This window comes from Microbispora rosea, from assembly GCF_044460045.1.
GTDB lineage: Bacteria > Actinomycetota > Actinomycetes > Streptosporangiales > Streptosporangiaceae > Microbispora > Microbispora rosea.
Genome location: NZ_JBITJO010000008.1, coordinates 1 through 114544, shown reverse-complemented (window position 1 = coordinate 114544; position 114544 = coordinate 1). Strand labels below are relative to the sequence as shown.

Sequence of the window (114544 nt, the reverse complement as noted above, 5' to 3'; positions counted from 1 at the left end):
GCAGGAACGTCTCGTGCCGTCCCGAGGCGACCCCGATGACGTACGCCCCCCGCGACTTGGCGAGCTGCAGCGCGAAGTGGCCGACCCCGCCGGCGGCGCCGTTGACCAGCACCCTGCGGCCCTCGTCGAGCGTGATGTGGTCGAAGACGAACTGGTAGGCGGTGAGCCCCGCCATCGGCACGGCGGCAGCCTCGACGTGGCTGAGCGAGGCGGGCTTGCGGGCCAGATGGGACGCGGGTGAGGTGGTGTACTCGGCGTAGCCCCTGCCCCCGTGCTCCACGGCGGGAAAACGCACGAGCCCGAAGACCTCGTCGCCCTCCTGCCACTCGCCGACGCCGTGGCCGACGGCCACGACCACGCCGGAGACGTCGGAGCCCGGCGTGTACGGCAGCGGGAACGTGGGCCGCATCTCCTCGGGGAGGTTCGAGAAGCCCCTGCGGGCGTACCAGTCGGGCGGGTTCATCCCGGCCGCGTGGACCTGGACGAGCACGTCCCCGGGACCCGGCTCGGGGCGGGGAACCTCCTCCACCGCCAGAACTTCCGGCTCCCCGGTCCTGTGCATGCGGACGGCCTTCATCGTGGGCATCGGTCCTCCTTGACGACTGCTGACGACTACTGGACGGCTAAGATTCGGAGCGATGCTCCGGATAATAAGCGGAGCACTGCTCCACATGTCAAGTGCAAGGATCGACGCATGACGGGCCGACAGCAGCGCGCGGACGCGCAGCGCAACTACGAGCGCATCCTGGAGGTCGCCAGGACCGTGGTGGAAGAGCAGGGAACCCAGGCGTCGCTGCGGGACATCGCCCGGCGCGCCGAGGTCGGCATGGGCACGCTCTACCGGCACTTCCCCACGAGAGAGGCCCTGCTGGAGGCGCTGCTCCGGCAGCGGTTCGACACCCTGGCGGCACGCGCGGAAGAGTTGGAGGGCGCGGGCGACTCCCACGAAGCGCTACGGCGGTGGCTGCAGGAGTTCCTCCGCGGCGCGAGCGCCTACCGCGGCCTGACCGCGTCGATGATGACGACGATCGGTGACGAGGGCTCCGCCCTCCACGCGTCGTGCTCCGCCATGCGGGAGGCCGCGGGACGCCTGGTCAAACGGGCCCAGGACGGCGGCCGCATCCGGCCCGACGTCGACGGGATGGACGTGTTCGCGCTGATCAGCGCCGTCGGCTGGATCGCGGAACAGGGCCCGGTCGTCGCCGGGCGGCGCGATCACCTGTTCTCGCTCGTGCTGGACGGCCTGGCCGCCGGACCGGTCAGCGGACGCGCGCGGAGAGCTGCGGACTGACCCGGACGACCCCGGCGAGGTTCTTGGTGTAGACGTTCGCGATCTTCACGACGTCGCCCGTGTGCGGGGCGTGCAGCATCTTCCCGTTGCCCCAGTAGATGGCGACGTGCGAGATGTAGCCGGGGTTGGTCGGGTCGTTGCGCCAGAACAGCAGGTCGCCCGGCTGCGCCTGCGACAGCGGCACCTGCGGCCCGGTCACCCACTGCTGGTACGTCACGCGCGGCATGCGCACGCCCGCCTGCGCGTACGCCCACTGCACGAGCCCGGAGCAGTCGAAGCTGTCGGGCCCTTCGGCGCCCCACACGTACGGCCGGCCGAGCTTGCTGACGGCCGCGGTGAGCGCGACCTTGAGCTGCTCCGCGGACATGAACGCGGTCTGCGGCCACACCGTGCGCCCCTTCGGCGTCACCACCACGGGGTTGATGGTGGCGACCTGGCTGCCCTTGGGCAGGATCTTCAGCAGCCTGGTGCGGAGCTTGCCGGAGTCGACCTTCGGCGCGCTCACGACCAGGGCGTTGCCGTCCGGGATGCCGAGCGCCGTCGCCGTCCCCTTCGAGACGATCGCCGCGATCGAACCCATGCCCACCGTGGCGTACGCGCCGATGCGCAGGCGCCGGGCGCCGCTGTGGACCTGCGAGCCCAGTTGCACGCCGCCGTCGTTGCCGAGTTCGAAGGAGACCGCCATGTCGCCGGCCGCGATGTTGCGCCACAGCTCGTCGGAGGAGGCCGTCACCTTCGGCGTGTACGACCGGAAGGTGGACGGGTCGACGCCCATCGTCGGCACCCGCTTGCCGTCCACGGTCACGTCGGCCGCGCCGGTCACCTCGGCGGCCGTCACACCCTTCTCCTTGCGCACCTTCTCCACCACCTCGGGGGGAAGGGGCCGGTTGGCCACCACGAACAGGTGCGGGCGGATCAGCCGCTCCAGCGGAGCCACCGGCTGCCGTGACACCGTCTGGGCGGCCGGGACCTGGCGTCCCGGCGTCGGGGCCGGCACCTCGCGGGCCTGCCGGGTCGCCGCCACGTAACCGTTGCCCGTGCGCCGCCCGGAGAGGGCCGTGACCGCGCCCGGGTCCGCGGACTGCGACCGGAGATCGCCGAGCACGAGCACGTCGATCGTCAGCACGGCGACGAGCGCCACGGCGATGAGGGGAACCGTCTTGCGCAGGCGCCCCGGGCGGGGCAGCCGCGGACGATAGGCGAGATCCTGACGGGCCTCGGACACGGCTCTCGCGAGCTTCCTGCCTAAGCGGGCGGACGGACGCGCTCGGCGTTCGAGCACGATCTCACCCCTCCCGCGGCGAATGGTCCGGTCCAGGACGAGACTGCCGCACGGCCGGGAATACCGCAAACGATTCCGGAATTCCCGGCCGGGGTGAAAAGGGTCAGTTGCCGATGTACGGCACGGCTTCGAGGATCTCGACCGTGTTCTGCCTGCCGTTGGGCAGCGTGTACGTGGCCTTTTCCCCGATCTTCTTGCCGTTGATCGCGGACCCGAGGGGGGAGTTCGGCGAGTAGACGTCGATGGGCGCGCCGCTCTCTTCGCGGGAGGCCAGCAGGAAGGTGACCTCCTCGTCGTCGCCGGCGAAGCGGACCGTCACGGTCATGCCGGGACCCACGATGCCCTCGGCGCGGGGAGCCTCACCGACCCTGGCGTTGTCCAGGATCTGCCGGAGGTGGAAGATGCGGGCCTCCATCTTGCCCTGCTCGTCCTTGGCGGCGTGGTAGCCACCGTTCTCCCTGAGGTCACCCTCTTCCCGGGCGGCTTCGATCTTCTTGGCGATGTCCGTGCGACCCGGGCCCGAAAGGTACTCGTACTCCTCCTTGAGGCGGTCGTACGCCTCTTGCGTCAGCCAGGTGACGTTGTCGTTCTGGGAGACGGCCACGGGCTCTCCTTGTTTCCGTAAGTGACTCGAAAGGCTGTCAAGTTAACGCCTTCGAACGCTTCCCCAAAGATTCCACTATACGAGATCGCAGTAGTCGACATGTACTGCTGTGGCCTGCGAACTCGTCCTCACGCGTTCGGTGAACTCGAGGTCCGACCGGCCCTTGGGAATGTCGACCTCACGGCTGCCGACCTCCAGGTGCTTGGTGTCGAGCGCCTGGATCCGGCACATCGCCGTCCGGTCGGCGGGCTTGTGCACGGTGAAGGTGATGACGGCGGAGTCCGCGGCGCTCGCGTCGAAGGTGATCACGTCCGCGCTCACCGAGGGATTGCCGTTCGCGCGGAGCATGACGTAGCCCCAGCCGCCCGCTATCACCGCCACGATCAACGCGATCACGATGTACGGCACCAGCCGGGCGGGCCGCGCCGGGCGGGGCGCGAAGTCGTCCGGCGTGCCGAGCACCGGGCGTGTCCCCTGGCCGCCGGCCTCATCGGTGGGCATCGCGGAATCTCCCTGAGGATTGTCGGTGTTGTGCGAGACGATCGTCCGCACAAGTCGACCGTGTCGGCGACGCGGGCCATACCGGGTCCGAAAAGCACGGTCTCTTAGAAGCTAACCTCTTTTCGTAGCCATAGAACACCTGAGGAGAGACGTGAGTGCACCGTTGAGGCTGATGGCCGTGCACGCGCACCCAGACGACGAGTCGAGCAAGGGCGCCGCCACGATGGCCCGCTACGTCGCGGAGGGCGCGGAGGTGCTCGTCGTCACATGTACGGGTGGTGAACGCGGCTCGATCCTCAACCCGAAGATGGACCGGCCGGACATCCTGGAGAACATGGGCGAGGTGCGCCGCCAGGAGATGGAGAAGGCGCGCCAGATCCTCGGCGTCCAGCAGCGTTTCCTCGGCTTCGTCGACTCCGGGCTGCCGGAGGACGAGAACGAGCCCCTGCCCGAGGGGTGCTTCGCGCTGCAGTCGCTCGAGGCGGCGTCGGCGCCGCTCGTCGCAGCCGTCCGGGAGTTCCGGCCGCACGTGATCCTCACGTACGACGACAACGGCGGCTACCCGCACCCGGACCACATCATGACCAACCGGGTGTCGGTGGAGGCGTTCGAGGCGGCGGGCGACCCCGACCGCTACCCGGGCACGGGTGAGCCGTGGCAGCCGCTGAAGCTCTACTACCACATGGGCTTCACGCGGGAGCGGTTCGAGGCGCTGCACAACACCATGACCGAGCGCGGCATGGGCTCGCCGTACGCCGACTGGATCGCGCGGTGGGAGGACCGGCCGCAGAAGTGGGAGGTCACCACCAGGGTCCCGTGCGCGGAGTACTTCGAGATCCGCGATCTCGCCCTGCTCGCGCACGCCACCCAGGTGGACCCCGACGGGTTCTGGTTCGTCTGCCCGCGCGAGCTGCAGGAGGAGATCTGGCCGACCGAGGACTACCACCTCGCGCGGTCGCTCGTGGACACCACGCTGCCGGAGGACGACCTGTTCGCGGGGATCGCCGCCGGGGTCACCCCTGCCTGCTCGTAAGCTGAAGGCGTGGATGCAACCAGCTACGGGCCGGGTCTCCTCGGCTTCGTCGTCGTCGCCGCGATCGGTCTTGCCCTGTTCTTCCTGCTGAAGAACATGAACAAGCAGATGAGGAAGATCCAGGTGCCGCACGACCACCATGAGGACGAGCGGCGCGGAAACGGGCCCGAGGCGTGAGCGCGGACGCCAGGGTCGTCGACAACCCCTCCGCGTCGCGCTACGAGATCATCGTCGACGGCGTGGTCGCGGGGTTCGCGCAGTATCGGCTGCGGGACGGCTCGATGGTCTTCCCGCACACCGAGGTGCGCGACGAGTTCGAGGGCCGCGGGCTGGGCAGCAGGCTGATCGGCGGGGCCCTCGACGGAGCCCGGGCGGCCGGCCTGCGGGTCGTGCCGCTCTGCTCGTTCGTGGCCTGGTACATCCAGCGGCATCCGGAATACCGCGATCTGGTGGACGACGACTACCGGGACCTGGTCGACACGCCCGGCTGAGCCGGGCGGCGCCGGGCGGGCTCAGTCCGGTAGGGCGGGGCCCGAGGACCAGGCGCGCTCCAGCGCCTTGGGCAGGCCCCACCAGCCCAGCGGGGTCAGCACCTCGGCCCGGTCCACGATGCCGAGGTGCGCCCACAGCGGCGTCACCGCCGTGAACAGCATCTCCGTCGCCTCCAGGTCCTCCGGCTCGTCCGGGTCGACGTCGACGTCCTCGGAGTCGGCGATGAACCGGGCGATCCGCTCGGGCGAGGCGAGCACCCCCGGGCCGTACCGGACCAGGGCGATCACCGACGCGAGCCAGTCCGCGTGGTGGATGGCGCACAACGAGGCCAGTATCGAGTCCTCGTGGCTGAGCTCGCCCTCCATGTCGAAGAACCGGGCGGCGTCCTCCTCGTCCGGGAGGTCGGAGATCGGCGCGGCGATCCCGGCGGCGACGGTGAGCCACAGATCCTCGTCGCGTTCGGGCAGATCACCGTTCTCCAGCCCGGCGCAGGCGCGCAACACGTTGCCCGGATAGCCGGGGCGGGTCAGCGTCACGCGCAGCCGCCGGGCGGCCGAGCGGAGATCGGACTCGGGGAAGGGCGGCTCCGGCAGGTCGTCGAGCACCCGCCGCAGCTCGCTCAGTGCGAACGCCTCCTCCTCGTCCCAGGCGGCGTACAGCTCTTGGTCCTGCTCGTCGTTGACCACGACGTTGGGCACCCGGCCGTCCGGCAGCGGGGTGCCGAGCCAGCGCTCCTGGAGCTCCTCGTAGGCGTGCCGGGCGTCGGGATCCCCGGCGGCGAGCGCGTCCGCGTCGATCTCCCCGGCCGCCAGCCGCTCCTCCAGAAACTCGACCAGCCGCTCGTACATCTCCGTGGCGATCGGGCCGCGCTCGCTCTCCTCGGGCCACAGGAAGTAGCTGCGGGTGAGCATGATCGGCTCGGTCCCGCTCGACTCCAGCCAGCGCTGCACGTCGCCGACCGTCGCCACGCCGGACTCGATGCTCATCAGAACGGCTTTGGCCGACTCCCAGAACCTGACCGACAGCGGGTTGCCCGCCGCGAGCAGCTGTCGCCGCAGGTCGGGAAGGGCGACCAGGGCATGTCCGGACGGCACGGCCAGCAGCACCCGGGCGACGTCGCGCCGCGTCATGGCGGCCGCCGGGCGTCCCGAGTGCCTGATAGCGAAGTCCAGATCCAAGCCCACGTCCTGTGAGCCTACGCCGGGACGGGCCGGAACACATCCCCGCGGTCCCCCACGAGTTCCCCCGGAGGTGGTGGTCCGCCGGAACCGGGGCGCGTCCGGGAGCGGAAGGTGCGGCGGTAGGCGTCCGGCGGCACGCCGACCGTGCGGTTGAAGTGCCGGCGCAGTGTCGTGGCGGTGCCCATGCCGGTGGCCGCCGCGATGGTCTCGATGCCGTCGTCGGTGGTCTCCAGCAGCTCCTGGGCGTGGCGGATCCGCTGGGTCAGCAGCCACTGCAGCGGGGTGGTCCCGGTGACCGACCTGAAGTGGCGGCTCAGATTGCGCGCGCTCATCCGCGCCCGGCGGGCCAGGTCCTCCACGGTCAGCGGATGGTCCAGCCGTTCCATCACCCAGGGGAACAGTTCGGCGAGGGGGTGGTTGCCGGGGGCGGGCACCGGGGTGGTGACGAACTGGGACTGGCCGCCGTCCCGGTGCGGCGGCACGACCAGGCGGCGGGCGACCGTGTTGGCGACCGAGGAGCCGTGGTCGAGGCGGACGAGGTGCAGGCACAGGTCCATGGCCGCCGCCTTGCCCGCGGAGGTGAGCACGCTGCCGTTGTCCACGTACAGGACGTCCGGGTCCACGTCCACCCGCGGGTAACGGGCGGCTAGCTCCCGGGTGTGCGCCCAGTGCGTGGTCGCGCGCCTCCCGTCCAGCAGGCCGGCGGCCGCCAGGACGAACGCGCCCGTGCAGAGGGAGGCCACGCGTGCGCCCGCCTCGTGGGCCGCGCGCACCGCGTCGACCAGGTCGGCGGGGGGATCGACGTCGACGTCGGCCCACCCCGGGACGATCACGGTGTCGGCGCGCGAGAGCCGGTCGAGGCCGTGGTCGGGGTCCAGCCGGAACCGCCCGGCCCGCACGGCGCCGGGCCCGCAGACGACGAGGCTGTACCAGGGGTCGGCCACGTGGGTCAGGTCGGCCCCGAAGACCTCGTACGCCAACGCCAGCTCGAAGTGCAGCATCCCGTCGGTGACGGCCAGCGCGACAGTGCTCATGTCCGGAATTGTATGGGTGATGGCGTTCCAGACACTCGTATGGGGCGCCCGTCCTCGTCAGGATGTCCACGACGGATCGCGGTGGATCATTCGAGGAGGAGAACCGATGGAATCGGGTCTCACAGTGGCGGTTTTCGGCGCGTACGGGCATACCGGGCGCTTCGTGGTGGCACAGCTGCGGGATCGCGGGTTCGTCCCGGTGCTGTCCGGGCGCGACGCCGCCAAGCTGGAGAAGGCGGCGTCCGAATCCGGGCTGGAGGCCCGCCCGGCGTCGGTCGACGACCCGGCCTCGCTCGACCGCGCACTGGCCGGCGCGGCGGCCGTGATCAACTGTGCCGGGCCCTTCGCCGCGACGGCCGGTCCCGTGATCGAGGCGGCGCTGCGCGCCGGGATCCCCTATGTGGATGTGGCGGCGGAGATCGAGGCCAACGTCGACACGTTCACGAACTTCGCGGAGCGCGCCCGCGCCGCCGGAGCCGTGATCGTCCCCGCGATGGCCTTCTACGGCGGTCTCGGCGACCTGCTGGCCACCGCCGCGATGGGCGACTGGACGGCGGCCGACGAGGCGCACGTCGCGTACGGGCTGAGCGGCTGGCACCCGACCGCAGGGACACGTGCCTCGGGCGTGGTCTCCGGGGAGCGGCGGGGCGGCCGGCGCGTCCGTTACGCGAACGGCAGGCTGGAGTATCGCGACGACAAGCCGCCGACCCTGGAGTGGCCCTTCCCCGACCCGATGGGGCCGCGGGCCGTCATCGGAGAGTTCACGATGGCCGACGTCGTCACCATTCCCAGCCATTTGTCAATCCCCGATGTGCGGACCTACATGACGGTCGAGGCCGCCAGGGAATTGTCGGACCCGGACACTCCGGCGCCGGCCCCGGTCGACGAGCACGGACGGTCCGCGCAGACCTTCCTCGTCGACGTCGTCGTGCGCTCCGGCGGCGCGCAACGCCGCGCCGTGGCACGCGGCCGGGACATCTACGCCATCACCGCGCCGCTCGCGGTGGAGGCGGTCGACCGCATACTCACCGGGCAAACCAGGACCGTGGGCGTCGCCTCCGCCGGGGAGATCTTCGACGCTCTCGGCTTCCTCCACGCGCTGGCCCCGCATCTCACCCTGGAACTGCGCCGGTAACGGGCGGACCACCACGTCATCCTCACTCGGGTCGTCCTTTTCCGACGTGTGAGAGGCTGACCCTATGAACCGGCTGGGCGGCGAGACCTCTCCCTACCTCCTGCAACACGCGGACAATCCCGTGGACTGGTCCCCCTGGGGAGAGGACGCCTTCGAGGAGGCGCGCCGGCGCGACGTCCCCCTGCTGATCAGCGTGGGCTACTCGGCGTGTCACTGGTGCCATGTCATGGCCCACGAGTCGTTCGAGGACGAGGCCACCGCGCGGCTGATGAACGAGTTGTTCGTCAACGTCAAGGTGGACCGCGAGGAGCGGCCCGACGTGGACGCGGTCTACATGGGCGCGGTCCAGGCGATGACCGGGCAGGGCGGCTGGCCGATGACGGTCTTCGCCACACCCGACGGGCATCCGTTCTACGCCGGCACCTACTTTCCCCGGCCGCACTTCCAGCGGCTGCTGCACGCCGTCTCGCAGGCCTGGGGGCAGGACCGGGAGGGCGTCCTGACCCAGGGGGAGAAGGTGGTGGAGGCGCTCGCCGACCGGACCGGGGTGCCCTCGGGCCCGCTGCCCACCGCCGAGACCCTCGACCTCGCCGTACGGAACCTCGCGGAGAGCTTCGACGAGCGGCGGGGCGGATTCGGCGGTGCGCCCAAGTTTCCGCCGTCCATGGTTCTGGAGTTCCTGCTGCGGCACGGCACCGGGGAGGCCGTGGCCATGGCCGAGACGACCATGGAGGCGATGGCCAGGGGCGGCATGTACGACCAGCTCGGCGGGGGCTTCGCCCGTTACTCGGTCGACGCCGGCTGGGTCGTGCCGCACTTCGAGAAGATGCTCTACGACAACGCGCTGCTGCTGCGGGTCTACGCGCACTGGTGGCGGGCGACCGGCTCGGTCCTGGCCAAGCGAGTGGCCCTGGAGACCGCCGAATGGCTGCTGCGGGAGATGCGCACCCCCGAGGGCGCGTTCGCCTCGGCCCTCGACGCCGACAGCGAGGGGCCGGACGGCGCCCATGGCGAGGGCCTTTTCTACGTCTGGACCCCCGAGCAGCTCCGCGAGGTCCTCGGGGAGGACGACGCCGCCTGGGCGGCCTCGGTGTTCGAGGTGACCGGCACGTTCGAGCACGGCACGTCGGTGCTCCAGCTTCTCGCCGACCCCGACGACCCGGCCCGGTTCGACCGGGTCCGTACGGCCCTGCGCGCCGCCCGGGAGCGGCGGCCACGACCCGGCCGGGACGACAAGGTCGTGGCCTCCTGGAACGGGCTCGCGATCGCCGCCCTGGCGGAGACGGGCGCGCTCTTCGACCGGCCGGATCTCGTCGAGGCCGCTCGCGAGGCGGCCGTGCTGCTCGACGACCTGCACACGGTGAGCCGCGACCCGGCCCGGTTGCTGCGGACCTCACGCGACGGCCGGGCGGGGGCCAACGCCGGCATGCTGGAGGACTACGCCAACGCCGCCGAGGGCTTCCTCGCCCTTTACGGCGTCACCGGCGAGAGCCGGTGGTTCCACCGCGCGGGAGACCTGCTGGAGACCGTGCTGACGCGGTTCCCCGACGGGTCAGGGGGGTTCTACGACGCCCCCGACGACGGCGAGCGGCTGTTCCAGCGGCCCCAGGACCCCACCGACAACGCGACGCCCTCGGGCCAGTTCGCGGCGGCGGGGGCGCTGCTGTCGTACGCCGCGCTCACCGGTTCCGCCCGGCACCGAGAGGCGGCCGAGGCGGCGCTGGGCACGGTGTCCGCGCTGGCGGAGCGATACGCCCGGTTCGCCGGGTGGGGTCTCGCGGTGGCGGAGGCGGCGCTGCGCGGCCCCGCAGAGGTGGCGATCGTCGGCCCTGCCGACGACGCCCGCACCCGCGCGCTGCACAGGGCCGCCCTCATGTCCGGCACGCCGGGGCTGGTCGTCGCGCTGGGCACGGGACAGCTCGGCGCCGTGCCGATGGACGTGCCGCTGCTCGAAGGGCGGGGCATGGTGGACGGTTCGCCTGCGGCCTACGTGTGCCGGCGGTTCACCTGCCGGGCGCCGGTCACCACACCCGCCGAGCTGCGCGCCGAACTGGCCCAGTAGAAACGGCACAGTAGAAGCGGCACGGGAGAAGCGGGAGGACGGGACGCTCTCAGGCATGGCCGCCGACCAGATCGCCGGCCGCCCTGACGAAGGCGCGGACGCGTGCGGTGGAGTTGTCACCCCTCCACAGCAGCCCCCATCGCAACGGCGGGGCGTCGCTGAACGGGATGTAGGCGACGTCGGGCCTGACGTAGTAGCGCCGAGCCTGCGCGCCGACCGGAAAGACGCCATGACCCGCGCCGATGAGGGTGAGCATCTCGTTGAACGTGGCGGCGGAGGGGCCGGGTTCGATCACCCGTCCGGAGGGCGTGGTGCGCGGGGTGCGGTCCTCACGCAGTGAATCCGGGAGCGTGCCGGGCAGCTGGAGCAGGGGAACCCGGGCCAGATCCTCCAGGGAGACCGACTCCCGGCGGGCGAACGGATGCCCGGACGGCACCGCGAGCATCCGCGCCTCCGACACCAGGACCGGCCCGGTGGCGATGCCGGGCTCCTCGATGGGGAAGGTGCCCAGTGCGACGTCGACCTCACCGACGCGCAGCCAGGGCATGAGATCCACCATCTGCGCCTCCCGGAGCTGGATGTCGCAACCGGACTCGCGCCGCCGCATGAGGTCGGCCGCCCCGACGAGCAGTTGCCCTGCCGCGGCGCCGACGAAGGCGACCCGCAGGGTGCCGGTGACGCCGCGGCCCGCGGCGACTGCCTGCTCGAACGCGGAAGTGATCTGGCGCCAGGCGGGTCGCACCTCCTCGTGCAGCCTGCGTCCCAACGGGGTCAGCTCCACCCGGCGGCTGGTGCGGTCGAACAGCGGGACGCCGATGCGGCGTTCGAGCTTGGCGATGGTCTGGCTGATCCGGGCGGTGGACACCCGCAGGCGTTCGGCGGTGCGGCCGAAGTGCAGCTCCTCCGCCAGGGTGAGGAACGCCTCCAGCTCGTGCCGCTCCAGCATGACGCCCCCATCGTTAACCCAGGCTTCACGATCATTGCACAGGACCGCGTTGATCGGCTTCCCGCTCCCGTCGAAAGTGGAACACGTCCAGAAACCCCTCTGGCCTGCGACCCGTCTGCCCGCCACCACGGAAAGAAGTGATCGTGAACGCACTGAACGCCCTGCACTCGGCCATCCGCGGCCGGGTCTGGCTGCCCGGCGACTCCGGCTTCGATGCCTCCCGCCGTCCATGGAACCTGGCCGTCGAACAACCTGTGGCGGCCGTGGTCGAGGCCGCCGACGCCGACGACGTCGCCGCGCTGGTCCGGCACGCCCGCGCCGCCGGCCTGACCGTCGCCACACAGCCGAACGGGCACGGCGCGACCGGCCGCACCGACGGCGCCGTCCTGCTGCGCACCCGGCCGCTGGACTTCGTGGAGATCGACCCGGCCGCCCGGCGCGCCCGCGTCGGAGCCGGCGTGTCCTCCGGCCGTCTACAGGCCGCCGCCGCGGCGTACGGCCTGACCGGCCTGCCGGGCAGCTCTCCGGTCGTCAGCGTCACCGGCGTCGCCCTCGGCGGTGGTCTCAGCTGGTTCGGCCGCAGACACGGCTGGGTCGCCGACAGCGTGACCGCCTTCGACGTCGTCGACGCCGAAGGACGGCAGCTGCGCGTCACCGGCGACACCGACCCCGACCTGTTCTGGGCCCTGCGCGGCGGAGGCGGCGACTTCGCGATCGTCACCGCCCTGGAACTGTCCCTCCATCCCGCCCCACGGCTCTACGGAGGGCGGGTGCTGTGGCCGGCCGAGCACGCGCCGGACGTGGCCGACGCCTATCGGCGGATCACCGCCGCCGCGCCGGACGAGCTGACCGTCTGGCTGGACCTGCTGCATTTCCCCGGCTCCGCGCCCATGGTGGCCGTGGACGCCACGCACCTCGGTCAGGCGGCCGAGGCTCGCGACCTGCTGGCTCCCCTGGACCGCCTTCCCCCGCCGCTGTCGGACACCCGGCGGATCATGCCGGTCTCCGAGCTCGGGTCCATCACCGCCGAGCCCACCGACCCCGGGGCCGGCTCCTCCCGCGGCGAACTGCTGACCGCGCTGGACGACACGACGGCCAAGACGTTGCTCGCCGACCCCATCGCCCCGCTGATGAGCGTGCAGATCCGCCATCTGGGCGGTGCGTTCGCCGGCCCGTCCGACAGCCCGCACGGACCGCTGGCCGAGCCGTACGCGCTTTATCTGTTCGGCGTCCCCGCCGACCCGGCGACGGCCGGGGAGATCACGGCCAAGCAGCGCGCACTCGCCGACGCCCTCCCGATCAGCGGGCGTAAGCCCTTCACCTTCCTCAGCCCCGGAGAGAGCGTGGCCGACGCGTTCACCCCCGCGGTGGTGGACCGCCTCCGTGACCTCAAGCGCCGCCACGATCCCCATGACGTCTTCCGCGGCAACTTCCCCGTCCTCGCCTGAACGGTCAGAGCCTGAACGGTCAGAGCCTGAAGGGTCAGCGCTTGAAGGGTCAGCGGCGCTCGCCGGCGGAGTGGCCGGCCGTCAGCGGCCGGGAACCTGGGCGATCGGGAGCTGCGGCCCGGGGAGCTGCGCGACCGGGCCGGTCTGACCACCCTGACCACTCTGGTTGTTCTGGCCGGTCCGCCGGGTGCCTGGGTCGGTGCCACCGGGGTCGGATCTGGTGGTCCCCGTATCGGGGACGGCGCGGGTGGCGGCGTCCGCCGCATCCGTATCGCGAGTGCGGCCGGTGCCGGTCGGGCCGTTCGCGCCGCGGATGCCGTTCGCGCCGCCTCTGGGGGCGTCCTCGCCGTCGTGGCCGGTCACGCCCTGCTGCTCCTCGTCCGGCCCTGCCGGCACACCGGGCACACCGGGCGCGCCGGGCACACCGGGCGCGTCGGGATCGGACGCCATCGCCCCGTCACCCGGCCCGTACGGCATGGGCGACCCGTCCGGCCCCGACGGATAGGCCGTGGGCGCCCCGCTCTGCTGGGGCATGGCCATGCCGTAGGTGTCCCAGTAGTAGGGGTTCCACGTGACCGGGTCGGGGAACTCCCGCACCGGCTTGCCCTCCATGGCGGTGCTCATGAAGGTCTTCCAGATCTCGGCGGGCAGCGTGCCGCCGTACAGCTCGCCGTAACCGGGGACGCTCACCGGCTTGTTGTCGTCGCGGAACATGTCGACCGCGACGGCCAGCTGCGGGACGTAGCCGGAGAACCACACGGCCGCCGACTCGTCGGTGGTGCCGGTCTTGCCCGCGACCGGGCGGTCCCACAGCCGCGCGCCCGTGCCGGTGCCGCCGCGCACCACCTGCTCCAGCGCGTACGTCGTGTCGGCGGCGGTGTTCTCGCTGAAGGCCCGGACGCCGGGCGGGGCGAATTTCCGGGTGAGACCGGTGGTGTCGGTGACCGCCCGGATCACGTGCGGCTCATGGTGGATGCCTCCGGCGGCGAAGGTGGCGAAGCCGGAGGCCTGCTGCACGGCGCTCACCGACGCCACCCCGAGGGGCAACGTGGCGGCGCTCCGGTGCGGGGCGAGCTGCGCGGCGGGAATCCCGGCGGCCTGGGCCGCGGCGACGACCTTGTCGAGGCCGATGCGCTGCCCGAGGTCCACGAAGGCGGTGTTGACCGAGAACTGTGTCGCCTGGAGCAGTGTGATCGCCTGCCCGTACGACTTGCTCCCGGAGTTGGGGATGTCGGCGGAGCCGATGCGGATGGGTGAGTTGCCGTAGACCAGCGCGTCGAGCCCGTATCCGGCTTCGAGCGCGGCGGCCAGTGTGTAGGGCTTGAAGGTCGAGCCCGCCTGGACCTTGGCGGAGAAGGCGTTGTCGTACTGGTTGGTCTCGTAACGACCGCCGTAGAAGGCGACGACCTCGCCGCTCGCGGGATCGACGGCCGCGAGGCCGGTGCGGACCTTCTTGGGGGTGTTGTCCGGCAGGACCGACTTGACCGCCTGCTGGGCCTGCGCCATGAGCTTTTTGTCGAACGTCGTGGTGACCTTCAGGCCGCCGTGGTTGATGTCCTCGTCCGTGTAGCCGAGCCGGTTCAGCTCCGCGCGCACCTGCGCCAGCATGTAGCCGTTCTGGCCGCCGAGGGACAACGGCGCCCGCTGCTTCGCGAGGGTGGGGAACACCTGCGCGCCGGCCTCTTCACGGGTGATCGCGCCGATCTCGCGCATGCCCTGGATCACCGACGTCCATCTGGCCTTCACCGCGTCGAGCGCGGCCCCGGCCGGGTTGGCGAATCGGGTCGGCTGCTGGATCACGGCGGCGAGGTAGGCGCCCTCGGCCGCCGTCAGGTTCTGCACGTCCTTGTCGAAGTAGGCCCGGGCGGCGGCCTGGATGCCGTAAGCCCCACGGCCGAAGTAGATGGTGTTGAGGTAGCGCTCCAGCACCCAGTCTTTCGTCTTGGAACGATCCACCTTGAGCGCGATCATGATCTCCTTGAGCTTGCGCCCGATGGAGCGTTCCTGACCGAGGCCGCTGTAGTAGTTGCGGACCATCTGCTGAGTGATCGTGGAGCCGCCCTGGAGCTGCCGGCCGGTGACCGTGGACCACACGGCGCGGGCCGTTCCGGACAGGGAGACGCCCTGGTCCTGATAGAACGTCCGGTTCTCCGCCGCGATGACCGCGCCTCTGACGACCTGGGGGACCTGCGCGAGCGGCACGGTCTTGCGGTTGACGCCCTCGGTGGCGAGGACCGTCTTGCCGTCCCGGTAATAGATCACCGAACCCTGGGCCGTCGCCAGCTCCTGAGTGCTGTCCGGGATGGGGGTCAGCGCCCACACCACGGCCAGGAACACGCCAAGCGCGACGATCCCGGTGGCGAGGCTCACGAGGAGGACACGCGGCAGCCGTCTTCGCCGGCGAGGCTTCGGCGCGCCGCCGTCCCCGCCGCCTCCTTTCCCGTTCGGGCCGCCGAGCGACGCCCGCGGTTCCGCGGCGCCCTCCCCGATCGGGCCCTCTTCGGCGCTGTCCACGCTGTGACCCCCGATAAGTCCGATACCCCCGCTACGCCCATTTGTGCGCGCTGAGCTGGGCGGATGGAACCACGGTAAACGATGGCCATCGATGGTCCGGCACTTCCCGCCACGTCTGTGGAAAAGCCTGCCCCGGACAGAGGAGACTGTGGAAAACGCGGGTCAACCCCCGGCCGCACGGACGAGCGGGAGGGTCCGGTACGGCACCGGCGTGTCGAGCGCGATCACCGATTCGGTCCTCACGACGCCCTGAACGTCCACGATCAGGTCGATGACGCGCTGGAGGTCGGCGTTGCTGCGGGCGACCACCCGGCAGAGCATGTCTCCCCCGCCGGTGATCGTGTGGACCTCCAGGACCTCGGGGACGAGCGCGAGCTGGTCGGCCACCGGCACGTGCCCCGCGACCTGCCTGATGTGCAACGTCACGAAGGCCGTCACGTCGAAGCCGAGCGCGGCCGGATCGATGTCCGGCCCGTAGCCGGTGATGACGCCCTTCTCGGCCATCCGGTCGAGCCGGGCCTGCACCGTCCCCCGGGCGACGTTCAGCCGCCGGGAGCACTCCAGCACGCCGATCCTGGGCTCGGCGGCCAGCAGGGCGACGAGCTGTGCGTCGAGGTGGTCAATCGTCATAACGATTTCCCCTTGTATGAGGCGAGGACTGAGCACATTGTCCACCAAATCAACTCACTGTTGCGCAAATTGGCCACGTCACCGGACAGTTGGCGTATGAACGATGTCTTTCCGGTTCACGGCATGGACGCGGTGGTCTTCGCGGTCGGCAACGCGAAGCAGGCCGCCCACTACTACTCGACCGCCTTCGGGATGCGCCTGGTGGCCTACCGAGGGCCGGAGACGGGCAGCCGCGACGAGGTGGCGTACGTCCTCGTGTCGGGCTCGGCCCGGTTCGAACTGCGCGGAGCCGTACGCGCGGGCACGCCGCTCGCGCGTCACGTGGCCGAGCACGGCGACGGCGTCATCGACCTCGCGCTGGACGTGCCGGACGTGGAGACGGCCTACCGCCATGCGCTGGAGCAGGGCGCCCGTGGCCTGGAGGAGCCGCACGTGGTCGAGGACGACCACGGCAAGGTCGTGGTCGCGGCGATCGCGGCCTACGGCGAGACCCGGCACACGCTGATCGACAGGTCCAACTACACCGGGCTCTACCTGCCGGGATACGTCGCGGCCGAGCCCATCGTCGCGCCGCCCGCGGTGAAGAACGGCCGGCTTTTCCAGGCGGTCGACCACTGCGTCGGCAACGTCGAGCGCATGGAGGAGTGGGTGGAGTTCTATGAGAAGGTCATGGGCTTCACCAAGATGGCGGAATTCATCGGCGACGACATCGCCACCGAATACTCGGCGTTGATGTCCAAGGTCGTCGCGGACGGCACCCGCAAGGTCAAGTTCCCGCTGAACGAGCCCGCCGAGGGCAAGAAGAAGTCCCAGATCGAGGAGTTCCTGGAGTTCTACGGCGGCCCGGGCGTGCAGCACATCGCGCTGGCCACCAACGACATCGTCACGACGGTCGACGCCATGCGCGAGGCGGGGGTCGAGTTCCTCGACACGCCCGACTCCTACTACGACGACCCGGAGCTGCGTTCCCGCATCGGCGAGGTCCGCGTGCCGGTCGAGGAGCTGAAGAGGCGCCGCATCCTCGTGGACCGCGACGAGGACGGCTACCTTCTGCAGATCTTCACCAAGCCCGTGGTGGACCGTCCGACCGTCTTCTTCGAGCTCATCGAGCGGCACGGGTCCCTCGGCTTCGGCAAGGGCAACTTCAAGGCGCTCTTCGAGGCCATCGAGCGCGAGCAGGAACGCCGCGGCACCCTCTGACACCCCGCTGACGCACCCTTTGCGCGTGCCCGGCTTTGCCCGAAGGGCGGCGGGGTGACCATTCAGCCATGGGAACACCGCCGCCTCCGGGAAACCCGTACGAGGAACCGAGGAGTCCCTGGACGCCCCCGCCCTTCGGGCAGACGGCGCCGCGGCTCGCCGGCCGCTGGCGCCGCCTGTTCGCCGGGATCGTCGACGTCGTGCTCGTCGGGCTCGTCACCTCACCGCTCACCTGGGGCAACTGGAGGGTCACGTACGACAGCGCGACGGAGGCGGTGGCGCGGATCCCGGTCGGCGACGGCCTTCTCGTCGGGGTGATCGGGTTCTTCTACTACTGGCTGCTCCAGTCCTTCTGGGGCGGCCAGACGGTGGGCAAGAGGCTGTTCGGCATGCGCGTCGTGCGGGAGACCGGAGAGCAGGCCGGCCCCGGGCCGATCGCGGTGCGGCAGGCGGTGGAGATCGTCCTGGGCTGGCTGTGCTGCCTCGGGCTGGTGAACCTGGCGTGGATCCTGTTCGACCGCAGGAAGCAGGCCCTGCACGACAAGGCGGCCAGGACGCTCGTCGTGGACGCCTGACTCTGCCCGCCCGCGGACCCCGGCGACCCCTGCGAGCAGGGAAAACGTCCGGGGTCACTACCGGGACCACGCCGTGGCCTCGCGTAGAGTTGCCACACATATGTCCACGCATCCTCTTCCTCCGTTCCCAGCGCCGACCACCACGCCGACGGGCGTGCGGGCCGGCAGGTCGCTCTCCGCGCTGATCTGTGCCGTGGCCGTGGGGGCCGTCACGGCCTGCGCGCCGTCCGAGGGCGCGGTCGCGCCGTCCCCGGCGGCGGCGGTCGCCCCGGCATCGCCGGGCGCGGGCGCGTCGAGGGGCACCATGGGAGCCCCGGGCATCGGCGACCCGGACTTCCCCAGCGACGGCAACGGCGGATACGACGTCCAGCACTACGACCTGCGCCTGTCGTACGATCCGGCGTCCAGGAAGCTCGCGGGCAGCGCCACGATCGAGGCGAAGGCCGTACAGGACCTGACGTCCTTCGACCTGGACCTGCACGGGCTCGCGGTGAGCCGGGTGACGGTGGACGGCGGGGCGGCCGCGTTCACCCGCAGCAAGGACGAGCTCGTGATCGAGCCGGGCAGGCGGATCTCGAACGGCGACCGCTTCGCGGTCGCGGTCGACTACTCGGGCGTGCCGGAACCGATGCGCGACTCCGCCAACCTCGGCAAGTACGGCTTCATCTCCACCCCGGACGGGGCGTTCGTCACGTGTGAGCCGAACGGCGCGAAGACCTGGTTCCCGTCGAACGACCACCCCTCGGACAAGGCGACCTACGACTTCCAGATCACCGTCCCCGAGGGGCTGACCGCGATCGCCAACGGCGAGATGACGGGGACGCCGCAGACCAAGGCGGGCAAGACGACCTTCGTCTGGCGGGAGAAGCACCCGATGGCGAGCTATCTCGCCACGATGACGACCGGGAAGTTCCAGGTCCGCACCGGCACGAGCGAAAAGGGCCTGCCGATCTACGCGGCCGTCGCCGACTCCTTCCACGGCTCGCTCGACCAGCTCTTCACGGAGACGGGGAAGATCACCGACTACTGGTCGACCGTGTTCGGGCCCTACCCCTTCTCCTCCACCGGCGGCGTGATCGACGACTACGCGGCGGGGTACGCGCTGGAGAACCAGACCAAGCCCATCTACGGCGGCTTCTCACCCGAGCCCACGATCATCGCGCACGAGCTCGCGCACCAGTGGTTCGGCGACAGCCTGAGCATCGGGCGCTGGCGGGACCTGTGGCTCAACGAGGGCTTCGCGACGTACGCCGAGTGGCTGTGGGCGGAGCACGCCGGCCAGTACACGGCCGATTCCGCCTTCCGGCGCTACTACGCGAACGCGGCCGACCCGATGTGGAACTACCCCCCGGGCACGGCCCGCGCCGGCGACCTGTTCGGCTCCGCCGTCTACAACCGCGGCGCGATGACGCTGCACGCCCTGCGCCGGGAGATCGGGGACGACAAGTTCTTCCCGCTGATCAGGGAGTGGACGAACGCCCACAGGTACGGCACCGTCACGACGCAGGAGTTCATCGCGCTGGCCGAGCGCGTCTCGGGCAAGAACCTCAAGGAGCTGTTCGACGCCTGGCTGTTCCAGCCGAGGCGGCCCGCCCCGATCACGTGACCGGCGCGGGCCCGGGCGGGAAAGACTAGGAGAACAGCAGCTTGTAGCCGTCCCGCCGCAGGGCGCTCAGCACCTCGTCGCAGTGCGCCGGGCCACGGGTCTCCAGCTGCAGCAGGACCTCGGCCTCCTCCAGGTGCAGCCGGGAGCCGAACCGCTCGTGCACCACGTCGAGCACGTTGGCGCCGAGGTCGGCCAGCCGGGCCAGCAGCGCGGCCAGCGCCCCGGGACGGTCGGTCAGCCGGATGCGGAAGGCGAGGTAGCGGCCCGCCGCCGCCAGGCCGTGCCGCAGCACCCTGGCCAGCAGCAGCGGGTCGATGTTGCCGCCCGACAGCACGACGACCACCGGCGGCTCGAACGCGTGCGGCTGGTCGAGCAGCGCCGCGACCCCCGCCACCCCGGCCGGTTCCACCAGCAGCTTCGAGCGTTCGAGGCACAGCAGCAGGGCCCGTGACAGCGACTCCTCCGAGACCGTCACGACGCTGTCCACCAGGTAGTGGATCAGCTCGAACGGCAGGTCGCCCGGCCGCCCGACCGCGATGCCGTCCGCCATCGTCGACGTGGGCTCGACCATGACCGGCCGACCCGCGGCCAAGGAGTCGGGGTAGGCCGCGGCCCGCTCGGCCTGCACGCCCACCACCTTGATCCCCGGACGCTGGGACTTCACCGCGAGCGCGACCCCCGCCGCGAGACCGCCGCCGCCGATGGGCAGCACGATCGTGGCCGTGCCGGGAAGCTGCTCAAGGATCTCCAGGCCGACCGTGCCCTGCCCGGCCACCACGTCGGGGTGGTCGAACGGGTGGATGAACACCGCGCCGGTCCTGTCGGCGTGCTCCTTCGCCGCCCGCAGCGCCTCGTCGACCGTGTGCCCCGCGAAGACCACGTCGGCGCCGTACGCCCGGGTGGCCTCCACCTTCGGCAGCGGCGCGCCCTCGGGCATGTAGACGGTCGACTTGGCCCCGACCAGCGACGAGCCCAGCGCCACGCCCTGCGCGTGGTTGCCGGCGCTGGCCGCCACCACGCCCCTGGCCCGCTCCTCCTCGCTCAGGCGCGCGATCCGCACGTAGGCCCCGCGGATCTTGAACGACCCGGCCCGCTGGAGGTTCTCGCATTTGAGGTGCACCGAGCCGCCGACGATCTCGGACAGCACCCGTGAGTGCAGGACGGGCGTCTGCGCCGCCACTTCCGACAGCGACTCGCGTGCGGCGACGACGTCCTCGTACGTCACCTGTGGGACAGCCATGCGCCAATCATCACAGGTCCCCGAAGGCGACACGCCTTCAGAGGGGTGACCAGTATTTGTCCGCGCCGATCACGAGGGCGGCGGCGCCGACGAGACCGGCGTCCTGGCCGAGCGCGGCGGGCACGACCCGCACCCGCCCGGCGAACCCCATCCGGGTGTGCTCCCGCAAGGCCTCCTCCAGCGGCCCGAACAGCAGGTCGCCCGCCTGGCTGAGCCCGCCGCCGACGGTCACGAGATCGAGGTCGCACAGGTTGACGGCGGAGGCGATCGCGATGCCCAGGGCGCGCCCGGCCCGGGCCATCGCGGCCAGCGCGATCGCGTCGCCCGCCGCGGCGTCGGCGGCCAGCCTGCGCGCGGTCGCCGTCCCCTCCTCCTGGTAGAGCTCCCCGCGGGTGACCGCGGCGTTCGGCGACCAGCCCTGGGCGAGCGCCCAGGCGGCGAGGCCGGGGCCGCGGGCGATCGCCTCCAGGCAGCCGTGGCCGCCGCAGCCGCACGGCGGGCCCTCGGGGTCGACCACGACGTGACCGATGTGACCGGCGTTGCCCGTTCCGCCGTCGATGAGCCTGCCGCCGAGGATGAGCCCACCGCCGACGCCGGTCGACACGACCATCCCCAGCATGGCCGCGCTCCCCCGCCCGGCGCCGCGCCAGTGCTCGGCGACGGCCAGGCAGATCGCGTCGTTGTGGATGCGGACCGGGACGCCGGGAAAGCGGCCGGCGAGCCTGCCGCGCAGCGGGAAGCCGCGCCAGCCGCCCATGTTGAGCGGCGAGACCTCCCCCTCGGGCCAGGTCATCGGGCCGCCGCAGCCGATGCCCACGCCGGCGAGGCCGGCGGGCACGTCCAGCCGGTCGAGCAGGGCGGTCAGCGTGTGCCACAGCGTCTCGGCGTCGGCGCCCTGCGGGGTGGCGACCCGCTCGGCGGCCACGACCTGCCCGTCCGGCTCCACCAGACCCGCCGCGAACTTCGTGCCGCCGATGTCGACGGCCAGCGTGAGGTCGCTCACGCGCCCGCTCCCGTGCCGGTGGACAGCCCCGTGCCGCTGGAGAATCCGGTGCCGCTGGAGAAGACGAGCAGCGACGCGGTGAAGCCGTGGACGTGGTTGTGCCCGCTGACCGGCCCGACCTCGCCCGCGGCGAAGAATCCCGCCACCCCGATCGGCCCCAGCGTCTCGCGTACGGCGAGCGCGTCGTGGTCGGCCGTGCCGAACATGCCCGAGCCCCGGCCGTTGCAGGAGAACAGCAGGGCCCCCTCGACCCGGCCGGAGTGCTGCTGCAGGTGGGCGTCGAGCAGTTCGTAGAGGTCCTCGTCGGCCGTCTCGGCATCCCTGACCTGGAACCGCACCGTCCTGCCGATCTCGATCACGTCGCCGACGGCCACCGCCTCGCGTTCGGGGTCGATGCCGATGACCCCGCGGATCAGGAAGTCGCCGCGCTCGTGGCGCTCGGCGTACTCGTCCATGGCGATGCCGATCTGTAAGCCGGCGGCCACCAGGTCGCGGTCCTCCTCGTCGAGGGCACTGACGATGTCCTCCAGGCGGGCCAGGGCGGGCTGGCCGGCGAGCTCCAGCAGCACGTTGTCCTCGGCCCGGGTGACGACCATGGACGGGCCGATGGGCCGGCAGCCCTGGCTGACGACCGTGCCGATGTTCACCTCGCCACCGATGATCACTCCGATCGCACCGGAGTCGTGGACCTCTCCGTTGGCGAACAGCCGTACGGAGCCGCGGCCCTGGAGCCCGTTGGCCAGGCCGCCGACGATCGGCAGGCTGCCCAGCACCTCGTGCGAGTGCTCGATGAACGCGTCGGTGGGGAAGCTGTAGGGGTCGGCGAGCAGGATCGCGGCCCGGTCGTCGGGGATGCGCTCGGGCAGCCCCACGACCACGAACCTGTCCTCCGTCCGCAGCGTCTCCAGGGCGAAGGTGTCGATCCTGGCGCCGCCGAGGGAGGCCGCCCACGCGCTCACGGCGGAGGTCAGTTCCACGCCCTGCCCGTGCCCGATGACGCCGGTCGCGCTGCAGCCGATCACGTCGGCCCCGGACGCGACGGACATCGCCCGCCTGCCCGCGTTGACCACGTCGTCGGGATCGTCCCCACAGACGAAGAAACACACCAGGTCTGGCGGACCCGACAGGCCGGCCAACGCCTGGCGTACGGCCGTTTCGGCCGCTTCCACCAGGTTGGCGCCCACGGCGAGACCGTCGGCGAAGCGGCTCGTCATTACCGCCATGTCTCGCCCTCTCTTCCTCCGCGACTGTTTCCTTGGGCCGATTCTCCCCACTGAACGGAGGTCGACGCACCGGCCGCCCGTCCAATTGGCCTCGCGGCCCGCAGCCGTGTCTCCAAACCCGGCTGCAGGATCGTCCGATGGGGACGTAGTCTCGACTCCGTGCACAAATCGCCCACGCCTGCCCCTAGCACTCTGCGTGAACTGCGCGAGAGTGGACACCGCCACCGTACGGTCAAGGCCGAGATCAGGGAGAACCTCCTGGCCCGGCTGCGGGCCGGCGAGCCCCGGTTCCCCGGCATCGTCGGCTTCGACGACACCGTCCTGCCCCATCTGGAGCGGGCGCTGATCGCCGGTCACGACCTCGTGCTCCTCGGCGAGCGCGGCCAGGGCAAGACCCGCCTGATCCGCACCATCACCGGCCTGCTCGACGAGTGGTCGCCCGTGGTCGAGGGCTGTGAGATCAACGACCACCCGTACGCGCCGGTCTGCGTCCGATGCCGGCGGCTGGCCGCCGCCCACGGCGACGACCTCCCGGTCGCGTGGAAGCACCGCGAGGACCGGTACGGCGAGAAGCTGGCCACTCCGGACACCTCCGTCGGCGACCTGATCGGCGACGTCGACCCCATCAAGATCGCCGAGGGCCGCACGCTCGGCGACCCCGAGACGGTCCACTACGGCCTGGTCCCCCGCACCAACCGGGGCGTCTTCTCCGTCAACGAGCTGCCCGACCTGGCCGAGCGCATCCAGGTGGCGCTGCTCAACGTGCTGGAGGAGCGCGACATCCAGGTCCGCGGCTACAACCTGCGCCTCCCCCTCGACATCCTGCTGATCGCCAGCGCGAACCCCGAGGACTACACCAACCGCGGCCGGATCATCACCCCGCTGAAGGACCGCTTCGGCGCGGAGATCCGCACGCATTACCCCCGCACGGTCGAGGACGAGCTGGTCCTGATCCGTCAGGAGGCCGACCTCGCCGCCCTCGGCGCGGACCTGCCCGACCACCTGGTGGAGGTGATCGCCCGGTTCACCCGTCTGGTCCGCGAGTCCACCGCCGTCGACTCCCGCTCGGGCGTGTCGGCTCGCTTCTCCATCGCCGCCGCCGAGACCGCCGCCGCCTCCGCCGTACGGCGGGCCGCGCTGACCGGCGAGGAACGGCCCGTCACACGGGTCTGCGACCTGCCCGGCGTGGTCCACACGCTGCGCGGCAAGGTCGAGTTCGAGGTCAGCGAGGAGGGGCGGGAGATCGACGTGCTCGCCCACCTGCTGCGCCGCGCGACGGCCGAGACCTTCCGCGCCTCGCTCGGCGGCGCCGACCTCGCGCCGCTGCTCGACAGGTTCGGCGAGGGCGCGCAGGTCGAGTCGGGCGCGCTCGTGCCGGCCCACGAGCTGCTGCGCAGGATCGGCCGCGTCGAGGGCCTGTCGAAGATCATGACGCGCCTCGGCATGGGCGAGGGCGACGAGTCGCCCGGCCACGCCGCCGCGGCGCTGGAGTTCACGCTGGAGGGGCTCTACCTGATGCGCAGGCTGTCCAAGGACGAGACCGACGGCGCAACGGTGTACCGGACGTGACCCGGCCATGAGCTACTTCTACCGGGAGTACCACGACGGGCCGGACCCACTGGCTCCGCCCTACGACGTGCGCTCGGCGCTGGACGAGATGGGCGACGCCATCCTGTCCGGCTCGACGCCGATCGACGCGCTGCGCGACCTGCTGCGGCGCGGGCTCCCCGGCGCTCCCGACCGCCGCGGCCTGGACGACCTGCTCCGCCAGGTGCGGCGGCGCCGCCGCGAGCTGCGGGACAACACCCGGCTCGACGGCACGCTGGAGCGCGTGCGCGCCCTGCTCGACAAGGCGATCGGCCAGGAGCGCGCGGAGCTGTTCCCCGACCCCTCCGACGACGCCCGCTTCCGCGAGTCGGCGCTCGACGCCCTGCCCTCGGACACGGCGCGGGCGGTCCAGGAACTGGCCGGCTACGACTGGCGGTCGGCCGCTGCGCGGCAGACGTTCGAGGAGCTGCGCGACCTGCTGCGCAGGGAGGTGCTCGACAGCCAGTTCCGCGGCATGCGCGACGCGCTGGCCAACCCCGACCCGGCCGCGATGGAGCGGGTCCGGCAGATGATGTCGGACCTCAACGACATGCTGGACCGCGACGCCCGGGGGGAGCACACCCAGGACGACTTCGACCGGTTCATGCAGCAGTACGGGGACATGTTCCCCGAGAACCCGCAGAACCTCGACGAGCTGGTCGACCAGCTCGCCCGCCGCGCCGCCGCCGCGCAGCGGATGCTCGCCTCGCTCACCCCGGAGCAGCGCGAGGAGCTGGCCGGGCTGATCAACAACACGCTGGAGCAGGCCGGCCTGGCCGAGCAGATGCGCCGGCTCGGCGACGCCCTCTACGCCCGCCGCCCCGACCTCGCCTGGGGCACCCCGGAACGGGTGTCCGGCGAGCAGCCGATGGGCATGAGCGACGCCGTCACGGCCCTGCAGGAGCTGGCCGACCTCGGCGACCTGGAGACCGCGCTGCGCCAGGACTACCCCGGCGCCCGGCTCGACGACGTCGACGAGGCCGCGATCCGGCGAGCGCTCGGCCGCTCGGCCGTGGACGACCTGGAGGCCCTGCGGCAGGTCGAGCGCGAGCTGGAGGCCCAGGGCTACCTGCGGCGCAACCGCGGCAAGCTGGAGCTCACCCCCAAGGCCGTACGCCGGCTCGGGGAGACCGCCCTGCGCCGGGTCTTCGCCTCGCTCGACTCGGGCCGCCGCGGCGACCACGACCAGCGCGACGCGGGCACGGCCGGGGAGCCGACCGGATCGACCCGTCAGTGGCGTTTCGGCGACGAGCAGCCCATCGACGTCGTGCGTACGGTCGTCAACGGCGTGCGGCGGGGCGGCGGCGCGCCGGTGACCCTGACGGTGGACGACTTCGAGGTCGTGGAGACCGAGCGGCGCTCGGCGGCGGCGGTGTGCCTGCTGGTCGACCTGTCCTACTCGATGGCCCTGCGCGGCACCTGGGCGGCGGCCAAGCAGACCGCGCTCGCCCTCCAGGCGCTGGTGGCCTCGAAGTTCCCGCAGGACGCCGTGCAGATCATCGGGTTCTCGAACTACGCGCGGGTGCTGCGGCCCGACGAGCTCGCCGGGCTCGAATGGGACATGGTCCAGGGCACCAACCTGCACCACGCCCTGCTGATCGCGGGCCGTCACCTCGACCGGCACCCGGACTTCGAGCCGGTGGTCCTGGTCGTGACCGACGGCGAGCCGACGGCACATCTGATGCGCAACGGAGTGCCGCGCTTCGAGTGGCCGCCGTCGCAGGAGACGCTGACGCTGACGCTCGCCGAGGTCGACAAGATGACCCGGCGGCGCGCGACGATCAACGTCTTCATGCTGGCCGCCGACGACCGGCTGCGCGAGTTCGTGGATGAGGTCGCCCGGCGCAACGGCGGCCGGGTCTTCTCCGCCAGCGCCGACCGCCTCGGCGAGTACGTCGTCAGCGACTTCCTGCGCGCCCGCCGCACCCGCTGACGAGGGCCGGGCCCCGCACCGCCCGGGCGTCGCGGCCCGCCCGCGGCGTTGCCCGGGTGCGACGCTGTCCGGGTACGACGCTGTACGGATGCCGCAAAGTGGTTCACCACCCGTCATGCGGGCATTGGTAAGCGCATCGGCGTGATTCGGGGGCGCGTTGCCGAACGACGGATGGTGACCGGACGAGCTGCGGACGGCGGGCGCGAGCGGGGAGACGGCGGCCGTGGTTTCCGGAGACCGACACCGGGAGATCGATAATCGATTGCCGACCGGGTTGCAATCGGCGGACGATAGACAGGCATCCCCTGTTCGCGCTGGTCGTTCCACATGCCCGGTGGAAGGAGCGCTCCCATGTTCGCAGCGGTCGGCCTCGTCGTTCTCATGATTCTCACCGGAGTGCTGTACGAGATGGCGGTCCACAACCGCCCCCGTCGCCGGAAGTAGTTCCGCGACACCTCGGCGCCTCGGCGTCCGACGCGCCCGACGCGCACGCGACGAGGGCGTCCGGGCGACTGCGGGGCGATCAGTCCAGGCGATAGCCTCTGCCCATGTCGCCTCTCGACCATCTGCTGCTGTGGTTGCACATAGGGTTCGCGATCTTCGCGCTCGGTCCGCTCACGGCGGTCACGAGCGTCACGCCGCGTTACATCCGGGCGCGCGATCTGAGCGTGCTGCGGTATCTGCACCGCGCGACCCGGATGTTCGGCCTGCTCACGATCGGGGTCTTCCTGTTCGGCCTGCTGCTGGGCCGCAGCGCTCTCGGCGCGCCCTACCTGTCGGTGTCGATGACGCTGTTCGTCGTGGCGGCCGTCCTGCTGGTGATCGTCGAGCGTGACCAGCGTACGGCCATCGCGGCGCTGTCCACCGAGTCGCCGGAGGACGACGCCAAGGTGCAGACCGGCCGGATCGCCGCGCTGGGCGGCATCAGCGCCCTGATCTGGCTCGTCATCCTGTTCCTGATGGTCTTCTTCAACCCCTGAGAAAGATTCCCGCTTTCCCCTGAATGTCCGGTAGAACGTCTTTGACCGGAAACGGGGGAATGAGGAGCGGGTGCACCTTACGACGCAACGCCGGGCGGCGTGGGCGCTGGTCGCCCTCGCCGTCGGGGCCTTCACCTACGTCACCGCCGAGGTCCTCCCTATCGGGCTGCTCACGATCATGGCGGCCGACCTGGACCGGTCTCCGTCCGAGACGGGCCTGCTCGTGACGGGGTACGCCGCCGTCGTGGTGCTGGCGTCGCTGCCGCTCACCCGGCTGACCCAGCGGGTGCCGCGGCGCAGGTTGCTCACCGTCACGCTCGGCGTGTTCGTCGCGGGGATGCTGCTGACCGCCGTGGCGCCGAACTATCCGACGCTGCTGGCCGCCCGGCTGCTGGTCGCGGCCACCCAGGCGCTGTTCTGGTCGGTCGCGACCCCGGCCGCGGCGGCGATGTTCCCCCCGGAGATCCGGGGGCGCGCGATCGCCCGGATGTCGATCGGCAGCTCCCTCGGGCCCGTCCTTGGCGTCCCCGTGGGCACCTGGCTCGGCCAGCAGGTCGGCTGGCGGACCGCGTTCGCCCTGGCCGCCGCCGTCGGCCTGATCACCTGCGTGACCGTGGCGACGCTCATGCCCGGCCGCCGGCAGACCGACGCGGGCTCCGGCGGTCACGAACCCGGCCGCGGCGCGACCCCGGACGGTCGCCGCTACGCGCTGCTCATCGTCGCCACCGTCATCGGAGTGGGCGGCTACCTCACCGCGTACACCTACGTCACGCCGTTCCTGCTGGACTTCGGCGGTTTCGCCCCGTCCGCGCTCAGCCCGCTGCTCCTCGCGTCCGGGATCTCCGGGGTCGCGGGGACGATCGTGGTCGGCCGGCTGCTCGACAGCCGGCCGAGGGCCGCCCTCGTCGGGCCGCTCGCCCTCATCACGTGCGCGCTGCTCGCCCTGTACGTCTTCGGCGCCGTGCACGCGGTGGCGGTGGTGGCCATCTGCGTGACGGGCATGTCGTTCAGCGCGCTGGCGGCGGCCATCGCGAGCCGCGCGCTGCAGGTGGCCCCGGGCAGCACCGACATCGCCTCGGCCGGCAGCGGCTCGGCCTTCAACGTCGGCATCGCGGGCGGGTCGCTGCTCGGCGGCGCGCTCATCGACCACTCGGGGGTCCGCAGCGTGACCGTGGCGGGCGCCGTCCTGACCGCCGCGGCGCTCGCCGCCCTGCTGTGCGAACGGTGGGTGGCTCCCGCCCGCCCCTCCGCGCCGGAGCGTACGGCCCCGGCGCGGAGCGCGCGTTAGCGGCTCAGCCGAGGGCCTCGGTGAGGTCGGCCAGCAGGTCGTCGACGGTCTCGATGCCGACCGACAGACGGACCAGGTCGGCGGGAACCTCCAGCGGCGACCCGGCGGCCGACGCGTGAGTCATCCGGCCGGGGTGCTCGATCAGCGACTCGACGCCGCCGAGCGACTCCCCGAGCGTGAACAGCTTCGCACGGTTGCAGATCTCGACGGCGGCCTCCTCGCCGCCCTCGACGCGGAACGACACCATTCCGCCGAAGCGCCGCATCTGCTTGGCCGCGATCTCGTGGCCGGGGTGCTCGGGCAGGCCCGGGTAGAGGACCTGGACGACCTTCGGGTGCGACAGCAGCAGGTCGACCACGCGCTCGGCGTTGTCGCAGTGCCGGTCCATGCGCACGCCCAGCGTTTTGAGGCCGCGCAGCGTGAGCCAGGCGTCGAACGGCCCGGCCACCGCGCCCATCGCGTTCTGGTGGTAGGCCAGGCGATCGCCGAGGTCCGCCGACCGCGTCACCAGGGCCCCGCCGACCACGTCGGAGTGGCCGCCGACGTACTTGGTCGTCGAGTGGACCACGACGTCGGCGCCCAGGCTGAGCGGCTGCTGCAGGTAGGGCGAGGCGAAGGTGTTGTCGACCACGAGCACCGCGCCCCCGTCGTGGGCGACGGCCGCCAGGGCGGCGATGTCGGCGACGTTCAGCAGGGGATTCGTGGGCGTCTCCACCCAGATCGCCTTCGTGTCCGGCCGTACGGCGGCCCGCACCGCGTCCAGGTCGCCGAGCGGCACCGGGTCGAAGGAGACTCCCCACTCCTGGAGCACCCGGGAGAACAGCCGGTAGGTGCCGCCGTACGCGTCGTCGGGGATCACCACGTGGTCACCGGGCTTGCAGACGGTCCGCAGCAGCGTGTCCTCGGCGGCGAGGCCCGACGCGAAGGCGAGACCGCGCACGCCCCCTTCGACGGCGGCGAGCGCCTCCTCCAGGGCGGTCCTGGTCGGGTTGGCCGACCGGCTGTACTCGTAACCCGCCCGCAGGCCGCCCACGCCGTCCTGCTTGTAGGTGGACACGGCGTATATGGGAGGAACGACGGCGCCCGTGTGCGGGTCCGCCTCCTGGCCTGCGTGGATGGCCAGCGTCTCGAAACCTTGGTTCATGAGGTCGAGCCTACCCTCCCCCCGTGATCTTGCAGTTTGTCGCAAAAAGAGCCGTGAACTGCTCAAACACCTTTCGTGATCTTGAACTTATTCCCGGCCTCACCGCATGACCTGCCCGGACACGCTCCGTGATCTTTCATTTGCAAGATCACGGACGCTCGCTGCGCAGGCCAAGCGGGGTGCGCTCGATTTTCTGCATGATCACGGAGGGCGTACGCCCTGGTCAAGCCATGCCTCTGCGACAAACCACAAGATCACGCGGAGGGGGGTGGGAAGGGTGGGTCAGTGGTTGGCGAGGAAGGCCAGGAGGTCCTGGCGGGTGACCATGCCCACCGGCTTGCCGTCGTCGAGGACCACGGCGGCGTCGGCCTTCTCCAGCGCCTCGACCGCCCGGGCCACCGGCTCACCGGAACCGATCATGGGCAGCGGCGACGACATGTGGCCGCCGATCTCGTCCTCGGACCGCACCCGGCCGCGGTAGAGGCCCTCCAGCAGGTCGCGCTCCACGATCGAGCCGATGACCTCGGCCGCCATGACCGGAGGCTCCTCCTTCATGACCGGCAGCTGGGAGACGTTGTACTCCCGCATGATCGAGATCGCGGTGCCGACCGACTCGTGCGGGTGGACGTGGACGAACTCGGGCAGCCCCGGCGTCTTGCGCCCCAGCACGTCGCCGACCAGGCCCTCCTCGCTCGACGTGGTGAGGAAGCCGTAGTCGGCCATCCACTCGTCGTTGAAGATCTTCGACAGGTAGCCGCGGCCGCCGTCCGGCAGCAGCACGACCACGACGTCGTCCGGCCCCGCCGCCTGGGCCACCCGTACGGCCGCCACAACCGCCATGCCGCACGAGCCGCCGACGAGCAGCGCCTCCTCGCGGGCGAGCCTGCGGGTCATGCCGAACGAGTCCTTGTCGGAGACCGCGATGATCTCGTCGCAGATCGTGGTGTCGTACGTCGCGGGCCAGATGTCCTCGCCCACGCCCTCCACGAGATAGGGACGGCCGGTGCCGCCGGAGTAGACGGAACCGACGGGGTCGGCGCCGATGACCTTCACCCGGCCGCCGGAGATCTCCTTGAGGTACTTGCCGGTGCCGCTGATCGTTCCCCCGGTGCCGATGCCGGCGACGAAGTGGGTGATCCTGCCCTCGGTCTGCTCCCAGATCTCCGGCCCGGTGGAGTGGTAGTGGCTCGCCGGGTTCTCGGGGTTGGAGTACTGGTCGGGCTTCCAGGCGTTCGGGATCTCGCGGGCCAGCCGGTCGGACACCGAGTAGTACGAGTCGGGGTGGTCGGGCGAGACGGCGGTCGGGCAGACGACCACCTCCGCGCCGTACGCGCGGAGCACGTTGATCTTGTCCTGGGCGACCTTGTCCGGGCAGACGAACAGGCAGCGGTAGCCCTTCTCCTGCGCCACGATGGCCAGGCCCACACCGGTGTTGCCGGAGGTCGGCTCGACGATCGTGCCGCCGGGCTTCAGCTCGCCGCTCCGCTCGGCCGCTTCGATCATCCGCACCGCGATGCGGTCCTTCACCGAGCCGCCGGGGTTGAAATACTCCACCTTGGCCAGGACCTGGGCGGGCGCGCCCGCCGTGACCTTGCGCAGCCGGACGAGCGGGGTGTCGCCCATCAGCTCCACCAGCGAGTCGTGTACGCGCACCGCGATGACCACCTTATTTGCCGAAGCTTGTCAGCCTGCCGTCAGCCGGGATTCCGATAGGGGTGGCCGGAACTCGGCTAGTTTCTTCTTCAAACCGTACCGTGAGCAGGGAGGAGGGCGGGTGGTCTGGACGTCCGGCGCAGTGCGCGCCGCGCGGCGCATCGCCACCGCCGCCGCCCTGGGCGGAGGCGGGCTCACGGCGCTGGGAGCGGTCACATACGGCCTGCTGATGGCCGAGGCCATGGTGGCCCGGCGCATCGTGGGGCAGCCGCACGGGCTCGACGGCCCGCAGGCCGACGGCGTGTACGGCGCATTCCCCGGGGAGCCGATCCGGATGGCCGTCCTCGGCGACTCGACCTCCGTCGGCCTGGGCATGACCAGCCACGAGGACACCCCCGGCGTCCGCATCGCGTACGGGCTCGCGGCGGTGGCCGAGCGCCCGGTGCGCCTCACCGTGGTCGGCCAGTCGGGCGCGGCGTCGGTGGACCTCGGCGTCCAGGTGGACCGCGCGCTGGAGGCCCGGCCGGAGATCGCGGTCGTCTTCGTGGGGGCCAACGACGTCACCACGGCCACCCTGCCGGCCCGGGCCGTACGGCACCTGCAGAAGGCGGTGCGCCGGCTGCGCGAGGCCGGTGTGGAGGTGGTCGTGGGCACCTGCCCCGACCTGGGCACCGTACGCCCGATCGCCCAGCCGCTCCGATGGGTCACCCGGCGCTGGTCGCGGCAGCTCGCCGCGGCCCAGACGGTCGCCGTCGTCGAGGCGGGCGGGCGCACCGTGGCGTTCGCCGACCTGCTCGGACCCGAATTCGACGCGAACCCGGCAGAGATGTTCGGACCTGATCGTTTTCATCCATCTGCCCGAGGTTACCTACAAGCCGCGTACGCAGTGCTACCGTCTGTATGCGCCGCGTTGGGGTTGTGGCCCGAGCCGGAACCCGTGCGCGTCGAAGGATCGCAATACCTCTTGGCCGCAATGGCCGTGGAGGAACCCGGCACCGAGGTCACCGCGACCCGTGTCGCCGGCCGGGCGGTCGGCCCCCATGGACGGTGGGCGGCGCTGCTCCGCCGGAGACCCGGGCCGCTTCCGAACGCCTAGAGCCGGTTACCTCCTGCGGCCGGGCCATCACCCCCTGTAGGAGCGAAATGATCCGGCCCCAGCTGAACAACGCGAAACCCGCTCTGGCGCTCGCCGCGACCGCCCTGCTGGCCGGGGGCGCCCTCACCGGCTGCTCCGGCGGCGACGAGGCCGCCAAGGACTACCCGGCATGGCAGAACACGCAGGTGAACGCGGTCAGCCGGACCACCACGGGAGGCGGCGTCGCGGCCACCACCTCCATGCGGGCCGACGGCTCCCTGGAGACCGTCGTCCTCGACCTCACCACCGGCCGCCGGCTCTGGGCGCACCCCGCGACGATGGCGGGCCGGCTCCCCGGCATGGGGGTGCAGGCTCCGGCGACCGTGGCGACCAGCGGCGGGCAGGGCGTGGTGATCGCGCTCGATCCCCCCGCCGCCGGCAAGAAGGGCGCCACGCTGGTCGCCAGGGACGCCCGCACCGGGCAGCAGAGGTGGACCAGGCCCGTGCGGTCAACCTTCGGGCCGCAGCGCTGCGGGCCGTACGTCTGTGTCTCCGAGGACACCGCGCTCTCGACAGCGCGCGTCGTGGTTCTCGACCCCCGCGACGGATCCATGAAGTGGCGCCTGGCCGGCATCGCGGAGGTCGAGTGGTCCGACCCGTCCAAGGTCGTCCTGCTCAGGCTCGCCTCCCACCCGGTGCTGGAGGCCCGCACGCTCAAGGACGGCAAGACCGTCTGGCAACTGCCGATCGAGCAGGCCCTCGGCCCCGACGTCGACCTCAGCGGGGGCTGGGCCTTCGGCGCGACGGGCGACAAGATCATCGGATACGTCGCTCCGTACACCAACCCGCAGACCAAGGAGACCTCGACGTTCGGCCTGTTCTCCGCGCGCCTGACCGACGGGGCCGTCGACTGGATGCGGCCGTCCGTCGTCCGCGTCTACCCCAGCGGCAACCCCGCGTACGCGCCGGTCGTCCGGCCGGTCGACGAGCAGGGCCAGTATGGCGGGTTCGCCCGGCTCGACGCCGAGACCGGACGGGTGCTGGGGCAGATCACGCCCGCCCAGGTGCCCGGGTCGGGCTGGTGGCTCGCCTTCCCGCCCGAGATGAACAAGCTGGGCTTCCTCAAGCGCGACGCGCCCGGCTCGGTCTTCGACCTCAGCACGGGCGAGCCGACCCCGGTGAGCGGCGCGACCGGCTGGTCGTTCTGCGTGACCGACCCCAAGCCGCTGCAGCTGCGCGGCATGATCCCCGGGTTCTACTCGATCGCGGCGCTGTGCGAGTTCGACCTGGCCACGGGCAAGCGCAAGGACTCCTCCTCCGCGCCGCCCTCCTGGTTCACCGGCAGTCAGAACGGCTGGCGCCTGTGGCGCGACGAGAAGGGCGGCCTCCACGCCGTCAACGACGGCACCGCCACCTCCCCCGGCATGTACGGCTGATAGACGCCCAGACGAGGGAAGACGGCGGAATCAAGCGCTCCGGCGTGCGAAGCGGCAAGCACTGTGCAGTAGTACAAAATTCTGGTGAGTGAGGCCCAGGGCGTGGCGGGCGGCATACCGAGGGGTAACCTCCGGGGGAGGAGGCCCCCCGAACCCTGAGTGGAGGGGCACGAGATCAGGCAGGAGAGTCACATGCCCGAGGCAGTCATCGTGGCGACCGCGCGGTCGCCGATCGGCCGCGCCTTCAAGGGGTCACTCAAGGACATCCGCCCGGACGACCTGACCGTGCAGATGGTCCGCGCCGCGCTGGCGAAGGTGCCGCAGCTCGACCCGAACGACGTTGACGACCTCATGCTGGGCTGCGGCCTCCCCGGCGGCGAGCAGGGCCACAACCTGGGACGTGTGGTCGCGGTGCTGCTCGGGCTCGACAACGTGCCGGGCACCACGGTGACCCGCTACTGCTCCTCCTCCCTGCAGACGACCCGGATGGCGTTCCACGCCATCAAGGCGGGCGAGGGCGACGTGTTCATCTCGGCCGGCGTCGAGACCGTCTCCCGCTTCGTCAACGGCAGCTCCGACATGCCCCAGGCGCAGAACCCGCTGTTCGACGAGGCGAAGACGCGGACGGAGGAGACCACCAAGGGGGGCGCGCCGGTGTGGCACGACCCGCGCGAGGACGGCACGCTGCCCGACGTCTACATCGCCATGGGTCAGACGGCCGAGAACGTCGCGGCGTTGAAGGGCGTCTCGCGGCGCGAGCAGGACGAGTTCGGCGTGCGCTCGCAGAACCTCGCGGAGAAGGCCATCGCCAACGGCTTCTGGGAGAGCGACATCACCCCGGTGACGCTCCCCGACGGCACCGTGGTGAGCAAGGACGACGGCCCGAGGGCCGGCACGACGTACGAGGCGGTCTCGCAGCTCAAGCCGGTCTTCCGGCCGGACGGCACGGTGACGGCGGGCAACTGCTGCCCGCTGAACGACGGCGCCGCCGCGGTGGTCGTCATGAGCGACACCAAGGCGGCCGAGCTGGGCATCACGCCGCTCGCCCGGATCGTGTCGACCGGCGTCACCGGTCTGTCCCCGGAGATCATGGGACTGGGCCCGGTCGAGGCGTCTCGGCAGGCGCTCGCCCGCGCGGGCATGGCGATCGGCGACGTCGACCTGGTCGAGATCAACGAGGCGTTCGCGGCCCAGGTGATCCCCTCCTACCAGGAGCTGGGCATCGACATCGAGCGGCTCAACGTGAACGGAGGCGCGATCGCGGTGGGTCACCCCTTCGGCATGACCGGCGCCCGCATCACCTCCACGCTGGTCAACGGCCTCCGGTTCCACGACAAGTCGATCGGGCTGGAGACGATGTGCGTCGGCGGCGGCCAGGGCATGGCGATGGTGCTGGAGCGGCTGTCCTGAGCGACGGGATTCACGCCGGTCCCGGCAGGAGCCGAGACCGGCGTGAACTCAGCGGGAGCCGGGACCGGCGCGGACTCAGCCGTGGAAGTCGGGGCCCGCGCGCGTGGGCTCGACGCGGATGACCACTCGCTTGTCCCGGATCATGGCGGCGCGATAGTCGTCCCAGTCCGGGTGCTCGCCGCTGATGTCGCGGTAGTACTGCACCAGGTGCTCCATCGCGTCCGGCAGCGAGACGACGTGGGCGACACCCTCGATCTGCATCCACTCACCGTAGAAGGCGTCGGTCATCACGGTGAGCACGACCTGCGGATTCTCCCGGAGGTTACGGGTTTTCACGGCCGTCTCGCGGCTGCTGATCACGATGTAGCCGTCCTTGTCGCAGCCGACGGTCACCGGGGAGGTCTGCGGCCGCCCGTCCGGGTAGCGGGTCAGCATGACCGCTCGGTGGTTGCTCCTGACGAACTCACGCGCCTTGTCGAGATCCATACAACAATGATGCGCCCGCACCGGACCGGTGCGGGCGCGTCAGTGCTGCCTTCGGGACGGTAGTGCGGTTCCTACGCTGGCTCTCCCTACCTCGGGCCTGGGTACGCTGTCGGGGCCTTCGTACGCTGCCGGGACGGTGGCTGCCGGAAGAGCGCGACCGCCGGGAGCGCGTCCGCCCGCAGGACGCTGCTTGCGCGTGCTCGTGCGTGCTGTGCTCGTGCTGTGTGCGCGGGACGTCACTGCCGCCTCCCGCGCTCCGGTCTAGAAGCGACGGCGCCGTTCGTGCTCGAGGACGATGGCGGCGGCGTAGCCGTGGCTCAGCCCGTGCTCGTCGGCGAGCCAGTTGGCCCGCTCGTCACAGCGTAGGAACGACGGGCCGTTGTCGATGGCTTCGAACCACTCTGGGAGGTCGCGCCCGGTTATGGACGGGACGCGGGCGATCAGCTTGTTCTGGGTCTCCGGTGAGTGGTTCAACGACATGGGCACCTCCACGGAAAAGGCTGCTTTGTGTCACAGTGCATCACCGGTCCGCGCTTGACAAGCCCTCGGCGGCATTGATTTGTTACAGGATGTTGATCAAAAGTTGCGGCGCCGATCACCAGATCCTGATATAGAGCAACAAAGGGGCACCGCTCCCGGAGGAACGGCGCCCCTTGCGCTCGTACGGCTAGTCGTTGTTCGTGAAGTAGCTGATGAAGCGGAGGATCTCCAGGTAGAGCCAGACGAGGCTCAGGGTCAGGCCGAACGCCATCAGCCACGAGTAGCGCTCCGGCACGCCGGCCCGCACCCCCTGCTCGATCTCGCTGAAGTCGAGCAGCAGGAAGAAGCAGCCGAGCAGGATCATGCCGATGCTGAAGATCCAGCCGATAGGGCTGTCGGTGCGCAGGCCCAGGCCACCGCTGACGAAGATGCTCGCGATCCAGTTGATCAGCATGAGGCCGACCGCGCCGAACGCGGCGGCGACCACGAACTTGGCGAACTTGGGCGTCGGCCGGAAGATCTTCAGCGCGTACACGGCCAGCGTGCCGCCGAAGGCCACCATCGTGCCGAGCACGGCCTGCAGGACGATGCCGTTGTAGACAGTGTCGTACATGTGGCTCAGCACGCCGATGGCGACGCCGTAGCAGACGGAGTAGCCGAGGATCAGCGCCGGATTGGTGCTCTGCCGGAACGACACGATGAGCCCGAGGATCAGGCCCACGATCATCGCCGGCGCCGCGAGGCCCCAGCCGACGTTGAAGTACCAGGCCAGGGCGGCCGAAACGACGAGCGTGCCGAGGGTCATGAAGCCGCGCACCACGACGTCGTCGATCGTCATGGCCCGCGCCGCCGGGGGGGCGTACGAGGGCGCGGCGTACATCTGGTCCAGCTGCTGCACGCTGGGCGCCGGACCGGCCCACGCCTGCTGACCAGCGGCCCCACGCCGACTGAATATGGGGTTCTTACTCTCCATTCGCTTCCTCCAGGACGCGACTCACTGATCAGCCGCTGCGCGGCCTAGTGGGGATGGTGCCCGAGGAGCGGTGCTCTCACAAGTGGGAGCGCCACTCCACCGCAGTGGCAACGACCGGGCGGTCCGGCGAGTTCCCGCCGTCTCCCCATGGACGAGAACGGCCGGCACCGGCCGCGCAAGCAAACTTGAACAATTCATGTACTTGAGACCTTCAAGTCTGATGCTAACGTGGTGCGGAGCCACTAAGTAGCGGCCTGACCAGGTAGAACGTCTCAGCGATCATTCCACCTGCCGTTGCGAGCCTCTCGTTCCAACCGCACAGGCACAGCAGGCCCTCCGGACGGTCGCTTCGGCACCCGGGGGCCGCCCGGCCGCCGCCCGCGCCGGTGCCGGTGCCGGTGCCGCAGGGGAACGTCATCGCGAGGAGGACGGCGATGAAAGTCAGCGGACCACTGTTATTGCGAAGGTTCCGGCCTGATTCCATCCGAGGGCGTGTCACCGTCCTCGTCACAGCGTTCGCCACCCTGCTGCTGATCCCCACCGGGGTCCTGGGCAGCATCCTGGCCCGGCAGGCGTTCTCCAGCGCGGTCTGGCTCGACGCCCGGCAGGAGGCGGCGCTCACGGCCGCCGCGTGGCGTACGGGCCACTTCCACAGCGGCATCACCCCGCAGGTGGCCGGGATCGACCTGGTCCAGGTGGTGGCTCCCAATCGGCGGGTGCTCGCCACGTCGCCCGCGGCCCGGGGCATGCCCCCGCTCACGTCCTTCTGGCCGTCGGAGGACGATCCCATGCAGGACGTCGAGGCCTGCACGCACGACGGGATCGGGTGCCTGCGCCTGGCGGCGCTACGGGTGATGCCCGGGCCCGACTCCCCCGTCGTGTACGCGGGACGCCCCATCAACGGCTTCACGCCCGTCGGGATGTTCGATTTGCTCTTCACCGCGGAGGTATCCGTGCTCGTACTGCTCACCGCCTGGGCCACCTGGAAGGTGGCCGGACGCACCCTGCGCCCCGTCGAGGTCATCCGCAGCGACTTAGCCGCTGTGAACGTCAACGACCTGGACACCCGGGTGCCCGTACCGGGTGGGGACGACGAGATCGCGCGGCTCGCCCGCACCGTGAACAGCACGCTCGCCCGCATCGAGCAGGCGAAGATCACCACCGAACGGGCGCTGCGGCGGCAGCGTGAGTTCGCCGCGGACGCCTCCCACGAACTGCGCACTCCGCTCGCCGGCCTGCGCACGCAACTGGAGGAGGCGCAGCTTCACCCCGGCGAGACCGATCTGCCGTCGCTGCTCAGGGACGCGCTGCTCGACGTGGGACGGCTGGAAGCGATCATCGACGACCTGCTCCTGCTGGCGAAGGTGGGGGCGACGACCCCGGGCCGCAAACCTGTGGACCTGTCCGCACTGGTCAGGGACGAGGTCGCCCGCCGGACCGACCGGCTGCCGGTGCGCCTTGCGCTGGCGGACGGAGTCAGGATGCACGCCGCGCCACGCCACCTCGCCCGTCTGCTGACCAACCTGCTCGACAACGCGCAGCGGCACGCCCGCCGCGTGGTCGAGGTCGGGCTCCGGCGTGACGACGGCTTCGTCGAGTTGTGGGTCAGCGACGACGGTCCCGGCGTCCCGGAGTCCGAACGGGAGCGGATCTTCGAGCGGTTCGCCAGGTCGGACACGGCGCGCAGCCGGGGCCGCGGGGGCACCGGGCTCGGCCTGGCCATCGCCCGCGACATCGCCCGCGCCCACTGCGGCACCCTGGTGGCGGCCGAGTCGCCGTACGGCGGCGCCATGTTCGTGCTGCGCCTGCCGGTCTCCGGCTGCCCGCAGACCGCCGACGCCGCGCCTCCGCAGGCCGCGATCGACGGCGCCACCGGCCCGTACGCCGAGCCGTCGCAGGTGGCGGACGCCCCGGCGCCGGTGCACGAGCGACAGGCCTGACCGCGGTCAGAGCCGGGCGAACCAGTCGCGGACCGCGTGCCGCCCGCCCCCGCCGAGCGCCACCATCAGGGCGTACCTGGCCTTCGCCGGAGCCAGCCCCCGCGCCCCGATCGCGCCGACCTTCGCGGCCAGCCCCAGCCCCAGCGGCAGGTCCTCCAGCGCGACCGGCCGGGTGCGGCACCGCGAGGCGACCACCACGGGGATGTCCCACTCCGCCAGCTCGCTGAGGGCCCCGTACAGGGTGATCGGGATGTTCCCGGCGCCGGTGCCCTCCAGCACGACGCCCCTGGCTCCGGCGTCCACGACGGACGTGACGAGCGCGGCGTCCATCTCCGGATACGTCTTGATCAGCGCGACGTGCGTCTCCGGCTCTCCGCGTGCGTCCGGGGGCCGCGGCGGCGGCGTCGCCGTCATCTCGGCCCGGCCGTCCACCACCCGGCCGAGGATCGGCGCGGGGGCGGACGACATGGCCGGCACGCCGGTCGCGTCGGCCATCGTGACCCAGCGCGCCGCGTGCAGTTCGTCGTTCACGCAGACCACCGCGCCGACGCCGCGAAGAGCGGGATCGGCCGCCGCGACCAGGGACGACGCGAGGTTGCGCGGGCCATCGCTCGACAGCTCGTCCAGCCCGCGCACGGCGCCGGTCAGCACGATGCCGCCGCGCGGAGCGGCGGGGCCCGCGAGCAGGTCCGTGAGGAAGGCCGTCTCCTCGATCGTGTCCAGGCCGTGGGTGACGACCACACCGTCGAACCCCTCGTCCAGCAGGGCCGAGCGGGCACGGCGGGCCAGCCGCAGCATGGTGGAGGGCGAGGTGTCCCAGCTCGGCTCGGCCTGCACGTCCTCGGTCACGACCTCCACGCCGAGATTCCCGGGTACGGCCGCCAGCAGGTCGGCGGCCGTCGCGAGCCCCGGACGGCTGGTGCGACGGGCGTACGCCATGACGTCGCCCGTCGCCACCAGCAGAACCCGTCCGGTCACGGTGCGTCGTCCTCGGCGGGCGCGGCGACTCCGGCGTGCTGTTCGAGCCGCTCGATGCGCCGCAGGAGCGGAGCGATCTCCTGACGGACGGCCGCCGCCACCGCCTGCATGGCCGCCTGGGAGGAGGCCGCGGGAGCGGACGGAGACGCGTCCTGAGACGCGGAGGCGCCCTGCGCCTGCGCCCGGAGGTGGACGTAGCCGGCGAGCGCCGCGGCGACCGCGCGCCGCGTGAGGCGCGGCTCGGCGCCGCGCTCGCGCAGCACGTGCCCGCCGATCCCGTCGGGCTCGGCGACCAGACCGAGCAGCAGGTGCTCGCACCCGATGTAGTTGTGCCCCAGCGCATGGGCCTCGGTGACCGCCAGTTCGAGGGCGTTGGCCGCGTGCGCGTCGAACCGGCTCGGACCGTCCTTCCGCGCTCCCTCGTCCTCTGGCCGTTCGGAGCCTGCCGCCGCGGCGGGTACGGACGGGCGGCGGCTCGCGAGGTCGCGCTCGATCAGAGTGGGCTCGATCTCCATGGCCCGCAGGACGTGCAGGGCGAGGTTCTGCCCCTCGGCCAGCATCGCGGCGAGCAGGTGCTCGGTGCCGATGCTGGTGGCGTTCTCGGCCCGGGCCTGGTCCAGCGCCAGCCGGAAGACGGCGCGGGTCCTGGGAGTGAAGTGCGACAACCGGGGGTCGTCGATCTCGAAGTCGCCGAGGATGCTCTCGCGGATGGCGCTCACGCGGCGGACCGCCTGCTCCAGCGCCCGCTGGCAGATCGCGGACACCGGAAGCGCCGCTTCCTTGACCGCCTCCGCCAGATCATCTGGGAGGTACACGTTGATCTTAGGCATGCATCATTCATACCCCCATAGGGGTTACATGTCTACCCCCAACCGCGAGAACGGCGTCAGGGAAGCGTGACGTACTTGCCGAGGAACTCCCTGACCTCGGGGATGTCCAGGCGGTAGTCGACGTTGGTCGTCTTGCAGGCGTCGTCCACTCCGCTGATCGTCGTGGCCACGAGCAGCTTCGAGTCCGGGCCTCCCAGGTAGTTGGGGCCGCCCGAGTCGCCGTAGCAGGTCCCGCCCTCCTCGCGCGAGGGGTTCGGCACCAGGTCGAGCCACCTGCTGCCGAGGCGCTTGTAGGAGATGGACGTCTGGCTGCGCGTGTCGGTGTAGCGGTACCGCCATCCGTGCCGCTTCTTGACGGGGTCCACGGAGCCGTACCCGACCGGGGTGAAGCGCGCGGCCTGCAGGCGGCCGTCGGCCTTGAGCTGGTCGAGCAGGCCCAGGGACGGCAGCTTCGCCGGGGCGATGCCGGCAACGGGCTCGGGGAAGATCACGACCGCCATGTCATAGGCGTCGCCCTTGTATCTCGAGTCGGGCACGTAGCGACCGGTGTAGAACTTCCCCCCGGGCTGGTAGTGGCCGGCGAAGGAGACCCGGGCCGTCTTCTGGCCCTTGCCGCCGCAGTGGGCGGCCGTGAGGAAGACGGTCGGCGAGATGAGGGTGCCGGTGCAGTACGACCACGTGCCGTCGCTCTCCGGCTCGTCGCCGATGAGGGCTCCCACTTCCGGGTGCTGAGTGTTATCGACCGAGCCATGGGTGATGGCCGACGCAGGCGAGGCGATACCAGCCACCAAGCCGGTAAGAACCATGACAAAAGGGACGAAACGCATGCCCGAATGTATCCGAGCATGGGCTCCCTATGACAAAGCGGAACGAGAAGATCTACCGACTGACCTGGGTGAAACGGGGACTTCCCGCGCGCTCACCGGACACGCGAAGACCGGCCCTGAGCCGGCCACAGCACGAGCGTGCCGAGAAGGGGCCGCGTGAGGGGGCCCCGGCAAAAGACCATGTGAAAGGACCATGTGAAAGGGCCGTGTGAAGGGCCCCGGTTCGGCGAAGGGCGTCGTGAGGCCCCACTCGCCTCGATGCTCGCTGTCCTGCCGGTCGATGCTTCGGTGTCTTGCCGGGCGCCAGTGCCCCCGGTGGGACTCGAACCCACACCACAGCCCTTTTAAGGGGCTTGCCTCTGCCATTGGGCTACGGGGGCGCCGCGATCATATGTCACGGATCACTCCTCTGTAAGCAAGTTACGTCTTACGCGGCTTGTCCCCCTTTCCACAGCGCGTGAACGGCACGCCGGGGAGCCACCCGGTCAAGGTCCGGGAGACCGTCCGCACCTTCTCCCCCGTCCACCACACCAGCATGTCAGAGCACACGGACACGCGACGGCCCGGCGGGTGTGCGCCGCCGGGCCGTCACGTGTCCTGGGGCCGTCCGCCGGCCCGTCCCCGCCGGGCGGGTCAGCGCTTGGGCCCGCTCTTCGCGGCCGCCCTGAACTCGTCGCGCGGGTGCTCGATCTCGCCGAGAGAGATCGTCTCTCGCTTGAAGAACAGCGACATCGTCCAGTCCATCACCACGCGGACCTTCCGGTTGACGGTGGGGACCCGCGACAGGTGGTAGGTGCGGTGCATGAACCAGGCGGGGAAGCCGCGCAGCTTCATGCCGTAGACGTTCGCGACACCCCGGTAGAGGCCGAGCCCGGCGACCGACCCGGCGTACTTGTGCCGGTAGTCCTCCAGCTTCTGCCCGCGCAGGTACGCGGTGATGTTGTCGCCGAGGACCTTCGCCTGCCGTACGGCGTGCTGGGCGTTGGGCGCGCAGTACTGGCCGGGGTTGGTCACGTCGGGCACGCCCGCGATGTCACCGGCGGCGAAGGCGCCCTTGACGCCCGCGACGGTCAGGCGCGTCGTGGTCTTGATCCGGCCGCGCTCGTCGAGCGGCAGGTCGGTGGAGTTGACGATGGGGCTCGGCTTGACGCCGGCGGTCCACACGATCGTGGCCGACTCGAACTCGTCGCCGTCCGAGGTCTTGACCAGACCACCCTCGCACGACTGGAGGAACGTCTTCATCTTGAGCTCGATGCCGCGCTCGCGCAGCTGCTCCGCGGTCCACTCGCCCATCTCGGGACCGACCTCCGGCAGGATGCGGTCGGACGCCTCGATGAGAACCCAGCGCAGGTCCTTCTTGTCGATGCTCGGGTAGTACGTGACCGCGTCCTCGGTCATGTCCTCGAGCTCGGCGAGCGCCTCGATGCCCGCGAAGCCGCCGCCGACCACGACGAAGGTCAGCGCGCGGCGGCGCACGTCCTCGTCGTCGCTCGACTCGGCGCGGTCGAGGAGGGCCAGCACCCGGTTGCGCAGCGCGATGGCCTCGCCGACGGTCTTGAAGCCGATTGCCGCGTCCTCCAGGCCGGGGATCGGCAGCGTACGCGAGATCGAGCCGGCCGCCATGACGACGACGTCGTACTCGATCTCACGGGACTGGCCCGCGGCGGGCTCGAAGGTCAGCGTGCGCGCCTCGTGGTGCACCTTGGAGACCTTGCCGTTGAGGATGCGCACCTTGGGCAGCACCCGGCGCAGCGGGGCCACGACGTGGCGCGGCGAGATGTTGCCGGCCGCCGCCTCGGGGAGGAACGGCTGGTAGGTCATGTACGACTGCGGGTCGATGAGCGTGATCCGCACGCTGCCGTCGCGCAGCTCACGGCGGAGCGTGCGCTGGAGACGAAGAGCCGAGTAAAGGCCCACGTATCCACCGCCGACGATGACGACATGCTTCCAGTTGCGGTCTGCCACGATGCCCTCCCAGAGCTTGTGAAAGCATTCACAAGCCTACGTCACGAGTTGGCAATCGCACCATCGCGCCAGGGCCGAAGGTCCAGTGATTTTCCCCACTCCGCCATCTCTTGACGACATTTCCCTGGAAAATTCCCGCAATCTTCTCTCGGTGATCGACTTCACACTCGTGAATTGGTTCACAAGGTCGCCGTACCCAGCGCGGCGGCGCGGGCGAAGACCGCGTCGAGCATGTCCGCGGTGACCCGGCCGGTGAAGGTGTTCTGCTGGCTGGGGTGGTAGCAGCCGATCAACGTGACGGGAGCCACGCCGTGGGAGATCGGCACCTCCACCGCGTGGCCGAACCGCGGCCTGCGGGGTGGCAGCGTGAACCCGGCCTCGCGCAGCGCGGGCCACACCGCCTGCCAGGCGAAACCGCCGAGCGCCACGATCACCCGGGTCGTGCCCGCCACGAGCGCGAGCTCCCTGGACAGCCAGGGGAAGCAGGTGTCGCGCTCCTCGGGGGTGGGCTTGTTGGCGGGCGGGGCGCACCGGACCGCCGCCATCATCCGGGCGCCGATCAGCCGCTGCCCGTCGCCCGCGTGGACGCTGGTCTCCTGCGCGGCGAGGCCGGTGCGGTGCAGCGACGCGAACAGCCAGTCGCCGCTGCGGTCGCCGGTGAAGATCCGGCCGGTCCGGTTGCCGCCGTGCGCGGCGGGCGCCAGCCCGACGATGAGCGTGTGCGGCGCGTCGTCGCCCCACCCCGCGATCGGCCGGCCCCAGTAGGTCTCGTCGGCGAACGCCCGCCGTTTGACGTCGGCGACCTCCTCCCGCCACTCGACGAGACGCGGGCAGGCGCGGCACACCGACTGCCTGGCGGTCAGTTCGGCGACCGTACGGCTCTCTGCGGCGAGTTTGGCGACCTCGTGGGCGTCGTGGGCGACGGGGGTGTCCGGGCACGCCGGGTCACCCGGCCAGCCGGAACCGGGAGGAACGGAGCTCATGACACCGATCGTGCCAGGTCAGAAAATGTGCGTCCGCCAGAAGCCGGCTCTGGCGACACCTGCGAGTGTCACGAAGCGGTCATGCCGAGAAAGATTCCGATCTTTTCCGCCGCGCCGGAGGTGGGTACGTACGGCCCGTGTCCACCGACTCAGTCCCCCCGATGTTCGGCCCGGCGTTCGACGCCGACCCCTACCCCGCCTACGACTGGCTGCGCCGGAACGCGCCGGTGACCCGCGTGCCGCTGCCCGGCTGCGAGGCGTGGCTGGTCACGCGGTACGAGGACGCCGTGACCGCGCTGACCCATCCCGCCCTCGCCAAGGACCCGGCGGCCGGCTCGCCCGAATGGCGGGCCGCCTCTCTCGGCCTGCCCCTGGACCACCGGCCCGGGCTGGCCCGCCACATGATCAACGCCGACGGCGCCGACCACACGCGCCTGCGGCGGCTCGTGAGCGCGGCCTTCACACCCCGGCGGATGGCGGGGCTGCGGACGCGGGCGCTGGAGGTGACCGACGCGCTGCTCGACCGCCTCGACGGCCCGGAGACCGACCTCATCGCCGGTCTCGCCTATCCCCTGCCGATCACGATCATCTGCGACCTGCTCGGCGTGCCCGAGGAGGACCGCGCCGCCTTCCACCGGCACGCCTCCGTCATCGACTCGGCGGCGGCGTCCGAGGTGGAGGAGATCAAACGCGCCACGGACGCCCTGGAGAGCTTCCTGGCCGACCTGGTCGAGCTCAAGCGCTCCCGGCCGGGCGACGACCTGCTCACCGACCTCGTCCGGCGGTCCAACCAGGGCGAGATCGACAAGGACGAGCTCACCTCGACCGCGTTCCTGCTGCTGATCGCCGGCCACGAGACGACCGTGGCGCTGATCGGCAACGGCCTGCTCGCACTGCTGCGGCACCCCTCCCAGGCGGCGGCGCTGCGCGCCGACCTCTCCCTGCTGCCGGACTTCATCGACGAGATGCTGCGTTACGACGGTCCCGTACGGAACGCCACCTGGCGCTTTCCCACCGAGCCCGTCGTGATCGGCGGCCAGGAGATGCTGCCGGGGGAGCCCATCCTCGTCTCGCTGCTCGCGGCCAACCGGGACCCGGCCGCCTTCGCCGACCCGGACGCGTTCTCCCCCGGCCGGATCGGCGAGCCGCACCTCGCCTTCGGCCGGGGGCCCCACTACTGTGTCGGCGCGGCCCTGGCCAGGGTGGAGGGAGAGGCCGCGATCGGCCGGGTGCTCGAACGGTTCCCCGGCCTGGCCCTCGCTGCCGACCCCGCCGAGCTGAGCTGGTGGCCCAGCGCCATCATGCGCGGCCTGTTCTCCCTGCCCGTCCGCCTGCACGGCTGACGTCCCGCCCGGCTCCGGCCGCACGGCGCTCCTGACCATGCTGCGTGCGCTCGGGTCCGGCTGACTCCGCGTTTCCCGCTCGCGCCTATCGCGAGCGGCGAGACGGCTCGGCGGACGGCGACGGTGACGGCGAGCCGGACTGCTCGGCGGAGGGCGTCGGTGAGGCCGTGGCGTCCGTGGGCGCCGGCGTCGCGGGGACGCAGGTCGCCTCCGCCTCCGGTTCGGTGGGATCGGCGCGGCGCTCCACGGGCTTCAGCGGCAGCGGGTAGGCGTTGCGGATGGGCGGCTCCCCGTCACAGGGGATCACGATCTCCTGGTCGAAGCCCGGGTCCAGCATGATCGGGTTGCCGTCCTGGTCGTAGAGCCGGACGTTGTGCAACGGCGTCCCGTCCTCGGCGTACGGGAGGATGTTGGAGACGTCCCCGCCCAGCGAGGACACACTCTCCACCCGCATGCCCGGCGCGTACACCTCCGGCCGGGGGCCGTAGTCGAAGGCCACGCCGCGCGACGACGTGCTCGGGACGTCCGCCATCGCCGTGATCACGAGGACCGCGGCCACCAGATTGGCTCCGAGCAGCAGCACGCGGCCCCAGCGCGACGCTCGCGCGCGGCCCCGCCGGCCCAGCCACACCGACCCCCAGACGACCGCGAGCGTGAACACCCAGGCGGGGATGTCACCGGGGATCAGCCCGGGGGCGCTGATCGGCGCGAGCACGGCCAGCGCGATCGCGTAGCCCCGCAGCACCCACCACGCGGGACGCAGTTCCGGGGCGAAGACGGCGGCCTGACGGTAGGGCGGGAGCACGAGCAGCCGCGTGTGAACGCGCCGGACCGCTCCGCTCATCCGCTCGCGCAGCCGCCCGCCCAGCGAGGAGCCGCCGCTCGACGGCCGCCCGCCGTAGGCGGCCCGCAGCTCGGCCGCGTACGCCTCGGGGCCGCCGAGGCGTTCCTCCAGCGACATGCCCGGCTCGGCGGCGACCTCGGCGAGATGCTCGTCCAGGTCCTCCAGCAGCGCGTCCCTGTCCCGGGCGGGGAGATCGGCGAGCGCCGCGCGTACGGCGGCGGCGTAGTCCTGGGGCGTCATAGGGGGAGTCATCCCGGATCGACCTCCTTGAGCAGGTCGTTCATGGTGGCGGCGAAGGACGTCCAGGTCTTCGCCGAGGTCTGGAGGAGCGAGCGGCCCACGTCGTTGAGGCCGTAGTACTTGCGGTGCGGTCCCTCGTCGGAGGCGACCACGTAGGAGGTGAGCGCTCCGGCCTTGAAGAGCCGCCGCAGCGTCCCGTACACGGAGGCGTCGCCGACGTCTTCGAGCCCCACCTCGCGCAGGCGGCGTACGACGTCGTATCCGTAGCTGTCACGCTCGGCGAGCACCGCGAGGACCGCCAGGTCGAGAACCCCTTTGAGGAGCTGGCTGCTGTCCACGCATCGCACAGTACTACGCATTGCGTAATAGCGGCAAGATCCTCCGGTCCCTACGCGGCGTTCACGCGATCCGTACGACGTACTTGCCGCCGCCGCGGCCGTCGGCGAGCAGCTGGTGGACGTCCGGCACCCCGGCGAGAGAGTCGATCACGGTCACCGGCACATCCAGCAGGCCCTCCGCGATCAGGTCCAGCACACGGCTCAGTCCTCGCGCGACCCGGTGGGGCGCGCCGGCGGTGAGGGCACTGGCGCTGAAGCCGACGATCCCCACGTTGCCGCGCATCAGGCGAGGGTGGGGCGGCAACGGGGACGCCTCACCTCCTCCCGCGTTGCCGAACAGCACGATCCGGCCGCCGGGACCGGTGACCTCCAGGTCCAGTTCGAGCAGCTCGACGCCGAGCGGGTCGAGGACGACGTCCACGCCCTCGGGCGCCGCGGCCCGGATCGCGGCGCCCATCCCCTCGTCACGGACGACCACCCTGTCGTAGCCGGCGGACCGGGCCGCTTGGACCTTGTCCGCCCGGCCCACGGTGCCGATGAGCCGTCCTCCGCCGAGTGCGGGGACCAGCCGGGCCACGGCCGATCCGACGCCGCCGCTCGCGGAGTGCACGAGCACGCTCTCACCCGCGCCGAACCTCGCCGCGTCGGTGAGCAGCAGCAACGCGCTCGTCAGCATCAGCGGGGCGGCCGCGGCGAGGGAGGACGGCACGTCGTCCGGCAGCGGCACGGTCACGGCGGCGGGCGCCACGGCCACCTCGGCGAGACCGCCGGACGGGGTGAGTGCGGCCACCCGCTGTCCCGGCACGAGGCCGGAGACTCCCGGGCCCACCCGGCGCACGGTTCCCGTCACCTCTTTGCCCGGCACGAACGGCCAGGCCGTGACATAGCCCGGGTCTCCCCTGCGCGCCATCACATCGATGAAGTTGACGCCCGCGTGGGAGACGTCGACGGACACCTCGCCCTCGCCGGGCTCCGGCACCGGCATGTCCCCGACCTCGGTCAGGTCCGACCCGCGCGACGGTCCCGTCATCACCAACGCCTGCATGATCCGCTCCTCTTTCGATGTTCGTAGTACTACGAACGTCGTACCACAGTTGTACGATGGTTGTCGAAAGAGAGGTGGAAGATGCCCCGATCCCAACGCCGCCGGTCGGCATTGACGCATCCGGACGCCGCCGAGATCGACCTGCTCGACGTCCTCCACGCGCTGGCGGACCCCACGCGCATGACGATCGTGCGGACGCTGCGCGCCGAGCCGGAACGGGCCTGCGGCACGTTCCCGGTGGATGTGGCGCCGTCGACGCTCACGCACCACTTCCGGGTGCTCAGGGAGGCCGGTGTCATCCACCAGCGGGAGGACGGCAACCGCCGGTGGACCGCGCTGCGCCTGGCCGACCTCGACGGCCGGTTCCCGGGCCTCCTCGACTCGATCCTCGACGCCTACGAGACGAACGCCGGGGCCGTCGCCTCCTGAGGTCCTGGTTTTCGTGAGGGCAGGGTTTTCGTGAGGGCAGGGTTCTCGTGAGGGCAGAGGTCTCGTGAGAGCAGGGTTCTCGTCAGCCGAGGGACCAGGCGATGCCGTCGAGGATGTCGTGCTCGCTGACCACGACCTCGGGGAAACCGTAGCGGCGGACGATGCGGTCGAGGATGAGCGCGCCCGCGCCGATGACGTCCACCCGGCCCGGGTGCATGACCGGGATGGCCGCCCGCTCGTCGTGCGTCAGGCGCAGCAGCCGCGCGGACACCTCGTGAACCCGTTCTGCGGGGATGCGCGAGTGGTGGATGCGCGTGGGGTCGTAGGCGGGCAGGTCGAGCGCGATCCCCGCGACCGTGGTGACAGAACCGGCCAGGCCGACCAGCGTCCGCGCCGTACGCACCGGGACGTGCTCCTCGACCCGGTCCATGGCCGCCTCGATGTCGGCGACGGCCGCCTCCACCGTCCCGGCGCTCGGCGGGTCGTCGCGCAGGTGGCGCTCGGTCAGCCGTACGCAGCCGATGTCCACCGACAGCGCGCCCTCGACGGACCGGGAGCCGACGACGAACTCGGTCGAACCACCCCCGATGTCCACCACGAGATAGGGGGTCTCGGCCTCGGCGCCGGCGCGGGCCAGGCCGCGGGTCGCGCCGGTGAAGGACAGCCGCGCCTCCTCGTCACCGGTCACCACCTCGGGCTCCACGCCGAAGATGTCCCGCACCCCGGAGACGAAGTCGGCCCGGTTGGCGGCGTCACGGGTCGCCGAGGTGGCGACCACGCGGACCGGCACGGGACCGTCCGGGGAGTGCTCCCTGATCAGCTTGGCGTACCCGCGCATGGCCGTGAACGTCCGCTCCAGGGCCTCCGGCGCGAGCCGTCCCGTACGGTCGACGTCCTGGCCGAGCCTGACGATCTCCATCCGCCGTTCGACGTCGGCGAGGTCGTCGCCGGAGATATCCGCGATGAGAAGGCGGACCGAGTTGGTCCCGCAATCGATGGCCGCGACCCGCTTCGTCTTCACGCTCATCCCCTCCGGCCTCCGGTCGGCCCTCCACGCCACGACGGCGCTTCCGTTTCGGTCTCCCGGCCTATGGCTGCTCTGCGGAATTCTCCACGACCACGCAGGGGCCGCCGGCCCACCAGTCGGGCAGCGCGTCGAGCGCCTCCCGGCCGAACGGGTTGGCCCCCGGCGCGGCCAGTTCGTGGGCCACCAGCGCGTGCAGGCACTTGACCCGGCCCGGCATGCCGCCGGCGCTCTGCATGTCGCGCGGCAGCGGCTCCAGGCCCTCCTCGCCGGCCGCGCGGTCGCGCCGGGCGACGTAGTCCTCGTGGGCCGCCCGGTAGGCCTCGGCCAGCTCGGGGTCCTCCGCGAGCCGGGACTGCATGCTCTTCATCAGGCCGGACGACTCCAGCGTGCCGATCGCCGAGGCGGCTTTCGGGCAGGTCAGGTAGAACAGCGTGGGGAACGGCGCCCCGTCGGGCAGCCGGGGCGCGGTCTCCAGCACGTCGGGCAGGCCGCAGGGACACCGGTGGGCGACGGCCCGCACCCCGCGCGGCGGCCGCCCGAGCTGCGCCCGCGCCGCCGCCACGTCGGCGGGGTCCACACGGCCCGCGTGGCCTGCGTGGTCCGCCTGGTCGTCCGCCACGTCGATCTCCTCGCCCTTCACGCTTTCCGCCCCGCCGTTCCCGGTGGCGTCCGCCGTCCTCATCCCGCCGGCGCCGGCGCGGACGCCGATGCGGACGCCGTGGGTGCGGGGCTGCGCCCTGCCTCCGGTGCGGCGGGCCGCCCCTTGTCGGCCGCCTCGAACGACCGCCAGAGAGTGACGTACCAGGCGGGACGCTCCGGCTGCTTCGTCCCCGCCTTGGCGGCGGCGCTCCCGGCCGTCTCCTCGTCGATCACCTGGTAGCAGTCGGCGCCCGGCTCGCAGTAGAACAGCCGCTCCTTGGCCAGGCGCTTGACGTAGTCCGGATCCTCCAGCCGCCGCCGCCGCTGTTCCAGGTTCTGGAGCTTGCGCAGCGCGTTCGCCTGCTGCGCCTCCAGCTGGGCGATCTGCCGTCGCTGGGCGACGTACTCCCGCACGGGGTAGGCGAGGCTCATGGCGATGGCGCACACGACGACCGCGAGGATCGCCGCGCGCCCGGTGAGCTGCGGCCGCTTCGCCGCCACGAAACCACCCCTCCCGGTCGGTCAGCGTGTGGCCCGATCACAACGGCCACCACACTAACCGCCCGTCCCGGCCGTCCACGCCCGGACGGGGTACGGCATCGCCGCACCACGCGCCCGGGACGTGCCGGCCGGAGCCCTGCCCCCTGTGCCGCCCGCTACGCCTGGAAGCGCGGGAAGGCGGCGCGACCGGCGTAGCGCGCCGCGTCGTCCAGCAGCTCCTCGATGCGCAGGAGCTGGTTGTACTTGGCCACCCGGTCCGAGCGGGCCGGGGCGCCGGTCTTGATCTGGCCGCAGTTGGTGGCCACGGCGAGGTCGGCGATCGTGGTGTCCTCGGTCTCGCCGGAGCGGTGGCTCATCATGGAGCGGTAGCCGCTGCGGTGGGCCAGGTCGACCGCGTCGAGGGTCTCCGACAGCGTGCCGATCTGGTTGACCTTCACCAGCAGCGCGTTGGCCGCGCCCTCGGCGATGCCGCGGCCGAGCCGCTCGGGGTTGGTGACGAACAGGTCGTCGCCCACGAGCTGGACCTTGGCCCCGAGGGAGGCGGTGATGGCCTTCCAGCCCTCCCAGTCCTCCTCGTCCAGCGGGTCCTCGATGGAGACCAGCGGGTAGGAGCGGACCAGGTCCTCGTAGAAGGAGATCAGCTCGGCGGACGACACGCCCTTGCCGTCGATCGTGTAGACGCCGTCGTTGTGGAACTCGCTGGCCGCGACGTCGAGCGCGAGCGCGATGTCCTGGCCCGGTGTGTAGCCGGCCTTCTCGATGGCGACCAGGATCAGGTCGAGCGCGTCGCGGTTCGACGGCAGGTTGGGCGCGAAGCCGCCCTCGTCACCCAGGCCGGTCGCGTAGCCCTTCTCCTTCAGCACGCTCTTGAGCGTGTGGTAGGTCTCGGCGCCCATGCGCACGGCCTCGGAGAACGTCTCGGCGCCGATCGGCGCGATCATGAACTCCTGGATGTCCACGTTGGTGTCGGCATGCGCGCCGCCGTTCAGGATGTTCATCATCGGCACGGGCAGGATGTGCGCGTTCGGCCCGCCGACGTAGCGGAACAGGGGCAGGTCGGCGCTGTCGGCCGCGGCCTTGGCGACGGCCAGCGAGATGCCGAGGAGCGCGTTGGCCCCGAGCCGGGCCTTGTTGGGCGTGCCGTCCAGGTCGATCATCGTCTGGTCGATGAGACGCTGCTCCTCGGCGTCGAACCCGATGAGCTCGTCGGCGATCTCGTCGGTAACGCCGAGGACGGCCTTCTCGACACCCTTGCCGAGATAGCGCTTCTTGTCGCCGTCGCGCAGCTCGACAGCCTCGAACTGACCGGTGGAGGCGCCACTCGGAACGGCGGCACGGCCGGTGCTGTAGTCGTCCAGCAGTACCTCGACCTCGACCGTGGGGTTCCCACGGGAGTCGAGGATCTCGCGGGCGGTGATGGCCTCGATGGCAGCCACGAACGCTCCTAGCAAAATGGCGGGCGGTTTGCCACCCGAGCCTATCGGTCCCTACTACCCGGTATGGCGCAGGGCTGCCCGTTCACGGCGTGTCAGGGCGGGCGCCCTCCCATTCCTCCACACGCCGCCGGTATTCCCTGGCCGCCGCCCTGAGCTCGGCCTCGGGATCGAGTCCCGCGTCCTGGGTCTCCCGTACGAGCGCGAACAGGCGGGCGCCGGCGGACGGGGCGAGGTCGCCGGCGAGAGAGGCGGGCGCCCCGGCCCGGCCGGCCCGGCGCAGGAGCTGGGCGGCCAGCGAGATCGCCGGCTGGCCCATGGGCACGCCGCTGAGCACCGAGGCGGTCTCCCCCTTGGCGGCCCGCTCGGCCGCCTTGATCGTCTCCCAGTTGTCGGCGACATCACCGGCGCCGGAGACCGCGACGTCCGCGAAGACGTGCGGGTGACGGCGGACCAGCTTCTCCACGATCCCGTCCGCCACGTCGTCGATGTCGAAGCCGTCCCCGTCCGTCCCCATCCGCTCCTGGGCGAGCCTGGCGTGGAACACCACCTGGAGCAGCAGGTCGCCGAGCTCCTCGCGCAGCGGCGGGCCGTAGTCGCCCTCGTGGATGGTCTCCAGCACCTCGTAGGCCTCTTCGACCAGGTAGGGCACGAGCGACTCGTGGGTCTGCTTGCGGTCCCACGGGCACTCACGGCGCAGCCGGTCCATGACCTGGACGAGGTCGAGCAGCCGAGCGCCGGGCAGGTCGTAGGAGCCGGGGACGACCTCGATCTCCGGCGGTTCGTCCAGGGAGATCGCGGCGTGACCGACCGCGCGCATGAAGTCCTCGTCGCCGTCCTGCGCGGCCAGCCACACCACCGTCCCCGTACGGCTCTCGCGCGCGATCGCGCCGGGGTCGGGGGTCACCACCTCGACCAGGACGCCGGCCTCGCCGAGATAGGGCAGGTAGGGGTGGTCCGGGGTGCCGGTGAGCACCCGCCCTCGGGTGAGGGCCTGCCACGCCGCGGGCGTGAGCAGGCCCGGAGCGACCCGGGGCGAGGTGGTCACCACGATCAACGCCATGGCCTCAGCCTAATGAGCCACCCGCCCCGGCGTCGCCGGGCCGCCTGCCAAACCGCTCGGGCCCGCGATCAGCCGGCCTGGCCGGCGTCGGGCGCACCCGCGTCGGGCGCACCCCCGGCGGCCCCGCCGGCCGCGGCCCCGCCCGCCGAGCCGAAGCGGTCGTCGGCGACGAAGCCCTGCTGGGGGTCGAACTTGCCGTAGCGCGGGCTGTACCTCACCGGCACGGTCGAGTCGGCCTCCTGGATGATCTTCTGGATGGCCGCCTGCTGTGCCGCCTGGTCCTGCCCGGCGCCGGCCTGCTGCGCCAGCTTGTTGCGGACGACGACGGCCCGGATGAAGTCGCGGCCCTCGTCCAGCGGAATCGCGTTGGCCAGCAGCACCTTGTTGAACTGGTCCCAGCCGCCCTGGGCCGTGGCGATGTCGTCGACCTCGCGGTCGCTGACCGCGACGCCCTTGCGCCGGCCGAGCTCCTGGAACTGCCTGCTCGTGGTCATGTTGAGCAGGACCGTCTGCGGCAGCGAGAAGGACAGCTGGAGCTGGTTCTCGGGGATCTTGTTGGCGGCCAGGTCGGCGCGCAGCGCGCGGACCTCGTCGTTCAGCTCACTGGAGGTGATGCGCTCCTTGCCCACGATGGCCGCGGAACCCGCCTGCACGGGGCCGCCGCACGCGGTCACGGCGATCCCGGCCGCCGCCAGCGCCACGGCGACGCGCACTCGATACGACTTCACGGACGATCCTCCCGAACGACACCGGCCACGCGTATGTTGACAATTTCGCGGGTCACTGTACCCGCATCGGCTCCAGGAACAGGGCCTCGACCAGGTCCCCACACCATTTCAGCAGGTCGAGGTCGCGTAGTGGCTGACCGCCGATCGGTTTGGTCTTGGGCACCGGCACGAGCAGGATGCCCGTCGCCTGCTTCCAGATGGAGCGAGGGTAGAGCCGCTGCAGCCGCACCTGCTGGGAGTCCCTCAGCTCCACGGGCGCGAACCTGATCTGCTGGCCCTGCAGCGTCACGTCGGTCAGCCCCGCCTTGCGGGCCCTGATCCGGAAGCGCGCCACCTCCAGGAGGTTGTCCACCTCCTGGGGCTGCCTGCCGTACCGGTCGGTGAGCTCGTCGCGGACCGCCGTGATGTCGTCCTCCGAGCCGATGGCCGCGATCCGCTTGTACGCCTCGAGGCGCAGCCGCTCGGAGGTGACGTAGTCGTGCGGCACGTGGGCGTTGATCGGCAGCTCGACCTTGACGTCGGGCCGCTCCTCCACCCTCTCCTCGCCCGCGAGCTTGGACTTCTGCTCCTGGACGGCCTCGGCCATCATGCGGACGTACAGGTCGAAGCCGACGCCGGCGATGTGGCCCGACTGCTCGGCCCCGAGGATGTTGCCGGCGCCGCGGATCTCCAGGTCCTTCATGGCGACGTACATGCCGGCGCCCATCTCGGTGTGCTGGGCGATCGTGGCGAGCCGCTCGTGCGCGGTCTCGGTCAGCGGCGACTCGGGCGGGTAGAGGAAGTAGGCGTAGCCGCGCTCGCGGCCCCGGCCGACCCGGCCGCGCAGCTGGTGGAGCTGCGACAGGCCGTAGTTGTCCGCGCGGTCCACGATGAGCGTGTTGGCGTTGGGCACGTCGAGGCCGGACTCGACGATCGTGGTGGAGACGAGCACGTCGAAGTTGCGCTCCCAGAAGTCCACCATGATCTTTTCGAGCTGGGTCTCGTTCATCTGCCCGTGGGCGACCGCGATCCGCGCCTCCGGCACCAGTTCGTGCAGCCGCGACGCCACCTTGTCGATCGTGCGGACCCGGTTGTGGACGAAGAACACCTGGCCGTCGCGCATCAGCTCACGCCGGATCGCCGCCGCGATCTGCTTCTCGTCGTACGGCCCGACGAACGTGAGGATCGGGTGCCGCTCCTCCGGCGGGGTGAGGATGGTCGACATCTCGCGGATGCCGGTGAGGCCCATCTCCAGCGTCCGCGGGATCGGCGTCGCCGACATGGCGAGCACGTCGACCTGCGTCCGCATGTGCTTCATGGCCTCCTTGTGCTCGACGCCGAACCGCTGCTCCTCGTCCACGATGATCAGCCCGAGGTCCTTGAACTTCACCTCGGGCGACAACAGCCGGTGCGTGCCGATCACCACGTCGACCGCGCCCGTACGCAGCCCGTCGAGGGTCTCCCGCACCTCGGAGTCCGTCTGGAACCGGGAGACCGGCTTCACGGCGACGGGGAAGCTCGCGAACCGCTCGCCGAACGTCGACAGGTGCTGCTGCACGAGCAGCGTCGTCGGCACGAGGACGGCGACCTGCTTGCCGTCCTGCACCGCCTTGAACGCCGCCCGCACCGCGATCTCGGTCTTGCCGTAGCCGACGTCGCCGCAGATCAGCCGGTCCATCGGGACGGGCCGCTCCATGTCGCGCTTGACCTCGTCGATCGCTTCGAGCTGGTCGCCCGTCTCCGCGTACGGGAAGGCGTCCTCCATCTCCCGCTGCCACGGGCTGTCGGACGCGAACGCGTGACCGGGCGAGGCCATCCGGGCCGAGTAGAGCCGGATCAGCTCGCCCGCGATCTCCCTGACCGCCTTCTTCGCCCTGGTCTTGGCCTTGGCCCAGTCGGCCCCGCCCATGCGGTTGAGCGTGGGGGCCTCGCCGCCGACGTAGCGCGTGACCTCGTCGAGCTGGTCGGTCGGCACGTAGAGCCGGTCGCCCTTGGCGTACTCGATCACCAGGTATTCGCGGGTCGCGCCCTGGATCGTGCGCTGCACCATCTCGATGTAGCGGCCCACGCCGTGCTGCTCGTGCACCACGTGGTCGCCGACCTTGAGCTGGAGAGGGTCGACCATGTTGCGGCGGCGCGACGGCAGCCGCCGCATGTCCTTGGTGGACGCCTTCTGGCCTACGAGGTCGAGGTGGGTCAGGACGGCGACGTCCGGCGTGACGAAGCCGTGGTCGATCCTGCCCGTCGTGACCTGCACGACGTCCTTCGGCGGCGGACCGTCGAGGGACGGCACCAGCCGCGCCGCCACGTCCACGCCCTTGAGCAGCTCGACCATGCGCTCGGCCGGGCCGTGGCCCTCGCTCAGCAGCACGACGGCCTTGCCCGCGCCCATCCAGCCCTTGATGTCGGCGAGCGCCCGCTGGGTGTCGCCCCGGTAGGCCTCGACGTCCTGGGCGTCCAGCTCCACGCCCTCGCCGAAGGGGGCGATGCTCCACCACGGCTGGCCCAGCTCGCCGGCGTGGTCGCGCACCTCCTCCAGCGTGCGGAAGGCGGCCGCCTCCAGATCGATCGGGGCCTCGCCGCCCGCCGCCGCGGCGATCCACGACGCCTCCATGAACTCCTGGCTGGTGTGGACCAGCTCGACCGCCCGCCCGCGGATGCGCTCGGGGTCGCAGACGAACACGGCCGACCGGATCGGCAGGTGGTCGAGCAGCAGGTCCATCTCCCCGGCGAGCACGGGCGCGAACGCCTCCATGCCCTCCACGGGCACACCCTCGGCGAGCTGGTCGAGCACGTCCTTCAGCGCCGGGTGCTCCTCGCCCAGCTCGCGGGCGCGCCGCCGTACGTCGTCGGTGAGCAGCAGCTCACGGCAGGGCGCGGCGAACAGCCCGTCCTGGGCGACCTCGAGCGAGCGCTGGTCGGCCACCTTGAACCAGCGGATCTCCTCGATCGTGTCGCCCCAGAACTCCAGCCGCAGCGGGTGCTCCTCGGTGGGCGGGAACACGTCGAGCAGGCCGCCGCGCACGGCCACCTCGCCGCGCTTCTCCACCATGTCCACCCGGTGGTAGCCGTTCTCGACCAGCCGGGCCACCACGTCGTCCAGGTCGGCGTCGTCGCCCGCGCGCAGCCGTACGGGCGCCAGGTCGCCGAGCCCGGCCACGATGGGCTGGAGCAGCGAGCGGATCGGGGCAACCACGATCCGCAGCGGGCCGGCGGTCTGGTCGCCCTCGATCGGGTGCGCCAGCCGCCGCAGCACGGCGAGGCGCTGGCCGACGGTGTCGCTGCGCGGCGACAGGCGCTCGTGCGGCAGCGTCTCCCAGGCGGGGAAGACGGCCACGGAGTTCTCGTCGACCAGGCTCGTGAGCGCGGCGGCGAGATCCTCCGCCTCGCGCCCGGTCGCCGTGACGGCGAGCACCGGCCGTACGCGAGACAGCGCGGCCACGGTGAACGGCCGCAGCGCGGGCGGCGCCAGCAGCTCGGCGCCCGGGTGGGCGGCATGGCCGGCGGCGTCGAGCGCGGCGGCCAGCGTGGGTTCGGCGGATACGAGATCGAGCAGTCCGGAAAGAGACATCGATGCCTTCAAAAGCCCCGTGACAAAGACAGCAGGCGTGCGGACGCGACCCCGTTCATCCGGCCGACCCCCCTGACGGAGGAGATCCGCGAGACGCTCCCAACCGGGCCGCGGCTACCAAGGCTACGCCCTGCCGATGTGCCTCGCTCCGCCCTCTCCGCGGCCGGGACATGAGGGGCGACGGCAAATGCGCAACGTAGAGTCGTCAAATGATTACTCTCAGTCGTATGACAGAGGTTCGGTTGTCGTCCGCCGACCAGGACGACGTGTTCAGCCAACGGATTCGCGAGCAGTGGACCGACCAGCTCGGCCGGCGTCTCGACATCCTCATCGCCGGATGCGGCCGGGGAGGCGTCCTCGACGTGGGGCGCTACGAGCCGAGGATGACGGGGGTGGACGAGGATCTGCCGGCGCTGCGGACCCACACCGCCAACCGCGACGACCTGGAGGCGTCCTACCTGGGCGACCTGCGTCTCGTGCCGATCCCGCCGCGGTCCTTCGACGTCGTCTATGTGTCGTTCCTCCTCGAACGCATCCGCCACGCCGAGCTCGTGCTCGACCGGCTCGTCGCCGGGCTGCGTCCCGGCGGGCTGCTGCTGCTGAAGATGCGCGACCGCAAGTCGGCGTACGGCTTCTGCGACCGGGTGACCCCCCGCTGGCTGCGCCGGGCGCTGTGGCGCACGCTCACCCCGGCAGGATCGGTGGGGCCGCTTCCCGCGGTCTACGAGCCGCTGGCCTCCCGCGAGGCCATCCAGGCGTACTGCCTGATGCGCGGGCTCATGATCGCCGAGGACTACTCGGCGGTGAGCGGCCCGGCCCGGCGGGGTCCGCGCGGCGGTCTGGTCGCCGTGGTCTGCCGGGCCGTGGCCGCGTTCTCGCGAGGCGGGCTCAACGGCACCGAGGACGAGATCACCATGGTGATCCGCCGTCCGCAGAACCATTTCGCCCGCCTCATCTGAGTTGCCGGCCGGGGCCGCTACCTGAGAGTGAACATCGGCTCCCACGCCTCGGGCTGCTGGCTGTTCTTCCGGTACGCCGACAGCGGGACCGTCGTTCTGCCGTCGACGCTCACGAGGACAAGGCCGTTGTGGAACTCGCTTCCGCACGTGCCCGCGCAGCCCAGCGCGACCAGGCGCCGGTCGTCGGCCCAGGCGCGCAGCTGGAGCACCTGCTGCCGGCCCACGACCTTGCCTGTCGACAGCTCGGTGACCTTGGTCGGCATGCCGTCCCGGCCCGCGAGCAGCGTGCCGTCGGGCGACACGCCCGCCTGCGACTCAGTCAGGACGTAGCCGTCGGGCGCGTCGTGCGGTCTGCCGTCGAGGTCGTAGAAGGCGTCAGGCCGCCGCACGACGGCGCTGCGCTCCTGGACCAGCGTGCCGTCGTCGCTCCAGCGGAAGTCGCGCCTGACGTTGCTGTTGTCGGTCAGGCACGGATCGACGGCGTGGAAGTCCCCTGCCGTCGCGGTCGCCGCGTCGACGACGTAGAAGCCGGTGCGGCTGGTGGAGATCATCTGGAACGGCGGCCGCCCGGGGTTCTCGGGCGTCGCCGCGGCCGTCGCCGGGCACCGCCGCTCGTCGACGGACGTCCGGTCCAGGTCGGGGGACCCGTCGTAGGCGGTGGCCACAAGCCGGGTGCCGTCGGGCGACCAGACGACGCCGCCCACGGGGTGATCCACCGGCACCCACGCCCGCACCTGCCGGGTCTCCATGTCGAAGATGCCGATCCTCCGAACGGGGAGGTCCTTCTCCAGGACCGCCGCCCAGCGCAGGCCGGGGGCGACGTCGACCCAGCCCCATTCCGTCTTCTCGTACCGGCTCGTCGCGGGGTCGAGGAGGTACCAGGTCCGGTCGAACAGTCTGCGCTCGGCATCGGTGTGCCACCGCCATGTGAAGTAGGCGGAGACGGCCACCCGCCCTGCCGCGATCATCGTCTCCGGCGGGGAGTTCTCCGTGTCGGCGAGCACGTCCTGCGCCGGGGTCGTCTGCCGGTACGGCTGGACGGGCACCACCACCGGCGAGCCGCCGGTGTCCACCGGCGGCGCGAAGCGGGGAGCCACGACCAGCGGCACCAGCAGGGCCACGGCCGCCACGACGGCCGCGCACGAGACCGCCCCCGCGAACCTCGTCAGGCGCAGCCGTGACCGGCGGCGCAGCGCGCGGTCGGCGAGGTCGGCGGGCACGTGGACCTCCCGCGACCACTCCTCCAGCGTCTGCTTCAGCATCCGGGGCGTCATGAGATCACCTCACTCAGGCGCAGGTCGGCGAGTTCCGGCGCGGTCGCCCGCAGCCGGGCGAGGGACCGGTGCGCGGTGCTGCGCACGGTCCCGACCGAGCAGCCGAGGATGCGGGCCACCTCGTTCTCGGGCAGGTCCTCCAGGTACCGCAGCACGAGCACGGCGCGCTGGCGGGGCGTCAGCCGGGCGAGCGCCCGGCGCAGGATGATCCTCAACTCGGCCTCGTCGGTGCCCGCGCGGCCGGCCGGGAGCTCGGGCACGTCGGCCACGCTGGTCTCCCGCTGCCGCCACGCCAGCCGCCACCAGCTGATCTGCTGGCGGTACATGACCTGCCGCACGTACGCCTCGGGCTCGTCGACGTGCCCCCACCGCGTGACGACCTTGGCCAGGGCGGTCTGCACCAGGTCCTCGGCGGAGTGCTGGTCCCCTCCGGTCAGCAGATAGGCCAGCCGCATCAGCGCCGGCGCGCGGGCGGACACGAATTCGCGAAATCGCCGCTCTTCCGCGTGGTCGCGGATGGCGTCCACGGGCACCTCCTCGGATTAATGTCTGCCTGTAGACGCCCCGGGCACGGGCGCGCTATGCGTGCCGGTGCCAGTAGGGTGCGTATCCGACCCCATCGAGGTCCGATCGATCAAGCGGAAACGGATGCCATGACCGAGTGGACGCCCGACGCGCGTGAGCTGGCCGACCTGGAGCTGCTGCTGTCCGGGGCGTACGCGCCGTTGACCGGCTTCCTCACCTCGGCCGAGGTGGAGAGCGTCGTCGAGCGCGGGCGGCTGCCCGGAGGGGCCTCCTGGCCCGACCCGATCACGATCGCGCTGCCGGACGGATTCGGGCCCGGCGACCGGGTGACGCTCCGGGACCCGGAGGGTGCGGCGGTCGCGGTGCTGACCGTCGTGGAGCGGGACGGCCACCACGCCGCCGGACCTGTCGAGGCGCTCGACGCCCCCGTGTACGGCCCGTTCTCCCGGCTGCGCCGCGCCCCGGAGGAGGTCCGCAAGGACCTGCCGGACGGCGAGGTTCTCGCGGTGACGATGCGCGGGCCGCTCGACGGCGCCGCGCTCGACGACGTGGCGGCGACCGCCGAGGAACTGGACGCGACCGTGCTCCTCATGCCCCTCGTCTTCGGCGAGGGCGGCCCTGCCGTGGTGCGCGCCGCGCTCAAGGCGGCCGAGCGGCTTCCCGGTGCGACGGTGGTCGCGGTGCCGCTCGCGCCGCGCGAGGACACCGAGATCGACCTCGAACTCCGCGAGCACGTGGCCCGCAACTACGGCGCCACCGAGCACTACGCCGGTCCCGCGCCGGTCAGCATCCCGGGGCCGCCGCACAAGCGGGGGCTTGTGGTGTTCTTCACCGGCCTGTCCGGCTCGGGCAAGTCGACGATCGCCCGGGGCCTGCGCGACGCGCTGCTCGAACGGGGCGGCCGCGCGGTCACCTACCTGGACGGCGACGTCGTGCGGCGGATGCTGTCGGCGGGGCTCACGTTCTCGCGCGAGGACCGCGACCGCAACATCCGCAGGATCGGCTTCGTGGCCGCCGAGGTCGCCCGCCACGGCGGCCTGGCCATCTGCGCGCCCATCGCGCCGTACGCCGCGACCCGGGACGAGGTGCGGGCGATGGTCGAGGAGGTCGGCGGCGACTTCCTGCTCGTCCACGTGGCCACGCCGCTGGAGGAGTGCGAGCGCCGCGACCGCAAGGGCCTGTACGCCAAGGCGCGGGCCGGGTTGATCCCGGAGTTCACCGGGATCTCCGACCCGTACGAGGAGCCGGAGGACGCCGACCTCGTCCTCGACACCACGGACATGACGATCGACCGCGCGGTCGGCGCCGTGCTGAACGTGGTCTCCTCGGGCGGCTGGGTCCGCTGAGGGGTGGGTTCTAGGAGGGCGGCACCGGCGTCGACGTGAAGCGGGGCAGCCGCCCGAGCTGCGCGAACGCCCGGGTGGCGCCCGGCGTGGTGTCGAACCTGGTGTCGCCCCGGGGCGCCAGCGGCGAATCGAAGTAGACCAGCGCCTTGATCTGCGGGTAGTCCGCGATCTGGCGCTGGACGGACTCGAAGAAGTCGCGCTTGAACCCCGGCGCCCCGCGCCGCTCGAAGGCGCCCCACTCGGCGACCATGATCGGCTTGGCCGGGAACCTGGCCTGCATCCACCGGTAGAAGCCGGGCCAGCCGGGCGCGTCGGGCCGGGTCTTGTCGACCAGCCCGGCGAAGTCGCGCACCCGGTCGTCCGCGTACGGATCGAAGGCCACCCAGTCGACCACGTCGTCACCGGGGTAGAGCCTGCCGAACCACGGCTTGACCGCCCAGTTGGGCGCACCCATGTAGGTCATCACGGTCACCGCGTTGCGCACCCCCTGCTGCCGCAGGCGGGTCACCACGTGGCGGTACATCGCGACGTAGTCCGCGGGCGAGTAGCCCCCGCCCTCGCGCACGTCGTTCTCCGGCTCGTGGTGGATCGTGAGGAAGAACCGGCCGGGGAAGGTGCGCCGGATGTGCTCGGCGAGCCGGTCAACGCGTTTGTCCACATCGCCGCGGGCGACCTCGGCCCAGGTGTGGTCGAGCGCCGGTTTCCAGTTCACCAGCAGCAGGCGGGGTCCCTTGGCGATCTCCCGCTCCTCGGCGGTCGGGAAGAGCTCCCCGCCCCGGTGGTAGACGTGCACGATGTCGGCCCGGCGGCCCATGCGCCGCTCGGCCATGTCCACCGCGCGGATCGGGCCGCGTCCGGAGAAGACGTCGGGCGCGATCCCCCACCACGCCCCGCACGTCGGGATGAGCTTGTCCGTGACCGCGCAGGCGCCCGGCGTCGTCCCGGCGCCGCCGCCCGGCACCCGCCCGCTCGTGGCGGTGCCCGTGCACGCCGTCGCGCACGCCCCCGCCACCAGTACGGCCAAGCCGGCGATGAGTCTCATCGCGCCCCCTTCCTCGGCAGACCACGCATTGAACGGATGGGCAAACACCATCCCATCAATCCCCGCGGCTTTGGGGGCCGTTTCCCCATCTCACGTGTACGGATATTTCCGTTTTCATCGGCTAATTGAACGGCCATTGCCCGACGCGAATTCGGCAATAGCCGGGGACGAAACTCCGCAGCGGCTTATAGTTCGAGACCGGATCCCGCCGGACCGCCGCCGGGACCGCGAACGCGCCCGGCTTCCCCTCCCCCTCCGGAGGGGCACCGGTGGCCCCACCGCCGGCCGCGGCCGCGTGACGAACCGAGGGCACGGGGAGTTCGATGAGCCTGCCGCCGCACAGCCGCGACCTTGCCGAATACGGCTCTGTGCTCCGGCGCAGGCGCCTGGTCGCCGTCACCTTCCTGCTCGCGGGAGTGGGCGGCGGGGCGGCGGCGCTCGCGACGACCCCCGCGCGTTACACCGCGGTCGCCCAGGTGCAGGTGCTGCCGACCGGCGCGCAGGAACAGTTCAACGTGCCGAGCTCCCGGCAGCGGGAAACGCTCAACCTCGACACCGAATCGCAGATCGCCCGATCGGCGGTCGTCTCGGCCATGGCCGCCGCGACCCTGAAATATCCGGATCCGGAGGAATTGCGGGAGCACCTGACCGTGGACGTCCCTCCCAATTCCGCCATTCTCTCCATTTCTTACTCGGCGTCCGATCCCCGGGCCGCGGCCGCGGGGGCCCAGGCGTACGCGGATGCCTATCTGCGCAACCGCGCCCGCGCGGCGGAGGACGCGATCGGCGGCCAGCTCAAGCTGATCGCCGCGCGCCTGCGCGAGGTCGAACACGAACTCGACAAGGCCGGCACGGCGCAGACCACGACCACCCAGACCGCGATCACCCAGACCGCGGCGGGGCAGGGAACGTCCAGGCGGCAGGCCGTGCTCGCCCGTCAGGCGTCGGACCTCACGCTGCGCTACGACGCGCTCAAGACCGTCGCGGTGACGCCGGGCACGGTGATCAGCCCCGCCAGGCCGCCCGCCCGGCCGGCCCACCCGAGCCCGCCGCTCTTCCTCGGCAGCGGCCTGTTCCTCGGCGTGCTCGCCGGAGCCGGGGCCGCGTTCGGCCGCGACCGCCTGGACACCCGCATCCGCACCTGCAACGACATCGAACGGCTGTGCGGCCTGCCGCTGCTCGCCGAGCTCCCGGCCAGGCCGGACGCGGCGTCCCTCGACGAGATGGCCGCCGCCGTCGCCACGTCGCTGGGCGGCGGGCCCCACCGGCTGCTCCTCGAAGGCGTGGGAACGGGAACCCTCGGAGGCGGGCGGGCAGGGCGCTCGGAAGGTTCAAGGGCGAAGCACTCCGAAGGCGCGGGGACACAGAGCACGGCCAGACTGCTCGCCAAGAGCCTCGGCCCCGCGCTGGCGCATCTGGTGCCGGTGACGGTCGTGACCGGCCGGTCCGCCCATCCCGACGCCGCCGTGCTGCTGGTCGGCCTGCGGCGGACGACCTCCCCGGAGGTCGCCCGGGCCGTACGGCAACTCGCCCGGCAGGGCGCCCGCGTGCTCGGCGCCGTCGCCGTGCCGCCGGGGTTCGTCGCGCCCGTGCCCGAGACGGCGGAGTGGGGCGCGTGAGCCTCCCCGCCCCGCGCACCATCCCTCGCGCCGCCCCTCTCGCCGTCCTGCCGCCGGTGGACCTTTCCCGTCCTCGGCACCGGCACCGGCATCGGCACAGGGCCGGGCGGGGGGCCTGGCCGATCGCGGCGTTCCTGCTCGGTTATCCGGTCTGGTGGGCGCTCGGTTTCGGCGGGCTGTCGATAGTGGTGCTGGCCGTGCCGATGACGGTGGTGCTGTGGCGCAGGCGGCCGATCCGCGCGCCGAAGGGCTTCGGCCTGTGGGCGCTGCTGCTGGCGGGCTACCTGATCAGCGCGCTCATGCTGGCCGAGACGCCGGACGGCACGTACGGCGAGCTCGCCGCCGGCCGGGTCCTCGGCTACCTGATGCGGCTGGCCGTCTACGTCTCGCTCCTGATCATGGTGCTCTACCTGGGCAACCTCACCCATGACGAGCTGCCGCAGCGCACCCTGGTCAGGTGGCTCGGCGTGCTGTTCCTGACGGCCGTCGCGGGCGGGCTCCTCGGCGTGCTCGCCCCGGGCTTCGCGTTCACCTCGCCGCTGGAGATGGCGCTGCCGTCGTGGATCGGCGGCAACCCCTTCGTCAACAACCTGATCCACCCGACGGCGGCCCAGATGCAGCACGTGCTCGGGCACGCCGCGCCGCGCCCCGAGGCGCCGTTCGAGTGGGCCAACGCCTGGGGCACCGACATCTCGGTGCTGGTGATCTGGTTCGTGGTCGGCTGGTGGACCTACGGGGGCCCGTACCGCCGCGTGGCGGCCGTGCTCGCGCTCGCCGCGGCCGCGGTCCCGGTCGTCTACTCACTCAACCGGGGCCTGTGGATCGGGCTCGGGATCTCGGCGGCCTATCTGCTGATCCGGGGCGCACGTCCCCTGCTGGCCGGAGCGGTCGCGGCCGTCGCCGCCGCGGCGTTCCTGCTGTCGCCGCTGAGCGCGATCGTCGGGCAACGGCTGGACAACCCGCAGAGCAACGGCATCCGCGCGTTCACGATCGCGGCGACCGCCCGGGTCGCGGCCTCCTCGCCGGTCATCGGGTATGGCAACACGCGCAACGCGTACGGCAGCCACCGCACGGTGACGACGGGCCGCAGCGCGTGGTGTGTGGAGTGCGGCCACCCCCCGCTCGGCAGCGACGGGCAACTGTGGCTGCTGCTGATCAGCCAGGGCTTCGCGGGGGCCTTGCTGTACGTCGCCTTCTTCGCCGGAGCGGTGCGGCGCTACTGGGCCGACCGGACGCCCATCGGCAAGGCGGGGACGCTCGTGATGATCCTCGTGCTGCTCTACATGGTCGTCTACGACGGGCTGGTCAGCGCTCTGACCCTGTATCTGATCTCCTTCGCCCTGCTCTGGCGCAACGCCGCCAGGACATCCGACCTCGGGGAGGCCCGATGAGGGACGCGGCCGATCGACTCCACTACCTGGACGAGGTGATGGACCTGCTGTTCCCCCCTTCCCACCCCGGCGTCCGGACCGGCGTACGGACCGGCGTACGGTCCGGCGTACGGTCCGGCGCCCGCAGCGTGCTGCCGCACCGCCTCGTCCCCCGGCGGGTCGTCCCGCGCACGTGGTGGCACCGCGCACTGGGGCGCGGCCTGCCCGTCGGCGGCGGGATCGACACGATCGAGACGCACCTGAGCGACGTCCTCGGCCGCAGGATGCGGGTCGTCGTCCACGTCAGGCCCGCCCGCCGCGCCAACCGCAAGCCGATCCTGGAGGCGTACGACGAGTCGGGCCTCGCGGGGTTCGTGAAGGTCGGCGACACGCCGCGGGCCAGGCGGCTGGTGCGATACGAGAGCGAGGTGCTGCGCATGCTCGCCGGGCGGCCGTTGAAGGTCGTCGTGCCGCCCGACGTGCTTTATCACGGCCAGTGGCGGGGCCTGGAAGTGCTGATGCTGTCGCCGCTGCCCGTGCCCTCCCTCCGCGTGGGCTCCCGTCGCGTTCCCGCTCCCCTGCTCGCGGCGGCCGTACGGGAGATCGCCGCCATCCGCCCGTACGGCGAGGAGGCGGATTCCGGGGAGGCCGCGGCCTGGCACGGCGACTTCACCCCCTGGAACGTCGCCGCGGCGACGGACGGGCGGCTGCTCGTGTGGGACTGGGAGCGGTTCGCGGTGGGCGTGCCGCTCGGCCTCGACGCCCTGCACCACTTCTTCCACCGGGCGCTGCGCCGGATGCCGCCTCCGGTCGCCGCCCGGTCCTGTCTCGCCCAGGCGGGCGGGCTCCTGGAGCCGTTCGGCGTCGACGTGGCCCAGGCACGCCGTACGGCGGTCCACTACCTGGTCACCCTGGCCGAGCGGCACCGCCGCGACGGCCACGAGCCGCTCGGTCCCGCCGCCGTCTGGCTGAACCCCCTGGTCGATCACCTGGAGTGCCTGCTGTGAGGTCAACGCCGAAACCCCCCGCTCTGAAGGATTCCGCTTTGAAGCACCCGGCGCTGAAGCACTCGGCGCACGCCGTCTCGCTCGCCGCCGGAAGGGCGACCAGCGCGGGCAGGGTGCTGCCGTCGTTCCTGATCATCGGGGCGCAGCGGTGCGGCACGACCTCCCTGTATCGCGCCCTGTCCCGGCATCCGCTGGTCATGAAGCCGGTGCTGCGCAAGGGCGTCCACTACTTCGACATGGCCTACGAGCGGGGCCTGCCCTGGTATCGCGCCCACTTCCCGCTGACGTCCAGCGCGCAGGCGCTCCGGTTTCGGTGGGGCCATGCCCCCCAGGCGTTCGAGTCCGCCCCTTACTACCTGTTCCATCCCTTGGCGGGAGCCCGCATCGCCGACGACCTTCCCGGGGTGAAGCTGATCGTCCTGGTCCGGGACCCGGTCGAGCGGGCCTGCTCCGCGCACGCCCACGAGGTGGCGCGGGGGTTCGAGACCGAGCCGTGCTTCGAGCGCGCCCTCGCGCTGGAGCCCGAGCGCCTCGCGGGTGAGGCGGAACGGCTGCGGACGGTCCCCGGCTACGCCAGCCACGAGCACCGGCACCACGCCTACCTGGCCCGGGGACGGTACGCCGAGCAGCTGGCCCGGCTGGAGCCGCTCGTGGGGCGCGACCGGATCCTGGTCCTCGACAGCGGGCTGCTGTTCCGCGATCCCGGCGCCGCGTACGACCGGGTGCTGGGGTTCCTGGGACTGCCCCGGCTCGGCGGCGTGAGGTTCGAGCGGCACAACGCCCGGCCGCGGGAGACCATGCCGGCGTCCGTTTACCGGCGGCTGCGGGAGCACTTCGAGCCATGGGACGCGCGGCTCGTCCCGTGGCTGGGAGCGGTGCCCTCGTGGCGGCGCTGACCGGACCTCCAGTGGGTCCCGGACGCGATCGCCCCGAGCAGGGGAACCCGTCCGCGACCGGAGGTCCGGAGGGGCCCGGGAATCCGTCCGGGCGGGAGGGCCCGTCCGCGCACGGGAGTCCTCCGGAGCGCAGGGGTCTTCTCCGGCACGGAGTCGCCGGGCTGGCCACGGCGGCCGCCGCCGCGGGCGGGCAGTTCGCGCTCGTGCTCGTGGTGACGCGGTCGCTGTCCCCTCAGGCCGCCGGCGCGTTCTTCACGGCCACCGCGCTGTGCCTGATGCTCGCGGGCGTCGTCCGCCTCGACGCCGGCAACGGCCTCGTCCACGCCCTGGCCCGCAACAGGCCCGCCGGCGACGCCGGCCGGGATGGGGGCCACCGGCTGGTCCGCGGGGTCCTCGCCCCGGTGGCCGCGCTCGCGTCGGTGACGGGCGCCGGGGTCGCCGTGGCGGCCGGGCCGCTGGCCGGGCTCACCGGCGTGCCCGGCGGCGTCTGGGTCGTGCTGGCCGCCGCCCTGCCGTTCGTCGTCCTGTCCGACGTGCTGATCTGCGCCACCCGCGGCCTCGGCACCATGCGGCCGACACTGCTGCTCACCGGGGCCGTCCAGCCGCTCGGGCAGCTCGCCCTCGTCACCGCCGCCGTGCTCTGCGCGGCGCCGCCGCCGGTGCTGGCCGCGGCCTGGGCGCTTCCCGCTGTGGCCGGGGCGGTGCTGGCCGCCGTACGGCTGCGCAGACTCGGGCCGTGCGACGTGGGGGAGGTGGGCGCCTTCTGGCGGCACACCGCCCCTCGGTCGGTGGCGGCGGCCCTGCAATCGGTGTTCCAGCGGCTCGACGTGGTGATCGTCGCGCTGCTCGCGGGACCCGCGGCGGCGGCCGTCTACACGGCGGCGACCCGGTTCAAGGTGCTGGGACAGCTCGCCGGTCAGGGGCTCGCCCAGGCCGCGCAGGCACGGCTGGTCAGGGCCCTCGCCGAGGGCGACCTGGACGGCGCCCGCGCGCTGTATCGCACCACCACCAGGTGGCTGATCGCGCTCACCTGGCCGCTCTGGCTGGGATACGCGGCGCTCGCGCCGTGGCTGCTGCCGCTGTTCGGCCCCGCCTACGCCGGCGGCAGCGTGATCGCGCTCGTCCTTTCGGCCACGATGATGGTGGCAACCGCCTGCGGGATGGTCGACGTCGTGCTCGTCGCGGGCGGGCGCACGGCCGCCAGCCTGGCCAACGTGGCCGCGGCCGTCGCCGTGACGATCGCCCTCGACGTGCTGCTCGTCCCCGCGTACGGCGCGCTGGGGGCAGTGCTGGGCTGGTCGGGCGGCGTGCTCGTGAAGAACCTGCTGCCCGCCGTCCAGGTCCATCGCCGCTACGGCCTGCTCCCCCTGGGCCTGCGCCGTCCCGCCCCGGCGACGGCCGCCCGGATGAGGGCGGTGTCGTGACGCCGGAACCGCCTGTGCTGGTCACCGGCCTGCCGCGCAGCGGCACGAGCTGGGTGGGCCGGATGCTCACCGCGAGCGGGCGGCTGGTCTACGTCAACGAGCCGCTGAACCCGCAGCGCCCGCCCGGCCGCTCTCCCGGCGTGCTCGACGCGTCCGTAACCCACCGTTTCCAGTACATCTGCCCGGACAACGAGACGCCCTGGCTGGCGGCGTTCTCCCGTACGGTCGCGCTGCGGTACGGCTGGGCGGCCGAGCTGCGCCGCAACCACGGCCCGGGCGACCTCGCGCGGATGGCCAAATACGGCACGGCGTTCACCCTCGGCCGCCTGCTGGCCAGGAGGGCGCTGCTGGACGATCCGTTCGCGCTCCTGTCGGCCCAGTGGTTCGCCGAACGCCTCGGGTGCCGCGTGGTCGTCGTGGTCCGCGACCCCGTGTCATTCGCCGGGAGCTGGCGGCGGCTCGGGTGGAGGGTGGACGTGCGCGAACTGCTCGGCCAGCCCCTCCTGATGCGTGACCACCCGTACGTGGCCGAGCTGGAGCCCTTCGCCGGCGAGCGGGACGTGATCACCGCGGCGGCCGTTCTGTGGCAGGTCGCGTGGCGGGTCACCCGCACGGTGGCCCGGCGGGCGGCCGGCATCAGGGTCGTGCGTTACGAGGACCTGTGCGCCACGCCCCTCGACGGCTTCCGCGACCTCTACGACTGGTGCGGCCTGCCCTGGACCGACCGCGCCGTCCGTCGGATAACCGCGGCCAGCACGTCCTCCCGGAAACCGGCCCGTTCCCCGTTCACCTGGTCGGGCCTGTCCCGTACGGCCTACCGCCCGATGGACTCCCGCCGGGCGATCACAGCGGCCTCGCTCCCCCACGAGGACGCCGCCCGCGTCCAGCACCTTGTCGCCCTCGTCCGGCACCCGCTCGACAGTCCGCCACCGCCTCCGTTCGGGAAATGACATATTCCGCGAACGGCGGAGCCGGCCCATCTCCTGAACCCTGCAGCGCGGCTGAAGCACACTGCTACGTCTCCTCGAGAAGCCGGCCTAACCGAGGGTGGTGTCGCCGAGGGAGGCGAGGAGGGTGCGCAGGGCGGCGGCGAAGTGGTCGCGCTCCCGGGGGTCCAGCGACGCCAGCAGGCGCGCCTCGTTCGCCACGTGCGGCTCCAGAACCTCGTTCACGAGCGCGAGACCGCGCTCGGTGAGCCTCACCCGGATCGACCGCCGGTCACCGGAGTCGGGGACCCGTTCGACGAGTCCCTTGGACGCCATGCGGTCGATGCGGTTGGTGATCGCACCGGAGGTCACCATCGCCGCCCTGTTGAGGGCTCCCGCCGTCAGCTCGTACGGCGGGCCGGACCGGCGCAACGTGGCCAGGACGTCGAACTCCCAGCGCTCCAGGTCGTACGCGGCGAAGAACTCCTTCAGCTCCCGGTCGAGCAGCCGCGACAGCCGGCTGATCCTGCCCATGATCCCCATCGGCCACACGTCCAGGTCAGGACGTTCCCGCGCCCACTGCGCCAGCAGCAGGTCGACCGCGTCACCCATGGCGACCCCTAAGCACTAAGTATCTCAACGTTCATCAGTTTGACGTCGATGCAAATCGCGTGGTGTTATTTCAACGTTGAGATTATCAATGAGGAGCAATCTCCATGGGCATGTCCGCCGCATCCCGGTCCGGCTCCGCGCCACCCGCCGCAACGCTGGCCCTCACCGCGCTCACGCCGCTCGCCTGGGGCTCGACGTACGCCGTGACCACGGAGTTCCTGCCGCCCGACCGCCCGATGTTCACCGCGGTGATGAGGGCGCTGCCCGCCGGGCTGGCGTTGCTGGTCATCGGCCGCGTGCTGCCGCGCGGCGTGTGGATCTGGCGGGCCGCCGTGCTCGGCGTGCTGAACATCGGGGCGTTCTTCCCGTTGCTGTTCCTGGCGGCGTACCGGCTGCCCGGCGGCGTCGCGGCCGTGCTGGGCGCCGTCGGGCCGTTGTTCGCGCTCGCCTTCGCCGCCCTGCTGCTCGCCGAGCGTCCCACCGCGCGCAAGGTGCTCGCCGGACTCCTCGGACTGCTCGGCGTCGGGTTGGTCGTCCTGCGCGCCGAGGCCCGGCTCGACATGGTCGGCGTGCTCGCCGGGCTGGCCGGGGCCGCGTCCATGTCCGCGGGGACCGTGCTGACCAAGCGCTGGGGCCGTCCGGAGGGGGTCGGGGCCCTCGCCCTCACCGGGTGGCAGCTCACGGCCGGCGGGCTGCTGCTCGTCCCGGTCGCACTGCTCATCGAGGGCGCACCCCCGGCCCTGAGCGGCGAGAACCTGCTCGGCTACGCCTACCTGGGCGTCGTCGGCACCGCCGTCGGCTACTGGATCTGGTTCCGCGGCATCTCCCGGCTCCCCGCCACGTCGGTCGCCTTCCTCGCGCTGCTGAGCCCGGTCTCCGCGGCCGTCATCGGCTGGGCGGCGCTCGGGCAGTCCCTCAGTCCGATCCAGTTGCTCGGCATGGTCCTCGCCCTCGGGGGCACCCTCCTCGGTCAGGCCCCGGCGGGGCCCTCCCGGCGCGCCGCGGCCCCGCCCGAGCCCGTACGGCCCGAGGCCCGGACGGCCTGCCCGTCCCGCTGACACGAACGCGCCCCATACACGGAGCGGCGAGCGGGACGTGGGAGGATTTTCCCGGCCGTGCCATGCGCGAGCTGTGGTGACGTGCGCACCATGTCACGCGCGACCGTGCCACGCGCGAGCGGTGCCACGCGTGGTGACGCGCGAACCAGGACGACCGGAGGACGAGCGCGATGCGTGACGAGAAGATCAGCGATTTCCTGTCCCGCCTCGCCGATCGGGTGCCCGCGCCGGGCGGCGGCGCCGCCGCGGCCCTGCAGGCCGCACAGGCCGCGGCCCTGCTGGGCATGGTCGCGCGCTACACCACCGGCGAGAAGTACGCCGAGCACGCGGCCGTGATCGAACGGATCACCGGCGAGACCGACGTACTGCGGTCGAGCGCCCTGCGCCTGGCCGAGGACGACGAGGCGGCGTTCACGGCGGTCACCGAGGCGTACAAGCTGCCCAAGGACACCGACGAGGCCAAGGCGGCCCGATCGGCCGCCATCGCCGAGGCGCTGGTGGGGGCGGGCAGAGTCCCGGCCGAGGTGGTCGCCGTCGCGAGGAAGGCCGTCGGCGTCGCCGAGGAACTGCTGCCCATCGGCAACCGCAACGTCGTCTCCGACATCGCCGCCGCCACCGAGGCCGCCCGGGCCGCGGCGACCACCGCCCGGGTGAACATCGAGATCAACCTCGGGGGGATCAAGGACGAGCGCGCCCGCGCCGAACTGGCCGCCGAGGCGGCCGGGGTGGACGAGGTCGCCGCTCGGGCCGAACGGGTCACCGCCGCCGTCCGCGAGGAGATCGCCAAATGAGCGCCCGCGTGCTGTCCGGCAAGGAGCTCGCGGCGTCCATCCGGGCCGAGGCCGCCGAGCGGGCCGCCGCGCTCGCCGCGGACGGCAGGCCGCCGAAACTCGCGGTCGTCGTCGCCACGGCGGACGAGTCCAGCGCCTGGTACGTACGCTCGATCGCCCGCGCCGCCGAGAAGGCCGGCATCGCCTGCGACATCGTCGACCTCGGGGCGGAGGCCGCCCCCCGCCTGATCCGCGACCGGCTGGCGGCGCTGAGCGCCGACGACGCCGTGCACGGGATCATCCTCCAGACCCCGCTGCCGCAGGGCGCGAAGCTGGAGGACCTGGCCGGCGCGATCGCGTTCGAGAAGGACGTCGACGGCGCCAACCCGCTGTCGCTGGGCCGCCTGGCCGCGGGCCTGCCCGCGTTCGCTCCGGCGACCGCCGAGGCCGTCGTGGCGATCCTCGACCACCACGAGGTCGACCTGACCGGCCTCCACGTCGCCGTGGTCGGCCGCTCCACCGTGGTCGGCAAACCCGCCGCTCATCTCCTGCTCGACAGGAACGCCACCGTGACGGTCTGCCACTCCCGTACGCGGGAACTGCCCGCTGTCACCTCCGTGGCCGACGTGGTCGTGGCCGCGGTCGGCCGCGCCGGACTGATCACGGCCGAGCACGTGCGGGCCGGGGCGGTGGTCGTGGACGTCGGCACCAACCCCACCGAGGACGGCGGCCTGGTGGGCGACGTCGACGCGGTCGCGGTGGCGGACAAGGCGGGGGCGCTCACGCCCGTGCCCGGCGGGGTCGGCCCGGTCACCACCGCGCTGCTGCTGCGGCACACCGTAAATGCCGCCGGGAATGCCGCCGTGAATACCACCGTGCAGGCCGCCGGCCGCGGCTGAGCGCGCGCCCTGCCCCGGCCCCACGCCGTCAGAGCGCCCCGTCCGGCACACCGGCCGGAACGACAGGTGGAGTCGATGACGGGGTGCGCGCCACCACCGGAGCCTTCCAGGCCACGGTCACCAGCAGCGGCACCAGCAGCGCCAGCGTCCAGGTCAGCCCGAGCACCTGTGCGACGCGGCCGACGAGCGCCGGAGCGAGCAGCATGGCGGAGTACGTCATGGTGGTGAGCCGGGCGACCGCGGCGGTCGCTCCCGTGCCGCCGTCCTCCGTGCCCGCGTGCCCGGCCGCACTGAAGATCAGTGGCAGCGGTGTCGCCAGCCCGAGACCGGCGAGGGCGAACCCGGCGATCGCGAGGATCGGCGTGGGGGCCACGACCACCGCCGTCAGGCCGGCGGCCGCCAGCGCGGTGCCGCTCCGCACCAGGACGCGTGCCGGGTGCCGGGCGGACAACCGGTCGCCCACCAGCCGTCCGGCCGTCTGGCAGGCGGTGAAGGCGACGAGGCCCAGCGAGGCCACGCCCAGCGAGGCGCCGAGGTCCTCGTGCAGGAACACACCGCTCCAGGTGATGACGGCCCCCTCGCAGGCCAGCACCGCCGCGCCCAGCGCGCCGAGGAGCAGGACGCGGCGCGTCCAGCCCGCCCGCCATCCTCGCCGTCCGGCGCCGTCGTCCGTACGTGCGGGCGAGGGTCCACCGGAAGGCTCCTCGGCCGGCAGCCCCCTGCCCACCACCAGGACGACGGCCATCACGACCCCTCCCACGATCAGGTAGTGCGTGGTGAGGGACATGCCCGCCTGCGCCGCGGCCCCACCGGTGAGCGACCCGGCCACGGAGCCGATGCTCCATGCCGCGTGGCAGCCGTTCATGATGGGACGGTGCGCCGCCCGTTCGACCATCACCGCCTGCGCGTTCATCGCCGTGTCGAGCAGCCCGTTCGCGGCGCCGACGAGCAGCATGGCCGCGGCCAGGTGGACGGGCCCGCCGGCGAGGCCCACCCCGAGCAGGGCGAGGGGAAGCGCGACCGCGGCGATCCGCACGACCCACGCGCTGCCGATCCGCGCCGCGAGGCGCCCGGCGACCTGCGTGGCGGCGAGCGCCGCCACCCCGACCAGGGCGGTCAGGAGCCCGAGCAGCCCAGCCGTCAGTTCGTGATCCGTCTTCAGCGACGGCGTGCGGACCGCGAGCGAGGCGATCAGCGCGCCGTTCACGGCGAACACCGCCGTCACCGCCGCGCGTGCCCGTCGCACGGCTCTCCCCTCCCGGCCCTCTCGTCGTCGCTCCTGGCCGGCTTCCCGAGCCACCTCGGACATGCGTCCCGCCTTCCCGTACGGCACCTCCCGACGGGCGCCTCCCAGAAGGACGACGCCGCCGACGCGGATTTTCGACATCCGGGCGGGACCGGATGTCGATTTCGGAGACTCACCGCGTCGTAGAGGAGAGCGGCCGCGCGGGGCGGCCCGTGTCCGGAGGAGGAAGCCGTTGAAATACCTGCTGTTGATCTGCGTCGAGGAGTCGGTCGAAGTCAGCCCCGAGCAGGCCGACCCCGAGCCGTGGATCGAGGAGACGGAGCGCCGCGGAGTGCGCCTCGACGGGCATCGCCTGTGCCCGGTCAGCGACGCCACGACGGTGCGAGCCGGACTGGTGACGCAGGGACCGTTCGCCGAGACCAAGGAGCAGATCGGCGGGTTCGACATCATCGAGTGCGCCGACCTGGACGAGGCCATCGAGATCGCCTTGAAGCATCCCGTGGCGTCGTTCGGCTCGATCGAGGTGAGGCCGTTCTGGCCGGAATGAGCGGCGCCGACGTCACCCGGGTCGTCGAGGAGGCGTTCCGCGAGGAGTGGGGCCGCGTCGTCGCCACGCTCATCCGGCTGACCGGCGACTGGGACCTGGCAGAGGAGTGCGCCCAGGACGCCTTCGCCCAGGCACTCGCCCGCTGGCCCCGGGACGGCGTGCCGCGCCGCCCCGGGGCGTGGCTCACCACGGCGGCCCGCAACCGCGCGCTGGACCGGTTCCGTCGCGGCGCCACCGAGGCGGCACGGCTGCGCTCGATCGCGGCCACGCCGGCCGGTCCCGATCCGGAGCCGGTGGAGGAGGATCACGTGCCCGACGACCGGTTGCGCCTGATGTTCACCTGCTGTCACCCGGCCCTGCCGCTGGAGGCGCAGGTCGCCCTCACCCTCCGTACGCTCGCGGGGCTGACCACGGCCGAGATCGCCGCGGCGTTCATGGTGCCGGAGACGACCATGGCGCAGCGGCTGGTCAGGGCCAAGAAGAAGATCCGCAACGCCGGCATCCCCTATCGGGTGCCGCCCGCGCACCTGCTGGCCGAGCGGACGGCGGGGGTGCTCGGCGTGCTGTACGTCCTGTTCACCGAGGGATACTCGGCCAGCGGCGGGCCGAGCCCCGCCCGGCCGGAGCTGACCGCCGAGGCCATCCGGCTGGCCCGGGTGCTCACCGGTCTGATGCCGGGCGAGCCCGAGGCGCAGGGGCTGCTCGCGCTGATGCTGCTGCAGGACTCACGGCGCGTGGCCCGGTTCGACGCGGCGGGCGACATCGTCACCCTGGAGTTCCAGGACCGCGCGCAGTGGGACCACGACGAGATCGAGGAGGGGCTGCGGCTGCTGGACGACGCGCTAGCGTGCCGCCGCCCCGGGCCCTACCAGGTGCAGGCCGCCATCGCCGCCTGTCACGCCATCGCCCTCGACCCGGACGACACCGACTGGCCGCAGATCGCCGGTCTCTACGCGCAGCTCGCACGGCTGGCGCCGTCTCCGGTCGTCGAGTTGAACCGGGCGGTGGCCGTCGCGATGGCCGACGGCCCTCTCGCGGGTCTGCGGCTGGTCGACGAACTGCGGGCGGGCGGCGCGCTGGCCGGGCACCACCTGCTCGCCGCGACCCGTGCCGACCTGCTGCGCAGGCTGGGCCGTACGGCGGACGCGGCGCAGGCCTACGAGGAGGCCCTGGCGCTCGCGCCGACCGACGCGGAGCGCCGGTACCTCACCCGCAGACGTGCCGAGACCGGTGGGACCTGACAGGCCGTGCGGCCCCTGCCGGCCAGGCGCGATCGGCCGGCGGCGATCACAAGGCAGGCGCCGCAAGGTCCCGTCATCGTAAAGTGGAGGTGCCTCGTCGAGTTGCTCCAGAGACTGGGACGATCACCAATCGGTCCACCGGAAGGCGATTCATGTCGATGCCGCACCGAAACCGCATCTGGATCTGGGTGGGACGGCTGACTTTCGGCCTCATCGTCATCGGGATCGTGGCGTACTTCTCAGCGGCCGGGCTCGACAAGGCCGACAAACTCGCCAGCGTCCTCGGTTTCCTTCTGGCGCTTGCCGCTCTGGTCGTGCCACACCTGTTCTCCGTCTCTTCCGGCGATGGAGGACGAGGCTCGACGTCATCCGCGGGGAATGCCTTACACGGTCAGATCGACGCCCGTCACGCTCAAGGCGTGCAGATCAACCAGTCCGGCGGCAACACGCAGCACAACAACTTCGCGTCGTGATGCGTGAGCAGCACGAGGGGAACATCGGCGAGACCGCGTCCGGAACGCCTCCGGAGGGCGGCCCCGGAGTGGACGCCCGTGACGCACGCGGCCTGCAGGTCAACCAGGGCTCGGGAAACTCGCAGGTCAACAACTTCGGGCAGCCGTCGCTAAAGGACGACCTTCGCAATCTGAACGTGCGCGATATCGAGAGCGCGTTCGACGAGTTCTGCAAGCGGGATCGCGGCAGACAGCTCTGGCTGTTGTCGGAATATCCGAGATCGGACGAGCTCCTCAACCTCATCTGCACGCGAGCCGGCTATGAGCAGTGCGCCGACCTCCTCTACGGCATGGCGGCCGATCGCCTGATGCAGCGACTCGGGCAACTCCAGCAGGAGCACAGGACCGAGGTTCTGAAACAGCTGGCCACGCGCTTGGCGGCGGACACCGAGGGAGCCCCCGCCCGCGTCAGGGAGTACGCCGCGGCCAGTCGCGGCCGGACCGCCCAGATGCTGGTCTACATGACGCGGCTGCACACCGGCCCCGAGCGAGGCCGCACCACGACCACCGTCAGGCTGCTTCCCGGCCCGGGCTTCATCCTGGAGTTGCGGGACGACGCCGCCACGATCCTCCTGAAGTCACTTCTGTTTCGATACGGGCCCGCGGCTCCGGATGGAGGAAGACAGCTCATCGCGAGCCCGACCCAAGAGGCCCCCCGGTTGCTCGAGCAGTTGGTGGCACTGGACGCGGAACGAGTGACCGCGATACTGATCCCGCTCGACGCCGCCATGATCGCGGCATGCCTCAGGCACATTCGGATGACGTTCGCCCGCCGGATACTGCACAAAGTGTCGGCCGACTACACGGACAGATACGAGGAGATACTCGAAAAGCTGCCTCGGCCTATGGCGGCGACCCTGCTCGGGCAGATGTCGCCGACGGCGAGATCCAGGGCGGGAACGCTCGACGGCTGGACGACGGGTTGGCTGTGGATCGATGCCTGCCTGACTCTGCTCACGTATGCGGCTCCGATTCTGACCCGGCTCGCGGACAGGGGCGGCCGGCGTCTTCCCGCTACGGAAATCCGGCACGAAGTCCACGAGATCTGGCGAGCGGCGACCTCGCACGCCGTGAAGGACGGTGACTACTACCGCAAGCAGCGCAACCAGCTCGCCCTGTCGACAGTCGTACTCCTGCTGTCCCTGGTGGTCGCGATCGCGCTCCACTGAGCCCCGCACGGCCGTCTGTCGTTCTCACGCCACGGACGCGGCCCGCCAGGGCCGGGAAGATCCGTCGTTCATGGGGTGGTCATGGCGGCGTCATGCCGTGGACGGAAGATCGGTTTGGAGATTGTCTACCTTCAGGCCCGTTATTGCTTGGAGGTACAAAATGCGCAAATTTGCGCACATTGCCGTGGCGGTCGTCACCGCGGGCTCCGTGGCCGCCGGCGGGACGGCATGGGCCGAGGCGCCCCCCGGTGACAGGCCGGCCGAACCGCCCGGCTACCAGACCACCGTCCCCGGCGAGTCGGTCGAGGCGGCCCGCACCGACCGCGTGATCGCCCCCGGCATCACGCTGACCTCGTTCGACACCTTCGGCCGTACGGGCTGGACCCGCACGCACGTGCTCGACGCCGACCTGGCGGACGACCGGGTGGACGTGGGCATGGTCGGCGGCACGCTGACCGAGACCCGGGCGCTGTCGAAGTCGGCGGACGCCGCGGGAGCCGTGGCCGCGGTCAACGGGGACTACTACGACATCAACCAGACCAACGCGGTCATCGGTCCCGAGGTCAGGGACGGCCAGGTGCGCAAGGCGACCACCCAGCCCGCCACGGTCGCCTCGGTGGGCGAGGACAAGGTCGCCCGGCTCGCGAGCGCGCTGCTGGAGAGCACGGTGAAGGTGGGCGGCACGGACCATCCGGTCGCCTCGCTCAACTCGGCGTCCCTGCCCGCGAACGCCGTCTCGGTCTTCACCGACCAGTGGGGGCCGGGCCTGCGCACGCTGATCGGCCACGGCATGCCCGTCATCGAGCTGGTCGTCGCCGGCGGCGTCGTCACGGCGGTCAACGACGCGGTCACCACGACCCCGGCGCCCGCGGGAGGCCTGGTGGTCGTGGGCGTGGGGAGCGCGGCGGCCTCGCTCGCCACCGCCAAGGCCGGCGACCCCGTGACACTCACCACCGGCCTGCGCACCGACTCCCCCGCGAAGCTGCGCACCGCGCTGGGCAGCGGAGAGGTCCTCGTACGGGACGGCCAGGCCGTCGACTTCCCGCCCTCGACGGGCAACGACGCGCCGAAGCCGCGTACGGCGATCGGCTGGCGCGACGGCGGCAGGCGGCTCCTGCTCGTGACCGTCGACGGCTCGGCCAACTTCTCGGCCGGTCTGAGCTTCGACGAGACGGCCAAGCTCCTCGTACGGCTCGGCGCCGACGAGGCGTTCATGCTCGACGGCGGCGGCTCGTCCGATCTCGTCGCCCGCACGCCCGGAGACGCCGGGGTGAGCGTGGTCAACACCCCGTCGGACGGCGGCGAACGGCTCATCCCCAGCGGAGTCGGGCTGTTCGCCGCGAAGGGATCGGGAGCACTCAAGGGCATCGCGGTGCGGACGAGCGCGCCGCGTGTCTTCCCCGGGCTCACCCTCGGCGTCTCCGCCGCCGGGTACGACGAGTCGTACGCCCCGGTCGCCCTCGACGGCGGCACGGCCGGCAAGGGCGACCCCGTCCGCTGGAACGCCGGGAAGCTCGGCACGGTGCGCGACGGCGTGCTGCACGCCGAGCGTTCCGGCGAGGGCGAGATCGAGGCCCGCTCGAAGCAGGTGCACGGCGCGGCGGACGTCCGCGTGCTCGATGCCCTGTCCACCGTCGCGTTCACCGAGACGAGCCTGACCCTGGACGCCGGCGGCTCGGCCGTCGTGGGGGTCACCGGCGCCGACGCCGACGGCTTCGACGCGCCGATCGCCGCCCGGGACGTCGACCTGGACTACGACACGGCCGTGGTGAAGGTCGAGCCCCGCGACGACGGGTCGTTCACGGTCACCGGGCTGGAGGCGGCCGACGGCCGCGGCGCCGTGATCACCGCGACCGTCCAGGGCAAGGTCGCGCACCTGTCCGTCGCCGTCGGGCTGAAGCGCGGGTCGCTGGCTGAGTTCGACGGCGGCGAGCCCTGGGGCGTCTCGACCGCCAAGGCCACCGCGTCGGTGGCGGGCGTCGACGCCGCGGACCGTCCCGGCGCGGCGGCCGGCAACCAGGCCCTCGCGCTCACCTACGACTTCACCGGCACCTCCGGCACGTCTGCGGCGTACGCGGTGGCCAAGCCCGGGCCGATCACCCTGCCGACCGGCACCAGGCGGCTCGGCCTGTGGGTGTACGGCGACGGCCGCGGGCACTGGCTGCGGGCCACGCTGCGGTCGCAGGGCACGACGAACGTCCCCTTCACCTTCGCCACCGTCGTCGACTGGACCGGGTGGAAGTGGGTCGAGGGCACCCTGCCCACCGGTTTCACCGAGCCGATCACGCTGCTCAACGTGTACGTGGTCGAGACGTCCAACCTTGCCAAGGATGCGGGACAGCTCAGGTTCGACGGGCTCACCGCGCTGGTCGGACAGGATCTCGCCACCGGCGACGCCCTGACCCCCGATCCGTTCGTCCTTGAGCAGGCCGACATCGACCGTTCGCGCTGGCAGTTCGCGATCATGTCCGATCTGCACGTGGGCGCGGCCGGGGGCACGACGTCGTTCGCGGCGCAGCAGGCGACCGCCGCGCTGAAGCAGGCCGTCGCCGCGAAGCCCGACTTCATCGTGATCAACGGCGACTTCGTCGACAACAACACGCCGGCCGACTTCGCACTCGCCCAGGAAATCCTCAAGGCCGGCGTGCCGGCGGACCTGCCGGTCTACTGGACGCCGGGCAACCACGAGTCCGGGGCCACGGCGACGGGGACCCTGGACGCCTTCCTCGCCACCGGGCGGCCTGCCCACCAGGTGTTCGACCACAAGGGCACCCGCTTCGTCCTGCTCAACACCACGCTGGGCGGGCTGCGGGCGTCGGACTGGTCGCAGGTGCCGGAGCTGCGGCAGGACCTGGACGCGGCGGCGAAGGACAAGGCCGTGAAGTCCCTCGCGGTCGTCTTCCACCACCCTCTCCGCGATCCCTCGGGTGCGGGCGCGTCGCAGTTCTCCGACCAGCGCGAGGCGGACCTCGTCGAGAAGTGGCTCGCCGACTGGCGTGAGTCGTCGGGCAAGCCGGTCGCGTTGTTCACCGGCCACGCCCACACCGCCGCCGCCACCAGGTCGGACGGCGTGCTGGAGGTCACCACGCCGCCGGTGGGCAAGACGCCCTACAGCTCCCCCGACAAGGGCGGGTTCTTCGGGTGGGACCTCGTCGGGGTCGACCCCCGGCCGGGAAAGGTCGAGGCGGGCCGTCCCAGCCCGCAGACCCGCGACTGGGTCGCGGCGCGGACGAACCCGCTGATCGACGCGATCTCCCTGACGGCGCCCGGCACGCTCGCCCCGGGCGCCTCGGCGGAGGTCTCGGCGACGGGCGGCAACAGCGGCGCCAACCTGACGTTCCCGCTGGCGTACCCGGCCAGCGTGACGTGGAGCGGCGACCGCGCCCTCGCCGTGGCCGAGTCGGCCGCGGACGCGGAGAAGGCGGCACGCCGCCACGACGTCGTCGCGGTCCTCGACCTGTCCACGCACACGCTCACCGGCGTACGGCCCGGCCAGGCCACCCTCACGGTCACATCGGGAGGGCAGACCGCCTCAGCCACGATCACCGTAGCCAAGTAGGCCCGATAGGAACAGCCGAGCGGGCCCGATAGGAGCCGCCGGGCCGGCACGCGGCCCGATGAGAGCGGCGGGCCGGTCCCCCTCACCCGGGGCGACCGGCCCGCCGTTCTTGCGTTCGCGGCCGCGGCAGGCGTGGCAGCGATTCGCGGCGATGGCCGCGGCGCGCTCATCCGCTACATTTCGCTCTGCTGCCGCAAGAACGGAATCTTGATGAACGTCGCCTTGTGGGTCATCGCCGGCCTGCTCACCCTCGCCTTCCTCCTCGCCGGGGTGATGAAGCTCGCCCAGCCGAAGGACAGGCTGGCCGCGTCAGGCATGGCCTGGACCGAGGACTTCTCCGCGGGCGCGATCAAGGGCCTCGGCGCTCTCGAGGTGCTGATCGCCTTCGGGCTCGTCCTGCCCGCCGTCACAGGCGTCGCTCCGGTGCTGACGCCGCTCGCCGCGCTCGGCATCGCCCTGCTCATGGCCGGAGCGGTCGTCGTCCACGCCCGCCGCGCGGAATCCCCGGTGATCGTCGTCAACCTGGTGCTCCTGGTGCTGGCCGCCGTGGTCGCCTGGGGGCGCTTCGGCCCGTACGCCTTCTAGCTCCGGCTTCCCCACCTCTGCCTCGCGCGCCCGAAGACCCTGCGCAGCAGGGCTCCCGACAGGAGGCGGAGGGCGAAGGGGAGGTCGTCGACCAGGTAGCGGCGGGCGAGCCGCTGGGGCTCGCTGATCAGGCGGAACAGCCATTCGAGCCCGTGGTCGCCCATCCAGCCCGGGGCCCGGCGCACCGATCCGGCGGCGAACGCGATGGCCGCGCCGCACCCCACGAACCAGGCGCCCGGCAGGTCGGCCCGCAACTGTGCGATGAACCGGTCCTGCCGGGGGAACCCGAGACCCACGAAGACCAGGGACGGCCGCGCGGCGACGAGCCGCCCCCGCACCTCCGCCAGTGCCGCCGGGTCGGTCTCGAACCCGTACGACGGAGCGTGGACGCCCGCCACGACCAGGCCCGGATACCGCCCGCGCAGCGCGTCCCGCGCCGCCTCGGCGACGCCGGGCGGTCCCCCGATCAGGTAGACGGGCAGGCCGCGGGCCGCGGCGGCCCCGGTCAGCGACCAGATCAGGTCGGCGCCGGTCACCCGCTCCGGCAGCGGGCGCCCGAGCAGGCGGGACGCCCAGACCAACGGCATGCCGTCGGCCACCGCGAGCTCGGCCGTGTCGATCAGCGCGCGCAGCGAGGGGTCACAGGCGGCGGCGCGGCAGATGTCCACGTTCGGCGTGACCACGTGGCCGCCCGTGCCGCACTCGATCGCGGCTATCACGCGCGCGACCACCTGGGCCTCGGTGAGCCGGTCGAGCAGCACGCCGCCCACGCGAACCCTGCCTAATCGTGCAGCGGCCGCCCCTGCTCCGGCCGCCGGGGCCGGGACCGCCTCCAGCCATGGCCGCACCGGCGTCGCCGGGCCCACCGCCGCCGTACGTGCCTGCACGGGCTCGGCCATCAGATGCCGTGGCCGCGACGGTGGAGGGCGTGCAGCACGGCGCGCGGGCTGACCAGCCCTCCGGCGACCGCCAGCGCCACCGCCGCCCTCGGCTCACCCGGCCGGGTGGAGAAGGCGCGCAGCGACCAGCGGGCGGCCTCGCGCCGCCGGCCGAGGGCCGCGTGGCAGAAGGCGAGCTGTCCGTAGACGCGGGCCGCGCCCCGCGGTTCCGCGGCCAGCCCGGGATGCCGGGCGAGCATCCACTCCAGCCCGGCGATGCGGTCGGCCCAGCGCCCCGCGTAGTGGGAGGAGCCCCAGCGCACCCGCACGAGCGGCCGGTCGACGTGGACGATCGGATGCCGCCACGCGGCCCGCAGCGCGAGGTCCCAGTCCTCGTTCTGGCCGGCCGGCGCGCTCTCGTCCACCCAGGTCCAGCCCCGGCGGAACAGGAACGTCGAGGAGTGCACCATCATCATGCGCGAGCGGGTGAGGTGCCGATGGGTCACGTGGCCGATGCCGGCCAGCCGCGGCACCCGGCGGTCGCCGTACTCGACCTCGACGGCGCAGCTCGCGAAGCCGGCGTCGGGCTCCTCCGCCAGCGCGGCGACCTGGGCGGCCAGCTTGCCGGGCAGCCAGAGGTCGTCGTCGTCGCAGAAGGCGACGAGATCCGTGCCGAGCACCGAGATCCCGGTGTTGCGCGCTCCCGGCAGGCCGGCGGCCCGCCGGTTGTCCAGCACCCGGACGCTCCTGGCCGCGCCACCCGCCTCCACGCCCGCCACGAGACCGGCAGCGGAACCCGCCACAAGACCGGCAGCGCAACCGGGCGCGGAACCGGAGACGCCGGACACCTGCCTGGTGACGACGGAGGCGGGGACGCCGTCGGCCACGACCACCACCTCGACCCGGCCGGCGTACTCCTGGGCGACCACGCCGGTCAGCGCGGCCCGCAGCGGGCCGGGCCGGTCGCCCCGGGTGGGGATGACGACGCCGACGGCCGGCCTCATCGCCGGGTTCCCGGGCGATAGGCGAGGCGATAGCCGTAGAAGAGCAGGAGGGGAAGGGTGATCGCGGTGACCAGCCACCGCTGGGTCCGGGGAAGGGGCGCAGGACGGTGGCGTATCTCGATCGGTCCCACCGAGAAACGCATGGGGTTGCCGGAGACGGTGTGCGCGACGCCGAGCAGCGCTTCGCGGTCGTCCAGGAAGTCGAGGCCGCCGCTCGGCAGGCCGAGCCGCGTGGCCAGGCGCCCCAGGGTCGCGCGCGGATCGCGCACCAGGTCCTCGTGACGCACCCGGACGACGTCGACGCCCTTGCGGCGCAGCACCTCGAAGGCCAGGTTCTGGGCCAGCCAGTGCACGGCGGTGCGCACGGGCGTCCAGCGGGTCATCGGCCGCCCGTCCTCGGGTCTGCGCACCCTGCGCCGCCATGACGCGGCCACCGCCCGCGGATCGCGCACCACCTGCACGACCCGCATGTCCATGATGGCCGCCAGGCAGTACGCCAGGGAGGCGTGCTTGCTGGAGTCGACGACGACCCGGGCGTCGGCCACCTCCGCCGCCGCCGTGTAGATGCGGGAGTACGACCGGACGTATTCGGCCAGTTCGGCCTCACGGGTCGCGAGCCCGAGCGCGAGGACGGGCACGCGGCGGGTCCGGTCCACGCGGGCCCGCAGGCCGGGCAGCCACCCCGCCTGGCTCTGCCGCCACTGCCCGAACGCGCGGGCACCCACCTTGGTCCAGAACGGGCACTGGGAGAACCGCTGCCCGCAGCCGCACGGCTCGTCCGCGCGTACGCCGCGGTCCCACAGGTGGACGACCTCGCCGAGCGGTGCCACGCCGGGCACCTCGCCGAGGAGGCGTTCGAGCAGAGTGCTACCGCTGCGTCCCAGGCCGCCCACGAAGATCACCGGCTGAGTGTCGGCCACGTGTCCTCCACGGATGGATGCGAAACGTGACGACCCTAGCGCGAAGGGTAATCGGGCGACCCTCAATCGCCAAAGGATCTACGCGCCCGCCGGGGGCGGGTGGAGCTGCGGGCGCCGCCGCACGGAAGCACGCGTCCGCCGGAAATGGACCTCAGGAGGAGCGCAGTTCCACGCAGCACTCTCCCGGCCGCGGCACCAGGACGGCCTGCACTTTGGCGGCTTCCAGACCGGTGAGCATGCCGTCGAGGAAGGCGTGGTTGACCCCGCAGACCAGATCGGGGGCCCGCGCCGCCAGCGGATGAAACGGGCAGTTGCGCAGCCGCACACAGGTGGGGGACTCGCGGCCGGGCTCGAAGCCATGCCGCGCGAGCAGGCCTTCGAGCAGGGTGAGGGCGCGCTCGGCGCCGAGCCGCCCGGGCTTGGTCCTGGCGCGCTCCGCGGCGCCGATCTCCTCGCCGCGCCGAGAGGCCACCCGGACCGCCGCCCGGCGGGCACTCTCCCCTTCGCTCTCCGCGAGAACGGCGTCCATGAGGATGTCGGCCAGCACCTCGTGCCGGCGTTCGGGGATCGTGACGCGGATGTCGGTCTCGGTCGGTTCGTAGACCTTCGGGGTGCGGCCGACCTTGCGGATGCCGCCGACCGCCTCGTAGCGGGCGCGCAGCAGACCGGCGTCGACCAGTTTGTCGAGATGGAAGGCGGCCAGCTTGCGGGAGATCCCGACCGAGGCGGCGGCCTCGTCCCGGGTCACCGGGCGACGCGCCCTGCGGATGTAGGCGTACATGCCCTGCCGCAGCGCGTCGTCAAGCGCGGCCACCGCACCGATCGCGGGATCCGTCGTCACCCTGCCACGATAACGCCCGCCTCCCCGGTCGAAAACCATGACCCCCTCGATGTACGCGTACACCTTGACCGTCAGACTGAATAAGACCAACATTCATTGGCGTAATACGTCGTACGCGGAGGTCCGGATGACCGGTGAACTGCACGAGGCGAAACGACCGGTGAGCGCGGTGCTCGCCGGGCCGTACGGCCATCCGTTCCACCCCATGCTCGTCGCGGTGCCCATCGGGGCCTGGGTGGCGAGCATGGTCTTCGACCTGGCGTCCCGGTTCGCCCCCGACCCGGGTTTTCTGGCCGAGGGCTCGAAGTGGCTGATCGCCATCGGCGTGCTCGGCGCGCTGGCCGCGGCGATGGCCGGGTTCCTCGACCTGTTCGCCATCCCTGCGGGCACTCCGGCGTTCCGCACGGGTCTGCTCCACATGGGGCTGAACCTGGTGATCACCGCCGCGTACGCCGCCGGTTTCCTGTGGCGTCAGACCGGCCCGGCGGCGGGCACGGCGGCAGGCACGGCGGCGGGCGAGGTCGCGCTCGGCCCGCTGCTGCTGTCGGCGGGCAGCCTGGCGCTGCTCGTGGTCTCCGGTTATCTCGGCGGCAAGCTCGCCTACCGCTACGGCGTACGGGTGGCCGACGAGGCCACCCAGGCCGGCGGTTTCCGGCGCTGACCCTCATCCCACCTGCACAGGAGGAGAAATCATCATGGGTATCGCGGCACTGGTCACATGGTTGCTCACCGCGGTGGGCGGCTTCGTGATGCTGGGCATCTGGATCGCCAGAGGCGGCCGGCGCACCAGCCGCTTCTCACCAGGCCTGATCTTCGGTCACTTCGCGCTGGCCGCCGCGGGGCTGGTCGTGTGGATCGTGTTCCTGTTCGCCGGCGTCGCCGCTCTGGCGTGGGTCGCCCTGGTACTGCTGGTCCCGGTCGCCCTGCTGGGCTTCGCGATGTTCGCCCGGTGGATCCCCGCCTACCGCGCCCGTACGGCGGTCGCCGGCGGGCCCGGCGCCACCGGCACGGCGGGACCGCCCGAGCGGCATTTCCCGGTCGCGGTCGTGGCCGGGCACGGTCTGCTGGCGGTGGTCACCGTCGTCCTGGTGCTGCTGACCGCGCTCGGCGTGAACGGCGGCTGAGATGCGTCCCGGCACCACCCTGCGGGTGATCGACGAGCCGCGCGACGGCGTGGACCTGGCCGCCGCCGAGCGGGCGGCCCGCGAGTTCCTGGAGGCGCTGGGCGTCTCGGCCGATTCCGAGAGCCTGCGGGAGACTCCGGCGCGGATGGCTCGGGCGTACGCCGAGCTGTTCACGCCCCGCCCGTTCGACCTGACCACCTTCCCCAACGAGGAGGGCTACGACGAACTCGTGCTGGCCCGGTCGATCCCGGTCCGCTCGGTCTGCGAGCATCACCTGCTGCCCTTCGCCGGAGTCGCCCACGTCGGCTACCTTCCCGGCGACCGTATCCTCGGGCTGTCCAAGCTGGCCCGCGTCGTCGAGCACTTCGCCCGCCGCCCGCAGGTGCAGGAGCGGCTCACCAAACAGGTGGCCGACTGGCTCGCCGACCGGTTGCGGCCCGCGGGGGTCGGCGTCGTGATCGAGGCCGAGCACACCTGCATGACGCTGCGGGGAGTGCGGGCCGTCGGCTCGACCACGGTCACCTCGACGCTGCTGGGCATCCTCAGAGAGGACGCCCGATCCCGTCAGGAGTTCTTCGCCCTCACCGGCACCCGACCCTGAGCAAGGAGACCATCGCCGTGACACCACAGAGGTTCGTGATCGTCGGAGCCGGTCTGGCCGGTGCGAAAGCCGCCGAGGCCCTGCGCGAGCAGGGATTCGACGGGCGGATCACGCTGATCGGCGCCGAGCCGCACCGCCCCTATGAGCGGCCCCCGCTGTCCAAGGGCTACCTGATGGGCACGACCGACCGGTCCGCCGTCTTCGTCCACCCGGAAGGCTGGTACGCCGACCACGACGTCGAGCTGCGACTCGGCACGGCCGCGAGCGGCCTCGACCGCGGCGCGCACCGCGTCGAGCTGACCGACGGCGGTGCGATCGAATACGACAAACTGCTGCTGGCCACCGGGGCCCGCCCGCGAACGCCGCCGATCCCCGGCGCGGACGCGCCCCACGTGCGCTACCTGCGCCGGATCGAGGACTGCGAGTCGCTCAAGGACGTCCTGGGGAGCGTGTCCCGGCTGGCGGTGATCGGGGCCGGCTGGATCGGGCTGGAGGTCACCGCGGCGGCCCGGCAGGCCGGCGTCGCGGTCACGGTGCTGGAGGCGGCGCCGCTGCCCCTGCTGCGCGTGCTCGGGCCCGAGGTCGCCCGGGTCTTCGCCGGCCTGCACCGCGACCACGGCGTCGATCTCCGGCTCGGGGTCGCCGTCAGCGAGATCACGCCCTCGGGCGTACGCCTGGGCGACGGCGACGAGATCGCCGCCGACGCCGTCCTCGTCGGCGTCGGCGCCGAGCCCGAGGTGGGGCTCGCCGTGCGCGCCGGGCTGACCGTGGACAACGGCGTCGTGGTGGACGCGGCCCTGCGAACCGACGACCCGGACATCGTCGCCGCCGGGGACGTCGCCAATGCCCATCACCCGCTGCTGGGCACGCGCGTACGGGTCGAACACTGGGCCAACGCGCTCAAACAGCCCAAGGTCGCCGCCGCAACCATGCTGGGCCGGGAGGCGGCCTACGAGGAGCTGCCCTACTTCTACACCGACCAGTACGACCTCGGCATGGAGTACGTCGGCCACGCCGAGCCCGGCGGCTACGACCAGGTCGTCTTCCGGGGCGACGTCGCGGCGCGGGAGTTCATCGCCTTCTGGCTCAGCGGCGATCGCGTCCTGGCCGGCATGAACGTCAACGTCTGGGACGTCGTCGAGCCGATCAAGACGTTGATCCGCACCGGGACACCCGTCACTCCCCAGGCGCTGGCCGACCCCGGCCGGCCCCTGGAGAAGCTCGCCGCCCCGTAGGTTCCGCCGGCGGTCTCCCCGGGGGCCTGAGGGCGGGCACTCGGATCACTGTCCCGTGCCCGTCCCCGCAGGTCCTTATCGGGCTCTCGGCGAGCGCCGGTCAGCGCGCGTCGACGATCATCCCCGCGCCGACGGTGCCGTTGGTGGCCTCGTCGATCAGGATGAAGCCGCCGGTGAGGCGGTTGCGGGCGTAGTCGTCCACGAACAACGGCTGGGTCGTCCGCAGCGACACCCGGCCGATCTCGTTCAGGCCGAGAGCGGCGGCCGACTCGTCCCGGTGCAGGGTGTTGACGTCGAGCCGGTAGTGCAGGTCCCGCACGAGGGCCCGGGCCGTACGGGTGGTGTGCTTGATGATCAGCTTGGAGCGCGGCTGGAGCTTCAGGCCGTCGGCCATCCAGCAGATCATCGCGTCGATCTCCTGGGCGGCCTCCGGCTGGTTGTTCGGCCGGCAGATCATGTCGCCCCGGGAGATGTCGATGTCGTCGGCCAGCCGCAGCGTGACCGACATCGGCGCGAACGCCTCCTCCACCGGGCCCTCGAAGGTGTCGATCCCGGTGATCGTCGTGGTCAGGCCGGACGGCAGGTGCAGCACCTCGTCACCCGGCTTGAGCACGCCGCCCGCGACCTGCCCGGCGTATCCCCGGTAGTCGTGCAGCTCCTGGCTGGTCGCGCTGTGCGGGCGGATGACGTACTGCACGGGGAAACGCACGTCGACCAGGTTGCGGTCGGAGGCGATGTGCACGTTCTCCAGGTGGTGCAGCAGCGAGGAGCCCTCATACCAGGGCATGTTCTCCGAGCGGGAGACCACGTTGTCGCCGTGCAGCGCCGAGATCGGGATGAACGTGAGGTCGCTCGCGTTCAGCTTGCTGGCGAACGCGGTGAACTCCTCTCGGATCTCCTCGAACCGGGCCTCGGAGTAGTCGACGAGGTCCATCTTGTTGACCGCCAGGACCAGGTGCGGCACCCGCAGCAGCGTGGTCAGGAAGGCGTGCCGCCGCGACTGCTCCAGCACGCCCTTCCGCGCGTCGATCAGGATGATCGCGAGGTCGGCCGTGGAGGCGCCGGTGACCATGTTCCGGGTGTACTGGATGTGCCCGGGGGTGTCGGCGATGATGAACTTCCGCTTGGGCGTGGCGAAGTAGCGGTAGGCCACGTCGATCGTGATGCCCTGCTCGCGCTCGGCCCGCAGTCCGTCGGTGAGCAGCGACAGGTCGGTGTACTCCGTGCCCCGATCGCGGGAGGTGCGCTCGACCGCTTCGAGCTGGTCCTCGAAGATCGCCTTGGAGTCGAACAACAGCCGCCCGATCAGCGTCGACTTGCCGTCGTCGACGCTGCCCGCCGTCGCGAAACGAAGGATGTCCATCAGAAGTAGCCTTCCTTCTTGCGATCTTCCATGGCGGCCTCGGAGGCCCGGTCGTCGGCGCGGGTCGCGCCGCGCTCGGTGATCCGGGTGGCGGAGATCTCGTCGATGATCTGGTCGATCGTGGTGGCGGTCGAGGCGACCGCGCCGGTGCAGGTCATGTCGCCGACCGTGCGGTAGCGGACGACGGCCTCGAACGGGGGCTCGTCCTCGCCCCGCTGGACCACCTCGGAGTCGGACAGCAGCATGCCGTCACGCTCGAAGACCGTCCGGGTGTGGGAGAAGTAGATCGACGGGATCTCGATGCCCTCGCGCCGGATGTAGTGCCACACGTCCAGCTCGGTCCAGTTGGACAGCGGGAACACGCGGATGTGCTCACCCCTGCTGATCTTCGTGTTGTAGAGGTTCCACAGCTCGGGGCGCTGGTTCTTCGGGTCCCACTGGCCGAACTCGTCGCGGAAGGAGAACACCCGCTCCTTCGCCCGGGCCTTCTCCTCGTCGCGCCTGGCTCCACCGAACACCGCGTCGAACTCGTGCTCCTCGATCGCGTCCAGCAGCGTCGTGGTCTGCAACCGGTTGCGGGAGGCCCGCCGTCCGGTCTGCTCGACCACCCGCCCGGCGTCGATCGACGCCTGGACCGACGCGACCACCAGGCGTGCGCCCAGCTCGGCGACGCGCCGGTCGCGGAACTCGATGACCTCCGGGAAGTTGTGCCCGGTGTCGACGTGCATCAGGGGGAAGGGGATCGGCGCGGGCCAGAAGGCCTTCTCGGCGACCCGCAGCATGACGATGGAGTCCTTGCCGCCGGAGAAGAGCAGACAGGGGCGCTCGAACTCGGCCGCGACCTCACGCATGATGTGGATCGCCTCGGCCTCGAGCACGTCGAGCTGTGACGTGGTGTAGTCACGCTGAAGCATAGGGACTTCCTTCACGGAGTCTGGCGATGCAGGTCACGGATTCCGGCGAGCAACGTTGGCGCCAGATCCGGTAGGGAGACCAGGATATCCGGCAACCACGGGTCCCCCTGGTTATAGGTCAGCGGTGAGCCGTCGATCCTGCTCGCGTGTGCCCCCGCCGCGACCGCCACCGCGACCGGCGCGGCCGAGTCCCACTCGTACTGCCCCCCGGCGTGCACGTACGCCTCGACCTCTCCGGTGAGGACCGCGGCGATCTTGGCGCCGGCCGAGCCGATGGGGACGAGTTCCCCGCCGAGACGGGCGGCCAGCTCGCGGACGAACTCGGGCGGCCGGGTGCGGCTGACCGCGATGCGGAACGGCTCGCGCACCTTCTCCGGCAGCTCGGGCGGCGACGCCGTCGTGAGCGTACGGCTTTGGGCGGGCAGGGCGACCGCTCCGGCCGTGAGGGCGCCGCGCTGCCACAGCGCCACATGGACGGCCCAGTCGGCGCGGCCCTGCTCGGAGAACTCACGGGTGCCGTCGAGAGGATCGACGATCCAGACGCGCTCGGCCGACAGCCGCCGGGGGTCCATCCGCTCCTCGCGGGTCGCCTCCTCCGACAGCACGGCGTCGTCCGGCCGCAGCCGCCTCAGCGCGTCCATGAGGAACTCGTGGGACGCGCGGTCTCCGGCGTCCTTCAGGGCCCGGCCGTCCTCGAACCCGAGGCGGGCGCGCAGCTCAAGGAGCCGCTCCCCCGCCTCCGTCGCCAGCTCGCCGGCAAGGGTGTGGTCGTCCCGCATCGTCATTTCTCAGTACGCTCCCGCCCCGCGTGCGACCGCAGACCACGTCTTCCATAGGATCTGCAGATCCAGCATGAGAGACCAGTTCTCGACATAACGCAGGTCCAACCGTACCGATTCCTCCCAGGAGAGGTCGGACCGGCCGTTGACCTGCCACAGCCCGGTCAACCCGGGCCGGACCACGAGCCTGCGGCGTACGTCGTCGCCGTACCGCGCGACCTCCTCGGGCAGCGGCGGCCGCGGCCCGACGAGCGACATGTCGCCCCGCAGCACGTTGATGAGCTGCGGCAGCTCGTCGACGGAGTAACGCCGCAGCGCGGCGCCGAGCGGCGTGACCCTCGGGTCCCTCCGCACCTTGAACAGCACGCCGTCGGCGTCGCTGACCAGCTCGACCTTGCGGGCCTCCGCGTCCCGCCGCATCGTGCGGAACTTCAGGATCGTGAACTCCGCGCCATCCCTGCCGACCCGCCGCTGGCGGAACAGGGCGGGCCCCGGGCTGGTCACCCGCACGGCCACGGCCACGGCGCCCAGCAGCGGGGCGAGCACGATCAGCGCCGCGGCGGCGACCAGCCGGTCGAACACGCCCTTGACCAGCCGGCGCCCTCCCGCCAGCTCGGGATGCTCCACGTGCAGCAGCGGGAGCCCGGCGACGGGGCGGATCGCGATCCGCGGGCCGGCCACCTCCATCAGCGCGGGCGCCACCACAAGGTCGGTGCGCGTCCGCTCCAGCCGCCAGGCCAGCCTCCGCAGCGCCGTGCCGTCCAGCTCCGGGCAGGCCAGCACCGCCACCGTGTCCGCCCGGACCTGTTCCACAACCAGCGGCACGTCGGTGAAGTCGCCCAGCACCGGCACGTCCGCGATCCGTCCGGCGGCGCCGGTCGGGACGCAGGCGGCCACCACCTCCATCCCGTGGTAGCGCTCCCTGCGGAAGGTGCCCACCAGTTCGGCGATCGCCGCGCGGTGGCCCACCGCCACGACTCTGCGCATGCACCCCTCGCCCCTGGCGCGCCTGCGGTGCAGCCGCTGCCGCAGGCCGTACCTCGCCGCGAGGGTGAGCACGGTGGTGAGCGGCAGCGCGATCAGCACGTAGCCCCGGGCGATCTCGGTCTTCGACGCGTACGCCGCGATCGCGACCCCCGCGATCAGCGTGAAGCCGGCCCGCGCGACCCGGCGGAACTCCTCGGCTCCCACGCCGACCAGGCGCGGCTCGTACGCCCGGCTCAGGACCAGGATCACCGCCCAGCCGGCGGGCAGCACGGCGCTCGCCATGACATAGGGCACCACGTACGGAGTAACCTCGCCGAACCGGATCACCACGGCGGTGACCCCAGCGAGAAGGGCGCCCACGATGTCGCAGACGGCCGCGGCGAGCCGATATCGGACGGCCCACGCGGGCGGCCTCGGCATCGGATGGGCCGGCGAGTCCCGGGACATGCCGACGGCGAGCGCGGCCGTATCGCCGTCCAGCACTGTCGCCCCCCGCAATCCTGCCACTACCGACGGTGATGGAATGCTAGCGGCCTCACCCCGGCGTCTCAGGGAGATTGGTTGAAAGCCGAAACGTACATATCGGTCGATGTCGAGGCGGACGGCCCCATTCCAGGGCCGTACTCGATGGTGAGCTTCGGCATGACCGTGGCCGGCCGGATGACCGGTCGGCGGTTCGAGCGGACCGACCCGGAGTCTCGGACGTTCTACGCCGAGTTACGGCCGATCAGCGACGACCACGTGCCGGAGGCGCTGGCGGTGAGCGGCCTCGACCGGGCGACGCTGCTGCGGGAGGGACGCGACCCGGCCGAGGCGATGACCGAGGCGGCGGCCTGGGTGCGCGAGGTGTGCGGCGACGACCTACCGGTGCTCGCGGCCTTCCCGCTGTCGTACGACTGGATGTGGATGTACTGGTACTTCCTCCGCTTCACCGGGGAGTCGCCCTTCGGCCACTCCCGGTGCATCGACATCAAGACGCTGTACGCCGCCAAGGCCGTGGTGCCGGTGGCCTGGGCGACCAAGCGCCAGATGCCGCGCGAGGTGCGGTCGCGGCGCCCCCACACCCACAACGCGCTCGACGACGCCATCGAGCAGGCGGAGCTGCTGCAGAACCTCATGGAGTGGCCGGGCTCGGCGCACCGTGAGGCCGGCGACGCCGGCGGGGCGGTCGCGCCCGGTCCCAGCGGGGCGGCTTCGCCGGATCTCAGCGGGGCGGCTTCGCCGGATTGAGGTCGGCGGCGTGGAAGCGGTTCTGCGTCGCGTCGAGACCGGCGGTCATCAGCGACTCCACCATGTCGGCCGCCCGGTCCACGAGGAACGGCAGGTCCTTGCGCTCGGCCGTGGCGAAGTCGCGCAGCACGAACGTCGCCGGGTCCATGCGGCCCGGCGGGCGGCCGATGCCGAACCTGATCCGGGGGTAGTCGCGCGTGCCGAGCGACTTCGTGATCGACTTCAGGCCGTTGTGGCCGTTGTCCCCGCCGCCGATCTTCGCGCGCAGCGCGCCGTACGGGATGTCCAGCTCGTCGTGGATCACGATCACCCGGTCGGGGGTGACCTTGTAGAAGTCGGCCAGCGCCTTGACCGGGCCGCCCGACAGGTTCATGAACGACAGCGGCTTGGCGAGCACGACCGGGAGCGCGGCCAGACGGCCCTCGACCACCTCGGCCCGCGACCTGTGCGCCTTGAACCGGCCGCCCACCCGGGCCGCCAGCTCGTCGAGCACCATGAAGCCCGCGTTGTGCCGGTTTCCGGCGTACTCCGGCCCGGGGTTGCCCAGGCCTGTCACCAGCCACCGCTGCGCGGACGTGTCGGACATCGCTGTCTCCTCCGCTGTCTTTCCCGTCGCCTGCTCCGCCGCCGACCCCGCCGACGGCTCACATGGAAGAGTCCTCCACAGGCATTCTGTGGAGGACTCTCTCACGAACGGGGTCCTACTCGGCGGCGGCCTCACCCTCGGCGGCCTCGCCCTCGGGCAGCTCGGCGACGGGGGCGCCGATCACCTGCAGCACCAGGGCCTCGGGGTCGCCCGCCAGCGTGGTGCCGGTCGGCAGGTTCAGGTCGCTCGCGTGCACCGTGAAGCCGGCGTCCTTGCCGTCCACGTCGACCTCGACGCCGGTCGGGATGTGGGTCGCCTCGGTCTCGACCGAGATCGTGACGAGCTGCTGCTCGACGATGGCGCTGCCGATCGGGTCGCCGGTGACGGTGACCGGGATCTCGACGGTGACCGTCTCGCCGCGCTTGACCAGCAGCAGGTCGACGTGCTCCAGGAAGCCCTTGATCGGGTCACGCTGGACGCCCTTGGGCAGCGCGATCTCGTCGACGCCCTCGCCCTGCAGGCGGATGAGCACGTTGGGCGTGCGCAGCGCGAGCAGCAGTTCGTGGCCGGGGAGGGTCAGGTGCTTGGTGTCGGTGCCGTGGCCGTAGAGGACGGCGGGGACCTTGTTCGCCCGGCGGATCTTGCGGGCGGCGCCCTTGCCGAACTCGTTGCGAAGCTCGGCGGCGATGCGTACTTCGGACACGGCACATCTCCTAGGGATGATTCGATCGGATTGGCGCGCTCCCCCTCACCCGCCCTAGCGGAAGGCGTTACGAGCGCAACCCCACCACCCTACCGTGTGTCGTGCCGGAGTCACGCCGTGAGTGTCGTGCCGGAGTCACGCCGTGAGTGTCGTGCCGGAGTCACGCCGTCAGTGTCGTGCCGGGGGCGCGCAATGAACACTTCCCGCGTCGCGGCGGGGGCTCCCCCGGTCCGCGGCCGGCCGTTACACTGGCCGCGTGATTCGTACGTTGTGTCAGGGCTGGTGGCGCTCCACGTAGGAGCGGCCATCTCACACGCGTACGACCGGGCCGTTCGGATGGACGGCCCTTTTTCGTGCTCCCTGGACGAGGGGTCGCCGTCGGGACGGCGGACCATCTGCCAAGGGAGAAACCATGACCACGATTCTCGACGCCGTTCCGGACGACGACGAGCTCGGTGTGCCGGCCGCCCGGCTCCGCAGCGCCGAGCTGGAGAGACAGATCCATGAGCGGCCGGGACGGTTCCGCGCGCTGACCGGGGACCGCCCGACCGGCCGGCTGCACCTGGGGCACTACTTCGGCACCCTGCACAACCGCGTCCGCCTCCAGAACCTGGGCGTGGACATGATGGTGCTCGTCGCGGACTACCAGGTCCTGACCGACCGCGACGTCGCCGACCGGCTGGCCGAGCACGTGGAGGACCTGGTGCTCGACTACCTGGCCGTGGGCGTCGACCCGGACCGGGCCACGGTTTTCACGCACAGTGCGGTCCCCGCGCTGAACCAGCTGCTGCTGCCGTTCCTCAGCCTGGTCTCCGTCGCGGAGCTGGGGCGCAACCCCACGGTCAAGGACGAGATCGCCCATTCGACCCAGTCGGCGGTGAGCGGGCTGATGTTCACCTATCCGGTCCACCAGGCCGCCGACATCCTGTTCTGCAAGGCCGGCCTCGTGCCGGTCGGCCAGGACCAGCTGCCTCACCTGGAGGTCGCCCGCACCGTCGCGCGCCGCTTCAACAGCCGCTACGGTCCGGTGTTCCCCGAGCCGGAGGCGCTGCTGTCCGCGGCCCCGCTGCTGCTCGGCACCGACGGAGGCAAGATGAGCAAGAGCCGGGGCAATGCCATCGCCCTGGCCGCGACCGCCGACGAGACCGCGCGGATGATCCGCGGCGCCAAGACCGACGCGGACCGCCACATCACGTACGACCCGGTGGCCCGGCCCGAGGTCTCCAGCCTCGTCCTCCTGGCCGCGCTGTGCCTGGACCGCGACCCGCACGAGGTGGCCGGAGAGATCGGCGGCCGAGGAGCGGCCGCGCTGAAGGCCGTCGTCACCGACGCGGTCAACGACTACTTCGCGCCCATCCGGGCGCGGCGCGCCGAGCTGGCCCTGGATCGCGCCCACATCCGCCGGGTGCTTCGCGACGGCAACGAGTGGGCCAACGCCATCGCCGACGACACCCTCAAGGAGGTGCGGGAGGCGATGAAGGCGCTCTACTGAAGAGAAGATCCTCTGCTGAAGGGTGCGGGCCCCCGTCCCGGCCGGCCGACCGGGACGGGGGCCCGCACCGCTCAGCTGTCGCCTTCGAAGAGGCTGGTGACCGAGCCGTCGGTGAAGACCTGCTCGATGGCCCGGGCGATCAGCGGGGCGATCGACAGGACCGTGAGGCTGTCGAACCTCTTCTCCTCCGGGATGGGCAGCGTGTTGGTCACGACCACCTCGGAGATGCGGGAGTTCTTGAGCCGGTCCACGGCCGGGTCGGAGAAGATGGCGTGCGTGGCGGCCACGATGACATCGGTCGCGCCGTGCTCGTACAGCGCGTCGGCCGCCTTGCAGATCGAGCCGCCCGTGTCGATCATGTCGTCGATCAGCACGCAGGTCCTGCCGCGCACCTTGCCGACCACCTCGTGCACCTTCACCTGGTTGGCCACGTCGAGGTCGCGCCGCTTGTGGATGAACGCCACCGGCGTGCCCAGGGTGTCGGACCAGCGCTCGGCCAGCCGTACGCGGCCGGTGTCGGGAGAGACGATCGTGGTGGTCGCCGGGTCGAGCTTGCCGCGCAGATAGTTGATCAGAACCGGCAGGGCGAACAGGTGGTCCACCGGACCGTCGAAGAAGCCCTGGATCTGCGAGGTGTGCAGGTCGATGGACATCATGCGGTCGGCGCCGGCCTGCTTGAACAGGTCGGCCATCAGCCTGGCGGTGATCGGCTCGCGGCCGCGGCCCTTCTTGTCCTGCCGGCTGTAGCCGTAGAACGGCATGATCACGGTGACCCGTTTGGCGGAGGCCCGCTTGAGCGCGTCCACCATGATCAACTGCTCCATGATCCACTGATTGATCGGCGCGGTGTGGCTCTGCATGACGAAGGCGTCGCAGCCGCGCACGGACTCCAGGTAGCGCACGTAGATCTCGCCGTTGGCGAAGTCACGCAGCGCCGTCGGCGTGATCTCGACGCCGAGGGCGTTCGCGACCTCGTCGGCCAGCTCGGGGTGGGACCTGCCGGAGAAGAACATCAGGTTCCGCTCACCGGTCGTCTTCTTGCCGCTCATGCCGCGCTCCTCGCGTGTCGAGCCTGTTCGCCGTACCGGGCATGGTGCTGGGGCCGAGCCGGCCGTAACGCCGTCCCCCCGCGTCGCCCGGGGCCCTCGAACCCCTTCACCCGGTCGATGTGGTCGGTCACGGTGTCCTCCTGGCCTGGCCCTTCGGCGCTACGCGGTGAGACCGCGCCTCGTACTCTTTCCTGTCCCCGTACGGCCCGCGGGGAAGCGGGCCGCAGGTGGTCCTCATCGCCGGCCCTGGTCACCGGCACTGGTTACCAGCACTGGTTACCGGCACCAGCCGTCGGCACTAGTCATCGGCGGGGTTCCCGCCGTTCGCCGCGGCCTCCTCGCGGGCTTCGCTCGCCCGCCGGGCGGCCTCCGCGGACCGGGTGCCGGCGCGGCGGCGCTCCACCCAGCCCTCGATGTTGCGCTGTTTGCCGCGGGCGACCGCCATCGCCCCGGGCGGCACGTCGGACGTGATCACCGAGCCGGCGGCCGTATAGGCGCCGTCGCCGATGGTGACCGGTGCGACGAGCATGTTGTCGCTGCCCACGCGCACGTGGTCGCCCACGACCGTGTGGTGCTTGGCGACACCGTCGTAGTTGACGAAGACGCAGGCGGCGCCGATGTTCGAGCCGACCCCGATCGTCGCGTCGCCGACGTACGTCAGGTGCGGGATCTTGGAGCCCTCGCCGATCCGCGCGTTCTTGGTCTCGACGAACGCGCCGATCTTGCCCTTGGGGCCGAGCACGGTGCCGGGGCGCAGGTAGGAGAAGGGGCCCACGACGGCGCCGGGGCCGATCTCCGCGCCGTCGGAGACGGTGTTGCGCACGACGGCCTCCTCGCCGACGACCGTGTCGGTCAGCGTGCTGCCCGGCCCGACCTCGGCTCCCGCCCCGATCCTCGTGGCGCCCTTGAGCTGGGTGCCGGGGTGGATCACGGCGTCGGGCTCCATCTCGACCCCGGCGTCGACCCACGTGCTGGCCGGATCGACAACGGTCACCCCGGCGCGCATGTGCGCCTGGAGGATGCGGTCGTTGAGCACGCGCCGCACGAAGGCGAGCTGGACGCGGTCGTTGACGCCCTCGACCTCGGCGTGGTCGCCCGCCACGTGCGCGCCCACCCGGTGGCCGTCCTCGCGGAGGATGGCCAGCACGTCGGTCAGGTACTCCTCGCCCTGGGCGTTGGCGGCGCCGATGCGCTTCAGGCCCTCGGCCAGCAACGCGCCGTCGAAGGCGTACACGCCGGAGTTCATCTCGGCGATCGCGCGCTGCTCGGGGGTCGCGTCCTTCTCCTCGACGATCTCCAGCACCGCGCCGTCCTCGTCGCGCACGATCCGGCCGTAGCCGGTCGGGTCGGGGACGACGGCGGTCAGCACCGTGACGGCGTTGCCGTCCGCGGCATGCCGTTCCAGCAGGGCCGCCAGGGTCTCGGTGCGCAGCAACGGCGTGTCGCCGTACGTCACCAGGACGGTGCCGTCGAACGGGCCCTCGGCTTCGAGCGCGGTGCGCACGGCGTGGCCGGTGCCGTTCTGCTTCTCCTGGACGACCGTGCGGGCGTCCGCGGCGCTCGTCGTGAGATGGGCGGCGACCAGCTCACGCGCATGCCCGATGACCACGATCAGCCGCTCGGGCGACAGGCCGCGCGCGGCGGCCAGCATGTGGTCGACGAGCGCTCGGCCGCAGACCTCGTGGAGGACTTTGGGGTTCTTCGATTTCATCCGGGTGCCCTCGCCCGCGGCGAGGACGATCACGGCTGCCGGGCGCGGCACACTCACGGATTGAGGCTCCCTCGGCGTCGCGGCTCACTACACGGATCGTGACTGTACGAATCGAGGGCGGCTTCCCACGCGTCCACTACCCAGGAACCGCACGGTCACCCGCTCGACAAGGTGAGCTTACCTGCCGTACCCCAGGAGGGAACCAGCCCCCCTGGGGCTCTGACGGCCTGATGAACAGGCTCCCGGGGGAGGATTCGAACCTCCGTTGACAGAACCAAAATCTGTAGTCTTGCCCCTAGACGACCCGGGATGGGCGCAAAGTGCCGTTTTGCCGGATTCCGACAGCCCCGGAATCCGCACTCAGGATACAGAGCCGTCCCCCCGGCGCGCGCCCCCAAAATCCGGCGCGAGGAAATCGTCACAGCAGGCGCAAGAACGCCAGGACGTCCCGCGACGAGCAGGCCACGCCCCCCCCCCCCCCCGTCCCGCCCCGCGCCAGCGGACTCGCGCACGCGCGAAGCACGGCGGCCGGGGATGTTACCTAGAGGACATTCCGGGCAGATCGCCGTCGACGCCGCGGCATCGGCGACGCGGCCGGAAGCGAGCACGAGGCATTACCAGATGGCCGACCGTTGGTGCAAGGCGTGGATTCGCCACCAGATGCGGCCCGGACCGTCACCTTCCACACATTCGCTCTTAGGGATTCCTAACCTACGATGGCGTAGGTTACGGTTCCGTAGCCAGACATTCTTCCCCATCTCGTGAGGTAGCCCATGACCGTCCTGACCGAACGTCCCTCACCACAGCCGAAGCCGGAGTTCGAACCGGAAGGCAAGAGCAAAGCCGATCTGGTCGTCTTCGCGCTCGTCGTCGGCCTTCCGATCCTCGCAGTCATCGCCGCGGTGCCCTTGCTCTGGGGATGGGGCCTGGGCTGGACGGACGTCGCGATCGCCGGCGTCTTCTACGTCGTGTCCGGCTTGGGGGTCACGGTCGGGTTCCACCGCTATTTCACACACGGCTCGTTCAAGGCCAACCGGCGTCTGAAGATCGCCCTCGGGATCGCCGGCAGCCTGTCGCTGGAGATGTCCGTGCTGGACTGGGTGGCCGCCCACCGCAAGCACCACAAGTTCTCCGACAAGGAGGGCGACCCCCACTCGCCGTGGCGGTTCGGGCCAGGCTTCAAGTCGATGTGCAAGGGCCTGCTGTACGCCCACGTGGGCTGGCTCTTCGAGGTCGAGCGCGTCAACCGCGCCAAGTACGCCCCGGACCTGCTCAAGGACCCGGACATCATGAAGCTGCACCGGTGGTTCCCGACGCTGGCGATCACCTCCCTGCTGCTCCCGCCGGTCCTGGGCGGCCTCATCACCTGGTCGTGGCAGGGCGCGCTGACCGCGTTCTTCTGGGGCACGCTGATCCGGATCGGGCTGCTGCACCACGTGACCTGGTCGATCAACTCCATCTGCCACGTGTTCGGCGAGGAGGTGTTCGAGTCGCGCGACAAGTCCCGCAACGTGTGGTGGCTGGCCATCCCGTCGTTCGGCGAGTCGTGGCACAACCTGCACCACTCCGACCCCACCTGCGCCCGGCACGGCGCCCTGAAGGGCCAGATCGACCTCAGCGCGGGTATGATCCGCTGGTTCGAGAAGGCCGGATGGGCCTACGACGTGCGCTGGCCGACCCCCGAGCGGCTGGCGGCGAAGCGAATTGCCTGACGATTCAGTCAGCGCTGACGGCAGGGCCGCTCCGCGGAACGCGGCGGCCCTGTCCCTCACACCGACGTCCCTAACGCCGACGTCCCACACATCGACGTCTCTCACGCCGACGTCCCACAAACCGACGTCCCCCGCAGCAGCGGTGCCCTCTTCTCCGGAAGCGCGCGCCACACCCGCCCTCCCGGCACCGGCCAGACGCGGCACTCGTACGGCCCCCGCCTCCGCGGTGGTCGTACCGGCGCGTCCGGCTACTTCCGCCAAGCAGAGGCGAACCGGCCCGAACCGGGTCCGGGCCGCCACACCCGCCATGATGGAACCCGTGAGCGAGTCCTCTCGATCCCGAAGACGCATGACCGGCGCGGAACGGCGCGAGCAGCTGATCCAGGTCGGTCGTGCCCTGTTCGCGGACAAGGGCTTCGACGGCACCTCGGTCGAGGAGATCGCGGCCAGCGCCAAGGTGTCCAAGCCCGTGGTGTACGAGCACTTCGGCGGCAAGGAGGGCATCTACGCCGTCGTCATCGACCGGGAGATGCAGCGCCTGCTCAGCCTGGTCACCCAGGCCCTGTCGGCCTCTCATGCCCGCATCAAGCTGGAGCGGGCCGCCCTCGCCCTCCTCCAGTACATCGAGGAGAGCAGCGAGGGCTTCCGCATCCTGGTCCGCGACTCCCACGCCGCCTCGGGCACGGGCACCTTCGCCAGCCTGATCAGCGACATCGCCAGCCAGGTGGAGGACGTGCTGGCCGACGAGTTCAAGGAGCGCGGCTACGACCCCAAGCTCGCGCCGATGTACGCCCAGATGCTCGTGGGGATGACCGCCCTCACCGGACAGTGGTGGCTGGAGGTGCGCAAGCCGCGCCGCGAGGAGGTCGCCGCCCACCTGGTGAACCTGTCCTGGAACGGCCTGACCGGCCTCGATTCCAATCCCATGCTCACCGCCGCGACGCGCGGCCTGGTCCTGTCCCCCGCCGTGGAGACCCGTACGGCGAGACCCGGCGAGCGCGAGTCGAAGGAGCAGGAGAAGCTCCGCCGCGAGCAGGAGAAGACGCGCGAGCGCGAGCAGCGCGAACGCGCCAAGCAGCTCGAACGCCAGCAGCGCGATCTGGAGAAGGCCAAGGAACGCGAGCAGCGCGAACGGGCCAAGGAGCTCGAACGGCAGATGAAGGAGCAGGAGAAGCTCCGCCGTGAGCAGGAGAAGGCGCAGGAGCGCGAGCAGCGCGAACGCGCGAAGGAAGTCGAACGCCAGCAGCGCGAGCGGGCCAAGGAACTGGAACGCCTGCAGCGCGAGCGGACCAAGGGACTCGACCGCCAGCAGCAGCACGGGGAGATCTGACCCTCCCGCCGGCGGCCCGCGGGGCGGTCGCCGGGCGGCGCGCCGGCAACACGTGGGGCGTGCGCGGGGGATCAGGAGCGCGGGAGGCGCGGCCCCGAGCACGCGGAAGGCGTCCAGGGTGCGTGCACAAGGCATCCAGGGTGCGCGCCTAAAGCGTCCAGGGTGCGCGCGGGCGGTCGCCGGACGGCAGCGCCGGGGCGTGCCGGGGCGTGCCGGAGGCGCGGGGATCAGGGACAACGCGGCTCGCGGAGCCGGTCTGACGCTTTCGTTGCGGTTAAGTTAACGTTCTGTTCAACGACTTGGGGCATATTTCGTTATATGTCCGCCCAAAGCTCCCCTGCCCATGAGCCCGAAGAGGCCGACCTCCCCGCGCACGCCCCGCTGCCCAACGAGCGCTTCCTCAATCGGGAGGAGAGCTGGCTCCTGTTCAACGAGCGCGTCCTGGAGCTGGCGGAGGACTCCTCGGTGCCGCTGCTCGAACGGCTCAGGTTCCTCGCCATCTTCGCGAGCAACCTGGACGAGTTCTTCCGTGTGCGGGTGGCCGGGCTCAAACGGCGGATGGCCACCGGCTTGCTCCTGCGGACGACGGGAGGGCTGAAGCCGAGCGAGGCGCTGTCGCGCATCGCGACCGTCGCCGACGAGCTCGCGCGCAGGCACGCGGCGATCTTCCACGATCGCATCTGCCCGGAGCTCGCCGAGCAGGGCATCGCGATAGTCCGCTGGGACGACCTCGCGAGGGACGAGCGGACGGCGCTGCGCAAGCTCTTCCGTGAGCGGATCCGGCCGGTCCTGACGCCGCTGGCCGTTGATCCGGCCCACCCGTTCCCGTACATCTCGGGTCTTTCGCTGAACCTGGCCGTGACCGTGCGGAACCCGGAGGACGGCCACACGGTGTTCGCGCGGGTGAAGGTCCCCTCGCAGCTCCCCCGGTTCGTGACCGCCTCGCCCAACCGGTTCGTCCCGCTTGAGGATGTGATCGCGGCCCACCTGGGCGAGCTGTTCAAGGGCATGCAGATCGTGCAGCACCACGTGTTCCGGGTGACCAGGAACGAGGACCTGGAGGTCGACGAGGACGTCACCGAGAACCTCATGAAGGCGCTGGAACGCGAGCTGCTGCGCCGCCGCTTCGGGCCGCCGGTGCGGCTGGAGGTCGAGGACACCATCACCCCCCAGGTGCTGGAACTGCTCGTGGACGAGCTCGGAGTGTCCGACAACGAGATCTACCGCCTGCCCGGGCCGCTCGACTTAACGGGGCTGCACGCCATCGCCGACCTCGACCGCCCGGAGCTCCACTACCGGCCGTTCGTCCCGGCGGAGGCGATCAGCGCCGAGGACGACCTGTTCACCGTTCTGCGCGAGCGCGACATCCTCATCCACCACCCGTACGACTCGTTCGCCACGAGCGTGCAGCGGTTCGTGGAGGAGGCGGCGGCCGATCCGGACGTGCTGGCGATCAAGCAGACCCTCTATCGCACCAGCGGCGACTCGCCCATCGTGGACGCGCTGATCGACGCGGCCGAGGCGGGCAAGCAGGTCGTGGTCGTGGTGGAGATCAAGGCGAGGTTCGACGAGCACGCGAACATCTCCTGGGCGCGCAAGCTGGAGACGGCCGGGTGCCACGTGGTCTACGGCGTGCTCGGCCTCAAGACGCACAGCAAGCTGTCGATGGTGGTCCGCCAGGAGGCGGGCGGCGAGCTGCGGCGCTACTGCCACATCGGCACCGGCAACTACAACCCGAAGACGGCCCGGCAATATGAGGACTTCGGCCTGCTGACCGCCGATCCGCAGGTGGGCGAGGACGTCACCGACCTGTTCATCCATCTGACCGGCTACTCCCGCCAGTCCGAGTATCGCCGGCTGCTGGTCGCGCCCAACTCGCTGCGCCAGGGCCTGCTCGCCCGGATCGAGCAGGAGATCGTCCATCGCGAAGCGGGCCGCCAGGCCCGGATCCGGATCAAGACCAATTCGATCGTGGATGAGCCGATCATCGACGCGCTGTATCGCGCCTCGCAGGCGGGGGTGCCGGTGGACCTGTGGGTTCGCGGCATCTGCACCCTCCGCCCCGGCGTTCCCGGCCTGTCGGAGAACATCCGCGTACGCAGCGTGCTCGGCCGTTTCCTCGAACACTCCCGGGTGTACGAGTTCGGCGGAGGGCGCCGATCGGAGATCTGGATCGGCAGCGCCGACCTGATGCGCCGCAACCTGGACCGGCGGGTCGAGGCGCTGGTCAAGGTCACCAGCCCGCAGCAGCGCCGGTATCTGTCCGACCTGCTCGACCTGGCGTTCCGCGACACCACCACCGCCTGGACGCTGCACTCCGACGGCAAGTGGCTGCGTCACCGGGGCGAGGTCGATCTCCAGCACCACCTGATCGCGGGGAGGCGCTGGCGGACCGTGGACGACGTGACGGACTGACGGCCGAGGGCAGGGTCAGAGGTATGGCCACGGGCATGATCAGGGCGGCCGGCGCGGTCGTCTGGCGCGGGAACGAGGACGACCCGGAGGTCGCTCTCGTGCACCGCCCGGCGTACGGCGACTGGAGCCTCCCCAAGGGAAAGCTCAAGCGCGGCGAGCACGTGATCGCGGGAGCCCTGCGCGAGGTGCGGGAGGAGACCGGCCTGCGGGTCGTGCTCGGCCGTGCGCTGCCGCCCGTGCACTACATGCACGGCGGCCGGCTCAAGCGGGTGGACTACTGGCTCGCCCACGCTCTCGACGACCAGGTCGCGGTCGACGGCGACGAGGTCGACGAGGTGGCGTGGCTGCCGATCGAGGAGGCACGGCGGCGCCTCACCTACGCGTGGGACCGCGGCCTGCTGCGCGCCGCCGGCGCCGCTCCCTTCGCGACCACGCCGCTGATCCTGCTGCGGCACGCGCTGGCTGGCTCCCGGCAGGAGTGGAAGGGCGACGACGACCTGCGCCCGCTGGACGAGCGCGGCCGCGCCCAGGCCGAGGTCCTGGCCACGGTGCTGGGGGCCTACCGCCCGGCCGTGCTGGTCAGCTCGCACAGCAGGCGCTGCACGCAGACGCTCAAGCCGTACGCCGAGCGGCACGGGCTGGAGGTGCGGGAGGAGACGGCGCTGTCGGAGAGCGGCTACGACCCGCGCGAGGCGGAGCGGCTGGTGCGCGATCTGTCGGCCGCGCCCGAGCCGGCGGTGCTGTGCAGCCACGGCAAGATCCTGCCCGAGCTGCTGGGCATGGCGGGCGGGGCGCTGCGCGGCGTGCGGACGGCCGACCGCACCCTCGCCAAGGGCGGCTTCGCCGTACTCCACCGGGCGGCGGACCACACGGGCGCCGTCGACAACAACGTGGACGACGTGGACGACGACGCGGCCGAGCACGTGCTAAGCCTTGAGCGCTACACCACCTAACCCCCCGCGTGATCAGGAGAGGCGGGACCAGACGGCGGGGAACTCCTCCTGGGCCCGGGCCGCCTCGGCGCTCTCGATGCCCGCGAGCACTCCGTAGGTGAAGGTGTCCTCCCCCGCCTGCCGAGCCCTTTCCGCCTCCTCCAGCAGCACGCCCTGGGCGACCACGCCGTCCTGGTGCCGTCCCAGCACCTCCTGCACCTCCGTGGCACGCTCGGCCGCGCCGGACATGCCGGCGGCCTCCGCCGTGTATCGGGCCCGCTTGGCCGCCTTGCGCACGTCGTGCATGGCCGCCTCCCGTTCCTCGCCCTCTTCGATGCGCCGCGCCGCCTCGTAGGCGTCGGTCACCCGCCGCCAGTTCCTGTCCACGATCTTGGGCAGCGCCTTATCCTCAGTCTTGGCCGCCGCGGCCGTCAGCGGCGGGTCGGCGGCCAGCGCGTCGAGGGAGTCGAGCAGCGCGAAGTAACGGCTCTCGCTCAGCGCGCGCCGGATGCGCTCGTACGCGTCGTGCTCCCTGGCCATCAGGTCGTCGCCCAGCCTGCGGCGCGCGTCGGCGGTGACGAGGCGGGGATCGAGGTCGTCGAGCCGGGCGGTGAAGCGCGCCCTGATGACCTCCAGGTCACGGGCCTCGCCCAGCACCTCGCCGAGCCACCTGAGCTCCTCCTGAAGGTCCTCGGTGCCGGCGACGATCCGCTTGAACGCCTTGAGCGCGCTGCGCAGGCGGCGGCAGGCGACTCTGGCCTTGTGGACGGCGTCCTCCTCGGCCAGGCGCACGTGCGGGTCCTGCGCGATCAGCGCGTCGGCGTGAGCGCGGAGGTAGGCGACGACGACCTCCCCGGCAGAACCGGGCTCGGGCCGGGTCCTCGGCTGCGGCGCGGGGACGCGGTCTCCGAGGACGCGCGCGAGTTTGCTCGCGCTGTCCGCGGGAGCGGCGCCGGCCTTGCGCAGCCGCTTGGCCACCTTTTTGAGGAGGTCGCGATCACCCTCCTTGAGCTCGGCCTCGACCTCGCGCCAGCGCCGCACCACCGGCTCGTCCCCGAGCACCGTGCCCTTCACGCGGTCGTCCGCGATCTCCACGAGCACCGTGCCGCCGGGACCGAGCAGCCGGGTGATTCCCCGGCGGGTCTCCAGCTGGGCCACCGGCGCGAGCGGGGCGCCCCGCGTGTACGCGAGGACGAGGCTCGCCAGCTCGGCGGGCACCACCTTGGCGCCGCGGGTGAGCGGCCGGGTGATCTCCTGACGGGCGCCCTTGGCCTTGGGCAGCTTGAGATGCCAGCCCTCGTCGTCCCCGCCGCGCCGCCGGCGCAGGGTGACGCCCCGAGCCGCCAGCCGCAGATCGGAGGTGTCGAAATAGACCGCGGTCAGCCGGTGGGACAGCGGCTCGGACACCCCCTCACACCCCGGCACACCGCCCAGGTCGGGCAGGGCGAAGCCCTCAGGAACGTCGAACTTGTCCTCGATCTCCAGCGCCACCGTTACCCCCGAATGTCCCGGTTGGCGTCATACTGCCACCCCAAGGTGAACGCAGACCCTCACAGGTGCGCGGCCACGAAGATCCGGCGGAACGGGAACGGCGTGCCGTACGGCCTGGGCGGGTAGGCGGCGCGCAGGGCCCGGGCGCAGTCGGCGAGGAAGCCCGCGTGGCGCTCGGGCGGCAGCCGGTCGAGCATGGGCCGCAGGGCCGTGCCCTTGATCCAGTGCAGCACGGCGTCCTCCCCCGGCAGGACGTGGACGTAGGTCGTCTCCCACGCGTCCACGGTGAAGCCGAGACCGGCGAGCAGGTCCACGTAGTCGGTCGGCTCCCCGACCGGCGCACCCCGCGGCACGTCGCCCAGCTCCTCCCGCCAGGTCGTACGGCACAGCTCGCGCACGACGGCGTGACTCGGCGCGTCGAAGTTGCCGGGCACCTGGAAGGCGAGCCAGCCGCCCTCGGTCAGGTGGCCCCTCCACCGGCGCAGCAGGTCGGGGTGTTCCGGGATCCACTGCAGGAGCGCGTTCGAGACGATCACGTCGACCGGCCGCGGCGGGTGCCACTCGCGGACGTCGGCCACCTCGAACGTCGGCCCGGCCGGCGCCTTGGCGATCATCGTGGGCGAGGAGTCGACGCCGTGCACCTGAGCGCCCGGCCATCGACCACACAAGGTCGCCGTGAGTTCCCCGGTGCCGCAGCCGAGATCGACGACATACTCGGGCGACCTGGCGCCCACCCGGGCCACGAGCTCGTGGAAGGGGCGGCCGCGCTCGGCCGCGTACCGCTCGTAGACCTCCGGATCCCAGATGTCCGCGCTCATGTCGGCACCTCCATTATCTTGACGTCGAGATAAATCGATATCGCGGGAGATATCTCGATGTCAAGAGAAGCTAGACTCGGCCCATGACCTTCTCGAGGCCCGTCGAGGACGAGGTGGACCGGCTGGTCGCGGCCTGGAGACAGGAGCGCCCGGACCTGGACGTCACGCCTCTCGAAGTGCTGAGCCGGGTCTCCCGGTTGAGCCGGCACCTGGAGCGCGAGCGCCGCGCGGCCTTCGCGTCGCACGACATGGAGTCGTGGGAGTTCGACGTGCTGACGGCCCTGCGCCGCGCGGGGGAGCCGTACGAGCTCAGCCCGGGCGCGCTGCTGCGCGCCACTCTGGTGACCTCCGGCACGATGACGAACCGCATCGACAGGCTGGCCGCCGCCGGACTGGTCATCCGGCGCCCGGATCCGGAGGACCGGCGCGGCGTGCTGGTGCGGCTGACCCCGGCCGGCATGCACCGCGTCGACGCCGCCTTCGCCGACCTGCTGCGCCGCGAACGCGAACTCCTCGCGGGCCTCGAACAGCACGAGCAGCAGGCCCTCGCCGCCCTGCTGCGCAGGCTTCTGATCCCCTTCGACGCCTCCGACGCGCCCGCCCACTGATCCGGCCGAGCCGTTGTCACCCCCGGTCAGAGCGGCAGGGAAGCCGAGGCTCGATGGCGTCGCCGTGGAGGCGGAAACCGGCCGGACTTCGGCCGGATTTGCGAACGACAATCGCCCCTATCAGGGCTAAGACCTGCCCATATTCGCTGTTTGTCGCTTTTGACGCTTTCGACGGCACTTCGAACGCCGCGTCAACCCGCTATTGACTCATTCACATCCGGCATAGATATGCCCATATAGATGTGATTTTCGTCACACGATTATGTTGGATCGGTCCAGCACCGGTCGCGGCCCGAGCCCGGGTGCAGGGTCTGTGATCAGCAGAGACGGGACCCGAACTGCCACGGTGGCCGGCTACCACACCGAGACGAAGACCCTGCGGGCATGGAGGGGAAACTCTGAAATTTCTGTTTTCAGAGGGTTTCTCGTTATAACTTCCCACCGTTCCTTCACTGACGCATGGGGCGCAAGTGACGCCCCACGACAGACCAGGGAGATCCAGTTGAAGCGCACTCTCGCTCTCGGCGGGGTCGCGGCCGGCCTGCTGGCCTCCGCGGCGATCGCTGCCCCGGCTCACGCCGACCAAATCCCGTCCATCAACCTCGCCAAGACCAACCTCGCGGCGAAGGAAATCGCCGCGTTCTGGTTCGGTGAGGCGCGGGCCAACCTGATCAACGCCACGCCGTACGGCGTGGAGACCAAGATCTCCGCCAAGCACGTGTCGACCGGTGGCGCATCCGCCGACGACAAGGCCGGCGTTGTCGGGTCGAGCGGTGACCAGAAGGCCGCCAGCGGCAGCCTGAAGAACGTGAACCTGCCGAAGACCACCGGCAAGGTGTTCTTCATCGGCGCCGACCACAGGCCGCACTGGTGCTCGGCGACCGCCGTGCAGTCGCAGTACAAGAACCTGGTGGCGACCGCGGGTCACTGCGTGTACGACACCAAGTCCAACGCGACCACCCTCGACAAGTGGGTCTTCATCCCCGGCTACTACGAGGGCAAGACCCCCTGGGGCATCTACGTCGGCAAGACCGCTTACACGCACTACGACTACAGCGTGTACGAGGACGGCGACCGCGACTACGCGTTCGTCACGGTCTACAACGGCGTCCAGGTCACGGACGTGCGTTACGACAGGCCCGGCCGCGACGACCACCACGGCCGTAACGACCACCACGGGCGCGACGACCACGGCAAGTACCGTGACGGGCGTGGCCACGACGAGCACGGCTCGCACGTGGGGCCCGTCTCCGTCCGGCAGTTCCAGGCCCTGAACCGGGGCAGGGACCTCACCGGCAACGGTCCCTGGGCCAAGGGCACCGGCGCGCAGACCCACGAGATCAGCGAGCGCGAGTACCACAGCCGCTCGGACTCGTACGTCAGCCGTGACGGGAAGACCCTCTACTTCCGCAAGAAGGTCTGGGACCACGACGACCACAGCGGTCCGCGGCACGAGGACAAGCAGCTCACGCCGAAGGCCGCGCCCAGCGGCGAGAACAACCGCCTGGCGCCCACCGGGCCCCAGACGCCCCCCACGCACCCGGAGCCGCCGAAGCCGCCGCACCCGACCGCCACGGTCACGACGACCGCGACGGCCACCGTCACCGCGACCGCCACGGTCACGGCGACCGCGACCGTCACGGCGACCGCGACGGTCACCGCCACTCCCACCCACAGGCCGACGGGCAGGCCCGACCACGGGGCGAAGTACAAGTACTACGCCCGGACGTTCTGGGCGCAGAGCCGCGACGACCACCGGTCGCACGGCACCCTGAAGATCACGCTGAAGGACGTCGGCACCCTCGGGTCCAACGTCGGTGGTCAGGGTCTGGCCTACAACCAGAAGATCGGCACCTCGATCTTCATGTTCGGTTACCCGAGCGGGTCGCACCCGGACGGCAACTACGCCTTCACCGGCAAGACCCAGAAGTGGGCCTACGGCAAGACCTTCAAGGCGAGCGCCGCGGCCGTCAAGGGCGAGGAGCTCGTGGGCGTCAAGTCCTCCTTCACGGGCGAGGGCGCCATCGGCTCGTCCTGGCTGTACCGCTACAGCAACGCGAAGCGGCTCGGCTACCTCAACGGTGTGACCATCGGTGTCGCCGACACCGACGGCAACGGCCGCATCGACACCAGCATCTCGCCGTACTTCGACGGTGAGACGCTGGCCGTCTACAAGACCGCCGCGGCCAACTGGTCCGGCAAGATCGTCTGAGTCTCCGACTCCTGACGTTCAGGAGGGCCCGGCTGTCCGCAGCCGGGCCCTTTCCTTTTGCCCACTCAAGTTCCTTTTGTCCAGCAAAGGCGGCCACTCGCCCATCGGCGACGAGAGCGGGCAGCGCCCTGTTCGCATGGTCGCGACGGCCCGGCCGGAAGCCGCCGGCCGGCTGTCCTGCGGCATCGACATCGACATCGACCTCACCACGGCCGTGGAACCGCCGTTCCGTGCCGTCCTCCGTACCGTCCTCCGTGCCGTCCTCTGCGGCGTCCTCGGCCCCGCGTACGGGAACACGCCGCGACTGTCGCGGCGAACCACCCGCACGCCGCCGCCGCGACCGCGACGCTTCCAGTGCGCGCCCGTGGTGGAGCCAGCCGATCGCCGGTCGAGTTCGCGGAGCCACGGTGTCGGGGCTTACTCCGCACATCGGCATTACGGAACGCACTTCCTCGGGGTCAGGGTCACCCTTCCCGACGCCGCCGAGAGAGCCCAGGGAAAACCACCCGAACAAAGAGCGACGAGGTCACGGGAAATTCCACCGATCAAGAACAATCACCCCTGACCACAGGGTAAATCCAATTGCAGAGATCAACCGACGACAAGCGACGAGGAACCTCAGGAAAACGAGCAACGAGCCGGTATCGCCAACCTTCCCGGAGCCCACTCGCCAGCGCCTTGAATGAGATCACATCATGAACGGAAGAAAATCCGGGGGGTTCTCACTCCTCTTCTCCCACGCGGAGACTCATAGCTGCGGGAAGTCATCGAGGATAACCGTCCAAGGTAGGCCGAAACCAGACGGCTTATCGATCTACCTGGGGAAACATCACCAACCTCTGCCGTCGGCGCCCCGCCGAGGACCCGCGACGCTCGTCGCCCCACCCTCTCCGCGACGGGCGAGCGATCACCACAGAAACCCCCGAGAGAAATCTCCCACAATCGCGATGGACACCGCCCCGGAAACGCTTTCCAGCCGCGCCGAGAGCGCACGGTGCGAGCGATGCGGTGATTCCAGACAAGGTGCGGCGACTCCCGCACGCCTCTCTTCGACCACTCCGAAGGGCTCGGGAAATTTCGGACATCCGATCAGCTGGCTTACCGCCTGGTAACAACCCCTGCAGGAGGGCTCAGGAACCCTTCAGGAAGGCTCTCGCCGCATCGCGGCCACCACGTCGCGACGCCGTCCGGGCCCAGCGGAACCGGAGCCGGGCCGAGGCGACGCCCAGCGGTCCCGAGACGCTCACACCGCAGTGATCGGCGATCAACCTGCCCCTTCACGTTTCCTCTTGATCGTCGAGTCACACCCACTGGGCGGTTACACGGACCACGGTCCAGGCGAACGGGCAGACTCCGACGCAATCTGCCGGTCTTCCGGTTTCACTCAAACCTGTGATTTACGTCACATTGTCGGGTGACCGATCCAGTGCGCAGTGTCACGGATCTCGTCCCGCACAGCCGGTGATCAGCTCATTTTCAGCTTCCGTTCAGGAACGACCGTGAGCACCGGAGTTGGAGGCAATGCGCGAACCACCCAATTCGACTTACGTCACTCCAATTCGTCCTATAGCTTTCTCCCCGTTCCTCACTGACGGATGGGGCGCGAGTGACGCCTCACGACAGACCAGGAGAAAGTTATGAAGCGCACTCTCGCTCTGGGCGGGGTCGCGGCCGGCCTGCTGGCCTCCGCGGCGATCGCTGCCCCGGCTCACGCCGACTCGGTTCCGGCTGTGAACCTGGCCAACACCAACTTCGCGGCGCAGCAGGTCGCGGCGTTCTGGTACGGCCAGGCCAAGGCGAACCTGATCAACGCCACCCCGTACACGGTGGAGACCACGGTCCCCACCAAGCACGTGTCGACCGGTGGCGCGTCCGCCGACACCAAGGCCGGTGTCGTGGGCTCCAGCGGTGACCAGAAGGCTGCCACCGGCACCCTGAAGAACGTCAACCTGCCGAAGACCACCGGCAAGGTGTTCTTCATCGGCGCCGACGACAAGCCGCACTGGTGCTCGGCCACCTCGGTCCAGGGCCAGTACAAGAACCTGGTGGCGACCGCGGGTCACTGCGTGTACGACACCAAGTCCAACGCGACCACCCTCGACAAGTGGGTCTTCATCCCCGGCTACTACGAGGGCAAGACCCCCTGGGGCATCTACGTCGGCAAGACCGCTTACACGCACTACGACTACAGCGTGTACGAGGACGGCGACCGCGACTACGCGTTCGTCACGGTCTACAACGGCGTCATCCCCACCGAGAACGGCACCAGCGGTGGCAAGTACGCGTCGCGCGTCTACCACAACAAGTGGGACGCCTACCGGGCGAAGCGGAAGCTCCAGGCCGACAAGACCACGGGCTACTCCAAGCTCGAGGTCGTCGAGGTCAACAAGCTCTCGCGGTTCGGCAAGGACACGGCGGTCAGCGTCGCCGACTTCCAGGCCTGGAACAAGGGCAAGAACCTGACGGGCAACGGTCCCTGGACCTGGGGCACCAACGCGTCCGCGCCCAAGGAGATCTCCAAGAACGAGTACCAGTCCTGGAGGGACTCCTACGTCAGCAAGGACGGGAAGACCCTGTACTGGCGGACGAAGGTTCAGGCTCCGGCCGCCGCCGCCGCCGCGTCCGCGAGCCCGAGCCCCAGCGCCAGCGCGCAGGCCCAGGGCAACAGGTGGCACCCCAACAACCAGGGCCACTTCGAGTACAAGTACTACAGCCGGACGTTCACCGCGAAGGTCATCACGGGCTACCAGGTCGTCGGCCTGAAGCTGTCGATCGGCCTCAAGGACGTCGGCACGCTGGGCTCGAACGTCGGTGGTCAGGGTCTGGCCTACAACCAGAAGATCGGCACGGGCATCTTCGAGTTCGGTTACCCGAG

Annotated in this window: 101 protein-coding genes and 2 tRNA genes (1 of these 103 cut by a window edge); 50 read left to right on the top strand and 53 right to left on the bottom strand. The window is 71.5% G+C overall.

What is annotated here, in order from left to right:
• Positions 1-586 carry the 5' portion of an NADP-dependent oxidoreductase gene (locus tag ACIBK1_RS29595; RefSeq protein ID WP_396738983.1) on the bottom strand. It extends 404 nt beyond the left edge of the window, so the window shows 586 of its 990 coding nt (coding positions 1-586); it begins with the start codon at positions 584-586; its stop codon lies beyond the left edge, outside the window.
• A gap of 108 nt (positions 587-694) precedes the next feature.
• Between ACIBK1_RS29595 and ACIBK1_RS29590 the strand changes: the two genes are divergently transcribed.
• Positions 695-1291, top strand: a complete 597-nt coding sequence (locus tag ACIBK1_RS29590; RefSeq protein ID WP_051761596.1) for a TetR/AcrR family transcriptional regulator — start codon at positions 695-697, stop codon at positions 1289-1291.
• On the opposite strand, the gene ACIBK1_RS29585 is transcribed toward ACIBK1_RS29590, so the two are convergent.
• From ACIBK1_RS29585 to ACIBK1_RS29575, 3 genes are all read right to left on the bottom strand, one after another.
• Positions 1260-2516 (bottom strand): C40 family peptidase, encoded by a 1257-nt coding sequence (locus tag ACIBK1_RS29585; protein ID WP_231513847.1) that lies wholly within the window; start codon positions 2514-2516, stop codon positions 1260-1262. The two genes, ACIBK1_RS29590 and ACIBK1_RS29585, sit on opposite strands and share 32 nt — an antisense overlap.
• Before the next feature lie 160 nt (positions 2517-2676).
• A complete protein-coding gene (greA, locus tag ACIBK1_RS29580; protein WP_030507559.1) occupies positions 2677-3177 on the bottom strand; it encodes a transcription elongation factor GreA in 501 nt (166 codons plus the stop codon).
• A 75-nt stretch (positions 3178-3252) separates the two neighbouring features.
• Positions 3253-3678, bottom strand: coding sequence for a DUF4307 domain-containing protein (locus tag ACIBK1_RS29575; RefSeq protein WP_030507560.1), 426 nt, complete (start codon positions 3676-3678; stop codon positions 3253-3255).
• 151 nt (positions 3679-3829) lie between these two features.
• Between ACIBK1_RS29575 and mca the strand changes: the two genes are divergently transcribed.
• The 3 genes from mca to ACIBK1_RS29560 are packed head-to-tail and all read left to right on the top strand — an operon-like array spanning position 3830 to position 5202.
• Positions 3830-4711, top strand: a complete 882-nt coding sequence (gene mca, locus ACIBK1_RS29570) for a mycothiol conjugate amidase Mca (RefSeq protein ID WP_030507561.1) — start codon at positions 3830-3832, stop codon at positions 4709-4711.
• Positions 4712-4720: 9 nt separating this feature from the next.
• On the top strand, positions 4721-4888 hold the full coding sequence (locus ACIBK1_RS29565) for a hypothetical protein (protein WP_185949714.1): 168 nt from the start codon (positions 4721-4723) through the stop codon (positions 4886-4888).
• Positions 4885-5202, top strand: a complete 318-nt coding sequence (locus ACIBK1_RS29560) for a GNAT family N-acetyltransferase (RefSeq protein ID WP_076433971.1) — start codon at positions 4885-4887, stop codon at positions 5200-5202. Before ACIBK1_RS29565 ends, ACIBK1_RS29560 begins: the two co-directional genes overlap by 4 nt.
• Positions 5203-5223: 21 nt before the next feature.
• On the opposite strand, the gene ACIBK1_RS29555 is transcribed toward ACIBK1_RS29560, so the two are convergent.
• Complete coding sequence (locus ACIBK1_RS29555; RefSeq protein WP_030507564.1) at positions 5224-6387, bottom strand: hypothetical protein; 1164 nt, start codon at positions 6385-6387, stop codon at positions 5224-5226.
• An 11-nt stretch (positions 6388-6398) separates the two neighbouring features.
• Positions 6399-7418 carry a helix-turn-helix domain-containing protein gene (locus ACIBK1_RS29550; protein WP_030507565.1) on the bottom strand — a complete coding sequence of 340 codons (1020 nt, stop codon included), beginning with the start codon at positions 7416-7418 and terminating at the stop codon, positions 6399-6401.
• Positions 7419-7524: 106 nt separating this feature from the next.
• On the opposite strand from ACIBK1_RS29550, the gene ACIBK1_RS29545 reads away from it, so the two are divergent.
• Positions 7525-8553 (top strand): saccharopine dehydrogenase family protein, encoded by a 1029-nt coding sequence (locus tag ACIBK1_RS29545; protein ID WP_030507566.1) that lies wholly within the window; start codon positions 7525-7527, stop codon positions 8551-8553.
• Between the two features lie 64 nt (positions 8554-8617).
• Positions 8618-10615, top strand: coding sequence for a thioredoxin domain-containing protein (locus ACIBK1_RS29540; protein WP_396738980.1), 1998 nt, complete (start codon positions 8618-8620; stop codon positions 10613-10615).
• 49 nt (positions 10616-10664) lie between these two features.
• Here ACIBK1_RS29540 and ACIBK1_RS29535 read toward each other — a convergent pair whose 3' ends face one another.
• Entirely contained in the window at positions 10665-11561 is an 897-nt protein-coding gene (locus ACIBK1_RS29535; protein ID WP_396738978.1) for a LysR family transcriptional regulator, read from the bottom strand.
• 143 nt (positions 11562-11704) lie between these two features.
• On the opposite strand from ACIBK1_RS29535, the gene ACIBK1_RS29530 reads away from it, so the two are divergent.
• Positions 11705-13009, top strand: a complete 1305-nt coding sequence (locus tag ACIBK1_RS29530; protein ID WP_396738976.1) for an FAD-binding oxidoreductase — start codon at positions 11705-11707, stop codon at positions 13007-13009.
• Between the two features lie 81 nt (positions 13010-13090).
• On the opposite strand, the gene ACIBK1_RS29525 is transcribed toward ACIBK1_RS29530, so the two are convergent.
• A complete protein-coding gene (locus tag ACIBK1_RS29525) occupies positions 13091-15523 on the bottom strand; it encodes a transglycosylase domain-containing protein (protein ID WP_396738974.1) in 2433 nt (810 codons plus the stop codon).
• A 162-nt stretch (positions 15524-15685) separates the two neighbouring features.
• Complete coding sequence (locus tag ACIBK1_RS29520; protein ID WP_030507571.1) at positions 15686-16153, bottom strand: Lrp/AsnC family transcriptional regulator; 468 nt, start codon at positions 16151-16153, stop codon at positions 15686-15688.
• A 96-nt stretch (positions 16154-16249) separates the two neighbouring features.
• Between ACIBK1_RS29520 and hppD the strand changes: the two genes are divergently transcribed.
• The 3 genes from hppD (at position 16250) to ACIBK1_RS29505 (ending at position 19534) form a co-directional block, all read left to right on the top strand.
• The gene (gene hppD / locus ACIBK1_RS29515) at positions 16250-17353 is read left to right on the top strand and encodes a 4-hydroxyphenylpyruvate dioxygenase (protein ID WP_051761597.1); all 1104 of its coding nucleotides are present in this window, start codon (positions 16250-16252) and stop codon (positions 17351-17353) included.
• A gap of 68 nt (positions 17354-17421) precedes the next feature.
• On the top strand, positions 17422-17928 hold the full coding sequence (locus tag ACIBK1_RS29510) for an RDD family protein (RefSeq protein ID WP_396738971.1): 507 nt from the start codon (positions 17422-17424) through the stop codon (positions 17926-17928).
• Between the two features lie 100 nt (positions 17929-18028).
• Positions 18029-19534, top strand: a complete 1506-nt coding sequence (locus ACIBK1_RS29505) for a M1 family metallopeptidase (RefSeq protein WP_081903466.1) — start codon at positions 18029-18031, stop codon at positions 19532-19534.
• A gap of 25 nt (positions 19535-19559) precedes the next feature.
• On the opposite strand, the gene ilvA is transcribed toward ACIBK1_RS29505, so the two are convergent.
• Genes ilvA through ACIBK1_RS29490 form a run of 3 tightly spaced genes read right to left on the bottom strand, consistent with a single transcriptional unit; the run spans position 19560 to position 23000 of the window.
• Positions 19560-20774 carry a threonine ammonia-lyase gene (gene ilvA / locus ACIBK1_RS29500; RefSeq protein WP_030507575.1) on the bottom strand — a complete coding sequence of 405 codons (1215 nt, stop codon included), beginning with the start codon at positions 20772-20774 and terminating at the stop codon, positions 19560-19562.
• 37 nt (positions 20775-20811) lie between these two features.
• Positions 20812-21777: an ROK family protein gene (locus tag ACIBK1_RS29495; RefSeq protein ID WP_030507576.1), complete on the bottom strand. Its 966-nt coding sequence runs from the start codon at positions 21775-21777 to the stop codon at positions 20812-20814.
• Positions 21774-23000: an FIST signal transduction protein gene (locus ACIBK1_RS29490; RefSeq protein WP_231513849.1), complete on the bottom strand. Its 1227-nt coding sequence runs from the start codon at positions 22998-23000 to the stop codon at positions 21774-21776. Before ACIBK1_RS29490 ends, ACIBK1_RS29495 begins: the two co-directional genes overlap by 4 nt.
• A gap of 159 nt (positions 23001-23159) precedes the next feature.
• Between ACIBK1_RS29490 and ACIBK1_RS29485 the strand changes: the two genes are divergently transcribed.
• The 4 genes from ACIBK1_RS29485 (at position 23160) to ACIBK1_RS29470 (ending at position 28788) form a co-directional block, all read left to right on the top strand.
• Positions 23160-24569: a sigma 54-interacting transcriptional regulator gene (locus ACIBK1_RS29485; RefSeq protein WP_076433982.1), complete on the top strand. Its 1410-nt coding sequence runs from the start codon at positions 23160-23162 to the stop codon at positions 24567-24569.
• Positions 24570-24576: 7 nt separating this feature from the next.
• The gene (locus ACIBK1_RS29480; protein ID WP_030507579.1) at positions 24577-26520 is read left to right on the top strand and encodes a vWA domain-containing protein; all 1944 of its coding nucleotides are present in this window, start codon (positions 24577-24579) and stop codon (positions 26518-26520) included.
• Between the two features lie 548 nt (positions 26521-27068).
• Complete coding sequence (locus tag ACIBK1_RS29475; RefSeq protein ID WP_076433984.1) at positions 27069-27500, top strand: hypothetical protein; 432 nt, start codon at positions 27069-27071, stop codon at positions 27498-27500.
• A 70-nt stretch (positions 27501-27570) separates the two neighbouring features.
• Entirely contained in the window at positions 27571-28788 is a 1218-nt protein-coding gene (locus ACIBK1_RS29470; RefSeq protein WP_396738968.1) for an MFS transporter, read from the top strand.
• Between the two features lie 4 nt (positions 28789-28792).
• Here ACIBK1_RS29470 and ACIBK1_RS29465 read toward each other — a convergent pair whose 3' ends face one another.
• Both ACIBK1_RS29465 and ACIBK1_RS29460 read right to left on the bottom strand, forming a co-directional pair.
• Positions 28793-29932 (bottom strand): cystathionine gamma-synthase, encoded by a 1140-nt coding sequence (locus ACIBK1_RS29465; RefSeq protein WP_030507582.1) that lies wholly within the window; start codon positions 29930-29932, stop codon positions 28793-28795.
• 282 nt (positions 29933-30214) lie between these two features.
• The gene (locus ACIBK1_RS29460; RefSeq protein WP_030507583.1) at positions 30215-31585 is read right to left on the bottom strand and encodes a cystathionine beta-synthase; all 1371 of its coding nucleotides are present in this window, start codon (positions 31583-31585) and stop codon (positions 30215-30217) included.
• A 121-nt stretch (positions 31586-31706) separates the two neighbouring features.
• On the opposite strand from ACIBK1_RS29460, the gene ACIBK1_RS29455 reads away from it, so the two are divergent.
• From ACIBK1_RS29455 to ACIBK1_RS29445, 3 genes are all read left to right on the top strand, one after another.
• Positions 31707-32681, top strand: coding sequence for an SGNH/GDSL hydrolase family protein (locus ACIBK1_RS29455; protein WP_030507584.1), 975 nt, complete (start codon positions 31707-31709; stop codon positions 32679-32681).
• 47 nt (positions 32682-32728) lie between these two features.
• Positions 32729-34096, top strand: a complete 1368-nt coding sequence (locus tag ACIBK1_RS29450; protein ID WP_030507585.1) for an outer membrane protein assembly factor BamB family protein — start codon at positions 32729-32731, stop codon at positions 34094-34096.
• 192 nt (positions 34097-34288) lie between these two features.
• The gene (locus ACIBK1_RS29445) at positions 34289-35506 is read left to right on the top strand and encodes an acetyl-CoA C-acetyltransferase (RefSeq protein WP_396738965.1); all 1218 of its coding nucleotides are present in this window, start codon (positions 34289-34291) and stop codon (positions 35504-35506) included.
• 75 nt (positions 35507-35581) lie between these two features.
• Here ACIBK1_RS29445 and ACIBK1_RS29440 read toward each other — a convergent pair whose 3' ends face one another.
• The 3 genes from ACIBK1_RS29440 to ACIBK1_RS29430 form a co-directional block, all read right to left on the bottom strand.
• Positions 35582-35992, bottom strand: coding sequence for a PPOX class F420-dependent oxidoreductase (locus tag ACIBK1_RS29440; RefSeq protein WP_030507587.1), 411 nt, complete (start codon positions 35990-35992; stop codon positions 35582-35584).
• 261 nt (positions 35993-36253) lie between these two features.
• Positions 36254-36472 carry a DUF4287 domain-containing protein gene (locus ACIBK1_RS29435; protein WP_030507588.1) on the bottom strand — a complete coding sequence of 73 codons (219 nt, stop codon included), beginning with the start codon at positions 36470-36472 and terminating at the stop codon, positions 36254-36256.
• A gap of 187 nt (positions 36473-36659) precedes the next feature.
• Entirely contained in the window at positions 36660-37445 is a 786-nt protein-coding gene (locus ACIBK1_RS29430; RefSeq protein ID WP_030507589.1) for a Bax inhibitor-1/YccA family protein, read from the bottom strand.
• A gap of 434 nt (positions 37446-37879) precedes the next feature.
• Between ACIBK1_RS29430 and ACIBK1_RS29425 the strand changes: the two genes are divergently transcribed.
• Entirely contained in the window at positions 37880-39385 is a 1506-nt protein-coding gene (locus ACIBK1_RS29425; RefSeq protein ID WP_081903468.1) for a sensor histidine kinase, read from the top strand.
• A gap of 6 nt (positions 39386-39391) precedes the next feature.
• Here ACIBK1_RS29425 and ACIBK1_RS29420 read toward each other — a convergent pair whose 3' ends face one another.
• The 6 genes from ACIBK1_RS29420 to ACIBK1_RS29395 all read right to left on the bottom strand — a co-directional run bounded on the left by ACIBK1_RS29420 (position 39392) and on the right by ACIBK1_RS29395 (position 44968).
• Entirely contained in the window at positions 39392-40363 is a 972-nt protein-coding gene (locus ACIBK1_RS29420) for an asparaginase (RefSeq protein ID WP_030507591.1), read from the bottom strand.
• Complete coding sequence (locus ACIBK1_RS29415) at positions 40360-41193, bottom strand: Clp protease N-terminal domain-containing protein (protein ID WP_396738962.1); 834 nt, start codon at positions 41191-41193, stop codon at positions 40360-40362. The genes ACIBK1_RS29420 and ACIBK1_RS29415 overlap by 4 nt, the downstream gene beginning before the upstream one ends.
• A gap of 56 nt (positions 41194-41249) precedes the next feature.
• On the bottom strand, positions 41250-41912 hold the full coding sequence (locus ACIBK1_RS29410) for a trypsin-like serine protease (RefSeq protein ID WP_396738960.1): 663 nt from the start codon (positions 41910-41912) through the stop codon (positions 41250-41252).
• 415 nt (positions 41913-42327) lie between these two features.
• A tRNA-Leu gene (locus ACIBK1_RS29405) sits at positions 42328-42400 on the bottom strand.
• Between the two features lie 253 nt (positions 42401-42653).
• Entirely contained in the window at positions 42654-43988 is a 1335-nt protein-coding gene (locus tag ACIBK1_RS29400; protein ID WP_036406197.1) for an NAD(P)/FAD-dependent oxidoreductase, read from the bottom strand.
• Between the two features lie 176 nt (positions 43989-44164).
• Complete coding sequence (locus tag ACIBK1_RS29395; protein ID WP_396738958.1) at positions 44165-44968, bottom strand: uracil-DNA glycosylase; 804 nt, start codon at positions 44966-44968, stop codon at positions 44165-44167.
• Between the two features lie 137 nt (positions 44969-45105).
• On the opposite strand from ACIBK1_RS29395, the gene ACIBK1_RS29390 reads away from it, so the two are divergent.
• Entirely contained in the window at positions 45106-46311 is a 1206-nt protein-coding gene (locus ACIBK1_RS29390) for a cytochrome P450 family protein (RefSeq protein ID WP_231513850.1), read from the top strand.
• A gap of 85 nt (positions 46312-46396) precedes the next feature.
• Here ACIBK1_RS29390 and ACIBK1_RS29385 read toward each other — a convergent pair whose 3' ends face one another.
• The 3 genes from ACIBK1_RS29385 to ACIBK1_RS29375 form a co-directional block, all read right to left on the bottom strand.
• Positions 46397-47407 (bottom strand): HAAS signaling domain-containing protein, encoded by a 1011-nt coding sequence (locus ACIBK1_RS29385; protein WP_396738956.1) that lies wholly within the window; start codon positions 47405-47407, stop codon positions 46397-46399.
• A complete protein-coding gene (locus ACIBK1_RS29380) occupies positions 47404-47733 on the bottom strand; it encodes a PadR family transcriptional regulator (RefSeq protein ID WP_030507598.1) in 330 nt (109 codons plus the stop codon). Before ACIBK1_RS29380 ends, ACIBK1_RS29385 begins: the two co-directional genes overlap by 4 nt.
• Before the next feature lie 61 nt (positions 47734-47794).
• On the bottom strand, positions 47795-48778 hold the full coding sequence (locus ACIBK1_RS29375) for a zinc-binding alcohol dehydrogenase family protein (protein WP_396738954.1): 984 nt from the start codon (positions 48776-48778) through the stop codon (positions 47795-47797).
• 81 nt (positions 48779-48859) lie between these two features.
• Here ACIBK1_RS29375 and ACIBK1_RS29370 point away from each other — a divergent pair, with 81 nt between their 5' ends.
• Positions 48860-49207, top strand: coding sequence for an ArsR/SmtB family transcription factor (locus ACIBK1_RS29370; protein WP_030507600.1), 348 nt, complete (start codon positions 48860-48862; stop codon positions 49205-49207).
• Between the two features lie 82 nt (positions 49208-49289).
• Here the strand turns inward: ACIBK1_RS29370 and ACIBK1_RS29365 are convergent, their stop codons facing one another.
• The 7 genes from ACIBK1_RS29365 to mfd all read right to left on the bottom strand — a co-directional run bounded on the left by ACIBK1_RS29365 (position 49290) and on the right by mfd (position 58148).
• Positions 49290-50228 (bottom strand): Ppx/GppA phosphatase family protein, encoded by a 939-nt coding sequence (locus tag ACIBK1_RS29365; RefSeq protein ID WP_396738952.1) that lies wholly within the window; start codon positions 50226-50228, stop codon positions 49290-49292.
• A gap of 67 nt (positions 50229-50295) precedes the next feature.
• Positions 50296-50916 carry a DUF501 domain-containing protein gene (locus ACIBK1_RS29360; protein ID WP_081903469.1) on the bottom strand — a complete coding sequence of 207 codons (621 nt, stop codon included), beginning with the start codon at positions 50914-50916 and terminating at the stop codon, positions 50296-50298.
• Positions 50913-51374: an FtsB family cell division protein gene (locus tag ACIBK1_RS29355; RefSeq protein ID WP_063754597.1), complete on the bottom strand. Its 462-nt coding sequence runs from the start codon at positions 51372-51374 to the stop codon at positions 50913-50915. Before ACIBK1_RS29355 ends, ACIBK1_RS29360 begins: the two co-directional genes overlap by 4 nt.
• A gap of 155 nt (positions 51375-51529) precedes the next feature.
• Complete coding sequence (eno, locus tag ACIBK1_RS29350; RefSeq protein WP_030507604.1) at positions 51530-52810, bottom strand: phosphopyruvate hydratase; 1281 nt, start codon at positions 52808-52810, stop codon at positions 51530-51532.
• An 82-nt stretch (positions 52811-52892) separates the two neighbouring features.
• Complete coding sequence (locus ACIBK1_RS29345; protein WP_396738950.1) at positions 52893-53870, bottom strand: MazG family protein; 978 nt, start codon at positions 53868-53870, stop codon at positions 52893-52895.
• Between the two features lie 68 nt (positions 53871-53938).
• Positions 53939-54598, bottom strand: a complete 660-nt coding sequence (locus ACIBK1_RS29340) for a SurA N-terminal domain-containing protein (protein WP_396724165.1) — start codon at positions 54596-54598, stop codon at positions 53939-53941.
• Positions 54599-54650: 52 nt separating this feature from the next.
• A complete protein-coding gene (gene mfd / locus ACIBK1_RS29335) occupies positions 54651-58148 on the bottom strand; it encodes a transcription-repair coupling factor (RefSeq protein ID WP_357323866.1) in 3498 nt (1165 codons plus the stop codon).
• Between the two features lie 227 nt (positions 58149-58375).
• Here mfd and ACIBK1_RS29330 point away from each other — a divergent pair, with 227 nt between their 5' ends.
• Positions 58376-59107, top strand: coding sequence for a methyltransferase domain-containing protein (locus tag ACIBK1_RS29330; protein WP_396738948.1), 732 nt, complete (start codon positions 58376-58378; stop codon positions 59105-59107).
• 17 nt (positions 59108-59124) lie between these two features.
• On the opposite strand, the gene ACIBK1_RS29325 is transcribed toward ACIBK1_RS29330, so the two are convergent.
• Positions 59125-60381, bottom strand: coding sequence for a hypothetical protein (locus tag ACIBK1_RS29325; RefSeq protein ID WP_396738946.1), 1257 nt, complete (start codon positions 60379-60381; stop codon positions 59125-59127).
• Entirely contained in the window at positions 60378-60908 is a 531-nt protein-coding gene (locus ACIBK1_RS29320) for a SigE family RNA polymerase sigma factor (RefSeq protein ID WP_396738944.1), read from the bottom strand. Before ACIBK1_RS29320 ends, ACIBK1_RS29325 begins: the two co-directional genes overlap by 4 nt.
• Positions 60909-60926: 18 nt before the next feature.
• Here ACIBK1_RS29320 and cysC point away from each other — a divergent pair, with 18 nt between their 5' ends.
• Positions 60927-62252: an adenylyl-sulfate kinase gene (gene cysC, locus ACIBK1_RS29315; RefSeq protein ID WP_396738942.1), complete on the top strand. Its 1326-nt coding sequence runs from the start codon at positions 60927-60929 to the stop codon at positions 62250-62252.
• A 10-nt stretch (positions 62253-62262) separates the two neighbouring features.
• Here the strand turns inward: cysC and ACIBK1_RS29310 are convergent, their stop codons facing one another.
• The gene (locus ACIBK1_RS29310; RefSeq protein WP_030507612.1) at positions 62263-63294 is read right to left on the bottom strand and encodes a glycoside hydrolase family 26 protein; all 1032 of its coding nucleotides are present in this window, start codon (positions 63292-63294) and stop codon (positions 62263-62265) included.
• A 323-nt stretch (positions 63295-63617) separates the two neighbouring features.
• On the opposite strand from ACIBK1_RS29310, the gene ACIBK1_RS29305 reads away from it, so the two are divergent.
• The 6 genes from ACIBK1_RS29305 to ACIBK1_RS29280 are packed head-to-tail and all read left to right on the top strand — an operon-like array spanning position 63618 to position 70560.
• The gene (locus ACIBK1_RS29305; protein WP_396738940.1) at positions 63618-64913 is read left to right on the top strand and encodes a hypothetical protein; all 1296 of its coding nucleotides are present in this window, start codon (positions 63618-63620) and stop codon (positions 64911-64913) included.
• Complete coding sequence (locus ACIBK1_RS29300; protein WP_396738938.1) at positions 64910-66304, top strand: hypothetical protein; 1395 nt, start codon at positions 64910-64912, stop codon at positions 66302-66304. Before ACIBK1_RS29305 ends, ACIBK1_RS29300 begins: the two co-directional genes overlap by 4 nt.
• Complete coding sequence (locus ACIBK1_RS29295; RefSeq protein ID WP_396738936.1) at positions 66301-67290, top strand: hypothetical protein; 990 nt, start codon at positions 66301-66303, stop codon at positions 67288-67290. Before ACIBK1_RS29300 ends, ACIBK1_RS29295 begins: the two co-directional genes overlap by 4 nt.
• A gap of 38 nt (positions 67291-67328) precedes the next feature.
• A complete protein-coding gene (locus ACIBK1_RS29290; protein WP_396738934.1) occupies positions 67329-68186 on the top strand; it encodes a sulfotransferase domain-containing protein in 858 nt (285 codons plus the stop codon).
• An 11-nt stretch (positions 68187-68197) separates the two neighbouring features.
• Positions 68198-69610 (top strand): lipopolysaccharide biosynthesis protein, encoded by a 1413-nt coding sequence (locus tag ACIBK1_RS29285; protein ID WP_396738932.1) that lies wholly within the window; start codon positions 68198-68200, stop codon positions 69608-69610.
• The gene (locus ACIBK1_RS29280; protein WP_396738930.1) at positions 69607-70560 is read left to right on the top strand and encodes a sulfotransferase; all 954 of its coding nucleotides are present in this window, start codon (positions 69607-69609) and stop codon (positions 70558-70560) included. The genes ACIBK1_RS29285 and ACIBK1_RS29280 overlap by 4 nt, the downstream gene beginning before the upstream one ends.
• An 87-nt stretch (positions 70561-70647) precedes the next feature.
• Here the strand turns inward: ACIBK1_RS29280 and ACIBK1_RS29275 are convergent, their stop codons facing one another.
• Entirely contained in the window at positions 70648-71148 is a 501-nt protein-coding gene (locus ACIBK1_RS29275; protein WP_030507619.1) for a MarR family winged helix-turn-helix transcriptional regulator, read from the bottom strand.
• A gap of 110 nt (positions 71149-71258) precedes the next feature.
• On the opposite strand from ACIBK1_RS29275, the gene ACIBK1_RS29270 reads away from it, so the two are divergent.
• From ACIBK1_RS29270 to ACIBK1_RS29260, 3 genes are all read left to right on the top strand, one after another.
• On the top strand, positions 71259-72206 hold the full coding sequence (locus tag ACIBK1_RS29270; RefSeq protein ID WP_156080883.1) for an EamA family transporter: 948 nt from the start codon (positions 71259-71261) through the stop codon (positions 72204-72206).
• A gap of 170 nt (positions 72207-72376) precedes the next feature.
• Positions 72377-72997, top strand: coding sequence for a cyclodeaminase/cyclohydrolase family protein (locus ACIBK1_RS29265; RefSeq protein ID WP_396738927.1), 621 nt, complete (start codon positions 72377-72379; stop codon positions 72995-72997).
• Positions 72994-73875, top strand: a complete 882-nt coding sequence (locus tag ACIBK1_RS29260) for a bifunctional 5,10-methylenetetrahydrofolate dehydrogenase/5,10-methenyltetrahydrofolate cyclohydrolase (RefSeq protein ID WP_396738925.1) — start codon at positions 72994-72996, stop codon at positions 73873-73875. The genes ACIBK1_RS29265 and ACIBK1_RS29260 overlap by 4 nt, the downstream gene beginning before the upstream one ends.
• Before the next feature lie 28 nt (positions 73876-73903).
• Here the strand turns inward: ACIBK1_RS29260 and ACIBK1_RS29255 are convergent, their stop codons facing one another.
• A complete protein-coding gene (locus ACIBK1_RS29255) occupies positions 73904-75121 on the bottom strand; it encodes an MFS transporter (RefSeq protein ID WP_396738924.1) in 1218 nt (405 codons plus the stop codon).
• A gap of 232 nt (positions 75122-75353) precedes the next feature.
• Here ACIBK1_RS29255 and ACIBK1_RS29250 point away from each other — a divergent pair, with 232 nt between their 5' ends.
• From ACIBK1_RS29250 to ACIBK1_RS29225, 6 genes are all read left to right on the top strand, one after another.
• Positions 75354-75668 (top strand): YciI family protein, encoded by a 315-nt coding sequence (locus ACIBK1_RS29250; protein WP_030507624.1) that lies wholly within the window; start codon positions 75354-75356, stop codon positions 75666-75668.
• Positions 75665-76909 carry an RNA polymerase sigma factor gene (locus ACIBK1_RS29245; RefSeq protein ID WP_396738921.1) on the top strand — a complete coding sequence of 415 codons (1245 nt, stop codon included), beginning with the start codon at positions 75665-75667 and terminating at the stop codon, positions 76907-76909. Before ACIBK1_RS29250 ends, ACIBK1_RS29245 begins: the two co-directional genes overlap by 4 nt.
• Before the next feature lie 152 nt (positions 76910-77061).
• Entirely contained in the window at positions 77062-77382 is a 321-nt protein-coding gene (locus ACIBK1_RS29240) for a hypothetical protein (protein WP_396738919.1), read from the top strand.
• Positions 77383-77450: 68 nt separating this feature from the next.
• Complete coding sequence (locus ACIBK1_RS29235; RefSeq protein WP_396738917.1) at positions 77451-78590, top strand: hypothetical protein; 1140 nt, start codon at positions 77451-77453, stop codon at positions 78588-78590.
• Positions 78591-78750: 160 nt separating this feature from the next.
• The gene (locus tag ACIBK1_RS29230) at positions 78751-82149 is read left to right on the top strand and encodes a phosphodiester glycosidase family protein (RefSeq protein ID WP_396738915.1); all 3399 of its coding nucleotides are present in this window, start codon (positions 78751-78753) and stop codon (positions 82147-82149) included.
• A gap of 210 nt (positions 82150-82359) precedes the next feature.
• Positions 82360-82734 (top strand): DoxX family protein, encoded by a 375-nt coding sequence (locus ACIBK1_RS29225; RefSeq protein WP_363419421.1) that lies wholly within the window; start codon positions 82360-82362, stop codon positions 82732-82734.
• Here ACIBK1_RS29225 and ACIBK1_RS29220 read toward each other — a convergent pair.
• From ACIBK1_RS29220 to ACIBK1_RS29205, 4 genes are all read right to left on the bottom strand, one after another.
• The gene (locus tag ACIBK1_RS29220) at positions 82731-83633 is read right to left on the bottom strand and encodes a WecB/TagA/CpsF family glycosyltransferase (protein WP_396738913.1); all 903 of its coding nucleotides are present in this window, start codon (positions 83631-83633) and stop codon (positions 82731-82733) included. The two genes, ACIBK1_RS29225 and ACIBK1_RS29220, sit on opposite strands and share 4 nt — an antisense overlap.
• Complete coding sequence (locus tag ACIBK1_RS29215) at positions 83633-84616, bottom strand: glycosyltransferase family 2 protein (RefSeq protein WP_396738911.1); 984 nt, start codon at positions 84614-84616, stop codon at positions 83633-83635. The genes ACIBK1_RS29220 and ACIBK1_RS29215 overlap by 1 nt, the downstream gene beginning before the upstream one ends.
• Positions 84613-85536: a sulfotransferase family protein gene (locus ACIBK1_RS29210; protein ID WP_051761608.1), complete on the bottom strand. Its 924-nt coding sequence runs from the start codon at positions 85534-85536 to the stop codon at positions 84613-84615. The genes ACIBK1_RS29215 and ACIBK1_RS29210 overlap by 4 nt, the downstream gene beginning before the upstream one ends.
• A 151-nt stretch (positions 85537-85687) precedes the next feature.
• Entirely contained in the window at positions 85688-86377 is a 690-nt protein-coding gene (locus ACIBK1_RS29205) for a helix-turn-helix transcriptional regulator (RefSeq protein WP_030507633.1), read from the bottom strand.
• 127 nt (positions 86378-86504) lie between these two features.
• Here ACIBK1_RS29205 and ACIBK1_RS29200 point away from each other — a divergent pair, with 127 nt between their 5' ends.
• From ACIBK1_RS29200 to ACIBK1_RS29185, 4 genes are read left to right on the top strand one after another with little or no spacing between them, the layout of a single operon-like run.
• The gene (locus ACIBK1_RS29200; RefSeq protein ID WP_076434019.1) at positions 86505-87038 is read left to right on the top strand and encodes a DUF2231 domain-containing protein; all 534 of its coding nucleotides are present in this window, start codon (positions 86505-86507) and stop codon (positions 87036-87038) included.
• A gap of 34 nt (positions 87039-87072) precedes the next feature.
• On the top strand, positions 87073-87501 hold the full coding sequence (locus ACIBK1_RS29195) for a hypothetical protein (RefSeq protein WP_030507635.1): 429 nt from the start codon (positions 87073-87075) through the stop codon (positions 87499-87501).
• Between the two features lies 1 nt (position 87502).
• Entirely contained in the window at positions 87503-88102 is a 600-nt protein-coding gene (gene folE / locus ACIBK1_RS29190) for a GTP cyclohydrolase I FolE (protein WP_396738909.1), read from the top strand.
• A 17-nt stretch (positions 88103-88119) separates the two neighbouring features.
• Entirely contained in the window at positions 88120-89337 is a 1218-nt protein-coding gene (locus ACIBK1_RS29185; protein ID WP_030507637.1) for an NAD(P)/FAD-dependent oxidoreductase, read from the top strand.
• Positions 89338-89437: 100 nt separating this feature from the next.
• On the opposite strand, the gene cysN is transcribed toward ACIBK1_RS29185, so the two are convergent.
• Genes cysN through ACIBK1_RS29165 form a run of 4 tightly spaced genes read right to left on the bottom strand, consistent with a single transcriptional unit; the run spans position 89438 to position 93827 of the window.
• Positions 89438-90700, bottom strand: a complete 1263-nt coding sequence (gene cysN / locus ACIBK1_RS29180; protein WP_030507638.1) for a sulfate adenylyltransferase subunit CysN — start codon at positions 90698-90700, stop codon at positions 89438-89440.
• Positions 90700-91614, bottom strand: a complete 915-nt coding sequence (gene cysD, locus ACIBK1_RS29175; protein WP_030507639.1) for a sulfate adenylyltransferase subunit CysD — start codon at positions 91612-91614, stop codon at positions 90700-90702. The genes cysN and cysD overlap by 1 nt, the downstream gene beginning before the upstream one ends.
• 11 nt (positions 91615-91625) lie before the next feature.
• Positions 91626-92399: a 3'(2'),5'-bisphosphate nucleotidase CysQ gene (locus ACIBK1_RS29170; protein WP_396738906.1), complete on the bottom strand. Its 774-nt coding sequence runs from the start codon at positions 92397-92399 to the stop codon at positions 91626-91628.
• A gap of 3 nt (positions 92400-92402) precedes the next feature.
• Complete coding sequence (locus ACIBK1_RS29165; protein ID WP_030507641.1) at positions 92403-93827, bottom strand: sugar transferase; 1425 nt, start codon at positions 93825-93827, stop codon at positions 92403-92405.
• A gap of 114 nt (positions 93828-93941) precedes the next feature.
• On the opposite strand from ACIBK1_RS29165, the gene ACIBK1_RS29160 reads away from it, so the two are divergent.
• A complete protein-coding gene (locus tag ACIBK1_RS29160; protein WP_396738904.1) occupies positions 93942-94610 on the top strand; it encodes an exonuclease in 669 nt (222 codons plus the stop codon).
• On the opposite strand, the gene pth is transcribed toward ACIBK1_RS29160, so the two are convergent.
• Both pth and ACIBK1_RS29150 read right to left on the bottom strand, forming a co-directional pair.
• Positions 94585-95196, bottom strand: a complete 612-nt coding sequence (pth, locus tag ACIBK1_RS29155) for an aminoacyl-tRNA hydrolase (protein ID WP_396738902.1) — start codon at positions 95194-95196, stop codon at positions 94585-94587. The genes ACIBK1_RS29160 and pth overlap by 26 nt on opposite strands.
• 115 nt (positions 95197-95311) lie before the next feature.
• Positions 95312-95899 carry a 50S ribosomal protein L25/general stress protein Ctc gene (locus tag ACIBK1_RS29150; RefSeq protein WP_030507644.1) on the bottom strand — a complete coding sequence of 196 codons (588 nt, stop codon included), beginning with the start codon at positions 95897-95899 and terminating at the stop codon, positions 95312-95314.
• Between the two features lie 412 nt (positions 95900-96311).
• Between ACIBK1_RS29150 and trpS the strand changes: the two genes are divergently transcribed.
• Positions 96312-97391 carry a tryptophan--tRNA ligase gene (trpS, locus tag ACIBK1_RS29145; protein WP_396738900.1) on the top strand — a complete coding sequence of 360 codons (1080 nt, stop codon included), beginning with the start codon at positions 96312-96314 and terminating at the stop codon, positions 97389-97391.
• A 71-nt stretch (positions 97392-97462) separates the two neighbouring features.
• Here the strand turns inward: trpS and ACIBK1_RS29140 are convergent, their stop codons facing one another.
• From ACIBK1_RS29140 to ACIBK1_RS29130, 3 genes are all read right to left on the bottom strand, one after another.
• Positions 97463-98440: a ribose-phosphate diphosphokinase gene (locus tag ACIBK1_RS29140; RefSeq protein WP_030507646.1), complete on the bottom strand. Its 978-nt coding sequence runs from the start codon at positions 98438-98440 to the stop codon at positions 97463-97465.
• A gap of 298 nt (positions 98441-98738) precedes the next feature.
• On the bottom strand, positions 98739-100208 hold the full coding sequence (gene glmU / locus ACIBK1_RS29135; protein ID WP_396738898.1) for a bifunctional UDP-N-acetylglucosamine diphosphorylase/glucosamine-1-phosphate N-acetyltransferase GlmU: 1470 nt from the start codon (positions 100206-100208) through the stop codon (positions 98739-98741).
• Positions 100209-100390: 182 nt separating this feature from the next.
• A tRNA-Gln gene (locus ACIBK1_RS29130) sits at positions 100391-100461 on the bottom strand.
• Positions 100462-100924: 463 nt separating this feature from the next.
• Here ACIBK1_RS29130 and ACIBK1_RS29125 point away from each other — a divergent pair.
• From ACIBK1_RS29125 to ACIBK1_RS29110, 4 genes are all read left to right on the top strand, one after another.
• Entirely contained in the window at positions 100925-101863 is a 939-nt protein-coding gene (locus tag ACIBK1_RS29125) for an acyl-CoA desaturase (protein ID WP_030507648.1), read from the top strand.
• A 310-nt stretch (positions 101864-102173) separates the two neighbouring features.
• On the top strand, positions 102174-103193 hold the full coding sequence (locus ACIBK1_RS29120) for a TetR/AcrR family transcriptional regulator (RefSeq protein ID WP_081903483.1): 1020 nt from the start codon (positions 102174-102176) through the stop codon (positions 103191-103193).
• Positions 103194-103511: 318 nt separating this feature from the next.
• Positions 103512-105608, top strand: coding sequence for an RNA degradosome polyphosphate kinase (locus tag ACIBK1_RS29115; RefSeq protein ID WP_030507650.1), 2097 nt, complete (start codon positions 103512-103514; stop codon positions 105606-105608).
• Positions 105609-105631: 23 nt separating this feature from the next.
• Positions 105632-106561 carry an NUDIX hydrolase gene (locus ACIBK1_RS29110; RefSeq protein WP_396738895.1) on the top strand — a complete coding sequence of 310 codons (930 nt, stop codon included), beginning with the start codon at positions 105632-105634 and terminating at the stop codon, positions 106559-106561.
• 12 nt (positions 106562-106573) lie between these two features.
• Here ACIBK1_RS29110 and ACIBK1_RS29105 read toward each other — a convergent pair whose 3' ends face one another.
• Positions 106574-108031 carry a CYTH and CHAD domain-containing protein gene (locus ACIBK1_RS29105; RefSeq protein ID WP_396738893.1) on the bottom strand — a complete coding sequence of 486 codons (1458 nt, stop codon included), beginning with the start codon at positions 108029-108031 and terminating at the stop codon, positions 106574-106576.
• Positions 108032-108090: 59 nt separating this feature from the next.
• Complete coding sequence (locus ACIBK1_RS29100) at positions 108091-108849, bottom strand: trans-aconitate 2-methyltransferase (RefSeq protein WP_231513852.1); 759 nt, start codon at positions 108847-108849, stop codon at positions 108091-108093.
• A gap of 83 nt (positions 108850-108932) precedes the next feature.
• Here ACIBK1_RS29100 and ACIBK1_RS29095 point away from each other — a divergent pair, with 83 nt between their 5' ends.
• The 3 genes from ACIBK1_RS29095 to ACIBK1_RS29085 form a co-directional block, all read left to right on the top strand.
• Positions 108933-109457: a MarR family winged helix-turn-helix transcriptional regulator gene (locus ACIBK1_RS29095; RefSeq protein WP_030507654.1), complete on the top strand. Its 525-nt coding sequence runs from the start codon at positions 108933-108935 to the stop codon at positions 109455-109457.
• Between the two features lie 502 nt (positions 109458-109959).
• On the top strand, positions 109960-111669 hold the full coding sequence (locus ACIBK1_RS29090) for a trypsin-like serine peptidase (RefSeq protein ID WP_396738891.1): 1710 nt from the start codon (positions 109960-109962) through the stop codon (positions 111667-111669).
• 1637 nt (positions 111670-113306) lie between these two features.
• Positions 113307-114544: trypsin-like serine peptidase (locus ACIBK1_RS29085; RefSeq protein ID WP_396738889.1), on the top strand; the 1238-nt coding region annotated here is incomplete at its 3' end.

Bases quoted from the DNA above. Each gene is read 5' to 3' on its own strand.
- ACIBK1_RS29590 (WP_051761596.1), top strand. From the start codon at position 695: ATGACGGGCCGACAGCAGCGCGCGGACGCGCAGCGCAACTACGAGCGC.
- ACIBK1_RS29575 (WP_030507560.1), bottom strand. From the start codon at position 3,678: ATGCCCACCGATGAGGCCGGCGGCCAGGGGACACGCCCGGTGCTCGGC.
- ACIBK1_RS29550 (WP_030507565.1), bottom strand. From the start codon at position 7,418: ATGAGCACTGTCGCGCTGGCCGTCACCGACGGGATGCTGCACTTCGAG.
- ACIBK1_RS29545 (WP_030507566.1), top strand. From the start codon at position 7,525: ATGGAATCGGGTCTCACAGTGGCGGTTTTCGGCGCGTACGGGCATACC.
- ACIBK1_RS29540 (WP_396738980.1), top strand. From the start codon at position 8,618: ATGAACCGGCTGGGCGGCGAGACCTCTCCCTACCTCCTGCAACACGCG.
- ACIBK1_RS29535 (WP_396738978.1), bottom strand. From the start codon at position 11,561: ATGCTGGAGCGGCACGAGCTGGAGGCGTTCCTCACCCTGGCGGAGGAG.
- ACIBK1_RS29520 (WP_030507571.1), bottom strand. From the start codon at position 16,153: ATGACGATTGACCACCTCGACGCACAGCTCGTCGCCCTGCTGGCCGCC.
- hppD (WP_051761597.1), top strand. From the start codon at position 16,250: ATGAACGATGTCTTTCCGGTTCACGGCATGGACGCGGTGGTCTTCGCG.
- ACIBK1_RS29510 (WP_396738971.1), top strand. From the start codon at position 17,422: ATGGGAACACCGCCGCCTCCGGGAAACCCGTACGAGGAACCGAGGAGT.
- ACIBK1_RS29505 (WP_081903466.1), top strand. From the start codon at position 18,029: ATGTCCACGCATCCTCTTCCTCCGTTCCCAGCGCCGACCACCACGCCG.
- ilvA (WP_030507575.1), bottom strand. From the start codon at position 20,774: ATGGCTGTCCCACAGGTGACGTACGAGGACGTCGTCGCCGCACGCGAG.
- ACIBK1_RS29490 (WP_231513849.1), bottom strand. From the start codon at position 23,000: ATGGCGGTAATGACGAGCCGCTTCGCCGACGGTCTCGCCGTGGGCGCC.
- ACIBK1_RS29480 (WP_030507579.1), top strand. From the start codon at position 24,577: ATGAGCTACTTCTACCGGGAGTACCACGACGGGCCGGACCCACTGGCT.
- ACIBK1_RS29475 (WP_076433984.1), top strand. From the start codon at position 27,069: ATGTCGCCTCTCGACCATCTGCTGCTGTGGTTGCACATAGGGTTCGCG.
- ACIBK1_RS29465 (WP_030507582.1), bottom strand. From the start codon at position 29,932: ATGAACCAAGGTTTCGAGACGCTGGCCATCCACGCAGGCCAGGAGGCG.
- ACIBK1_RS29450 (WP_030507585.1), top strand. From the start codon at position 32,729: ATGATCCGGCCCCAGCTGAACAACGCGAAACCCGCTCTGGCGCTCGCC.
- ACIBK1_RS29445 (WP_396738965.1), top strand. From the start codon at position 34,289: ATGCCCGAGGCAGTCATCGTGGCGACCGCGCGGTCGCCGATCGGCCGC.
- ACIBK1_RS29440 (WP_030507587.1), bottom strand. From the start codon at position 35,992: ATGGATCTCGACAAGGCGCGTGAGTTCGTCAGGAGCAACCACCGAGCG.
- ACIBK1_RS29435 (WP_030507588.1), bottom strand. From the start codon at position 36,472: ATGTCGTTGAACCACTCACCGGAGACCCAGAACAAGCTGATCGCCCGC.
- ACIBK1_RS29430 (WP_030507589.1), bottom strand. From the start codon at position 37,445: ATGGAGAGTAAGAACCCCATATTCAGTCGGCGTGGGGCCGCTGGTCAG.
- ACIBK1_RS29425 (WP_081903468.1), top strand. From the start codon at position 37,880: ATGAAAGTCAGCGGACCACTGTTATTGCGAAGGTTCCGGCCTGATTCC.
- ACIBK1_RS29415 (WP_396738962.1), bottom strand. From the start codon at position 41,193: ATGCCTAAGATCAACGTGTACCTCCCAGATGATCTGGCGGAGGCGGTC.
- ACIBK1_RS29395 (WP_396738958.1), bottom strand. From the start codon at position 44,968: ATGAGCTCCGTTCCTCCCGGTTCCGGCTGGCCGGGTGACCCGGCGTGC.
- ACIBK1_RS29385 (WP_396738956.1), bottom strand. From the start codon at position 47,407: ATGACTCCCCCTATGACGCCCCAGGACTACGCCGCCGCCGTACGCGCG.
- ACIBK1_RS29375 (WP_396738954.1), bottom strand. From the start codon at position 48,778: ATGCAGGCGTTGGTGATGACGGGACCGTCGCGCGGGTCGGACCTGACC.
- ACIBK1_RS29370 (WP_030507600.1), top strand. From the start codon at position 48,860: ATGCCCCGATCCCAACGCCGCCGGTCGGCATTGACGCATCCGGACGCC.
- ACIBK1_RS29360 (WP_081903469.1), bottom strand. From the start codon at position 50,916: ATGAGGACGGCGGACGCCACCGGGAACGGCGGGGCGGAAAGCGTGAAG.
- ACIBK1_RS29345 (WP_396738950.1), bottom strand. From the start codon at position 53,870: ATGGCGTTGATCGTGGTGACCACCTCGCCCCGGGTCGCTCCGGGCCTG.
- mfd (WP_357323866.1), bottom strand. From the start codon at position 58,148: ATGTCTCTTTCCGGACTGCTCGATCTCGTATCCGCCGAACCCACGCTG.
- ACIBK1_RS29330 (WP_396738948.1), top strand. From the start codon at position 58,376: ATGACAGAGGTTCGGTTGTCGTCCGCCGACCAGGACGACGTGTTCAGC.
- ACIBK1_RS29325 (WP_396738946.1), bottom strand. From the start codon at position 60,381: ATGACGCCCCGGATGCTGAAGCAGACGCTGGAGGAGTGGTCGCGGGAG.
- cysC (WP_396738942.1), top strand. From the start codon at position 60,927: ATGTCTGCCTGTAGACGCCCCGGGCACGGGCGCGCTATGCGTGCCGGT.
- ACIBK1_RS29310 (WP_030507612.1), bottom strand. From the start codon at position 63,294: ATGAGACTCATCGCCGGCTTGGCCGTACTGGTGGCGGGGGCGTGCGCG.
- ACIBK1_RS29305 (WP_396738940.1), top strand. From the start codon at position 63,618: ATGAGCCTGCCGCCGCACAGCCGCGACCTTGCCGAATACGGCTCTGTG.
- ACIBK1_RS29295 (WP_396738936.1), top strand. From the start codon at position 66,301: ATGAGGGACGCGGCCGATCGACTCCACTACCTGGACGAGGTGATGGAC.
- ACIBK1_RS29275 (WP_030507619.1), bottom strand. From the start codon at position 71,148: ATGGGTGACGCGGTCGACCTGCTGCTGGCGCAGTGGGCGCGGGAACGT.
- ACIBK1_RS29270 (WP_156080883.1), top strand. From the start codon at position 71,259: ATGTCCGCCGCATCCCGGTCCGGCTCCGCGCCACCCGCCGCAACGCTG.
- ACIBK1_RS29265 (WP_396738927.1), top strand. From the start codon at position 72,377: ATGCGTGACGAGAAGATCAGCGATTTCCTGTCCCGCCTCGCCGATCGG.
- ACIBK1_RS29260 (WP_396738925.1), top strand. From the start codon at position 72,994: ATGAGCGCCCGCGTGCTGTCCGGCAAGGAGCTCGCGGCGTCCATCCGG.
- ACIBK1_RS29245 (WP_396738921.1), top strand. From the start codon at position 75,665: ATGAGCGGCGCCGACGTCACCCGGGTCGTCGAGGAGGCGTTCCGCGAG.
- ACIBK1_RS29240 (WP_396738919.1), top strand. From the start codon at position 77,062: ATGTCGATGCCGCACCGAAACCGCATCTGGATCTGGGTGGGACGGCTG.
- ACIBK1_RS29230 (WP_396738915.1), top strand. From the start codon at position 78,751: ATGCGCAAATTTGCGCACATTGCCGTGGCGGTCGTCACCGCGGGCTCC.
- ACIBK1_RS29225 (WP_363419421.1), top strand. From the start codon at position 82,360: ATGAACGTCGCCTTGTGGGTCATCGCCGGCCTGCTCACCCTCGCCTTC.
- ACIBK1_RS29220 (WP_396738913.1), bottom strand. From the start codon at position 83,633: ATGGCCGAGCCCGTGCAGGCACGTACGGCGGCGGTGGGCCCGGCGACG.
- ACIBK1_RS29215 (WP_396738911.1), bottom strand. From the start codon at position 84,616: ATGAGGCCGGCCGTCGGCGTCGTCATCCCCACCCGGGGCGACCGGCCC.
- ACIBK1_RS29200 (WP_076434019.1), top strand. From the start codon at position 86,505: ATGACCGGTGAACTGCACGAGGCGAAACGACCGGTGAGCGCGGTGCTC.
- ACIBK1_RS29195 (WP_030507635.1), top strand. From the start codon at position 87,073: ATGGGTATCGCGGCACTGGTCACATGGTTGCTCACCGCGGTGGGCGGC.
- folE (WP_396738909.1), top strand. From the start codon at position 87,503: ATGCGTCCCGGCACCACCCTGCGGGTGATCGACGAGCCGCGCGACGGC.
- cysN (WP_030507638.1), bottom strand. From the start codon at position 90,700: ATGGACATCCTTCGTTTCGCGACGGCGGGCAGCGTCGACGACGGCAAG.
- cysD (WP_030507639.1), bottom strand. From the start codon at position 91,614: ATGCTTCAGCGTGACTACACCACGTCACAGCTCGACGTGCTCGAGGCC.
- ACIBK1_RS29170 (WP_396738906.1), bottom strand. From the start codon at position 92,399: ATGACGATGCGGGACGACCACACCCTTGCCGGCGAGCTGGCGACGGAG.
- ACIBK1_RS29165 (WP_030507641.1), bottom strand. From the start codon at position 93,827: ATGTCCCGGGACTCGCCGGCCCATCCGATGCCGAGGCCGCCCGCGTGG.
- pth (WP_396738902.1), bottom strand. From the start codon at position 95,196: ATGTCCGACACGTCCGCGCAGCGGTGGCTGGTGACAGGCCTGGGCAAC.
- trpS (WP_396738900.1), top strand. From the start codon at position 96,312: ATGACCACGATTCTCGACGCCGTTCCGGACGACGACGAGCTCGGTGTG.
- ACIBK1_RS29140 (WP_030507646.1), bottom strand. From the start codon at position 98,440: ATGAGCGGCAAGAAGACGACCGGTGAGCGGAACCTGATGTTCTTCTCC.
- ACIBK1_RS29125 (WP_030507648.1), top strand. From the start codon at position 100,925: ATGACCGTCCTGACCGAACGTCCCTCACCACAGCCGAAGCCGGAGTTC.
- ACIBK1_RS29120 (WP_081903483.1), top strand. From the start codon at position 102,174: ATGGAACCCGTGAGCGAGTCCTCTCGATCCCGAAGACGCATGACCGGC.
- ACIBK1_RS29115 (WP_030507650.1), top strand. From the start codon at position 103,512: ATGTCCGCCCAAAGCTCCCCTGCCCATGAGCCCGAAGAGGCCGACCTC.
- ACIBK1_RS29110 (WP_396738895.1), top strand. From the start codon at position 105,632: ATGGCCACGGGCATGATCAGGGCGGCCGGCGCGGTCGTCTGGCGCGGG.
- ACIBK1_RS29100 (WP_231513852.1), bottom strand. From the start codon at position 108,849: ATGAGCGCGGACATCTGGGATCCGGAGGTCTACGAGCGGTACGCGGCC.
- ACIBK1_RS29095 (WP_030507654.1), top strand. From the start codon at position 108,933: ATGACCTTCTCGAGGCCCGTCGAGGACGAGGTGGACCGGCTGGTCGCG.